This window comes from Psychromonas sp. CD1 (assembly GCF_002239585.1).
In the GTDB taxonomy this organism is placed as follows: Bacteria; Pseudomonadota; Gammaproteobacteria; order Enterobacterales; family Psychromonadaceae; genus Psychromonas.
In genome coordinates, this window is record NZ_NDFH01000003.1 from 1,251,283 (window position 1) to 1,366,625 (window position 115,343).

Genomic DNA, 115,343 nt, shown 5'->3' on the forward strand with positions numbered 1-115,343 from the left:
GAGCCATTTTTCATTTGAAGCCATTTATCCGCCACACGTGCACTTTCAATTTTACGTGGGTCACAAACAATGATTTTTGCACCATTTGCTTTGGCTTGAAGAATATGTTTTGCCACAATAGGATGTGAATCACCCGCATTATAACCAAAAATGAGTAAGCATTTTGCATCTTTTATTTCAGTAATAGCGTTGCTCATTGCGCCGTTACCTACAGTTGTCTCCAGACCGGAGACTGATGGTGCGTGTCACACCCTTGCGCAGTGATCCACGTTATTGGTACCAATAACCGCTCGAGCAAACTTTTGCATAACAAAGTTTGCTTCATTACCAGCTCCACGCGCACAACCTGTCGTCATTATCGCATCTGAACCAAAATTAGCTTTGATTGATGATAGGCGAGAACTCGCAAATTCAATCGCTTCATCCCAAGAAACTTTTTCCAATTTCCCGCTTTTTTCTCGTCGGATCATTGGGCTTTTTAACCGTGGTACTAAAAGATTAGTATCATTGAGAAAATCCCAACCATAATACCCTTTTAAACACAGTTCGCCTTCATTAGTACGGCCATTCGCAGCCTCAGCACCTACCACTTTACCGTTTTCAGTCAGTAAGTTTAACTTACATCCTGTACCACAATATGGGCATACTGTTAGTGTCTTTTCCATTTAAAACTCTCACTTTTATAGTTTTATTTTTTACTACAATAACGCTTTTATGAACATTAACCGTCACGAACTAGAAATATTCAAAAGAAATAACATCACCTGCAGCTGACGCTGCTGCCAATTGTTTTTTCTTATTCATTTGATCTAAATCATCAGAAGTGACTAAACGTAACGCATTAGTTGGGCAAACGCGAACACAAGCCGGACCGTCATCACTGTGTGCGCATAAGTCACATTTTAGTGCTTGAGAGGTTTGTTTTTCCGCTTTGAACAACGATGACTCCGCCCCTTTAGCAACCGTAGTTGTAACAACTGTCATCGCACCATAAGGGCAAGCGACCACACAGGTCTTGCAACCGATACAACGCTCTTGGATAACTTTGATATGATTGTCTTCAGAAATAATGGCGTTATTGGGACAGACTTGCGCACAAGGTGCATCATCGCATTGGCGACATAATACAGGTGTCGAAACATCTAAATTTTTAATCACCGTTAAACGTGGTACGAAGCTTTTCTCCGTTAGCTCATAATCTGAACCCTGTTGGTGTGAAATGACACAGGCAATAGTACAAGTTGTACAACCAATACACAGATTAGGATCTGCAAAAACAAATTGATTCATGATTCAACCTTTTCTTAAGTCAGAGACTCTTATGTAACAAAAAACATACTGGCAAACCAGAACGCTTTTGTTGATCCGCTATCATTAATAGCAAATGGTTATTTGCATAAATCATGCCAATAACAAGCCCTTGTGCATATAGCTGTAAATCATTGATTTAAAGGCAAAAGAACAAGATTGCTTTGAATGTTAAATCAGGAAACATTATATATCGACAGCTTATTATTTAAATTCGTCATTAGTGTCGATAGCATAAATGAAGAAGAGAGGCGTCATACACTTGTCAGTGTTACTATAATTAAATGATTGTTATACCAAAGCTAAAACCGTGATAATCAACAATCTAAGCTTACACATTATCCTCTCTTACTATAACAAACACTGCGCAGTACCTTTTTCATTTTAATATACATAGAATTCAGAGTAAGAGCACGCCTTAGTCAGCCCATGATATCGGTAATTTCGCATCGACTTCATTGAATTTTTGCAATGCTTGATAGATCTCTTCAACTGCATATTTTACCATGTCCGTCATAGGAAAAGAGAACGCGACAATAGCAGGTTGAATACCAATAAACTCCACCCTTGGTATAAATTGTTTAAGCTCATCAAGTAAGAAATTTAAGGGCAGAGAGTGCGTAGACATAATAAACATATCCGCAATCGTTTCAGGATCAATAATACGCACAGTACCCGCTTTTTCGGCCATTTCGGCTGCATCCACGAGTACCAATGTTTTAGGCTGCAAACGACGCAAAATATGAATGCTATCTTCAGGTATAGTGCCCCCATCAATGACGAGCCAACCCTTTATTGGGAAATCTATCATCTTTTGAGCTAAATAAGGGCCCACACCATCATCACCCATCATACTATTACCAACGGTCAGTATTACTTTTTCACAGGGATGATTAAACACGTCAGGATCCAGCATGAAAGCACTAGCAGCCGAAGGTTTTATCCCACTGGTAATGCCTGCCATTGCCATATCAGCAACGGATAAATCGACGATAGATAAATTAGCAAGCGCAGGCGCTTGTGTCGACATATCTTCAGCCTCTCGGTTGTGCTGCTCAAACGCTAGAAAATCTGCATCATGAGAAAAACCAGCATCAAAGGATAATATGGTCGGTCTGCTAGCGGTTACTTCTTCTGTATCCTGTTTTTTTACACTTTTATCTCGCATGCTACCTATCTCTTATCATCATATACATCGTTTGCTCATGATAAATTGCGGTCAGTACATTAATAAAAGAATCGGTCATCGCACGTTCTTTCTCACTCATTTTTACTTTATCAACAGCTGAAAAAGCACACGCTAACATGTGTATATGGTCAGGATAAATGGTGATCTCTCCAAATGTAAAATAACGCATCATTTTCTGATGCGCTTCTGTACTTGAATCGAGTAAATTCACCCATTGCTTATATTCTGTAGTGCTAGCTTCAAGGGCCACTTCTAAGCAATCTACGACTCCAATGTGATGTCCAATTGCTAAGGTATAATACAACACTTGCTTAGCCTCTTCAGGTACATTGAATTGTTCATCTACAAATTTACGCTTTAAAGCGTAAAAAAGAACTTTACCTGTGTCGTGTTTTTGAGTCGCCTCTTTATACACATCACTGTTCATGACTTGCTTATCATTTATCGGAAACTGTTCATTTTCCGGAGTAAGGGCCGACTTTGTTATAATATCTGTTGTTAAATTGATCATATTAACCTCGCATAAACGCGAGCGCTTTATGATGTAATATTTCAATTATTTCACTGATACGGGGATCATTTTTTTCAGATAAAAAACGTTTTAAATTAGCATCAACTGTTTCTTGTGTGCTCTTAGCAAGCACAGCCATAAATTCATCAGCCAAAATCCCCCCTTGGCGATATCCAGAAAGAAGACGCGCCTCACGTTCAATAATTGTTTTCAACGCAAGAGGTATGCCCGTATGTTTAAGTGTTGCTTTTTCATTTTCAGCTTCGTTATGACTACGTGCTTTTAATTTTTGGTCGAGTAAACCTAATGCCATTGCAAACCCATAAATGGTCGCTGCAGGTGTCGGGGGACAACCCGGAATATAAACATCGACAGGAACTATTTTGTCAGTGCCTCCCCATACACAATAAAGGTCGTGAAAAATACCACCATCACAACCACAGGCGCCATAAGAGACAACAATTTTAGGGTCGGGTGCGGCTTCATAAGCACGTAAAGCCGGCATACGCATCGCACGTGTCACGGCTCCAGTAAATAATAAAATATCAGCATGACGTGGCGATGCAACTATTTTGATTCCAAACCGTTCGGTATCAAATACTGGTGTTGTAGCTGCAAAAATTTCAATTTCACAACCGTTACAACCACCACAATCAACACGATAAACGTAGGCTGAACGTTTAATTTCTTTGAGTAATGTTTGTTTTAATTTTTTAAAATTAGCATCCTGTATAACAGGGATTGTTTTGGTATGATCATTGCCAACTAATGACTTAATTCCTTTCATATTTTTTCCCTACTCACCTTGATTACTACGCTCTTGTTGAAAGACCTTATCCGCTGATACATCACACGCCAAACTATCATTGGCTAATGCATCATGAAAATATTGCCCATGAACAAGTGTACGACTATCAAGCATATTCGCTCTCCGACAACAACTTGGACAAGTATTTAATAACTGACTTAAGTATGGATCATCACGATCTAAGCCCGACTGTACGAGTAAATCATGCACGTAAGAAACAGCTTTAGTCGGTGCATACGCTTCCGCACATTCAACACAGTGTGCGAGCGTGAAATTAGCTTCTTCGTATAAATCAGCTTTATTGGTGACCGCCAATTCAAATTCTTGTGATAATGTTATGGCGTTTGTCGGGCAAACTTCTTCACAGCGACCACAATAAATACAGCGCGCAAACGAGATCTCCCAGCGGCGTAGATTATTTTCTATATCAGTTTCCATAATTAAAGCATTCGCAGGACATGCTTGCGTACACGCACCACAAGCAATACATTGCTCCGGATCATGCTCAGGCTTGCCACGAAAATCGTCGCATACATCAAGCGGTTCAAAGGGATACTTAATGGTGGTCTTAGTACCTACTTTAATTATGGTTTTAAATAACTTAAACATGGATTTGCCTTAATTATTAGTGACAGCTTACTTCAATGGCGAATTTTTACGCTCAATGCTGTAACGTTCAATTTCTTTGTACGGTATTGTTTTACTTGTCCCTTTCTTCGTATCTATAATTGTCACACGATCGGTACAGGAATAACATGGATCTAAGCTACCAATAATAAGTGGAGCATCCGATACCGTATTACCACGCAACATATAACGCAGTGTCGGCCAATTTGCATAAGTGGCCGCACGACAACGCCAGCGGAATAATTTCTGGTTATCCCCAGTCATACTCCAATGCACATTTTCACCACGTGGCGCTTCAGTAAAGCCAAGTGCAAATTGGAACGGCTTATAGGTAAAGTCTTCCGTCAATAAAGGCCCCTCCGGTAAGTTGCCGAGACCAAACTCGATAATATTTAAGCCATCTAATAGCTCTTTTATACGGACTAAAAGACGCGCTTCAACATCACAGGTATTGAGGCACTGAATTTCCATCGGTACATCAGCATAAGCTTCGAAACTATCGCCATGTGTGCGACGTACATCTCGTGCAAAGCCACTACCACGCACCATAGGACCAACGACACTAAAGTTACGCGCGATTTCAGGCTCAAGACGACCTATTCCTTTCAAACGTTGGTCGATATTAGGCGTGCTTAATAGCATCTCAACAAGATCTGTGAACTCTTTACGAATTTCACGCACTAATTGAATACCTTTAACCCTGTGTTCTTTTTGAATATCACGACGCACACCACCAATCAGGTTTAATCCATAGGTTTTACGTGCACCCGTTAGGAGCTCAGCCAATACCATAGTTTTTTCACGTATGCGGAAAAATTGCATGAATCCCGTATCAAAACCGATAAAATGGCTCGATAAACCAACATTGAGCATATTACTATGCAAACGTTCCACTTCGAGCAAAACAGTACGGATCATTTTTGCACGTGCAGGCACTTCAATACCTAATGCATTTTCAACAGAATTAGTGTAACCAACACTATGGGTAAACCCACAAATACCACACACACGGTCGGTCAAAAAAGCAACTTCTGTATAACCCATGCGTGTTTCAGCTAATTTTTCCATACCACGGTGCACATAGAACATGCGGTAATCAGCATCGATAATATCTTCACCATCAACGAATAAACGAAAATGCCCTGGCTCATCAGATGTAATATGTAACGGTCCTAACGGAATAATACGGTTACTTTTATCACCGAACTCATTATCAAACGCATACGTTTCCGTATCCGTGGTGGGCATCGGGCGTTGACGATAATCCATAGAATCTTTACAAAGCGGATGTAAATCTTCAGGCCAATCATCAGGTAGAACCAAACGCCGCTGATCGGGCAGACCAATCGGTTTCAAGCCGAACATGTCACGTATTTCACGTTCACCCCATACGGCAGCGGGGATCACTGGCGTAATTGAAGGAAACTCTTTTGTTTCTGCATCAACGAGAATTTTAACCATGATCCAACATTTTTCATCACCCTCCATCGACAAAGTATGATAAACCGCAAAATAGCCACTTAGTGTGCGTTCATCATTACCAAACGAGACACTGAGCCACCCATCTTTCTCGAAGTACAACCACTTCATGACCTCAATTAACGATGTATCTTTTATCAAAATCATGATTTGGTTATGCGTACGCCACTCTTCCTCTAAAATTGCGTTCGGAAAGAAGTGATGTATTCCGGCAATATAACTACTGCCTATTTTGCCATTTTTAGGTGTATCTGGAGTATTTTCTTCTAACATAATCAGTTATATCTCTATTCTTAATTTTTTAAATTAATAGGTGCAGTCACCACTAAAGTGGGGACGGTCACTTTTATATTTTTAACACTCAATACCTGTTCATTCTCATCTTGAGCCGTTATTTGTTGCCACGGTAAGTTCACGACATCTAATACAGTTGCACGATCGCTATCAAGCACAATCAATGCGGCTTGATCAACACCACGTAAAACCACATTTGGTATATGAGTACCCATCAATAGCATTAAACCTAATAACACGACTAATGGCACAACCATCATTTTGCTCACTTCGCCTTTAGGCATGTTTTCTGGTTTTTTACCTAATATACACATGGCAACAAAACGTGCTAAACCAGCTAAAACCACAGTAAGCAATAACGCTAAGGCAATCATCAACCCGAGGTGATCGCTCGCAACCCCTCCAGCAATGATCATAAATTCACTTAAAAATAAATTGAACGGTGGCACGCCCCCGAGTGCAAAAGCACCCACAGCAACCACAACACCCGTAACGGGTGTGACACGAAGCACACCTTTTATAACCCCCATGTCGCGCGAACCATATTTAAGTAAAAGATTACCCGAACCACAAAACATAAGTGTTTTACCTAAGCTATGGTTAATAACATGAAGTAAAGCGGCAAAAACCCCAATAGGGCCCAGAGCAATACCCAGCGTAATCAGTCCCATATTTTCTACACTAGAATATGCCAACATCCGTTTAATATCGCGTTGAGCAAGAATAAAGAAAGCAGCAAAAAAGACCGAAAGAAAACCGAAAACCAACAACAACATTTGCGGATAATTAATACCAATCGCTTTATAAGTAATAATGTAATAACGCAGGATCACTAAAAAAGCACAGTTAAGTAATCCTGCAGATAGTAACGCACTGACAGGGCTTGGTGCTTCTGAATGTGCATCGGGTAGCCATGCATGCATAGGAAATAAACCCGTTTTAGTACCAAAGCCAATAATCACAAAGATAAATGCTAAATGCACTAAAGTCGGATCGAGCAATGAAGCATTGTCTCGTATATAAGTCCAGAAAATCGCATTCTCAGGGTGTGCCAAGGTAGCGGCCGCATTGGAATACGTTAAAATAGAGCCAAAGAGGCCAAACGAGACACCAACACTGCAAATAATGATGTATTTCCAGGCTGCTTCTAATGATGAGCGCTGACCATAAATACCGACTAAGAACACTGAGGTGACGGTGGTCGCTTCAATCATCACCCACATCATTATCACATTGTTAGACATCAACGCCACTATCATAGTGGTTAAAAATAAATTAAATAGGCCGTAGTATAATGATACTTTTCGAGCCGACATTTCACCTTTTTGATATTCATGCTCAATGTAACCTAATGAATGCCAACCTGTAAAGAAAGCTACTACGCCTAATACAGCTAGAAATAACGCGGATAAACTGTCAATATATATCCATTTATCAGCCATTAAAAACGCGCCGTTATCAAACACGGTTAGCGCGATGCTGAGCGTTAAAATCAACACACTAAGCATGCTAATGACGTGAACCGCTATCGCAATTTTATAGCCCGACTTTTTAATAAAACAACTTAATAACCCAACGATTGCAGCCACTAATGGTAGCGCAACAACCAAAGGCAGTAACATAGATAAAGACATAACGACTACCCCTTAAGGCTTATAAGTTCTTGCACATCAAGTGTTTGCAATTTAGTGTAAATTTGTCGAACTAAAATAATCATAAATATCACCGCAAATAAAGCATCCATACTAATACCGATCTCCACCAAGCCAGGAGCTTTATTAGCAAGCAAGGCTAAGGTCAGAGACGAACCATTTTCCATTAAGCAGTAACCAAAGAGTTGCTTTAAGATGTTACGTTGACTAACAATACACAAAATACCTAAAAAGAAATGTGCCAGCGAGACAGCCAGTACCGGCCTCAGACCTTCTATTAATGGCAAGTTAACGTTTTTAACAGCGTAACAACAGACACCGACCACAACACCTGCGATCATCAAAATCCAAACTAAATGTATGGCGGGTTTTTCTGATGCTTTATCTCGCATTTGTCTAAACGAGTAATACATCAGCGCGGGTAAAATAATGACCTTAGTAACAAATGATGTCACCGACCATTCATACAATTCTGTTGCATCAAATTTATATGCAATCGCCAAAAAGGTAGACACCAGAACCAATGACTGAATCGCGTACCAAAAAGTCACGGCTTTGGAATTATTCACTGCAATAACCAGCAACGAAGTAATAATCAGTAACGCTGCTAAATTATTAATTAACATATCGCTATTCATAATAAATCCTTAATTTAACTAAACCAACTCGATGCAATAAAGCTTGAGAACAAAGACATAATGATCAAAATTACAATCACAATTTTCATTGATATCGGCAATGGAGATGCATCTTTGACAGCTTCTGATGGTTCGCCTAGCGCTGTTTTCCCGAACCAGTAAAGGATCCAGCCGAAACTTGCTACTGATTCAATCAGCGCAATGATCATGACTGGCATTAACCAAGGGTGCTGTTGAGATAATTGGAAACCTGCTTCAAATAACGGAAATTTACTAAAGAAACCATTAAATGGGGGTACGCCGGTAATCGCCAGTGCAGCAACACCAAACCCTACCGCTAAAATAGGCGAGGTTTTAATAATACCTTTTAGTGAAGGTAACATGCGTGTACCACAAGTGTAACTAAGTGAACCTGCCACTAAGAAAAATAGACTTTTAGCAAAAGCATGGTTAAAGATGTAAGTGATACCACTTTCTAACGCTAGCTTTGAGCCAAAGACGGACAACGACAACGCTAAGAAGATATAGGCAAGCTGAGTAATGGTTGAATAAGCCAACAATCGTTTCATATCTTTTTGTGGTAGATACAAAATAAAGCCGTAGATCATAGTCACAATCGCGCCGATTACACCTATCACACCTATAATGTGCGGAATTTCGCCCCCAGACAAAATAGCCCTCGCAAAAATATATACGCCCACTTTTACCATTGATGCAGCATGTAAATAAGCACTAACCGGAGTAGGAGCATTCATCGCATCGGGCAACCAAACATGAAAGGGAAGTTGTGCTGATTTCCCCCAAGCTGCGAGCATAATACCTAAGAAGACGATAAGTTTAGTTTGATCACTCAGTTGAGCTAGTGCAGAAAGCGAAAAAGTCCCCGTCTCTTTGAACAACAAAGCCGCCGCGATAAACAAACCAATCGATGCAAAATGTGTCACCAATAACGCTTTTAATGCAGCTTTAAGTGACGTGGCTTTTTGATAATAACCAATTAATGCCCAAGAGCATACACCGGTGATCTCAAAAAACAATAATTGACCAATGATAGTTGATGACAACACTAAACCTGCCATTGCACCAATAAAAATCAACAAAAAGGCGTAATAACGTGGCTCACCTTCATGTGGATGTTCACGGTTACCTTCCGTCATGTAACCGAGTGAATAAATGCTAACTAAAAAGCCAAGTACCACCACCGCAATCACAATTAAAGTACTGACAGCATCAAAAGTAAAGCCAAAAAGCTCGGTATTACCGACGTGAAATAACGTATAATGTAGCGAGTTTTGCCCGCTAGTTCGATAAAGAAAGGCTAAGACAAGCACGCCAAGCGAAGCAATACCTGCAAAAATCTGACATATCCATTTCGCCATTGGTTTCGCAACCAGGATGGTGATAAATGCACCCAAAAAAGGCAATAATATGGTCAGAAGCGCCACATTTTTCATTAGAGCAAGGTTTTCCATAATATTCATGTACCTCTATAAACCTGTCAAGTAGAACAAGAAGCCAAGCACCGCAATCCCAAATCCCACCCAAGTCAATTCGTGAGTTTGTACATAGCGGACACGTGCCATGCTGTTTTCCAATACACTTGCAATGCTGAAGCACACAAATAATTTAACTAAAAGCCAAATTGTAGCAATGAGTAATGCTGAAATTGTTAATGTTTCGGCTTTGCCAAAAGGAATAAAAATCGCCAAAAACAGCTGCACCACGACCATTTGCTTTAAACCTAGGCCAATTTTCATTAATGCTAAACCCGATCCAGAATATTCCGTCATCGGTCCTTCTTGCAATTCTTGTTCAGCTTCTGCAACATCAAAAGGTAATTTTCCCATTTCAATGAAGATAACAAAAGCACAGGCGGCTCCAGCTACCACCGTTGCAACTGGCGCGATCCAAGGGAGTGTTGCCAATGTGGTACTGATATGACCTAAATCTGACGATCCGGTGATCAGCGCAACAGTAAAAACAGATAAAATTAAGGTAGGCTCAACCAACACACCTAACGTTAATTCTCTACTCGAGCCTAAACCAGCAAATACGCTACCTGAATCTAACCCTGACAACGCAAAAAAGAAGCGGAAAATGGCGAATAAATAAATGTCAGTGATCACATCTCCCGCAATGGGAAAGGGAGACTGATTTGTCACCGCAGGCATCGCCATTGCAACTAGCGCCATGGTGATGATTAACACCCAAGGTGTGATAGAAAAAATCATGCCTGATGGTGAGGGCGCAACATCTTGACGGCGTAGTAATTTATACAAATCACGGTAATCTTGCAGTACACCAGGCCCTTGTCTTGAATGCATTTTTGCACGGATAACACGGGATAAACCGGTAAACAACGGTGCCAGCGCGAGCATTATTAAAGCTTGAATGATAGCGAGTGTTATCATCCCAATGCTTGGAATCTCAAGTCCTTGCATTATTTCACTCCTAGATCAAATGGAATTAACAACAAGATAACCAATGCAATAACCATATATAGGCAATACCAACGGAAATCACCAAATTGCATGCGTTGCACAATACGCGATAAGCTTTGTGTTGTACGCGCAATGGGCATAAAAATATAATCATCGAAACAAGGCTCTATACGCGCTGCAAACGAGGTGGTTTTAATTAAGATCCAAGTAAAGGGAATCGCTAGATTTAATTTGTCACGCAAGGTATATAACGGCGCATACATAGAGCGAAGAGTATGTGTAAAACTACCCGCATCCACAGTCATACGCTCTTCGTAAGCGTAACCACATGCCCAAGGATCGTTACTATGACGACGCTTCATTTTCTGACCTTTAAATAAAGTGACAAGTGCAAAAGGGATCAACAACAGTAATAGTAATGAAATCGCAATAATAGGCTCTGACAAAATAGCCTGATGCGCAATACCTGGCACTAACGCTAAACCATGTGCCACGGTAACAGCTTGACCTCCGTGCACTAAACTTGCCGCTACGCCTTTAATAACAGGCGCTATCCAAGGTGAACCAATGCCAAGTACGATACACATAAGCGCCAGTAAGCTTGTACCTATGACCATTGCAATCGGAGCTTCTGTCGCATTACTGCTCGCTTTACTTTTCGGTGCACCTGAAAAACACACACCATACACTTTAACAAAACACATACACGCAAGTGCACCCGTTAAAGCTAGCATCACGACCGCAACGATGCTGCCTAGCGACATCATCAAATCGCCTTGGCGACCCATGGTCAATAATGATTGATAAATAAACCATTCACTAACAAACCCGTTTAAAGGAGGCAAAGCAGAGATTGCCATCGTCCCAATTAAAAAAGCAATCGCGGTGTAAGGCATTAATTTTCCAAGTCCGCCCATTTTATCCATGTCTTTAGTGTGAATTCTGAATATGACCGAGCCTGCACCTAGAAATAACAACCCCTTAAAAACTGCATGATTTAACATGTGGTACAATCCACCTAATAAACCAATCGTAGCAAGCACCGGATGATGCGTTGCAATACCCACCATGCCAACACCTACACCCATTAAGATAATTCCGATATTCTCAACAGTGTGATAGGCCAATAGTCGTTTAATGTCATGTTCAGCAAGGGCATAAAGCACCCCCAAAACAGAAGACACTGCGCCAAAAGCTAAGACTAAGTAACCCCACCACGCAGTATCTGCACCTAAAAAATCGATACCGACTTTAATTATCCCAAAAACACCAATTTTCACCATCACTCCCGACATTAATGCTGAGGCATTAGAGGGGGCTGCTGGATGCGCAAGGGGTAACCAACTATGCAGAGAAATAATTCCTGCTTTGGCACCAAAGCCAAAAAAAGCCAGTAAGAACACCACCGACTCCATTGCTGGCGAAAGATGTGCTGCACGAAAATCTTGGAAATTTAAACTACCGGTTGCACGATATAAAATAAAGAAGGCAATCATTATCAGCACTGAGCCTGCGTGCGCAATCAAAAAATACTGCAATCCTGCACGAATCGACGCTTCTTTTTGTTCAAAGACAACCAAAAAGTAGGACGCTAGTGACATCATTTCAAAGAAGATAATGAAATAAAAGGCATTATCAGAGATAACTAAAGCGACCATCGATGCGATAAAGGTATTCATGAAGAACCCCATCGCCCAAGCACCTTTGCCTTTATACTCTTGCATATAAGCAAGGGAATAAATGCTACAGGCAATCACTATCAATGAAATAATAAACACCATTAATGAAGACAATGGGTCTAAGCGTAATATGCAATCTGCAAAATAAAACGGTGATGAGATTTGATAATTCATTGCATCAGCGCCAAACAGAACAGGTAAGGAAGCGCAAACGCCAAGTATACCGCCAATTGTCGCTAATACACCGGAGATGGCTATCCCTATCGATTCCTTTTTTGCCGAAAGAAGAAGCGACATGATCGCAGCTACGACATACAGCGATATTGATGAAAATAATAGCGTAAAAGAAAACATATTATTTATCCTCCGAAGACATGCAGGTAATCAATGACAATAAAGACCCTGCATTAGCCGCGTCATTTTGTTTTTGTTTTTGCATGGCCAGAGTATTATTAGGATCTACGATGAACAAAGCTTTCGTTGGGCACGCCTCAACACATGCAGGCCCACCTTCCAGATGAGCACAAAGATCGCATTTAATAGCGATATTTTTTACACCGGGTTCCCACGATAATATATCTTTACCGAAACAAATTGGTGAAGAGGTTGTAGGATTACTGCTTCGGACATTCGAGGGAATATATGCATCATAAGCATGAGCAAGTCCTACTCCACGGCTACCACTAAAGGCTACCGCGCCAAAAGGACAAGCAATAGCGCATAATCTGCAACCAATACAGAGGCTTTCATTAATATGGATGCTACCGTTTTTATGAGTGATAGCATTCACCGGACAAACAGTCGCACAGGGTGCATCTTCACAGTGACGACACAATACAGGTGCAGTTGCATCTTTATTGCGTATCACTGTTAACCTAGGGTGGGCTTGCAAACCTTCAGCTTTATGGGTGGTTGAACACGCTGCCATGCAGGTATCACAACCAATACATAACTTCGGATCAGCAATTACAAAGCGATTCATAATTAACCTTAGTTAATGAGTTAAATTGGAAATTCTACCCCCTAAAAGCAAAAACCGATCCAACTTTGTAAGTTGCGCCAAAATAGCTATAACACACTGTTTTTTATCGAAAATAATCTAAAACCTTAACCAAAAAACACCTTCCCATCTCTTTTTTCGACACATGTGACGATGTATTTCATTGAGTGACGAGCGTCACACACACAAAAAAGCCGTCACTGCAAAAGGACGGCTTGATCGTTAGCTTGGGTTATACACAGACATTAATTTTCTTTTAGCCAATCTAACCACGATTGCATACCCTCACCAGTCGTTGCGGATAATACGATCACTTGAATGTAAGGGTTCACCTTTTTAGCGTTAGCAATACAAATATCTACATCAAATTCCACATAAGGCAACAAATCTATTTTATTGATGATCATCAATTGAGAAGCTGCAAACATATTTGGATATTTAAGAGGCTTATCATCCCCTTCTGTCACAGATAAAATCGCGACTTTGTATTTTTCGCCTAAATCAAAACTAGCAGGACACACTAAGTTCCCAACGTTTTCGATAAACAGTAGACCGCCTTTACTTAGTTGTAATTGATGACAAGCATCATGCACCATTTTGGCATCTAAGTGGCACCCCTTACCAGTGTTTACTTGCACGGCAGGCACGCCTGTAGCACGTATACGATCGGCATCATTTGAGGTCTGTTGATCCCCCTCAATCACCGCGCAAGCACGCTCAGCTTGGATAAGATTCAACGTTTTCGTTAGTAACGTGGTTTTACCTGAGCCAGGGCTTGAAACAAGATTTAATACGAACTGTTCATCTTGCTTAAAATGCTCACGATTGTGTTTGGCTATCTGGTTATTCTTATCTAAAATGTCGGTTTCAATTTTCAGCAAACGATGCTGAGTAAGTCCAGAAATATGCACACCTGCTTCACCACTACCATAATGTAAATCATTATTTTCATCTACGGTCGCTTTGAAGTCTTCATGAGCGTCTAATTCATGAGCAACATGTCCGTGATGCGGATGAACATGGCTATGCTCTGCATGATTGTGTGCAACACCATGAGAATGCCCATGATCGTGACAAGCATGCGGTGCATGATGCTCAGTTGCACTAACTTCATGATGGTAGTGATGGTGAATAGTCACCTGCGTCGCAGCTGGGTAATGGTGATGATGAACGTCACCAGAAACTCTAAGAGACGATTCATATTCATTCACTCGGCGCGACGAACCTTCTTGTGCATGGTGATATTCACCCAATGAAACATGAGAATGATGCTCATGTTCTTCGATTTTAGTGTCGCCACATCCACATACTCCACACATACGCTACTCTACCTCTATTTCTTTCACGCGTAATTCATCTCCCTTAATAACTTTCAATTGAAAGCCATCACAAGTTGGACAAGCATTACCACGCTGTTTTAAAACGACGTCTTTGCCACAGGTAAAGCAATATGCTTGCCCTGCAACAGACTCAATATGTAATGTTGAATGTTCAGCAATCGTCTCACGCGCTGCCATTTCATAACAAAACTCAATGGTCTCTGGTTCAATACACGACAGAGCACCTATCTCTAACCACACGGCAGTCACTTTTTTAAAACCTTGCTTTTGAGCAGACTCGACCACCAAATTAACGGTATCTATACTAATAGACATTTCGTGCATACGTATCCTGATGATAGTGTGGTAATTCAATGCCCATTATTAAAACACTCAATTTCCGTTGCCAAGTTGATACCAATCAAAAGAGCATAAATGTCGATATCTTTCATCTTTATCTATTATATATTATAAAACCAACAAAAAACCCTTTAAAAACAACAATAAAAATAACTTATATCTTTACTAAATATCTGGCACGAATTATGCTATACATTGTAGTTAACTTTTTACAGTGTTTAAACCTTTTTTCGATACCATTATCGTAATCACCTATCTAACATTGATTCACCGTTCATAAGGATTCAAAATGAAAAAAACAACCCTCGGCATTATCACGATTAGTACTCTTTTATTATCACCCATAGCATCTGCCCATGTAGGATCTTTTCATATTCACAATTCTTTATTAGATGGCCTTATTCACCCATTTACAGGCCTAGATCACCTAACAATGCTAATGGCTATCGGGGTTATGGCGCAGCATTTAAAAGAGACTAAAAAATCAATACTAATGATGGCAACGACCATTGCCCTAATGCTCTCTGGTTTAGCATTAGGATCTATATTTTCTGGTGCACCTAGCGTTGAAGGTCTCATTACGGGGTCATTATTTATTGCGGCATTTAGCTTATGGAGCCAAGCACGCACGGGAAATGACATCAAGAAATTACTGCTTAATATCGCATCAGTTTCTTTCATTTTAATGCATGGTTGGGCACACGGCGCTGAATTCACCAGTTCAAGTTTAACTTATTTTGGTATGGGTATGACTTGTTCTGCAATTATCATTATGTCTATGGGCTTTTACTTATCACGTTTTGTTCCAACAAAACTCTTAGCAAAAGTAACCGCAGTTTGTGGTCTTATCGTTACCTTTGCTTAATCGCTCGTAAGTAACCAGATCCAGAAAACGACAGCAATGATAAAAAGAGATGCGTTATGCGACTAACACGAAGATTAATTGAAGTATGCGGTATTGTGCAAGGTGTGGGATTTCGTCCCTTTATATTTCGCCTTGCCACTAAGCATAACTTGATTGGCTGGGTACTTAATCACGCACAGGGTGTCAGTATTGATGCGCAAGGCACAAAGGCAGAGCTTGATACTTTCATTGAAAACATTCGGCATCAAGCTCCACCATTAAGTCATATTGACACGCTCACTTGGCAACAATGTGAGTTACACTCAAGTACTGACATGCCCGATAAACATCAATTTTCGATACGCCAAAGTAACGTCTCTTTAATAAAAAACAATGTTGCTGATAGTCAGTTCAGCACGCATATATCCCCTGATTTTGGAATATGTAACGCTTGTTTATACGACATTCGCGATCCCAGTAGTCGTTATTATCACTATCCACTCACTAACTGCACACATTGCGGACCGCGCTTTAGCATTATCCGCGCCTTGCCCTACGACAGAAAAAACACATCGATGGCAGATTTTACGATGTGTGCAGAATGTTTGCATGCCTACGAAGATCCAAACAATCGACGCTATCACGCACAGCCCATTAGCTGCCCCCATTGCGGACCTCAAATTCAATGGCGCATACCTCACAATGCAAGTTCGCCAGCCTTAGAATCGATGGCGGTATTACAACAAGCAGCGAGTGCTATTACAGCCGGTAATATAGTGGCAATTAAAGGCATAGGCGGTTTTCATTTGGTTTGTGATGCCACCAATAAAAGTGCCATTAACAAACTGCGGAAAAGTAAACATCGCCCAAGTAAACCATTCGCTATCATGGTTAAAGATCGTGCGCAAGCGCGACATTATGTACAAGGCTGTGAAACCCAATGGAAACTACTTGAATCACAACAACGCCCAATAACATTGCTACGTAAGCATAGTGTTTTATCACTAAAAACAAAGGCAAGTAACACCGACATAACAACAGAGCTTGCCAATAACATCGCTGAAAACGTCCCTTATTTAGGCATAATGATGCCCTACACTCCGTTGCACTATTTATTATTTGATTATCTTGATGTGCCACTAGTGTTCACCAGCGCCAACCGTACAGGCCACCCAATATTAACTGAAGGTGACGACGTCGTCGCCAGTTTTAAACAGACCATTGTAGGGCTTATCGATCACCCAAGAAAAATCATCAATACTTGTGACGACAGCCTGGTACATTTTGCCGGTGGTCAGCGTCAAATGCTACGCTTAGGCAGAGGATTCGCACCCTATTATTTCGCATTGCCAAATATTTTAACGCAACCGACATTAGCCGTGGGCGCACAACAAAAAGTCAGTTTTGCCATTGGTGCACGCCAAAGTAAGCAACAAAGCCAAGCTATTATTAGCCCTTATATTGGCGATTTAAATAACTTAGACATGCAACAACATTATCAAGATCGTGTAGCGAGCCTTACACAGTTACATCAAATTAAGGTAGCTCGTTATTGTTGTGACAAGCACCCAAGATATACCACGCATCAATGGGCGCACCAGCAAGCAAATATCACATCAGCGGAAATTAGCATGGTGCCACATCATTATGCACACGTTTTATCTGTCATGGCCGAGCACCAATTACAACGTGATGTATTAGGCTTTAGCTTTGATGGCACAGGTCTTGGTGATCTCGATGCAGAGCAACGAGAAAAACATCACTCCGGCTCAAAGATGCAGTGCAACTTATGGGGAGGCGAAGTCTTTATTGCCGACACTAAAAACTGCCAACGACGCTATTCATTAAAACCCTTTAGACTGATTGGTGGAGAGAAAGCGATCACTTCGCCACCACGTTTATTATTTTCTCTCTTACTTGAATATTATTCATTTGAACAAATAATATTCATGCAGCTTAGTCCTTTCCAAAACTTACTCACACATCAACTAGAAAATTGGCATCGACTCTGGGAACAAGGCATTAATAGTCCCTATACCAGCTCAATCGGTCGTTTTATTGATGCTTATTGTGCCTTACTGACGGGGATAGAAACGATTACCTTTGATGGTGAATGTGGTTTATTACTTGAACAGTTGGCATTATCAGAGGAAAATAATGGCGATGTTAATCAGATAAATAATCACCCTTCTTTATTTACTATCCATGAAGGTGAATTTGATTTTCTACCACTGCTTAAACATATTATCGAGATCTTATCATCCGATAAAAGCGCCTCTTTTTATAAAAAATGCGCGCAATTATTATTTACGCAAATAAGTGATTTAATTGTTAAAATTAGTGACCAACACCCCACACTGCCAATAGTACTTTGCGGTGGAGTATTCCAAAATAGAGTATTGATGGATACCGTGTTAACTCAGTTGAAAAATCTAGATAAAACGTATTACGTTAGTCAAACCATACCCTTAAACGATGGGGGTATTGCAGCAGGCCAGCTTTGGTTTATCGCCCATCAAAATCAGGTAGAAAACGAAAAAATGATAACGACTAATAGTGTCAACTAATTCAACGTAACCTTTACCCTATCAACCCTCAACATTAAGAGAAACACTATGTGCTTATGTATACCGTCTAAAATTTGTGCGTTTCACGACGAAGAGGGCCTGGTGACAGTGGATACCTTAGGTGTTCAGCGCCAAATATGTACTCAATTAATAAGCGAACCACTCGCTATTGGAGACTATCTTCTGATCCACGTTGGCTTTGCCATTAGCAAGCTCAATCACGAAGAAGCACAAGAAAGCCTAACTGAATATCGCTCAATGCTGGACAATATGTCCGCAGAAGATGCACAAGCCCTATTTAATTAACAGCATGACATTAACGCGTGGAAAAATAGCATGGATTTAAAAGAACTATATCAGGGTTTCCGTGATCCTTTGATCATGAAGGCACTCACCAAGAAAATTAACATAAACGCGAAACAGTTACCTCATCCACTTAAGGTGATGGAAGTGTGTGGCGGACATACTCATACCATTATGAAATATGGATTAATGCAACTACTACCTGAAAATATTGAATTTATTCATGGTCCAGGTTGCCCTGTGTGCATCATGCCGAAAGAAAGAATCGATCAGGCAATTGAACTTGCTATGCTACCTGACACTATTTTAGTCACATTAGGCGATATGATCCGCGTGCCTGGATCAAAAGGCACGCTCGCACAATGTCGAGCCCGTGGCGGTGATATCCGCCCCATTTACGACCCGATGGATACGCTTGTCATAGCAAAAGAAAACCCTACAAAATCAGTCATTTACTTTGCGATTGGTTTTGAAACTACGACTCCAATGACGGCTGTTTTAATGCAAGTTGCAGATCAACAAAAACTAAGCAACTTTTATGTTCACTGTAATCATGTTTTAGTTCCTCCAGCTATTAATGCTGTAATGTCAGATGGTCGCGCCAAAATAAACGCATTTATTGGGCCGTCACATGTCAGTGTGATAACGGGTGCAAAAATATATCAATGTGTGGCAGACAAATATAATCTTCCTGTCGTAGTGGCTGGCTTTGAACCCGTTGATGTCATGCAATCGATACTGATGTTAGTCGATCTTACCATTGCAGCAGCTCAACACGACTCCCCTCCAGGAATGTCAATTCAATACAGCCGTGCGGTAAGCATGGAAGGTAACTTGATTGCGCAAACAAAAATCAATGAGGTTTTTGAAATTCGAGATGTATTTCGCTGGCGCGGTTTAGGCGACATTGCTAATTCTGCCTTAAAAATACGCGATAAATATGCACACTTTGATGCTGAGATTGTCTTCAAAGCCCATTTTTTTACGTGGTTTAGCAAAACCAAATCAGTGTAAAGTTTTCGGAAAAAACTGTACTCCTAGCCAGCCAATGGGCAGTTGCATGGTGAGCTCTGAGGGCGCATGTAATGCGTATTTTCGTTATTCTGGTTTAAATAAAAAAATGCAAACAAAAAAAGAGTTTAGGTAGCAATATGCAACAAATACAATTAAGTCACGGTGGTGGCGGTCAAGAAATGAATCGCTTGATCAAAGATCTGTTCTTCCATCACTTCACAAATAAAATATTATTAAAAATGGAAGATGCTGCCATTTTACCCACTAACGGAAAAATCGCATTTACCACCGACAGCTTTACGGTTTCACCTCTTTTCTTTGCAGGTGGCGACATCGGAAAATTAGCCATTGCAGGAACAGTCAACGACCTTGCAATGATGGGAGCTAAACCGGAATATTTAAGCTGTAGCTTTATGATTGAAGAAGGTTTTAGTTACGCAGATTTAAAAACAATAGTACAAAGTATGCAAAAAGAATTAGCCGTATCTGGGGCGAAAATTGTCTGTGGCGACACGAAAGTTGTGCCTAGGGGAACGTTAGATGGTGTATTTATTAACACCACCGGTGTAGGCAGTTTTTATCATTCTCAAACGTTATCCGCCAGTGCTATTCAAGCAGGCGATGCTATTCTATTATCTCGCGATATTGGTTGTCATGGAAGTTGTATTTTGATGGCGCGTGATGCGTTAAAACTGAGCTCTAACCTCATTAGTGATTGTGCAACTTTATGGCCAGTTGTAGAGATGCTACTCGATAAAAATATCACACTACATGCCTTACGTGATGCAACGCGTGGGGGGATATCTGCGGTATTAAATGAATGGTGCGTTGCCTCAGAGGTTCAACTTGACATCAATGAAGAGAATATTCCAGTGAGCGATGAAGTCAATGGCTTATGTGAACTATATGGTTTTGAATCTTACGATCTGGCAAATGAAGGCACGATGGTATTAGCCGTGCCTCAATCAGAAGTGGCTGCTACATTAGCCGTTTTGCGCCTGTTTTCTGTCTCTGCAAGTCATATAGGTAATGCCTGTCACAATGAAGAAGGCAATCATAAAGTGATTTTACATAGCCCTTGGGGCAGTCGTCGTTACCTTGATCTTCCACAGGGCGAATTATTACCTAGGATTTGTTAACAAACGCAACTATCTAGTTGTTACATAAGATAAAAGTGTGTTTTAATACGCATTAAAATTTCGAAGTGGAAATAATAATCACGTAATTGAGACTATTATCCCTACTAACATAAAGAACAACATTATTTCACACTAGAAATAATGTAAACTGTGTGGATATTATGCTGGTCTTAGAAACCCATTATCCCTTTATTTAAAAGGCATGAAACATGGAAACTCATAAAGCTTTATTCCAGCAAGGTCAACATCGCCTTGATAAACTGAAGCAATTAGCACCACGAGCGGGCGATAGTCTACTTGAAAAAATGTCGGCGAAAGGCATTAATCGTCGCGACTTTATGAAATGGAGTGCTGTGGTGACTTCCATGTTAGCACTACCCAACCCTTTTACGAGTCTAGTAGCGCAAGCTGCTGAAATCGCGGATCGTGTCCCTTTGATTTGGCTCCATTTAGCAGAGTGTACGGGTTGTACTGAATCGCTTCTACGCGCAGATACACCATCCATTGATACGCTTATTTTTGATCATGTGTCATTGGAATACCATGAAACATTAATGGTAGCGTCAGGTTTCCAAGCAGAAGAAAACTTACAAAACGCACTTGAAAAATACAAAGGTAAGTATTTACTAGCCGTTGAAGGTGGGGTTCCTACCGCAGATAATGGGTCATTCTTAACCTTAGGCCCACATGGTGAAACTGGTCTTAGTCGCGTACAAAAAGCAGCTAAAGATGCCGTCGCTATTATTGCCGTTGGCACCTGTGCTTCTTTTGGCGGAATTCAAGCCGCCGCGCCAAATCCAACGGGCACAAAAGGCGTACAAGAAGTAGTGAAACAACCCGTAATAAATTTAGGTGGTTGCCCCCCTAACGAACGTAATATTGTCGGCACATTAATGTATTATATCATGTTCGGAAAACTACCCCCCTTAGATATGTTCAACCGTCCCAAATGGGCTTACGGCTCCCGAGTGCACGATGACTGTGAACGTCGAGGCCACTTTGATTCTGGAGAATTTGTAGAAGAATTTGGTAGCCAAGAAGCAAAAGATGGCCATTGCTTGTACAAAATGGGATGTAAAGGCCCCTACACTTACAATAACTGCCCAACCGAACGCTTTAATGGACACACTAGCTGGCCTGTACTTGCAGGGCATGGCTGTATTGGCTGTTCTGAACCCGATTTTTGGGACGCTATGTCTGATTTTGAAAAACCGCTAAGTCGCCGCTTATTAACCGGATTAGACAGTACTGCGGATACCATTGGTGCAGTCATACTCGGCGCCGCAGTTGTCGGTATAGGGGCACATGCCATTGCTACTTTTTTTGTTAAACCTGTGGATTATTGATTTATGAATAAACGTATTGTCATCGACCCTATTACGCGTATTGAGGGTCACCTTCGTGTTGAAGTTGAAGTAGATGCTTCCAATGTCATTCAAAAAGCGTGGGTATCATCAACGCTATGGCGAGGCATTGAAGTGATTGTAAAAAACCGTTCTCCACTTGACGTTGGATTAATGGTACAACGTATCTGTGGGGTCTGTACCTATTCTCATTATCGTTGTAGTACCGAAGCAATTGAAAATGCATTAGGACTTAACATTCCTATTAATGCACAATATATTCGAAGCCTGATGATGACAGCTCTGCATTTACACGATCACATTATTCACTTTTATCATCTTCATGGTTTAGATTGGATAGATATTATATCCGCATTAAGTGCAGATCCAGCTAAAGCGGCACAAGTCGCGATGAAATATTCAGATACCCCTATTTTATGTGGTGAAGGTGATTTGCGTCAAGTACAGAAACGTATAAAAGGCTTAACTGACACCGGTAAATTAGGTCCATTTGCCAATGGTTACTGGGGTAATAAGACCTATAAGTTTAGTCCAGAGCAAAACTTGATAGCGTTATCACATTACCTAAAAGCCCTAGAAGTACAACGTGTTGCGGCCCAAATGTTAGCTATTTTTGGTGGGAAATCGCCACATCCTCAATCTATTGTGGTGGGTGGTATTACCTCTGTACGCGATATATTAAGCCCAGCTCGCCTGCAAGAATGGAAACAAAAGCTTGATGAGGTAGGCCACTTTATAGAAAATGCTTATTACCCAGACCTTCTAATGGTCGCCGATGCCTTTAAAAATGAACCAAGTGTACTTGGTGGCTTAAATATTAAAAACTTTCTCTGTACCGATGAGTTTTTACTGAGTAAAGGTAAATATTTATTTACCCAAGGTGTTGTAAAAAATGGCGATCTTTCTAAAGTATTTGATTTAAACCCTGATGATATTCGAGAAGATGTTACCCACTCATGGTACTCAGCCGATGCACCTCAGCATCCGTATGAAGGGACAACAATCCCTGAATATACCGGATTTATTGAACGTGAGACGCTTAATGGTAAACTGCCAACATTAAATGAAGATGGAAAATACTCTTGGATTAAATCACCACGCTATCAAGGTGAAGCCTTTGAAGTAGGCCCACTAGCGACATTAGTCGTTAACTACGCACGTGGTAATGAGTTAATTGTGCAAGAAGTCGACACTTTCTTAAGTAAAGCGGGCTTACCAATGAGCGCATTACTCACGACCCTTGGTCGCACCGTAGCTCGCATGTTAGAAACCGTTATCAATCTACGTGAAAGTGAAAAAACATTTAATGCTTTGGTAAGTAATATAGAAGTGGATGAATCAACTTACATCGAACCTTTCATTGATCCAACTAAAATCTACGAGGGTTATAAAATGATTGAAGCACCACGTGGAATGCTTAGTCATTGGATCCGCATTAAAGATGGTAAAGTCGAAAATTATCAAGCAGTTGTACCAACAACATGGAATGCTGGACCGACAGATGAGAATGGCCGAATTGGGCCTTATGAAGCATCGTTAATTGGCATTAAATTGGAAGATCCAAGTAAACCACTTGAAGTGCTACGTATTATTCATTCTTTTGACCCTTGCATGTCGTGCTCTGTTCACGTCATGGATTATAACAAGCAGTCACTAGGTGCATTTAAAGTGAACACCGCAATTTAAAAACACCACTTTAAATTAAAGTTCATATTTAACAATGTATTACACAGGATATATAGCCATGAGTGAATCACCACAAGTGCTTTCAGCATCGCAACAAGTAAAGCTAAAAGGCCGGGTCACACACATACCGACGATGAGAGAGTTTGCCTTTACACCACTGATCCGTATTTTTCATTGGCTACGGTTTCTTGCTATCATGATTTTACTAATCAGTGGTTTTTATATTGCATGGCCATTTTTAATGGATCCAAAGTCCACCGATGTATTGATCCAAGGTTGGATGCGTTTTTCGCATTTAATCTTTGGATTCATTTTTTCGTGTATCACCATTAGTCGTAATTATTTATTCTTATTCTCAAAAGATAAGAGTGAACGTCGCTCCTTGCTTGATGCGCTGAGCATTGATCGTTGGAGATCGCAGATAAAAGCTTATGTGTTTTTAGGCAAACCTGATGAAAAGTCAGGGCTTTATGGCCCTTTACAATTAGTGACTTATGCCTCGTTCTACAGCTGCTCACTCATTATGGTGCTGACCGGTTTAGCCTTATACAGCAGAGTTTATCACGAAGGTTTAGGCCAATTACTTTATGCCCCGGCTTCTTGGTTAACCTATATATGCGGTGGCCTTGCCAATGTACGTAATATTCATCATTGGTTTACTTGGGTGTTTATTGTTTTTTTAATTGTGCATGTATACATGGTTATTTGGACCGGTATTCGCTTTAAAAAAGCAGCGGTAGATGCCATTATTTCTGGTTATGATTATCATACCCATGCGCATATAGAGCCCTTCCCTGTCACCACGTCAGAATCGGTCAATATTAACGAGCCCACCATTCCTAATAAGAGCATCTTGTGAAAACTTCAGAGATTAATAACATTAACACAGCAAAGTCGTCTCAAGAGAAGATACATCCTCGGCGCTTATTACTCTTAGGTATCGGCAATATCTTATACGGTGATGAAGGGATAGGCGTACACTTTATTAATTATATTTCTGATAAATATAACATCGAAAATCCTGCTTATAAATTTGATATTGTTGATGGTGGAACGCTTGCCCATGGATTGATCCCTATGCTTGCCACCTATGATGAATTAATTGTGGTGGACACCATCAATAGCCAAGATGGTGAAATTGGCGATGTGTATTTTTTTAATTTTGATAACACCCCGCCTGATGTCGATTGGCAAGGTAGCGCACATGAAGTTGAAATGTTACAGACGTTAATAATGATGGATATGGTAGGAGACCGACCTAACACCTTTGTTTTAGGTGTTATTCCGACTGTCATAGAACCGATGTTTATGGGTCTCACGCCTCAGATTAAAAATGCTGTCGCCACTATGGAACAACAATTACTACGACACTTAACCCATCTTGGATTTACGCTTACCATCAAGAAATCTATAACGATCAATGATGTTATTCAAGATGCACAAAAACGATAAATAGCTGATAGGTTTTCATTATTTACCCTGTTATTTCAATAATGAAAACACTTGTTTTTTTACTTAATTAATATTGTGATACCTAAATGAACACCCTACTTTGTTTTGATTTTATCTGCACACAGCCCGTGCCCTTTTACCAGCACTTATGTAATCTTTTATTACGCGCACACCCCTTAGTGACACTGCAATCGAATGATATATTTACAGAGACTGCGCAAATAAGTATTGATAATGGCTATTTAAAAAATGGCCATTATCGCTACCGAATAGAAGCGCAAGGCACACAAATACAACTTGAAACCCTAGCCGATAGGATTGCTAAAGACTTCTTACTCTCTGTACATTTGGTAAAAGCGAAGATAACGCCATTAGAAAAGTCTCAAGGGAGCACTTCCATACAGATTCTAAAAAGCACCGAATTACCTTCGACTCAGAAAAAACGTTTATTTTCTAAAAATGACGCCATTAATTCCCCATTATATGAGCTTATTCATCTTGATTATTGTGCGACATGCACACCTTTATTTGGTGATAATCAAAGTCCAAAGTTTGCTCAAATAGATTTGATTTGCCCATGTTGCCATGGTGAAGAGCATTATAAAATACACAAAGAAGCGCTATTAACTAAGCAAGATGGTATTAAAAGATCACCTTCACTGACAACGCTAACCCAAGAACGTTTATTCTCGTTAGCAAAAGAACTCCTATCCGAACACACTGTCAAGATAGAAGAACTCGGTGTCACACTGAGTACCCAAGTCGCTTTATTTGAACACTCTGAGCAACTTCGACCACAAATATTGATATGTAATCCTAATACCTTAAACCTGTTTTTTAATACAACGAGTGAACAAGTGATCACTCTTTCCTGTTTTGAAAAACCCGCGATAACACTCACAACAAAAGACGCAATTCAAATACACTCATCTTCTAGTAAAATTAATGCAGCAAGCTGTGATGTTCGATTTGCCTACAACAGAGCGTTGATCATTGTGACTGAGTATTTACGCCAAAAAGGAATTGATTTTCTGTACTACAGAGTAAATACTCCCATTGCACATATGGCATTTATTGACCAACATTGGATCTGGCTACAACAACCTTATAGCATTGCTTTAAATACAACACGTGATACCTTGCGCGATAACGCTGTCGTCGGCAATTATCAGGCAATGGAGCTTAAAAAAAGGGTTGTAATACATAACTCAGTTTCCTTAGTGTTGCCCGTTAAATCGCAAGATCAGGCCTTTAATGCTCTATATGCAACTCAATTTTCTCAGGCCTCAATAAACAAACAAGATATCGTCACGATATTTTTAAGTCGCAATAGTTTAAGCCAAATTATTACCAGTAATCGCCTTCGAGATAACGGTAAAATAGAGAAAGATAAAGCTGAGAGTATTCTTCAATTTCCCAAATTACCAAATAATGGCATTGATTTTATTCAACAACTACGCGCATCAATCAAACCTAATATAGAAGGTAATTTACTAACCTCTGTGAGTATCATTGATAAGTTTCAACTCGCTTATCCCTCTCAATACCACGCATTATCAACAATGAAATTGAGTGACCAAAGCCAAAACTTAACGTCTTTATTAGTAGTGGCTGCCACGTTATTAGGCTTATCAGAAGAAAGTTCGTTAAGCGAGCAACAAAGCAATCAACAAGCTGTCGACAGGCTCTTAACATTCGCGGGTTACTTTCCAACGGAGCACTCTCCGCACATTGATTTCCCAAAAAACGTCCTAGAAAAAAGCACTCTGGACAGCGCACCTAGCAGTTTTGATTGGTGTCAAACTTTTAAAAGTTTAATGAGTTTTTGCTTAGCAAAAAAGAGTTTAAAACCTACCGATAAAGATGAAGAGAATTCTCACACAGCTCGTTTAGCATTTGGATTTTTAGATTCTTTAGCCGATGAAATGAGTCAGTGGATAGAAACAGCTGGGCATCGAGTTGGCATTACAAATGTGCTCTTAGCTGGCGATGAATTTCAATATACGCTTTTTACCAGAAGACTCTGTCGCCGTTTAAAAAACAATTATTTGATACATGCTAGCTGGCACTTAGATTTAGAAGGTGCTAATTTAGTAGCGGGTGCACTCTATTTGCCACGCCGACGTACGTACCCTTAGCCCTAACACCCTTATGCAACTCAATACCATCCTATTGTGTAAGCAGAATAAAATAGTGAGTTTTAATTATGTGTTTATCAGTTCCATCGAAAGTTATTATAATTCATGATGATTTAACCGTCACTGTCGAATCACTTGGTGTTCAGCGACGCGTCAGCACCCATTTAATGTTAACGCCTCTCGAAATAGGAGATTTTGTACTTATTCATGTGGGATTTGTAATGAACACCATCGATAAAGAAGAAGTCGCCGCAAGTTTAGCACTATATCAAGAGATAGCAGACAGCCTGCAAGCTGAAGATGATGCCTTATGGAATGCACAGCATCAATAATACAAAAAAATAACAGAGCCGATGCTTTGGCTTGTAAATATTTTAGAGCAAACAATGGAAAGGGCAACCGAAGTTGCCCTTATTTTAGCCACTCTATCAAATCCTTGACAGTTGATGCTCCCTGCATAAAATCCATTTGACCATTGTCTATCCTGACATCCACTTCCCAATCCTTCGGGCTCATCCTTTTAAATATCCATATACAATAAACAATCCTGTTTATCGGCCATCTCCCTATCCTTAGAAGGTGTCCATTTTTGTCATCCTGACATAATAATAACAATCCGCGTCATTATTGCCCTTCATCCTGAAGGTGTTCCCTTTCGACATCTTATCGAATCCTTAACATCCATTGTAATAAAGCATCCTGCTTTATGCCCTCTATCCAAGAGTGTCCTACGGTTATCCTAACCAAGAGAAATACTCCTTATCTCTCTTTAAATAACATCCTGTTATTTAATATAACAAGCAACAATAATATTTCATTCCATGTAATATTTGCCCCTTGCTTATGTATTAAATAATACACTCTGTTCATCAAAAAAAAACAACAGAATATCAAATTATTTTCAACATAAAGAAAACAAAAAACTAATCAATAAAAATCAACAACTTAAAATTGAGAGCGTTTTTTTAAAAGTGTAATTAACACAATAACCTCATTATTAAATAGTCGATCTCTTACAAAGCTATTTTTACCCAATCTGATATTTAGAATAAAATACATGCCATAATAAATATCAAAAAAAATGCTCTATCTTGCATTTAAATCTTTATTTTCCAATGCAAAAGCTCGAAAATATTCGCCCAAGCAAATCATCAGAACTAAATTCACCAGTGATCTCACTTAGATATTGCTGTGTTATCCTCAGTTCCTCTGCAAGTAACTCACCCGCTTTATATTCTTCAAGTTGTAGCTTTCCTTCTAATAAATGGCTCTGTGCATTATCAAGTGCTTCTAAATGACGTCTACGGGCCATAAAACCACCTCCGCTTGTACTTTGATAGCCCATTATCTCTTTTAAATGCTCTTTCAAAGAATCCATTCCTAAACCTGTTTTGGCAGATAGTGAATATACCGGATGCTGACTATCGTTTTGAACTAATATCGATTCTCCGGTTAAATCCGCTTTATTACGCACCACGGTTAAACCTACTGACTCAGGGAGATGTCGCATAAACTCTGGCCAAATAATGTAGGGATCCGTTGATTTAGTTGTCGTTGCATCAAGCATAAAAAGAACACGATCTGCACTTTTTATTTCTTTCCAGGCTCGCTCAATGCCGATTTTCTCAATCGCATCGGTGCTTTCTCGTAACCCAGCCGTATCAATAATATGCAAAGGCATACCATCAATATGAATATATTCTCGCATAACATCTCGTGTCGTTCCCGCTATTTCAGTGACAATTGCACTATCTTTACCCACTAACCTATTTAATAAACTCGATTTACCTGCATTAGGTCGACCAGCAATAACGACTTTCATACCATCTCGTAAAATAGCACCTTGTTTGGCTTCTTTTTTTACCGCATCTAAATTAACTATAATTTTATCTAAATCTGAGGCTATTTTTCCGTCACTTAAAAAATCAACTTCTTCTTCAGGAAAATCAATAGAAGCTTCAACATAAATACGTAAATGAATCAGACTATCCACTAATGCATTAATTTTATTGGAAAACTCACCCTGTAATGAACGCAGTGCACTTTTAGCGGCCTGCTCTGATGTTGCTTCGATGAGATCAGCGATTGCTTCAGCTTGAGTCAAATCCATTTTATCATTCATAAAAGCACGCTCAGAAAACTCGCCAGGATTCGCCCCACGTAGATTTTTAATCTTTAAAATAGATTGGATCAACATATCCATCACAATCGGTCCACCATGCCCTTGTAACTCAAGAACATCCTCTCCGGTAAATGAATTTGGTCCTTTGAAAAACAAGGCAATACCTTGATCTAACACCTGCCCTTTATCATCCATAAAGGGTAGATATTCCGCATAACGTACCTTCGGTAATTTACCTAGAACATGTTGAGCAACTAGCTCAACATCTGGGCCAGAAACACGAACAATACCGACACCACCGCGGCCAGTTGCAGTTGCTTGCGCAACAATAGTATCTGTTTTAGTCATAATTCATGATCCTTCTGTGATAAATGTCGCAGCATAATTGTATCTGAAGAAAAGTGGCCCTTTAATTTAGAGGGCACAATCTGAGTTTGCGACAGAACCAGGAAAAAGGGATATTGCTCTCGCAAAAAATAGGTTTGGACACTCGATGGTCACCGTTTGGTCACCAAGCTGTTTTTATAAGATAGTAGAAACGAAAAAATCAACCCTATAGGTTGATTTTAAAGGTTCTTTTAACAAGAAACTTGGAGCGGGCAGTGGGAATCGAACCCACATTATCAGCTTGGAAGGCTGGAGTAATAGCCATTATACGATGCCCGCATAACTGCATCTATTAGCAATGATTTTTCGCCTTTGGGGCGTTCACAAGGCCATTGTGAAATAATATGGTGGAGGGGGGTGGATTCGAACCACCGAAGCTTACGCGGCAGATTTACAATCTGCTCCCTTTGGCCACTCGGGAACCCCTCCAGACTTAAATGGTGCCGACTACCGGAATCGAACTGGTGACCTACTGATTACAAGTCAGTTGCTCTACCGACTGAGCTAAGTCGGCGCCGTCTAAGTGCGGTGAATAATAGAGACATTCATTTCATCTTGCAACTGTTATTTGCAATTAACACCTATTTATCGTCTGATTGTTCAAAAACAATACAGAGCCTTGTTAATTCGCTTATTTATGCAACAATCGCAACGAAATTTCACCACCAATAAATTCTTTTATCCCCCCTTCAACCGCTAATAATAATGCACCGTTCTCATTTACACCTCTACAAACACCGGTTTGCACTGTATCCGCCAATAAAACATTCACTTCTTTATTCAAGAAACAATCTAAATTAAACCATCTCTCTAAATAAGGCTTTAAACCATGCTGTTCATATTCACTCAATAGCCTTTCTAATTCTAAAATTAAATATGCACTTAATTCATTACGATCTATCTGTTTCGTACCTAAACTATTTAAATCAATCCAAGGTTGATCAATTAATGCCCCTTGCTCTTGCGACATACGCACATTAATTCCAATACCAATCACACAATGACAAGCCTCTGTTGCTTGTGCATTGAGTTCGATTAAAATACCCGCTAACTTTTTATTTTGATAATAGATGTCATTAGGCCATTTTAAACCAACACCCTGTATACCCATTTTTTCAAGTGCATTAACGGTAGCGATACCCACCAATAAGCTGAGGCCTGATAATCTATCTATCCCGCTATCAAAGCGCCAATAAAAAGAAAAGTATAGGTGCGAGGCAAAAGGGGACACCCACGTTCGACCGCGTCGCCCGCGTCCTTTTAATTGATACTCGGCAATACAAGTATGCCCTTTCTCAATATCACCTATTTTATCTAATAAATATTGATTAGTTGAATCAACAATTTGCTTAACGTCTACATGTTTACTTTGACTGCTAATTTTTATTTTTTTTGCATCGAGTAAGTCTATACCCCCAACACAACAATAACCCTTACCCTTTACTTTATAAATATCAATACCAATACTTTGTAATGCTTTAATGTAATTATTCACCGAAGTGCGTGAAACACCTAATGCCAGCCCTATCGTTTCACCTGAGTGAAACTTGCCATCCGCTAATAATTTAAGCAAGCAGATACCTTTTTCATTTAATTCAGACATTTTCTATCACCTTCGCTAAATTCGTTTCACCCAACTTTCCAATAAAACGCACTTCATGTTGTAATTCAATATTAAATTTATCTTTAATACTCTGCCGCACCAATTCAGCTAAGTTAATAACATCTTGTGCGGTTGCATTACCTTTATTAATGATAACTAATGCTTGCTGTTGATGTACAGCGGCCCCGCCTATTTGTCGCCCCTTTAACCCCGCCTTTTCAATTAACCATCCTGCGGCTAATTTAACTTTATCCTCGCACTGCGGGTAATAAGGCATACCCAAATTTTCATTCAGTAATTTATCTGCCACTTTTTTATCGACCACAGGGTTTTTAAAAAAACTTCCCGCATTACCTGTCTGCGCTGGGTCGGGCAATTTTTGCGCGCGGATCTGACAAATAGAATCATAGATTTTTTTAGCGCTTAAGTTTAACCTCTCAGGTTCACTTATAACCACGTTGCGGTTTTTTGCTTGCCATTTTTTTGCTAATTTTATTGTCACTTGCGTTATCAGTGCATTACACATGTTTTTTTGTTTAAAAATACTGTCGCGATATGCAAATTTACACTCGTCACCACTGAGCTTATGCAACTGCCCCGTTTCTAAATCTATGTATTCTAGCGCCACACAAAAATCTTTAAATTCACTCCCGTAAGCGCCTATATTTTGTACGGGAGCAGCCCCCATCACACCGGGGATCAAAGCTAAATTCTCTAAGCCTCCCATATCATTATCAATACAATAGGTAACGAATTGATGCCAATTTTCACCCGCGCCAACCCGCAAAATATAATCATTGGCTGTCGTACTAATATTGATACCTAATAACTCAACTTTAATCACAAGGCCTGAGAAATCATCGCAAAAAAGAATGTTACTGCCCGCACCTAAGATTAGTACCGGTTTGTTTTCATTGCGCATTTTTTTTACCAGAGGTAGCAACTCAACCAGTTGTTTTATCTCACGAAGGTGAAATAATATCTGCGTTTTTGCGTCAATAGAAAAGGTATTAAGTGCTTTAAGAGAGCAATTAGTTTCAATCATGGTGATCCTTACTTAAAGAGAAGCGTTCAGTATACAAGGAAAAGAAGGATAAATTCACCTGCACAAATTATTGAGTCCATCTTTAGAGGCTTTACTATCTCCTTTAATAAGAAAATCTTTGATATGAAAATTTCCGTTTTTAATTTTAGAACGAATATCTTGCACTCTAAATAAATACTGAGACGACTCTCTAATTGAAAGAGTATTAAAATGTGAACTTAAAAACAAATTCTCTAATTGGATAGTTAGCGAATTACTCTCTGCGTTAAAATATGCTAAATCAAGTGTAAACGCGCCAGAATAATCACTCAAATTAAGCGAATAATTAAAACTTAAGGCTTTGTTACTAAACTTTTCTTGCTCGCTTTTATAAGCGCCGGAAACAATATTCACATCTCCCGTAACGGTTCCTAATAACGACACCTGCATTTCAGAGCTTAACCATTGTGATGTTGAAAAATACTGCTTTGCTTTCTTATTCAACATTGCCGATGTAAATTTAACTTGGCTACTCAGCGTCGCTTTGTAAGGGTAGTGTTTTATCAATGTATCAATAATAAAAGTAACCCCTGGACCAGAATCCACTTGTACGGTAATTTCACTTTTAAGTCTTGATGCAAAAAAACCTTTATCATAATTAATCAATTTATACGAAATACCCTTTTCACTTTGTTGAGTAAAAAACTTTTTAGTCTCTTTTTGTACTTTCTCACCCATAAAATAAGTACTTAATAACAATAAGATGACAACAATAAATGCTGCGCTCAGCCCTTTTTTCATATCTACCCCCATTAATCAAGTAAAGTTAGTTTGACGCGGATGACTTAAAATGTCACGGTTTAACTTTAAAGTTAAACAAAAAGACGATAGATTACTATAGATATATCGTAAAAAACATGATTTTGTCTGTTTTTTAGACTAGACATCATTACACTACAGGAGAAATAATGAGTTCACATAAAGACCATTGGTTGCATAGCCCGATAACAGGGGGAGTCTTACTTTTAATCGCTTCTTGTATCGCTTTACTATGGGCGAATACCTTTCCCGATAACTACTATTATGTGTGGCATCATACGCTGTGGGAAATATCTACAGGATTGAGCGATAAAGTACATCAGATAAACTTACATAAAATTGCTAATGAATTTCTAATGGCCATCTTTTTCTTTTTCATCGGGTTAGAAATTAAACGTGAATTACTCGATGGTGAACTCTCTAGCATCAAAAAAGCAACATTACCTCTTTTTGCCGCGATTGGTGGCGTTGTTTTTCCGGCTGCTATCTATCATTTTTTTAATAGCGGACTGCCAAGTGCAAATGGTTGGGGTATCCCCATGGCAACCGACATCGCTTTTGCCTTAGGACTGCTCGCAATTGTAGGACGCCGCGTGCCTTTATCACTTAAAATATTCTTATCTGCTCTTGCGATTGGTGATGACTTAATGGCGGTGATCGTGATCGCCTTATTCTATACTAAACAAATCTTTTTAAATGAACTTTTAATCGGCTTATTAGGTTTGGTTATTCTCGGTGTTGCTAACCGCATGGGCGTGCGTAATCGTTTGTTTTATTACAGTATTGGGCTGGTTATTGTTTGGGTTAGTTTCCTTGCTTCTGGCGTACATGCAACCATTGCAGGGGTAGCTGTCGCGTTTACTATCCCATCTCGTCGAGCCATTTCAATGGATAGCTATCTTAATAAAGCAAAATCATTATTACTCGGCTTAGAAAAAGAACGCTCCTGTGAAAAAGATGTACTCTCCGAGCATGCCATACACTCATTAAAAGAAATAAAAATGTTGAGCTACCAAGCGGCGAATCCTTTACAGCTTAAAGAAAAAGCGCTGCACCCTTTAGCAACATTATTTATTGTACCTTTCTTTGCGTTGGGTAATGCGGGGGTGATCATAAATAAAAGTATGCTAGCAGAGCTCACTAACCCCATTGTTTTAGGGATAGCGTTCGCTCTTATTATTGGTAAACCCTTAGGTATTTACCTATTTACTAAGCTATTGATTTTATTAAACATTGGAACACTTCCTCGCGGAGTAACCTGGACGCATATTATTGGCGTCGGTTTTTTAGCGGGAATGGGCTTTACTATGTCCCTTTTTATCACTGATTTGGCATTCCAAGAGCCCGAATTTAAAATCATTGCTAAAGTGACTGTTTTATTAGCATCTATTATTTCAGGCATAATTGGTTACATCATTTTAGTTCGCGCTAAACCGGCATAAACAGGTGACTTACCATCAAGTTTAAATTAAAACGCATGGCTTAGGGACACAATACTGTTATGTCGGAAAATTGGCTGAGTAAGGGTCTATGCTCTAGATTAACGGTATTAAACGCATAAAAAAGATGGAACATATTTGTATATAAGCGCCACAAAAACAATCAAGGAATACTGATGGATGATAATCAATACTTAAAAAAAATGCGCGCTATCAAACAAAAACAAGACCAAAAAACAGCAACAGCTACCATTGAGCAAGGCGTCAGCATCTTACTAGCAGGCCCGGGAAAAGGTAAAAGTAGCTCTGCATTTGGTATGTTAGCTCGATCTCTTGGGCACGGACACAAAGTCGCAGTCGTACAATTTTTAAAAGGGCCGACACACACCGGTGAAGAGCTTTTTTTTGCACAACAAAAAAATGTCGATTGGTTTGCTATGGGCGATGGTTTTACTTGGGAGACACAAAATAGAGCGCTCGATATAAAAAGTGCACACCAAGCGTGGGTAAAAGCCTCACAGTTATTAAAGGATGAACGCTATCAGCTCATTATTCTCGATGAAATAACGTATATGTTTAAATTTAAATACTTAGAGATCGAATGGCTATTAGATGCATTAAAAAATCGACCGCTTAAAATGAATGTGATATTAACGGGTAGAGGTCCTGCACAAGATTTAATTGCTGCGGTTGATACTTATAGTTTAATTTTAGATGAAAAACATGCATTTAAAAAAGGAATAAAAGCACAACCTGGCATTGAGTGGTGAATATGAATAAGAGATATCTTTCGGCATCTCTTATTCAAAATTAAATTATGCAATACCACTATGGCGTAGTAATGCATTGATACTTGGTTCACGGCCCATAAAGTTTTTAAATAACTGCATAGGGCTCACACTGCCCCCTTTTTCTAAAATCGCCTCTAAAAAATCATGCCCCGTTGATGTATTAAAGATACCTTCTTTTTCAAAGCGCGAAAATGCATCCGCAGATAAAACTTCTGCCCACTTGTAACTGTAATAACCCGCGGCATAACCACCCGCAAAAATATGGCTAAAGCCATGTTGAAAACGATTAAACGCTGGCGTTGTAAAGACTGCAATACGACTACGTACATCTGCTAATATTTGCATTACAAAGTCAGGGTTATTATTTGAATCTTGGCTATGAATAGCAAAATCAAATAAAGAAAGCTCTAACTGCCTCAGCATCATGAGAGCACTATTAAAGTTTTTTGCTTGCAACATTTTATCTAATAAGTGTTTAGGCAACGGTTCACCCGTTTCCACATGCCCCGAAATCAAAGCTAATGCTTTAGGCTCCCAGCACCAGTTTTCTAAAAATTGGCTTGGCAATTCGACCGCATCCCAAGGCACACCATTAATTCCCGAGACAGAAGCTGATTCAATTTTAGTGAGCATGTGGTGTAAGCCATGACCAAATTCATGGAATAAGGTTATCACTTCATTATGTGTAAATAGAGCCGGATTATTGCCTACGGGTTTATTAAAATTACAGGTTAAATATGCAACGGGTAATTGTAATGTTGCATCACATTGACGCCGACGTACGCGGCAATCATTCATCCACGCCCCACCTCGTTTAAATTCCCGTGCATAAAGATCTAAATAAAAACTGCCTATATGTTGCTCTTGTGCATTATAAATATGAAAAAAACGTACATCTTTATGCCAACTATCAAACTCAAATTGTTCTTTTATGCTAATGGAAAATAAACGTTTAACCACTTCAAATAGCCCACTTAACACTTTATTTTCCGGAAAATAAGGCCGTACCATTTCATCTGAAATTTGATAGCGTTGCTGTTTTAATAACTCGGCATAATAACCTATGTCCCAAGCCTCTAAATGCTCTATATTATCATTTTCACGTGCAAGCTCCATGACAGCATCACGTTCAGATACACCTTGGACTCTTGATTTTTTCGCCAGTTCAGTCAAAAAATCAACAACTTGTTCTGGTGTTTCTGCCATTTTAGTCGCAAGGCTATATGCACTGTAGGTTTTAAAATCTAATAATAAAGCCAGCTCATGGCGTAAAGATAATATGCTATTTATTATCTCTGTATTGTCAAATTCACCCGCGTTAGGTCCTTGATCAGAGGCGCGTGTTGTAAATGCTTTATAGAGTTCATGGCGTAATTCTCTGTTTTTTGCATAAGTAATCACGGGTAGGTAACTCGGAATATCCAACGTAAATAAATAACCTTGCACACCTTTTTCTTTGGCCGCTTGCTGCGCACCTTGCAAAGCACTCTCAGGCAGGCCTTGTAATTGTTTTACATCGGTGACCAACTTACTCCACGCGAGGGTTGCATCCATTACATTATTACTAAATTGCGATGTTAATTGTGAAAGTTGTTTTTTTATTTCACCATAGCGTATCTTTTTCTCCTCTGATAGTGCGATACCCGCAAGCGTAAAATCACGTAATGCATTTTGGATAACTTGCTGTTGCTCAAGTTTTAAATCCTTAAACGTCATACTTTTAGAAATGCTTAAATAAGCTTGATATAAACCTTCATGCTGACCGACATATGTGCCGTATTCCGAAAATAAAGGCAAGCAATCATCATGTGCTTTACGTAACTTAGGCTCACTAACAACCGCATTCATATGCGTAATAGGCGACCATAATTTAGATAACAAATCATCAGCTTCATCTAAAGGTTGAATTAAATTTTGCCAAGTAAATGCTTTATCATTATCTAATAAACAGGTCATTAATTTTTTGTTTTCAGCAATACTCTGACGCACCGAACTCACAATATGATCCACTTTTATTTGGCTAAATAAAGGTAATTGATTTTTTTCTTCAAATGCGTATTCTTTTTTAATATTCATATTTTTCCATTTTTCCATTCATTATGAAAATAAACTGACGCTATATTGCTATACCTAGTGATACCACCAGTTTACACCGCGTTTCTCTCAATATGCAAAAGTCCCGTTAACTTTTATCTATTACAACTCGTCATTAAATACAAGTTACCAACTTTACTGAGTAAAATAATACAATAATAGATGTCGACTCGACTACATGTATTATTTCTTCTTCTGTTTTCAAGAATGGTTTTATAATCATGCTTTTCGATAAGAAATATAATCAAATGATAAAGTAATATACGCCTATGTATGCTGCCGTTAACAAGCACATTTGAGTGCTGTTAGATGCCAGTCTTACCTTGCGCTCTGCAACGTATATAGCGACTTGATGATTACTTTTTTAACGAGATGTGATTCTAAATTGAACCAATTTTAACGAGATCAATGATGATAACGTGCAGATTTTACATTTTAAACGGAGACGCGATAACAAGATGTGTATTTTCATCTACACATCTCTATCAACAAAAAATACTATCGAAAGATACGTTTTCTAAGAGGGTTCTACTTGGCGCTGATCATCAAGGGCATACCAATGTGCTATTTTTTGCTCCAATACCTCTACACCAATACCTTTTAGCGATGAAAACAGTTGCACTTCAACATCACCTTCAAAGTTTTTAGCTTCTTCTCGCATTTTTAATAGCGTTGCTTTACGCGCGCCTGATTTTAATTTATCCGCTTTCGTTAATAATGCTAATACCGGAATATTTGCATCGATAGCCCAATAGATAAGCTGTTGGTCTAATTCTTTAAAGGGGTGACGAATATCCATTAAAACAACCAGTCCTTTTAACGAACTGCGATTTTGCAAATATTCACCCAATGAGCGTTGCCATTTTAGTTTCATTTCTAATGGCACTTTAGCAAAACCATAACCAGGTAAATCAATAAGACGCTTGCCCTCTTCTACTTCAAAGACATTAATTAATTGTGTTCTTCCTGGTGTTTTACTTGTTCTGGCTAGACTTTTTTGTCTTGTTAAGCGATTTAATGCACTCGATTTACCTGCATTTGAACGTCCTGCAAAGGCAACTTCGATTCCACTTTCGGGTGGTAAATGTTTGTCTAAATGTTTAATATCCGGTGCACTGATTAAAAAGTGTGCTTTTTGAAAATGTATTTTTTGAACTTCCAATGGAGGCCTCGCTTTAGGCATATAGCAAAATTGTTGATTTTATTAATATTGTGTAAACTACGTTTAGTATTTATATCCGTATTGATCAAAGTTTAAATAAAAATTGACCTAATTTCTCTCGAACTAACGTTAAACGTGTTGCGCGTATGATGCCATTGTAGCATGATGTTTAGAGCATGCTTCAACATACTTGCATTAAACAGGATGGTTATGAAAAATTTATTAACATACTTGCATTAAACAGGATGGTTATGAAAAAATTATTAATCTCTTTATTTGCCTTGTTTAGTTTTATATCTAGCGTACAAGCACAAAGTAATATTAACGCAGGAAAAGAAAAAACAAACACATGCAGTGCATGTCATGGCGCAGATGGAAATAGCCCCTCAAACCTTTATCCTAAATTAGCTGGCCAACATGCCAGTTATCTAGAGAAACAACTCTTAGAATATAAAACGGGTCAACGTCAAGATCCAATAATGAAAAGCATGGTTGCTATGTTATCAAGGCAAGATATACAAGATATCGCGGCTTATTATGCGTCCCAGCAAGCAAGTGAAGAAAGTACAACTGAAGATATTGCGCTACGCGCACAAAAACTATACATGGGCGGGGATATAAAACGTATGTTACCCGCTTGTAGCGCTTGTCACGGACCTCGAGGCAATGGTTTATTTTTAGCAAAATATCCAAAATTATCCAATCAACACCCTGCATATATTGAAACACAATTAAAACAGTTCCGTGCTCAAGCGCGCAATAATGATACTAACGGAGTAATGGTTGATATCGCAGCAAAATTAACCAACAATGAGATCACTTTGTTATCTCAATATATTGCGGCACTTCATTAAAAACAAGTCACTCCACAAGCGCATCTTTGGGGTTAAAAAAGAAAAATGTACCAATACATTTCATCAACTAATCCTGAAGATTTAGCGATGTAATATAAAAATATTCTATCCTGTTTATAATTGCTGATTAATGTACTTATATCTAAACTAAGATGAATACATATACACTTTTTAAAAAGAACTAATTCTGCTATTCTGCGCAACTATTGATCATGACAGGATCACCCATTATTAAGGCTATAAATATATGTCTCGTATTAAGAAAAGTCGAACGGCTGGAAACTCATCTGAAGGTTATACTGGCAAACGTAAAGAAACTTCATCTCAAGCACAAGATGCAAAAGATCGTAAGCGCAAATCAAAGTTAAAAGGAAATAAATCTGGCGCGCGTAATGCTACATTAATAACACAAAATACCAAGAAAAATGCTCAAAACACACTAAATAGCAAACGTATTGGCAGTAAGAAATCGGTGTCATTAAATGTAAAGGTTGAAGCTGAAATTGAAATTAAGAAAATTCAAAAACAACCTAAAGTTAAAATGATAAAAACCATTGTTGAAAATGAGATTTCACCAAAAAAGGAGCTTGAATTATTAGAAAACGATCCACGTTTGAATGATTTGCTCGAACAATTGGACAATGATGAAACCATTAATGAAACCGACCAACTTTGGGTTGAAGAAAAAATGGCACGTCATCAAACGTTAATGGAAAAACTAGGTTGGTTGGACGAAGATGGTGAAGAAGATTTAATTCAACAATTTGAAGATGCCAGCTCAGCACTTGATGAATTTAAATAGAGAGAATCATATATGAATTTGCAAATAGTACTCGCTATATTCGCTACGCTTATTATTATTGCACTTGCCATGTATGTCTGTTTCTTGATGCGTAAGATCCTGCAACAAAAACAGAAAATAGCACAACAGATCCTTCAACAGCAGATACAAAAAAACAAACAAGATCAGCAGCGTAACGAAAACATTTGCACCAGTATTCGCCTTATTGCACGCGCAACAACCGAAAAACAGTGTAATGTTTCAGAGGCGGCTATCCGGTTAAATGTATTATTAGAAACGTTACTTATTGAACCCAAAATTGATATCGACTCAAATTATCCCGCTCTGGCACAGTTATTTGAAAAAATAAAAGATTTTGCCACACATAATGAACGTCAGAAAATGGATAAAAAACACTTAAAAAAACAAGATATACAACGCCAATTTTTGGAAACTGAACTTGAAGATGCTATCCGGCAAGAAACAAAAAAATTAAGTACCTTTTCGATATAGATAAAAGAGAGAAAGAAATGAAAAAAATGGTTTGGGATCAAAACATTATCGAGAAATATAATTATAGTGGCCCTCGATATACATCTTATCCTACGGCACTAGAGTTCAATGAAAGTTTTGATCATAAACAGTTTCTTGAGGCAACACATATTTACCCAGAAAAGCCTTTATCTCTTTATGTACATATCCCTTTTTGTCATCAACTCTGCTATTTTTGTGGCTGTAATAAGATTATTACACGCCATCAAGAAAAGGCAGATGTTTATTTAGATTACCTTGAGCAAGAGATTCAATTTCAATCCCCCTTTTTTAAAAATCGTTTAGTAACTCAATTGCATTGGGGCGGTGGCACCCCTACGTTTTTATTACCCGCACAAATCTCACGTTTAATGCGCATACTACGCACACACTTTACCTTTGCTGATGATGCCGAGCTGAGCATCGAAATTGATCCTCGTAAAATTGAGCTTAGTACCATTGATTTGCTTGCAAAAGAAGGTTTTAATCGCCTAAGTTTAGGCGTACAAGACTTTAATAAAGCCGTACAAAAAGCCATTAACCGAGATCAAGATGAAGACTTTATTAAACAATTACTACAACGTGCTAAAGCGCAAGGTTTTCAATCGACTAATCTTGATATGATTTACGGGTTACCATTACAAAGCAAAGATAGCTTTGCACATACTTTAAATAAAGTATTAGAATTAGATCCCGCACGCCTTTCTATCTTCAATTATGCGCACATGCCTTCAATCTTTGCAGCACAGCGTAAAATTAATGAAGATGATATGCCCAAAGCGACTGAAAAATTAGCCATGCTCCAATACACAATTGAGTTTTTAACTCAATCTGGTTACCAGTTTATCGGCATGGATCATTTTGCAAAACCCGATGACGAACTCGCCATTGCACAACGCAAAGGAAAGTTACATCGCAATTTCCAAGGTTATACGACACAAGAAGATGCCGATTTATTAGGTTTAGGTGTTTCAGCTATCAGTCAAATTGGACACTGCTATTCACAAAACCAAAAAGTTTTATCTGTTTACTATCAACAAATAACCGACAAAAAACACGCTCAGTGGCGAGGTGTTGCACTCAATCAAGATGATTTAATCCGGCGCCAAGTGATCAAAAAATTAATCTGTAATTTTAAACTCGACATTAAACAAATAGAATCAATGTTTAGCATCAAATTTAAAGATTATTTCGCGCAAGACATTAAATTATTACAATGCTTTATTAAAGATGATCTACTCAGTATTGATGACGACTATATAAGTGTTCACCCTAAGGGTCGCTTACTTATTCGTAATATTTGTATGAGCTTTGACGTTTATCTACGCCATAGAGCACGCCAACAACAATTTTCACGAGTTATTTAATTATGTATTATATTGGATTAATGTCAGGAACAAGCTTAGATGCTCTAGATATTGTCATTGCGCAACGTACCGCCTCTACTTTTCAGCAAATTGCTCAAGATGCGGTGCCGTTACCGAAGATGTTACGCCAAAATATATTAAAAATTTGCCAAGATAAAAAAGTAGATTTACAGATGTTGGGTGAAGTTGATCATCAATTTGCTCTGCACTGTGCGCACGCAATTAATACTTTGCTAAAGAAAAGTAAGTTGCAATCCTCACAAATACACGCGATTGGTAGTCATGGACAAACGCTGTTTCACAGTCCTTTGGGTGCCTATCCTTTTACACAACAAGTTGGTGATGCAAATTTAATCGCGGCCAAAACAGGTATTCCTTGTGTGAGTGATTTTAGGCGGATGGACATGGCCTATGGAGGACAAGGTGCTCCACTCGTTCCCGCGTTTCATCAGGCTTTATTTGCGCGCTCGGGATCTCCGCGGATTATTTTAAATATTGGAGGGATAGCAAACATTAGTGTCTTAAATAATCATCAAAATAACTTAGGTTATGATACCGGACCAGGCAATATACTAATGGATGCTTGGATACACCGATGTCAAAATAAAAACTTTGATAAAAATGCACTTTTCGCATTACAAGGTCATGTTTTACCTGATTTATTAGACAAACTCTATGCTGATCCCTATTTTTCACTTGCACCACCAAAAAGTACTGGACGTGAAAAATTTAATCTTACTTGGCTGCTCGACATACTTGGCCAAAACACATACTCAAATGCAGATATACAACGCACCTTATGTGAATTAAGCGCTCTGAGTATTAGCGAACAAATAAAAAAACAACCCGCCAATGCGGATGTATTTGTCTGCGGCGGTGGCGCGCTAAATCCTCTATTAATGCAACGCTTAAGCTTTTTATTAAAAACACAAAAAATACAAACGACGCAAGTATTAGGCGTTGATCCTATGTTTGTTGAAGGAATGGCGTTTGCCTGGCTTGCAGAGCAACGCATGCTCAAAAAAACTATTGCTTTACATTGCGTAACAGGAGCATGCAAAGATGCTATTTTAGGCGGTGTTTATCTTCCGTGATCCGATAATAAATAAAAGCCAATATATGGGCGAACATCAGTAATGCACAACCAAGAAGGGCAAATAATAAAGCAATACTGGCGACTTGCTTCGCATCTTGTCGAAAACAAAACCACCACAATAGCGCACCGCTAAATAATAATATAAGATTAGATATCATACAGAGCCTGCAACGACCTAACTTCTCTTTAAACTTATTTTCCAGACATGATTTACAACTCATTAAAGCACCCTTTATCTCGCACAATATCATCGCTGCAAACAGTATATACTGCTTATTGCACAATAAAGAGATGATTGACTTTCTCTATTACTGTAATATAAATAGGTCTAATATAAGTATATGCACTAACGTCAGTAAGGAATACCTATGAAATATATTGGTGCACACGTCAGTGCTTCTGGCGGTGTGTTTAATGCCCCCCAAAACGCTTCTAAAATCGGAGCAAATGCATTTGCATTATTTACTAAAAACCAACGCCGTTGGGAAGCAAAACCGTTAGATGATGCAACCATTGAAAAATTTAAAGCTGCCTGCCAACTTTATCATTTTTCTGCAGATCAAATTTTACCACACGACTCATATTTAATTAATCTTGGCCATCCGGAAACCGAAGCATTACAAAAATCACGCAACGCATTTCTTGATGAAATATTACGTTGCCAGCAATTAGGATTAACACTACTTAATTTCCATCCTGGGAGTCATCTTAAAAAAATAAGCAGTTCAGATTGTTTACTCCGAATTGCCGAGAGTATCAATTGGGCATTAGAAAAATCTAAAACGGTAAAAGCTGTCATAGAGAATACCGCAGGACAAGGCACAAATCTCGGCTATCAATTTGAACAATTAGCCACCATTATTGAACACGTCGAAGATAAAAGCCGTATTGGCGTATGTTTAGACACTTGCCATACCTTTGTCTCAGGTTATGATTTAAGAACAACACAAGCGTGTGATGATACATTTCAAGCTTTTTCTGATATTGTTGGTTTTAATTATTTGAGTGCTATGCATATTAATGATAGTAAAGTACCTTTAGGTAGCCATGTGGATAGACATGCCTCGTTAGGAGAAGGTAAAATTGGTTGGATTTGTTTCCAATATATTATGCAAGATAATCGATTTAATTCCATTCCGTTAATATTAGAGACTTCAAATCCAAATATATGGGCCGACGAAATTCGACAATTACAACAATGGGCGAAATAATGTAATGTCTATTTTACCTATATTGTTTATTTTAACTTAGAGCAAGAATGCCGATGTTTACACCTCTTAATGATGTGATAAAAACTTATTTAACCGCTGAACAATGCGCATTTATTGAGCGAGCTTATCATTTTGCGGCAAATGCACATAAAGGCGTGACCCGCGCAAGTGGTGAGCCCTATATAACGCATCCTGTTGCAGTTGCAAGTATATTAGCGTCTATGCAACTAGATCATGAAGCAATAACGGCGGCTTTATTACATGACGTACTCGAAGACACCGATGCAACATATCAACAATTAAGTGATACATTTAATCCTGTTGTCGCCAATTTAGTTGAGGGCGTGACTAAACTCGATAAAATTAACTTTAAAAATCGCGAACAGGCACAGGCGTCTAACATTTGTAAAATGTTAATCGCAATGTCTAAAGACTTTCGCGTTATGCTAATAAAACTTGCCGATCGCGTTCATAACATGCGCACCTTAGATTCTTTACGCCCAGACAAACGGAAACGTATTGCTCGCGAGACTTTTGAAATATTTACGCCGATTGCGGATAGACTCGGCCTCCACTTTTTAAAAAATGAACTCGAAGAACTCGCATTTAAAGCATCTAACTCTAGTCGTTATTACGTATTAAAAGCCGCTATCAGTAAAGCACGTGGCAATCGTAAAGATTTTATTCAGGGTATTTGTGACGAAATATCGCTTAAACTAGAGAATATAAAGATTGATGCAAAGGTAGTTGGTAGAGAAAAACATTTATATAGTTTATATAGGAAAATGCGTAAAAAAGGTTGTCAGTTCCACGATGTGATGGATGTCTATGCTTTTCGTATTATCGTCAACGATCTAGACACTTGCTATCGTGTTTTAGGTCAAATGCATCATTTGTATCAACCTAAATTAGAATATTTTAAAGATTATATTGCGATACCCAAAGCCAATAGTTATCAATCCATACACACGACATTAATTACCCACCACGGGGTTAATATTGAGATCCAAATTAGAACTCAAGATATGGATATGGTGGCGAGACAAGGGATTGCTGCACATTGGAGCTATAAAAGTGACAATAAAAATTCAAACATTATCGCTCAATTACAAACAAGAAATTGGTTCCAAGGTCTAGGCGAGCCAGATGATAATTCAACTAACTCTCTTCTTTTATTAGAAAATATTAAAGCAGAATTAGGTAATAATGAGATCCATGTATTAACCCCTCAGGGAAAAATATTAGTCTTACCTGCACATGCTACCTCCGTTGATTTTGCCTATGCTTTGCATACCAATATTGGCCACCGCTGTATTGGCGCAAAAGTAGATAATGAATATTCACTACTCAGTAATAAATTAGAAAGTGGACAAACTATCGAAATTATTACGCGAGATAATTTACAACCTAGTGCAAATTGGTTAAATTTTGTCGCCACGCATAAGGCACGTAGCAGCATTCGTCAGTACCTAAAACAACAACCAGATGAAATCAGTATTCCTGATGGCCGTCTCCTATTAAAACAAGCACTTAATCACACTAATTTAGCAGATATTCCACAAAAAAATATCGATAGCGTCATCAAAGACTATCGCCTTGCTGACTTTAAAAGTTTATTAAATGCCATTGGTAAAGGACAATTGTTAAGTATGATCATCGCTCGACGCTTACGTGGCAATTCAGACGGTCTAACTGAATCTATACATAAGCAGCCCTATCGACAAAGTGCGGTTCAAGGTGCTGAAGACATGATGATAACTTACGCAAACTGTTGTAAACCCTTACCTGGCGACCCTATAATAGCCCATACTAGTTCAATTAAAGGGCTCGTCATACATTTAAAAAATTGTCATAATGTCATAGGTTTTAAAAATGAACGTGATAAATATATCTCAATAGAATGGGATATGAATTTTATGAACCAATATGAGTATGCTAGCGATCTACAAGTATTAATGGTCAACCATAAAGCCGGTCTAGCAAAACTTTTTACGATTATATCCAAAAGTAATGCTAATGTAGCCGGATTACACACCACCGAACTCTCAAATGATCTCTACGCCATCAACATTACGATCACGGTCATTAATCGAATACATTTATCACGTATAATGCGTCAGATAAAAAAATTATCTAGCGTAAAAAGCGTCAAACGTAGTAATCCCCAAAAACAGCCTAAAGGAGAAATTTAATGAACAAATACCACGTAGTAACTTTACGCAATACTTCAACTTAAAACAACTCACAGTTTTTTAATCAACAGACAAGCACGGAGAACAACGAGATATCTTTGCGAATTGACGACTAAAAATTTTAACGCTAGACCAATCGGTTAACTCTATATCCTTACTTTTATCCGTATTTCCTCCTGTCATTTTCATAATGAGTTGGATCAATAAGGTCTGCCACCAATTATATCTAGAATAAAGTAATGCTCCGGCAAAGACAGCCATTAACTGGGGTTTCCATGATGATTGCTGTAAAAATTTTTGCATATATGTATTATTTTCTACTTTTGCTTTTTCTGGATTTCTTGCCGTTAAGCAAACCAGAAAAAAAGCATGAGGTAAGAGATCCAACTCCACGTGATATTTGTTCACAAAAGTTAAAAAGCTTTTCCGTACATGCCCATAACGAATGGATGCCCCAAGTAAAACATTGTCGTAATCTTCAAAATTAATCTCTGGATCCAGATCAACATCGAATAATTCTTTTTCTCCTTCGATAAAATCACTAATATAGTTTATGATTTTTAACGTTTGTCCCTCAACCGATGAGTATAAAACTAATGTCTTTGTTGCCATTTAATTCTTCCAATAAATAGGTGTAAATAACACCAATAACGTAAATATTTCTAATCGACCAAATAGCATTGCCACGATCATTATCCATTTTGAACTGTCGTTAACCTCATTAAAGTGCACCGCAACCTGACCCAATCCCGGCCCTAAATTATTTAACATCGCAACAGTAGCAGAAAAAGAACTCAGTTCATCCATTCCCGTCATCGCAAGAGCCAACATACACAAAATAAAAACCAAGGCATACGTTGAAAAGAACCCCCACACCGCATCAACAACACGATCTGGAACAGCTTTATTCGCTAATTTAATTTTATACACGGCTTTAGGATGAACAATTCGCTTTAATTCACGTAAACCCTGTAAATTAAGCAATAAAATCCGAATAACCTTTAGCCCCCCTCCCGTTGAACCTGCACAGCCACCAATAAAACTCGCTAAAACTAATAACACAGGTAAAAATAATGGCCAATTAGCAAAAGAAGTAGTGCTAAAACCCGCGGTAGTCGAAATAGAAACAGCTTGAAATAAAGATTGTGAAAAGGTTCGCTCAATAGATGAATACACTTGATGATTCATTAACGTAATAAAACAAATCAAAGTTAAAATGATTTGTATCGATAAAAACATCCGCACTTCTGGGTCTTTTTTATATAGAGACAAAGAAAATTTAGGGGCGCTAAACGCACGAAAATGCAAAGCATAATTAACCCCAGATATAAGTAAAAAAACGACCGTAATAATATTAATAATATCACTTTCAAAATATCCAATACTCGCATCATGCGTCGAGAAACCACCAATTGAAACGGTCGAAAAGCTATGCCCTAATGCATCAAAAAGGCTCATTCCAGCAAGCCAAAAAGCTAACATACAAGCCACCGTTAGACACAAATAAATATACCAAAGTGCTTTGGCAGTTTCCGCAATTCTCGGGGTCATTTTAGAATCTTTTATTGGTCCAGGGGTTTCTGCTCTATATAGTTGCATCCCTCCAATACCCAGCATAGGTAAAATAGCAACGGCAAGCACAATAATCCCCATTCCGCCAAACCATTGCAACATTTGCCTATAAAAAAGAATGGACTTAGGTAAGTTATCTAAATTTTCAATTACGGTTGCGCCGGTGGTGGTCAGGCCAGAAAAAGATTCAAAAAATGCACTGGCAATATTCATGTCCAAGCGCGAACTCATTAAAAAAGGAATGGCCCCAACACTGCCTAGAGTGACCCAAAATATCACGACTATTAAAAAACCATCGCGTATTCTAAGTTCTGTTTTTCTATTTCGATTCGGCGCCCAAAGAAGAAAGCTAATAAAAAGTGTGATCGCAAACGCAGTTAAAAAGTCATCTCCCCCTCCATCATTATAAATAGATGCAACAAAAACAGGGGGCAACATCGTTAAGCTAAATAAGCCGATGAGTAAGCCCACAATGCGTATTATAGAGCGAAAAGCCATTTAACTATTCCACACTATCATTATCATCGCTAATGTTTTTAACATGCACTTTACCTTGTGTTATCGATGCTATCTTAAGTAAAAAAGACGCACATTTACGCACATCAATAGCCAAGATTACATCCACTTTATATTGATATTTAATGTGCACCACATACCCCCAATAATCAGCGAGGATATTTTCTATTAATGCCATTTGTGCATGATCACACTGTAGTTGATATTGCTTATAAAAACATTTTTCGCGCACCTGCATTTGCTTAATTAATTGCCGAATACCATTTGAATAGGCATGTACTAATCCTCCTGTACCCAGTTTTACCCCTCCTGAATAGCGCACTACAACGCCAAGAAGCTCACCTACTTTTGCTCCCTGTAACAGACTTAGCATTGGCTTTCCCGCCGTTCCCTTTGGCTCGCCATCATCACTACACCCTTGCTCTACACTCGCAGATGGACTACCTGCAATGTAAGCCCAACAATGATGTCCTGCATTAGGGTGTGACAATTTTATTTCTTGTAGGCGTGACATTGCATTACTCTTACCTGATGCATGCATAAGATAAGTGATAAACCGACTTTTTTTTATCTCTTCTTTATAACAAAGATCTTTTTCTAAAACAGGGTACGCATTAAGCATTCATAGACTCCAATAAAACTACACTAAAAGCACTCGCTCTTTCCAACGGCTATTTTCTTATCGATTACCCTTTACTTAAACTCAACCATTCTTCGTGTTTTTATAAAACGACGATATAATAACGCAACTTAAAAAATAAGACATTAACTACACTTTTTTATGCGTCTATTACAAGTGAAATAAAAAAGCCGATATATCCATCATAAATACTACATATAAGCATAAAACATCAAATGCTGACAAAGTAGAAAACAACCTCAAACGAGGCGCTATACCCTCTCAAAAAAGAATATAAAGAGAAGTGATATTAAGCCCTGTTTTTGTTAGAGTATAGAGTATATCAAGATCTGCAGAGTACATGAGTACCTCTATAAAGATAACGAGTACCTTACGTGTTACAAGCTCCTTATCAGAGAAAACATTTATAAATTAAGCGCAGAAAACCAAATTTAAGCATCTCTATATAATTAAATACACAAATAAAAACAATCATTCGCGATAAGTTGCATCACTACAAATATTAGATCAGGATAAGACATGGCAGATAAAGCACGTTATAACGTATCAAAGAAGCACCCCTTATCAAGCACTAAAACAGTACCTCATTCTTTTGAAGCCGAGCAAGCTATCATTGGTGGTTTATTGCTCAAAAATGATGCTTGGAATGATGTTGCAGAACGAGTGGTAGAGCGTGATTTTTATCACCGTGCGCACCGTACGATTTTTGCAACGATTGAAAAGTTAAGTGGTGAAGATGTTCCTGTCGATCTCGTAACACTCTCTGAATCCTTAGAAAATAACCAAGTCTTAGAAGCCATTGGTGGAATAGCTTATCTTGCAGAGTTATTACAAAACACCCCAAGTGCAGCCAATATTAATAATTATGCGGATATTGTACGTGAACGTGCCATCGTGCGAGAGCTGATTGGTGTGGCCAATGAAATTGCTGAAGCGGGTTATGAAACTGAAGGGCGTAATAGTGCCGACCTACTTGATTTTGCCGAAACAAAAGTATTTCAAATTGCAGAAGCAAGACAGAATAAGAGTGATGGTCCAAAAGCAATTAAAGATATTTTAAAAGCGACCGTTGCAAAAATTGATGATTTATGTAAAAACCCTCGCGATGGCATTACAGGGCTATCTTCGGGTTATAATGATTTAGACCAAATGACAACCGGCTTTCAACCTGGCGATTTAATTATTGTTGCTGCGCGCCCCTCTATGGGAAAAACCACTTTTGCCATGAATATGGCTGAATATGCAGCCCTTAACGCCGACAAACCCACGCTGATATTCTCATTAGAGATGCCCGCAGAACAAATAATGAATCGTATGCTTGCGTCCCTTGGGCGCATTGATCAAAGTAAAATTCGCACAGGTCAACTCGACGAAAATGATTGGGCTTCACTTTCTTCAACAATGTCCATTTTACTCAATAAAAGTAAAATGTTTATTGATGATAGTTCAGGGTTAACGCCAACAGAATTACGCTCTCGTGCTCGCAGAATTGCACGCGACCATGACGGCATTGGCCTCATTGTTATCGATTATCTACAACTGATGCGCGTACCATCTTTAAGCGAAAATAGAACATTAGAAATTTCAGAAATATCTCGCTCTCTAAAAGCCCTTGCTAAAGAGTTACGTTGCCCCGTTATCGCGCTATCTCAACTCAACCGTGGCCTTGAACAGCGTGCAGATAAACGCCCCATTAACTCAGATTTGCGCGAATCAGGAGCAATAGAGCAAGATGCAGATTTAATTATGTTTATTTATCGTGATGAAGTATATAACGATGACAGTAACGAAAAAGGCATCGCTGAAATCATTATCGGCAAACAACGTAATGGACCGATTGGTAAAATCCGTTTGACCTTTCAAGGGCGCTATTCACGCTTTGATGATTATACGGGCGCAGCATACCATGGAGAAGACTAGATGAATATTACGCGCGCTATCATTAATCTCAGCGCCCTACAGCACAATTTGCAAGTATTAAAAAAACAAGCTCCAAACAGTAAAATATTAGCGATTATTAAAGCCAACGCATACGGCCACGGCATGATAAAAATAGCCCAAAACCTCACTGGCATATATGGCTTAGGCGTTGCACGGCTTAATGAAGCATTAGTATTGCGCGACGCTAACATCAAAACTCCAATTGTACTTTTAGAGGGTTTTTTTGCACAAGAAAACTTACCTTTATTGGTGAAACACGACCTACAAACCGTGATCCACAGCAAACAACAAGTTATTGATTTACTTGAAGCAAAGCTCGAAAAACCCTTGAAAATATGGTTAAAACTTGATGTGGGCATGCATCGATTAGGCTTTCATCCTCATGAGTTTCAAAAAACATACCAAAGATTAGAGCGCTGCAAAAATGTGCAAAAACCAATTAATTTAATTTGCCATTTTAACTGCGCAGATGAACTCGATAATCCTATTACAGAAAAACAAACGCAATTATTTAAAGAACAAATACAAGAAAGAAGTGGCTTACATTCTTTAGCCAGCTCTGCAGCAACATTAGCATGGCCAACATCACATGCAGACATTATCCGCCCAGGTATTGCCTTATATGGCATTTCTCCCTTTGCAGATAAAGAAGCACAAGACTTTTCACTGCTACCCGTAATGACTCTTAAATCACGCCTAATTGCAGTTCGGGAGCATAAAAAAGGTGACGCTGTTGGTTATGGCGCACAATGGACATCGACTCAAGATACTAAGCTTGGGGTTGTCGCTATTGGCTATGGGGATGGTTACCCGAGAATGGCTCCCGAAGGTACTCCCATACTTATTAATGGCCGTATATTACCCCTAGTTGGACGAGTATCGATGGATATGCTCACTGTCGATTTAGGCATAAATTGCACCGATAAAGTCGGTGATGATGTTACCTTATGGGGAGATGGCTTATCTGCAACACTCGTGGCTAAATATATTGGTACGATTTCTTACGAGCTCGTTACAAAATTAACTTCGCGCGTTGAATTACAATATATATGATCCACGGGAAATTGTTTTTCTATCAAATACCCTTTGTAAATAGCATTGATTTTAAAGGTAACGTATTAAATAAACGCTGTGGTTATATATTACAACTCAGCGACACAAACGGTCACTTTAGTTGGGGTGAAATTGCACCTTTACCCGGCTTTAGTCAAGAAACATTAGCACAAGCTAAATCACAAATAATAAAACTGCTCGAACAAGGTATCACCTCCAGTACGTCTAAAAAACATTTATATCCCAGTGTACAATTTGCATTAAGTTGCGCCTTACAAAAAATCCCTCTGTGCTCTAAAAGCACATCAAAAATACCCGTTATCCCTTTATTACAAGGCGATATTTTATCGCAACTAGCTCAATATAAAGCGTTAGGTTTTCCGAGTTCGATTAAAATAAAAGTAGGACGAGCATCGATGGAACAAGATACACGATTATTTAATTCGCTCACACAATTAAATACTCAAGTACAAATCCGTTGTGATGCAAACCAAGCATGGAGCGCGTCTCAAGCTTCGCTCTTCTTCAGCCACATTTCACGTCAACACCTGTATTACATCGAAGAGCCGACCCCTAAACATACGCTTAATTTAACGCTGGCACATACTTATAAAATTGCATTAGCGCTCGATGAAACATTGCAAGATGCTTCTTTTATATATCAAACAAACCCGCAGATTAAGGCGCTAATATTAAAGCCTACCTTAATCGGTAGCCTAAGAAATATAAAAAAATGGGTACACATCGCACAAAAAGAGGATCTACACATTAGCTTTAGCTCCTCTTTTGAGTCCAGTGTCGCACTACAACATATCCGCTACTTGGCAGAACAGATACCGTTAATGCACCCTATATCTCTTGGTGTCGACACCTTAAAATATTTTCAAAAAGCCCCATTAACTCAAGCGTTAAATCTTAAACATGAAATACAACATTTAGAGTGTGTATGGACCAACGATTAGACCTTTGCCCTGTTCGCTATTGGGCTAAATCAACCCCTAAAGCAATTGCCTTTAACGATACAAATAAAAAGGTAAGTTTCCAACAATTGGATCTGCTTATTGATGATCTATATTTGCAGCTGAGCGATCAGCAGGTACAAGAGGGAGACCGATTAGTCTCAATTAGTAAGAATAGCTTCGAGCTCGTTACGCTACAATTGTGTTGCATACGTTATGCCATTATTTTCTGCCCACTTAATCCCCGTTTTAGCTCCACTGAAATAGAGCAATGTATCGACCAACTAGTGACATCAAAAATATGGACGGCGGATAAAGTCAGGAGAAAAGGAACATTACAATTACAGTTTAAAATATCAGGTGTTAGACACAAAAATCTTCTGCTTGATAATATTCCTCTTGATAGCGAGAAAATCTGTAATATTATTTTCACCTCCGGAAGTAGCGGTCAAGCAAAAGCTGTTATGCACAACTTTAGAAACCATTATTACAGCGCAAAAGGTTCTTTAAACACTATCGCATTAAAAGCACCCGACATAAATTATCTTTCTTTACCTCAATTTCACATCAGTGGTTATGCTACGGTTATACGTACCATTTTAAGCGGTGCCACCTTGTTTCTTAGTCAAGATAACTTGTCCGTGTGCCTGCTTAAAAAAGAAAAAATAACTCACCTCTCTCTTGTCAGTACACAATTATATCGATTACTCCATGACGCATGCTTTAAAGCTTCTAAGTTAACGATTAAACACCTTTTATTAGGTGGAAGTGCATTTTCCGAAAGTTTATTAACCGAAACAAGAAATCGTGGTTTTGTCTTTCACTTAAGCTATGGCAGCACTGAAATGAGTTCTCAGATCGCAACATCAAGCAATAATACTAAATTGCTTCTTTTACCTTATCGAGAGCTTAAAATTAAAAATGATGAAATATTATTGCGGGGAGCAACACGCTTTATTGGCTATTTCAAAAATCAGGTTTGTACAAGTACGATTGCATCTGAAAAATGGTTTAAAAGTAAAGATATCGGATATTTTAAACAAAAAAAACTGACAATTTTAGGCCGTAAAGATAGACAATTTATTAGTGGTGGTGAAAATATACAGCCAGAAAAAATCGAAGAGACCCTTTTAACATTGCCTTATATAGAGCAAGCCTATGTTGTACCCTTTGCCGATAAACAGTTTGGACAACGACCCGTTGCATTTATTAAATGGCGTGCAGATAAACGACCCAAACATACCATTAAGCAGGATTTACAAACAAAACTCGCCTCGTTTTTACAACCAATACATTATTTTGATTTACCCATGCAAATAGGATTTAAAATTTCATTAAAAGAACTATGCTTATATGCACGACAGCATCACCATGAAATAGACATAACAAATAAAAATAAACCTTTTTAAAACATGTCTTTAATATAAAATAATAAAAATATATTATTCCGAATAATTCAATATGACATATAATGCCAAGACCACTAAATTAACCACAGTGACATTTAATGTCGAATGCCATTAAGGAGTTTTATGAATATTCACAAAATTGCTATTCATCTAAATCAATTAGAAGATAAAACAGAAACGGGTTTTAATTTTGATTGTACGCCCATTGATGGTGAAATAGATGTGTTACAAGTCGATGTTATTGGTCGCGAAGAAATCCCTATCTTTCTTTCTATTAGTGATAATCAAATTTTATGCATTGCTTATCTATGGGGTGAAGACGAAGTAAAAGAAGACTTGAGAACCAATATGATGGAAGCAATGCTAGAAATAAATATTACTATGCCACTTTCATCTTTTGCTAAAATTGGTAATAAATATGTGATTTTTGGGGCGCTATCGATTCACTCACGATTAGAAGATATTGAATTAGAAATCATAACCTTAAGTGACAATAGCTTAGAGGTGATTAGCGCAATGGACAGTTACTTAAATTAATTCGGAGATTTTATGAGTATTTTTAAAAAAATTATTAGTGCCCTTCGTGGCGGTGCTCGAGAAGCAGGTGAAGCCATTATTGATGCCAATTCAACACGCATTTTTGAACAAGAGATCCGCGATAGCGAAAAACACATCATACTTGCCAAACGTAACCTCACCGAAGTGATGGCCAAGCAGATGCAAACAGCACGTGAACTCGCCCAACTACAGCAAAGTATAAAAGAACATGAAGGTTATGCCTTACAGGCTTTAGATCAAGGCAATGAAACATTAGCTATCGAAGTGGCCGAAAAAATCAGTGAACTAGAAACGAGCCATAGTGAACAACAACAAGCAAATGAAAGCTATTTAAAAAATGCACAGCGTCTTAAAGACTTGATCAAAAAGAGCGATCGTCAATTAATGGACTATAAACGTCAATTAAGCATGATCAAGACAACAGAAAGCGTACAAAAAGCAACATCGGCTATCACTGATAATTTTACAGCAAGTAACTCAAAACTACTTAATGCAAAAGATTCATTGGAAAGAATTAAAGCCAAGCAAGCACTGTTTGATGACCAATTAAAAGCCGCAGAGCAACTTGAGTCAGAAGACACTGATCAATCTCTTAAAAACAAATTAAAAGAAGCCGGAATTGGTGAGAAAACATCCTCTGCACAATCCATTTTAGATCGTTTAAAAACAAAATAAAACCGTCTTCTCAGTCACATGCCTTACATCTATGGCATGTGACTTGCTTTTAAAAGGAGCCCATATGAATTTTTTTAAATCCCTTTTTAACAAAAAAAAAACAGATAATATACGTCAATTAACACAACCCAGCGAGCTACAGCTCAATGATATTTTTACCTTTGGCGATAGCTTTGCTCTACCTGAAATAATGCGCAAACAGCAACTACAAGTGCTCAATATTAACAATATTGAATTTAAGCACCAACACTATGCTCAAATAGTCGCCCAAGGTAGCAATACACAATTGGTTTATCTTAGCTTTCCAAATAATGCGCAACATTTAATGCAGTTAAGCTTATTACTAACACGCGATGATGTTGAACAACTCTTTGACATGCAAGATTTTTCAGAAATTTTTGAAGCACCAGGTAATGTACATTTACGTCCGTTATTAAAACAACATCGCTATGCAGATATGCTCAGTGATGTATATATTCAACAAAACTTTATGACCACTGGTTATTATCATCAACAAGATTTTCGTAATATTAGCCCCCCGCAATTTACGCAAGATGAGCATGGTCGAGAATTTGAGTATTACACTTTAACCGGAGGTAAAGAACAACGTAGCATCGAAATATTTATTTTTGAAAATGGTGATACCGATATATACTTATCATTTTTACGCCCCATCAATGACATCGTAGAGTTATGGGCAAAAGGAGAATAACGTGCCAACAAGAGAATTGCCTCAGAAATGGCAACAATCTGCAAAGGTTGTCAATGCAGTGCAAATCGCCTTTGATATGGATACTCGTCTACAGTACAGTATTCGGCGCAGTGCACTAGACAAAGGTATTAGCCCCTCGGAGCAAATTCGTTTTTTACTTGGGCTCAGCACACATAAAAAACCAAAGCGCCCTCGTCTAACCGTCAGCCTTAATAATGAAGACTACAAACAGCTGAGTAACCGCTATAATATTCCAGCAACTGAGCAATTAGAGATAAAAAAATCAGTTATTGAAGAGCTCACCCACTTTGCACGCGACGGTAACATACAGACGCCAGAATAACTTATCTCTAAGATTACAATTTTTATTTATGTCTGTTAGCCCACCTTTTAATCAGAGATAACCCGCCAGATTGAGATCTCATCTGTTGCGATAGCGCGTTCTGCGCCCTATCGCAACCATATAAAAAATGTAAACATGCACTTTAAGTATTCTTAAACGAGCCAATAAGCTTCTTTTAATAAAGCCTGTTGTTGAGATTGTTGTAACGCATTTAATAATGCCTCTTGTTTGCGGTGCAACCATTTCTGATAATCCACTTTTAGACTTATTTCAAGTTCATATTCAGTGAAATCAGACACTACTTCAAGCATTTCAATTGCATCAATACCTTGTTTGATATCTAACCAAAGATCCCGATAGTTATCTCTTTCTTGCTTATCAAATAAACAACCAAAGCTTAAATCCGTTAATAATGCACTCTCAAATAAGCCTTTGTTGTCCATGAAATATGACATTGGCAACTTTTCAGCATGCGCCATTTTAGACTTTATTTCACTCCAAATTACGGTTAATGATTTTATTGAAAAGTCGGATATTGACGTATTTGAAGCATCTGTATATTGCTCTTTTTCAAGTTGAATCAACCACTGTGTGAAATTTAAAACAAACTGTGCATAACGACAAGAGGTTAAAATATCACGACACGCCTGTGCATCGGGAAAACGACTATTTTGCATCGAAATATGCTTAACTATTTTTTTTGATTTTGATAATTTACGCAAATAAAAGGCTTTATTCTCTAATAAATTGGCATTTACTTTTTTCGATTCTGTCCATGAAAATGAGCGCACTAACCAATGTAAATCAGAGATCCAACTCGCTTTTAATAATACAGGGAAAACATGTTGATATAATTTGATATTTTGATGTAAAAATTTAATTCCCTTAAAAATTTCAATCAATGCACTCTCTTGCTCATCCAGCATATAACAATTTTCATGATATTGAATGTGTTGTAAACCATGTTGCAATGTACAGAGTAAACTATTTTTTAATGACATTTCTGAATGTAGTTTAGCAAAACTTAAAGGATATGGTTTAAATGAAAGGTTATCTGCTAGCATATAACCTCGCTGCGCTTTACTGACATTACTCAAACGAGTTTGAGGTAACGTTGCGATATTTTGCGCAACAACAAATAATTGATCAATATTACCTTTAATAAGCTCCAACTCAATTTCACATAAAGGTATCTCCCCTTCATTCGTTGTAATAAAACCTTTATCGTAGGCTACCTCGATTAAAGTATCATCACTCATTTCAAGCAACCACGTTCTGCGTTCAAAGTCGGTGCTAAACAAAGGTATAAGACGCGCTTCAAGCGCACTAATATCACATGTTTCTGGCCAAATATCACGCCGAAACGAAGCCAACACAGGCAGTTTACCTGTAATAGGCTCATTATATTCAGGTCGCTGATGCACTCCGCCGATAGCCCTGCCCGCCAACTTGATAGTTTGTACTGCATTACCCGCACAATGCCGAACACGTAATCCAATATCCATTTTTCGGAGGCTTAAATCGAGCGTATCGAAATAAACATTATTTAAAATTTGTTTCTTTGTTGAAATAAAATTGTACTGATTGATAATTTCAACCAATTGTTGTTCAAATTCCATACTAAAAAGGAACTTTATTTCTATTTCCATTTCCATAAGTTTTACCAAAAAGCCCTTTGTTTACATTGACTTACAAGACGACACCCTGTTGTTTGAGTGTTTTGTGTCATAATATTTTATGAATTATACTAAATTCATGTTCAATTGTGTGCAAAAGAAAGATAACATGCGCTCAATATGTGTTGTTCAATTTTACTATTTTAAACTTTAAATTGATCATGCGCTCAATATGTGTTGTTCAATTTTACTATTTTAAACTTTAAATTGATCATTTATACGCTTATATAACCAAAATAATAGGGTAGACCATGCCAGTTAATTCGATCTTTGGAGTATTTGCGAAATCTCCAATTAAACCAATTCAAATGCACGTTGATAAAGTTGCTGCTTGCAGCGCATTATTGATTCCTTTTTTACAAGCAAGTATAAAAGCGGACTGGATTGAAGCTGAAAAAATTCGTAAGCAGATCTCAACACTTGAAAAAGAGGCAGATGAATTAAAAAAAGAATTACGAATGACCTTACCCAAAGGTATCTTTATGCCGATTTCCCGCATCGATTTAATCGAATTGGTAAATCGTCAGGATCGTATTGCCAATACAGTTAAAGATATTGCGGGTAGAATGTACGGCCGAGAATTACAGATCCCGAATGAACTTCTCCCTACATTTATTCCTTTTGTGCAGCGTTGTATTGATTCTGTTAATCAAGCAAAAAAAGCAGTCAATGAATTAGATGAATTATTAGAAACAGGATTTAGAGGACGAGAGGTCACCTTTGTGACTAAAATGATCACTGAACTATCATCCATCGAAGATGATACCGATTCATTGCAAATCCAACAACGCCGTCTATTATTTTCGATTGAAAAACAACATGATCCCATTGATATTATTTTCCTTTACCAGATTTTAGAATGGATAGGACAATTAGCCGATCATGCAGAATTAATCGGAACACAACTTGAACTGATTCTGGTTCGATCTTAGCTTTATTCTATAGGATTTATTATGGATATTATTTCTACATACGGTAGCACTATGGTGCTTTTTGCCGCTGGCGTAGGGTTTTTAATGGCTTGGGGCATTGGTGCAAATGATGTAGCCAATGCTATGGGTACATCTGTTGGCTCAAAAGCTCTGACAATTAAACAAGCGATTATTATCGCTATGATTTTTGAATTTGCAGGCGCCTATTTAGCCGGTGGTGAAGTCACGGCAACTATTCGTAACGGCATTATTGATTCTAGCTATTATGTTAATCAACCTGAATTACTCGTATACGGTATGACAGCGGCTTTGCTTGCTGCGGGTACTTGGCTACTTGTAGCTTCCTATTACGGCTGGCCAGTATCAACAACACATTCTATTGTTGGTGCTATTGTTGGCTTCTCTGCAGTCGGTGTTGGCGTTGACAGTGTCTCTTGGGGCGCAGTAATCGGCATTGTAGGCAGTTGGATAATTACGCCTCTTATTTCGGGGGTTATCGCTTATCTTATTTTTGTTAGCTCTCAAAAACTGATTTTTAATACGAGCGATCCAATTAAAAATGCGCAACGCTATGTGCCGATATATATGTTTATGGCTGGTTTTATGTTGTCTTTGGTCACCATCGTCAAAGGTTTAAAACATGTTGGTATTGATTTACCCATAAATGAAGCATTTCTCGTCGCGGGGATCATTGGTTTATTAGTTGCTATTATTGGCAAATTCTTTATTAGCAGAATTAAAATTGATCCCGATGCAGATAAAGAGATGCATTATGCTAATGTAGAAAAGATTTTTGCCGTGTTAATGGTCATTACTGCATGTTCTATGGCTTTTGCACATGGCTCTAACGATGTAGCTAACGCTATTGGACCTTTAGCCGCTGTTGTTAGTATTGTAGAGCAACATGGTGTTATCACTGAACAATCGAACTTTACTTGGTGGATATTACCTTTAGGTGGTGTTGGTATTGTCTTGGGTCTCGCTATTTTTGGTAAACGTGTAATGGCAACCATCGGCAGTGGTATTACCCATTTAACGCCGAGTCGTGGCTTTGCTGCAGAACTTGCGGCTGCATCGACAGTGGTTATTGCCTCAGGTACAGGCTTACCTATCTCTACGACACAAACACTTGTGGGCGCAGTATTAGGCGTAGGTATGGCCCGTGGTATTGCGGCACTTAATTTAGGTGTTATACGTAATATTGTGATATCGTGGGTCGTAACATTACCCATTGGTGCTGGTTTATCTATTATCTTCTTTTATATCCTTAAAGCTTTTTTTGGTTAAAAGACTAATTACATATAAAAAAAGAGTTTACACTCTTTTTTTATATGCTTATTTTTAGATAGAACGCTTCGATGCTTATTTTTAGATAGAACGCTTCGTTTATAGTGTTTAACAGGAAATATATTTTTGAAAACAATTAAATGCCTTCTCCTCGCAGTCACGCTAACCTTTTCACTTAGTTTATGCGCGGCGACTCGTTATGTCAGCGATGATCTTTTTATCTACTTACATTCTGGCCCTAGCTTAGAATATCGTATTATTGGTACTGTACAAGTAGGCACCTCAGTAGCAACATTAAAATACGATATCCAAAATAAATTTATGAAAATAAAAACAAGCACCGGAAAAATAGGCTGGGTAAAAAATGAGGAGCTACAATCGAGTATTCCAGCACAAACTCAGCTCCCTGCAGTAAAAAAAGAATTAGTGGAAGCTATCGATAACTTAACAACGAAAGTACAATCGAATAAAGAGCTAGAGATCCTAATTGTAACACTGCGTAAAGATAAACAAATTCTCGAAAAATCAATTCTAGATTTAAAAACTAAAAATCTAGAATTAGATCTTCTCCAAGATACCAAAGATGATCGTATTAAAATGGAATGGATGCTCAATGGTGGAGGTGTCCTCATCTTAGGGCTTATTATAGGCTTGCTCCTTCCACTTCTACCTCGCCGTAAAAAACGTAAAAATACTTGGTAAATAATAATGCTCACTCTTTTATAAGTTTGAGCATTAAATGCCCGGCCAATCGACTAAAGATTGTAAACTAAATCTTTGATTTTCAACCCTAAATATACTTAACTGGGGTTGTATCTCTAAGAGTTGTATTTTACCTGTGTTATCGAACATGCCCTCTGTTAATCGCTTACCGTTTATTTTAATAAAGCGCTCTGTAACTACGGATGAATACATATGTGTCGCGTAATATATAGCGGGCACTAAATGTTGGAAATCGCTAGGCATATCACTCAAATCAGTACTATCGACACTTACTTCATCAAGTGTTGAAGATGCATTATCCGCTTTTTTATTATCAACTAATAATGCAGCTTTAAAACGAGATTCTAATTTATGAGGTAGCTCATCATCCTTTATCTTTGGCCTGTTTTTTACGGTCTTAGTTATCTCTATCGGCGCATTTAATTTATTATCTACATTAACAAGTGGCGGTAATGGTTTTGTTTTAAAATGTATTAACGTTACCGTTTTAAGTGTTTTTAAGACTAGTACCTGTGGCTTTTTTAGCATAGGCGAGCCCTGCTTGAAGCTAAATAGATAACAAAGTACCACCATTAAAAGTACAACAAAACTGCTTAACACAATTAAAAATATATTTTTCCATGCAGGGGTTAAATGCGTTACAGGTGCCTCAATACGCCCTTTATTTTTTTGCTCTGCTTTTAATATTGTCGACATCACAAGACCTCTCGTAAGTGTGGAAACTGCGGATTTAAAGCTTGCATTAACAACATTAAAGTACGCGAACCTGCCACACCATCAGAGTCTAAATAATGTGTTTGCTGAAACTGCCTCACCTGTAAGACTAACGGCCAATCAAAATATTCGTCATTATTTAGTTCAGCACCTTGTAGTGCTATAAATACTTGCTTTAGCCACTGTATGTTTTTGCTTTTTTGTGAAAATTTAAGACTATTTGTTTCTTTGAAAGGTCTTTTCCATAACAACGTTAAATCACCCTCCCAATAATATTCTAACCATTTTTTGCTTACGGTTATCAACTGCTTACCTAACAATAACTGGTATCCCTGATCTATCTTATAAAGAACCACATAAACACCTTGCCCTGCATTTTTTAATGTTAAAATCGCAGGATAATTTAAATTACTTAATTCAGCCATATTACTACGTATTGAAAAACAGACTAAACTCACGCTCGCACCTTGTGTACAATTTACCTTCTCCGTCGGAATACTATATCCCCACAATGTATATAGCGTCGCTAAAGCTACAGGATATGTTCCTTTACTCAGATCAAGGGTTGAATAATCAGAAAACCAATGAAACTTATTGACTATCGCTTGTGTTTCTATTATTTGTTCTGAGATAAAAACGTTTTTATAAAGTCGATTAAGATTAGGCGCTATACTGCTTAAATTGAAGATCACCAATAGCCCTAACGTAACGCACAACAATGTCTTCCAATACTGGCCAAATTTACTTGTGCTCGCACTAAAATGCATTTCTATCGCGGCTTGTTGCACAACACGTGCACTAATAGTCGCTTTATCTTGTGTATAAGCGCTTAATAAACAACGTTCACATAATAAGTTAATTAAGCGTGGAACGCCTTGGCTGTATTTAAATACTTGTACAAAGGCACCCTTATCAAATATAGGAAACTGGGCGCCAGCCACACGTAAACGATGTTCAATATAATATTCACATTGTGGTCGAGACAGTGGTAATAAATGATAACGCGCTGTAATACGTTGCGCTAATTGTCTAAACTCCTTTAATTTCAGCTTTTGCTGTAACTCCGTTTGCCCTATTAGTATCACCTGTAATGGCTTTTTATTATTAGCGTCGATATTGGTTAATAAACGTAGTTGTTCTAATACCGCAAAAGACAGATGCTGCGCTTCATCAATTAATATTATTGCACACCGACCTTGTGCTAAATTATGCATCATCCAATGTTTTAAAACATCAAAGAGTAATTTCAAACTACTCTTTGATGTATCGTAATCAATTTTAAATTCATCACAAACACTCGCTAGTAGTTCAATTTCATTTAATGCAGGGTTGGCGATACAAGCAATATCAATCGATTCAGGTAACGCGTTTAACAAAGCACGACAAACAATTGTTTTTCCTGTTCCGACTTCTCCGGTTAATAAAACAAAGCCACCATTTCCTCGTAATCCATAATTAAGATGCGCCAAAGCTTCTTTATGACGCTCACTTAAAAAGAGAAAATCAGGATCAGGTGAAATACAGAAAGGCGGTACTTTTAAAGAAAAAAAGTTTTGATACATTAAAAACCCTAATACGTGAGATAAATAATTATTTCTCTTATAATAACTAAATAGCAGATAAAGGGGAAAACAATGCAATTTTTTTTAGTCGGAGGTGCGCTCCGTGACCGATTATTACACCTAAACATCAAAGATCGTGATCATGTCGTTATCAATGCAACACCGAAAATGTTACTAGATTTAGGTTATAAACAAGTAGGTAAAGATTTCCCTGTTTTTTTACATCCTAAAACAGGAGAGGAATATGCGTTAGCACGTACTGAACGTAAAAATGGCCAAGGTTATCATGGCTTTGAATGTTATGCGGGCCAGGATGTGAGTTTAGTTGAGGATTTACAACGCCGTGATCTCACGATTAATGCCATGGCCTGCTCAACTGATGGCTACATCATTGATCCCTACAAGGGTCAAGAAGACTTAAAAAACAAAATACTACGCCATGTATCCCCTGCATTTAGTGAAGATCCTCTACGCGTATTGCGTGTCGCACGTTTTGCGGCTCGCTTTTATCATTTAGGTTTTAAAATTGCACCCGAAACACTACTTTTAATGCGCAAATTAAGTATTAGTGGCGAACTCACACACTTACGTGCAGAACGTATTTGGCAAGAAACAGATAAAGCATTAGCGAGTGATGACCCACAAATATACTTTTCGATACTACGCGAATGTGGTGCATTAAATATTTTATTTCCAGAAATAGCGAGACTTTTTGGTATACCAGGCCCTAAACGCTGGCACCCTGAAATAGATACAGGGATCCATACATTGATGGTACTCAAACAAGCAACAAAACTTTCAAATGACAATGCTTTTCGCTTTGCATGTTTAGTCCACGACTTAGGGAAAGCCCTTACTCTTCAAGAATTATGGCCAAGCCATAAAGGCCATGGAGAGCTTGGATTAAAAATAATAAATTCCCTTTGTACGCGCTTAAAAATACCCAATGAATATCGAGAACTAGCATTATTAGTAAGTCAGCACCATACCTTTATACATAAAGCTCCTCAACTCGAGGCGCATAACTTACTTAATATTATGGATAAATGTGATGCCTGGCGTAAACCTAGCCGTTTTTTACAAATGCTCGAATGCTGTATTGCCGATGCAAAAGGGCGGCTCGGTTTTGAACAAACCGAATATCCCAGTGCAGATCATGTTTGGCAAGCGTTTTTAGTCGCTCAAAAGGTCAATGTACAAGATATCCTTGCACAAGGGTTTAAAGGAAAAGAAATTAAAGAAGCACTACTTATTGCACGCATTAAAGCGGTAGAAAAACATAGAAATAAACATTAATAAATCGTTTTATTCTATGTTTTTCTAGCGATGTGTGTATTAAAACAACACATAAAATAAAAGAGCGGATAAGAATATACGATAAATAACAAAAGGTAACATGCCGACTTTATTTAAAATAAGAAGAAAAACATGAATACATAAAATAGCACTGAAAAACGTAATGACCACACCAAGCATTAGCCCTGACCAATTCACGCTTTGATCTGATAATACAAACTGAAGTAAATTATATCCAGAGGCCATGGCTATGATAGGTATCGACATTAAAAAAGAAAAACGTGCAGCGGCTTCTCGAGTGAGGCCTAACATTAACGCTGCGGTAATCGTAATACCTGAACGAGATGTACCGGGTACTAAAGCCAAAACTTGTGCAAAGCCAATGATCATGGCACCTTTGAAGCCTGTTTGATATTCATTTTTCAGGAACGTACCACGACTGTCTGCCCAACCTAAAAGTAAACCAAAAACCAGTGTCGTCACCGCAATAACATAACCACTACGTAAATACGTTGCCACTAAATCTTTTAATAAAAAACCAATCACCGCAGCGGGGATAGTAGAAAATAAAATCCACCAAGCAAGTTTACTATCTTGTGTTTGCTTTCTACTTTTTAAAGAGTAACACCACGCACGAGACATACTCGAAATTTCATGACGAAAATAAATCAACACTGCCGATAAGGTACCAAAATTTAAAACAACATCAAAAGCTAAACCTTGATCTGGCCAACCCAATAAAACAGAGGGTAAAATCAGATGTGCTGAACTAGAAACCGGTAAAAATTCGGTTAAACCTTGAATTAAGGCCAGAACAACTGTTTGAAAAGTAGTCATAAAAATCCTTTACATAGCAAATAAATAAAACAATAAATAGAGGGCTCACTTAGAGCGCTGATTTACCATTAAGTTCAAATCTAACACCCATAACTTTTGTTTTTCTTGTGGGTATTCCTCCCAAAGTTTCTGATAATTTTTACCTAATAAGGGATGGACTAATAATGGTGCGAGTTGCATCAGTGGCTTTAACACAAAAGCATTACTGAGGATTTCCGCGCGAGGGACATTAATATTATTATCAATTAAATCAGCATAGAGTAAAAGATCAAGATCTAATTTACGTGGCGAAAATTTTAATGCGTTATCTTTTCTGCCTAATTTTGTCTCTATCTCTTTCAAACGTTGGCGCAAAGCATATACCGATAAGTCTGTATTGAACGCGACAACTAAGTTATAAAAATTATCTCCCGCAAAGCCAACGGATTCACTTTCATATAATGGAGAAACACATAATTGAGTAAATTCAACCTGTAATAATTTGAGTCCGTAACGCACACTTTTTAACTTATCAAGGTTAGATCCCACACCAACAAATACTCTTGTCACCCGCGATGCCCACGTTCGATACATACACCTAAGCTTTGTGCTTGAGGTAATGCACCTGGTTTATGTAAGGTTAATTTTATCCACTTAACGCCAAATTGGCACATTATCAATTGCGCTACTTTTTCTGCCATTGTTTCCAATAATTCAAACTGGTTTTTTTGCACAAATTGGCTCACTGCACTGGCGACGCTAAAATAATTTAGGGCGAGATTGATATCATCGCTTAAAGCTGCAGGCTTATTATCGTATGCCATTTCCAAATCAAAATAGAGTTTTTGCTGTAGTGATTTTTCCCATGCATAAACACCAATAGTAGTAATGACTTCTAACTGTTTAATAAAAACGATATCCATGTTGGATCCTTTAAAAAGTTTTTGTATGTGTCATTTACGTCAATTGAACAAAAAAGATACATAATGTAAAATAGGTAACAACACCCCCTTATTTTACCTGATAGAGAAAAATAAATACAAATGATTATCTGCGGAAGTTTACTCTTTATCTTTTTATCCTACCTTCTCGGCGGTCTTAATGGCGCCATTTTACTTTGCCGTATAAAAGGTTGGAACGACCCTCGCCATGCAGGTTCTAAAAACCCTGGCAGTACGAATATGCTACGTTTACACCATGCACAAGCCGCCTGTACCGTACTTATTTTTGATTTATTAAAGGGGACATTTCCTGTATATCTTGCTTATTATTTAGGCTTCTCACCGATTTTCCTCGGCTTTATTGGCATTGCAACTTGCCTTGGTCATATATTCCCACCTTATTTTAAATTTAAAGGGGGGAAAGGTGTGGCAACAAGTCTAGGTGTATTACTTCCTTTAGGTACAGATATGTCTGCACTACTTATCCTTACTTGGTTAGTGACCTTAGCAATCAGTGGCTATTCATCACTGGCTGCCATTGTTACAGCTATCATGGCACCCATTATCATCGCTCAAATTAAACCTGAATTTACCCTCCCAGTATTGATGCTTTCTCTTTTAATTTTATTAAGCCATATTAGTAATATTAAACGTTTAGTCTTTTTATTACTTTATCCTAATAAATTTTTATTTATTTTAACCACAATTTTCTTTAAATATCGATTTCCATCAATACTACAACCGGGTTTATGTGCTTCCCCAGGAAAAAAAACAGCGAACATATTTGCACTTAAAAGCACTTCACTTTTATGCGAAATATCGGCGACCAAATAAAAATCATTATCTATGTCATAGCTTTTAGATATTTTATAACCATTAGATAATCCAAATTCAATTTTTTCTTCTCCACTTATTAAGCATTGTAAGTCGATATATTTCTGATGTACTTCAGCCTGTTTTTCCTTAGCATCTACGCTTTCAAAGGCCATTACATTAGCAAAAATATCTTCACCGCTAATTTCATGACGACCCAACGTAATGCTCTTTAAATCCACGTTGTTTAAAAAGTCCAAAGCTTGTTGCAATGCCTTTGGTAAACGCATATATAATTTTTTATCTTCTCGATAACCTAGTATCATTTTATTCTCCTCGAATACACTATTATTTTATTGTCACCGTCAATGCAACATCGTCAGATAAGGGTATGCCTTTGCAGAAAAAAGGAGCTATAACTCCAACAATAACAACCACTAACGAACCAATCACACCATAGAAGAAGAAGTTAAGATCGGTATATTCCTTCACAACCAATACACAAACAACACTTGCTATAACGCCTATTAGTGCGCTTCTTGCATTGGCGTTACGGAAAAATATACCTAGAAGAAACAATCCCGTCATCGGTCCGCCCATCAAACCCAATAAACTATTAAACGCATCCCAAATCTCACTTTCGTTAGCTAAAACCAAATAAGACGATGCAAAAACACTTAGTAAGCCAGCACAGATTGTTACCGTTCTACCAATTTTTAATTGTTGTTGTGATGATGCTTGTTTATTAATTTTACAGTACACATCACAGGTAAAACATGCAGAAATACTATTTAAGCTACTTGCGATGCTTGATTGTGAAGCTGCAAATATAGCCGCAATAATCAAACCTGCGATACCGGCTGGCATTTGTGAAATAACATAAAAAGGTAGTATTCCACCTGTATTAAAATTATCGGGTAATAAGGTACTATTTTGTGAATAATAAGTAAATAAAGCAGAGCCTACCGCAAAGAAAAAGATTGGCACCACAGCCACTAATTTAGCATTCATAATCAATGTTTTTTTCGTTTCAGCTAGATTTTTAGTCACCATATAACGTTGCACGACATCTTGGCTGGCAGTAAATTGCTGTAATGCTGCGAAAAAGAAACCTATCATTAAAACGGGAACGGTTGAATCTGTCCAACTCCAAGTAAATTGATCTCTCGGGAAAAATTTATCGGCCTTAGCTGACATATTAAAAACTTCAACAACGCCACCATCGATATTAAAACAAACCACCACAAAAATTAACACAGCGGCCAATGAAAGCATAATACCTTGAATTACATCTGTCCAAATAACGCCTTCAATACCACCAAGGAAAGTATAGACAATACATAAAACACTTATAACAAATACAATCACAAGAGGATTAATATCAACAAAAGGAATTAATGCGAGTGCCGTTAAATAAGTAATAATCGCAATACGCCCAATATGGAAAAACATAAAAGAAAAACTCGCAAATAAGCGCATTTTTACATCAAAACGAATTTCTAAATATTCGTAAACAGAAGTTAACTTCAGCTTACGAAAGAAGGGAATATAAAACCAAAAGACAAGAGGTAATACCGCAATCGCCATATATTGTCCGATCAAAAATGTCCAATCACCTGTATAAGCTTTTGCAGGTATAGACATAAATGTAATGGAGCTTAATGTGGTTGCAAAAACACTTATTCCAGCAGCCCAACCCGGTATTCTCCCACCTGCTTTAAAATAATCATCAGCGGATTTTTGCCGGCGTGAAAAATAAACACCGACACACAGTATTGCCATTAAATAAATAAACACAACGATATAGTTTAATGTTCCAAAAGCTTGTATTTGCATAACAGATAACCTTTATGTGTGATAACAAATATGAAAAACAATCAAAAAAAGTTTTTTATGATTGTGCCCATAAAGAAACGCCAACTAAACCAGCATCAGAGCCATAATTAGCCAACATGATTTTACTTTGATAAGGAGTGGGCATCTGTGCGACATAATATTTAATTCGCTCAATATAACCCGTTGCAAGACCTACACTCCCCCCTATTTTAAAAACTTCGATATCTAAACTAATGCTTAAATCTGCAATCATGTTGGCAATGGCTCGCCCTGATCTATCAATTATCTCTATGCCATGAGGATCCCCTGCATTACATTTTTGCATCACCTCTTTCGCATCACAGCTATCTCCCCATAAAAGCATCCCGGCTTTACCTATAGCAGTGCCTGAAGCAATACTTTCAACGCATCCTTTACGTCCACAACCACATAATGGGCCATTAGGATCTGCGAGCATATGCCCAGCATGCCCAGCGATACCTCTATAACCTGTTAATAATTTATTATTAATAACGATTCCAGCTCCGACACCTGTTGAAATCGTAATAAATGCCATATTAGACACCTGACAATACTGATATTCAGCCCAAGTAGCAGCTTGTGCATCATTTAAAATGAAAAGAGGAAGAGACGAAAAATTTTCGATGCAACGCTTAAGAAGATAAGATTTTAAACCACCAAGGTTTGAGGGGTTTAATGCGCTAATAATACCGTTATGAATAATTCCAGTGGTGGCGATTGCAATAAAATCCGCAGACTCAAGAAAAGGTAGAAGTAACTCTTTTAATACACTATCCAATTTTTCACTTTTTTCTGATGCGGGTGTTTTTATTTGCACTCGTTGCGTCATTATTCCATTACAAATAAGAGTGGCGGCAATTTTAGTACCACCAATATCAACCGCTAAGCAAGTTTTCATTGGCCACCTCGAGGCGCATCTACACGCCCAAGTTCCACTTTATCTTTAAACCAACCACAAATATGCTCAATGCGCGTAATAGCCGAGCCGATGGTGACACTAGATGCGCCTGCCTGTATCGCTTGTAATGCAAGATCTGGGGAGTTATATCTACCTTCTGCCATTACAAAATAACCCTGTTCACTAAATTTTTTAACTAAGGCTAAATCGGGACCAATAGGCGTGATTTTTTCAGTATATCCAGAAAGAGTGGTGCCGATAATATCCGCTCCCAGTATATTGCTCTGCACGCCTTCCGCGAAATTCGAACAATCAGCCATCACTAAACAGCCCTGGGCTTGTATCTCTTGTATCAATCTTTCAACAGAGGTTGGACGACAACGATGCGTGGCATCAATAGCGATGATATCTGCTCCTGCTTCTTTTAATGCAACAATATCTTCGATGAACGGAGTAATACGCACCTCTGAGTCGGCTAAATCTCTTTTAATTATGCCGATTATAGGTACATCAACATACGCTCTAACCGCCTTAATATTATCCACACCTTCAATACGTAATGCCCCCGCACCGCCTTTTACACAAGCTTGTGCCATAGCTGCAATAATCTGAGGATTATCCATAGGGCCAAAATCAACAGGCTGACATGACGCTACAAAACTTTGCCTTAAGGCAAGAAGACAAGTACGATGATTTTTCATTGTAGTTAAACTCCAAAACACAAATAACTTTAAAATATTCGCTTCATACTGTGTTTTTTGGAGTAAAACTTCAATTGATTAATATTTTAAATGAGAACTTGATCATTATAAAAATAAAAATAAAGAGAAAAATAGGTAAAAGATAAGCATCATAAAATATAAAGCTTAACGTTTAGTAAGTAATCAGATGATGGGATCCTGTGCCAATGTACAAAGATAAAAAATCAAAGGCAGATCAATTATGATGATGCATTGGCTACATTAATTTTTATTGAGAGCTTTGGTTGTTTTTAATTTATTCTCTTGTGCATGCGTAATATCTTCTTTAATCAATGCGGTATATAACAAATCTAAAACAAACATTTGGGCTATTTTGGTTCCGATAGAATCACCTTGTAACTTTCCTTGTCGATTACCGTTGACTAAAATATAGTCAGCCAATTCTCCCAGTGCTGAACGAGGATTATGTGTTATTGCAATAGTCACCGCTCCAGCCTCTTTTGCAAGGCGCAATGCTTTTATCGTTTCAACCGAGTAACCGGACTGACTGATCCCTATGACGATATCTCCAGGGTGCAATAAAGAAGCCTGCATATACATAAAGTGATTATTAGTCAGTGCATCCACTCTTAAACCAATACGCATAAATTTATACTTTGCACTTTCTGCAACCAAACCAGAGGAGCCCACGCCAAAAAAATAAATAGCCTCCGCTTTTACAATCTGTGTAGTTATTGCATCTATTACATTAAAATCAAGTAGATTAATCGTTTCAGTCAATACATTATTGATAGAGCGCTTTAACTTCTGACTGATCATTTGCACATCATCATCGGGTAAAACATTGCCATCAAATATAGATTGATCTTGTTGATTTAAATATGAAAATTCAATGGCGAGTTCCATTTTAAACTCTTGAAATCCTTTAAATCCTAACGTACGGCAAAACCGAATAATAGTCGCATCCCCGACATGTACAATTTTAGAAATTTCAGCAATAGATAATTTACAAGCTTCATTTCCATGGCTTAAAATATAATCAGAAATACGTTTAGATGAGGGGGTTAAACTGGCATATAAACTACTGATAGTATCTAGTACTTTACCCGCTCTAATTTTTGGTTTTAATCCTTGCATGTAATAACCTTATTTATATACGATTCTATAAAAAGTAGTATGACACATTTTTTCTTTTCCTTAAAATATCAAAATAGCCACATAAAACAGCTTATTCTTCTGAGAACAAGCACATGTTAATTGTTAGTCAGATCACATATTTCCAAAATATCTAATACTATGATTGTGAAATAAAATAACAAGCATTACCATATAAATCCAAGCTCCACATGTGAGTTGTTCAATGGAGTTTAATTTCTATTTGAAAATAAAGGTTATTTAATGAAAAAATTAACAGGATTAATTGCAGCGCCCCATACCCCTTTTAATAAAGATAACACGGTCAATTATAGCGTAATCAAACAAATTGCCGATCATTTAATCAAGAGTAAAATCAGTGGTATATATATTTGTGGCACAACCGGTGAGGGTATACATTGCTCCGTTTCTGAGCGTAAACAAATAGCCGAAACGTGGGTTAATGCCAGTGCTAACAAGCTCGATATCATCGTACATACTGGTGCATTAAGTATTATCGACACCTTAGAATTAACACGCCATGCAGAAACATTAGATATTTTTGCCACCTCTGTTATTGGGCCTTGCTTTTTTAAACCTAACTCCGTAGATGAACTGGTGAATTACTGTGCAAAAGTCGCAGCTGCAGCTCCCTCTAAAGGATTTTATTATTATCATTCAACCATGTCGGGTGTCAATGTAGATATGGAAGCTTTTTTACTTAAAGCCGATACATGCATTCCTAATTTATCAGGGCTTAAATTTAATAGCGGTGATTTATATGAATACCAACGCTGTTTACGTGTTTGTGATGGAAAATTTGATATTCCATTTGGTGTTGATGAATTTCTTCCTGGAGCATTAGCCGTAGGTGCGAAAAGTGCAGTTGGCAGTACTTATAATTATGCTGCCCCTCTTTTTTATAAAATAATAGAAGCTTTTAATCGTGGCGATCAAAAATCTGTCTTTGATGATATGAGTAAAGTCATTAAGTTGATTCGTGTTTTGGTCGAATTTGGGGGCGTTGCTGCGGGTAAAGCGGCCATGATCCTACATGATATTGATGTGGGTGATCCACGCTTACCATTAAGTCCATTAACCGAGACTCAACGTAAGACCGTTGTACAACGTATGCAAGATGCAGGGTTTATCGATCTCTAAAAAGGCTTAATTCGCTAAAACAAAAATCAGAGTACGCTCCAATTTATGTTTTAGCGAAAATGTTTTTAAGGTGTTTATTGTTCGAGCATACTCACAAAAGAATTAATAATTCTTTAAATTTATCAATAATATACTCCGGATCTAAATTAGAAACGGGCTCACCATAATTATACCCATAGGTCAGAGCAATACTTATCAAACCCGCATTTTTACCCGCTAATATATCATTTTTTGAATCACCAACCATTACCGCTTCACTCTTAGCCACGTTAAAATGGGCACAAGCAAATTCAACTTGCAAAGGATCTGGTTTCTTTTTTTCTAACGTATCGCCACCAATAAGTAAATCAAAGGCATTATATATCGAAAAATTTTTCAATAATCCATCTAAAAAACGTTCAGCCTTATTGGTGATCAATGCGATTTTATAACCTTTTTTCTGCAACGCAAATAACGTTTCTTGCACATTATCATACAAACAAGAAGCTGAATTTAAGTAATGTGCATAATGATTTTCAAATACACTTACCGCTTTATCTATCGATGTGTTTTTATTATTCGCATAATTCAACGCTCGCTCAACCATCATAGGGATCCCATCTCCCACCCATGTTTTAACATCTGCATCGACACACTTGGGCAAAGAAAAATCATCTAACATAGCATTTAACGCCAAACGCATATCCGGCACACTATTGACCAACGTTCCATCTAAATCAAAACAGATGAGTTTAATTTTTTTTATTTTTGGCATGTCACATTATCCAACTGCACGCGCATCGCATCAATAACCATTTTATAATCAGGTGCGTTAAAAATAGCTGATCCTGCAACAAACATATCGGCACCCGCTTCGGCAATCTCTTGAATGTTTTCTATTTTCACGCCACCATCAACCTGTAAACGAATATCTCGTCCACTGGCTTTAATCAGCTTTTTAACCGCCTTAAGTTTATCTAAAGTATGTGCTATAAAGGACTGGCCTCCAAAACCTGGATTTACTGACATTAATAAAATAACATCTAATTTATCCATAACATGGGTTAATACATCTAGTGATGTGGCGGGATTTAAAACAAGACCTGCTTTACAACCATGCTCTTTAATTAATTGTAAAGAACGATCTACGTGCTCGGAAGCTTCTGGATGAAAAGTAATAATAGAGGCGCCTGCATTGGCAAAGTCCACAATCATATTATCAACAGGTTTTACCATTAGATGTACATCGATAGGAGCGGTAATGCCAAATTCACGTAATGCTTTACAGACCATAGGCCCAATCGTTAAATTCGGTACGTAATGATTATCCATTACATCAAAATGCACCACATCAGCCCCATCCTGCAATACTTTTTTTACATCATCGCCTAAACGGGCAAAATCAGCAGATAGGATTGAAGGGGCAATTAAATAATCAGTCATGAGTTGCTTCCAATATCAAGGGGGAATTGAGCGCTCATTCTACTTTAGGCTAGCCTAACAAACTATTTATTCTTAGCCCTTATTTGTTGTATGTGCTCTAAAACGAGCAAATACTTCCGCTACGGACTTCCGAGTACTTGCTTTACTACTGATAGTTCGCGCAACATTTAAAAAGTCACACTCAGCATTAACATATAAATCACGTGTTAGTGCCGTATCATGATTACTAATAAGTACACAGCATTTTGATTTCTCAGCTAAGAATGCTAAATTTTCATGATCTTGACGTGAAAATCCCGTTCGTGTATAAGCGGTAAAATTGGCGCTATTACTTAAGGGAACATAAGGTGGATCACAATACAAAATGTCATCATCACGTAGATATTGAAATAATTTTTCATACGACTTACACACAAACGTTGCCTTTTTTGCTTTCTCCGCAAAAAAAATAAGTTCTTTTTCTGGAAAATAAGGCTTTTTATAACGTCCAAAAGGTACATTAAATGCACCTTTTTGATTGTACCGACATAAACCATTATAACCATGTCGATTCATATATAAAAATAATAACGCACGTTGATATACGTCAGTGGTCGCATTAAATTCAACACGCAATTTATAATATATGCTTTCATTATTATATTTAGGTTGAAAATAAATCTGTGCATCCTTGATAAACTGTAACGGTTTTCGCTTAATTATTTTATACATTTCAATGAGATCTGGATTGATATCATTAAGTAAATACGCATCAAAATTGCTGTTTAAAAAAACAGATCCTGCGCCAACAAAAGGTTCAATTAAACGCCCTGTTGCAGGTAAACGTTGATTAATTTGCTCTATCAGTGAATATTTCCCACCCGCCCATTTTAAAAAGGCTCTATTTTTTTTAATCATTATTTAACTGTATGTCCTGATGAACCGATGCATATGTTTTTATCCAGCTTCCCATTATTGACAACGAGCGAGGTAACTTCTGAGCGCCTTTTAAAGCTGCGTCATAATTTGAATATTGACCGTAAATAGCAATATATAATGCTTTCCCATTACGTCTGGTTTTATAAAGAAAGAGATTTTTTTCCGGGAAATTAGATTTAATAAAAACATCAACACTATGTTCTGTCGCCATTGCTGAAAGCTGTAACGTATAAAACTCGGAATCAATTAACAGTAGTTTTTTAGAAAATAAATATTTAGAATATTTATTAGGCTTTTTTACCACTAAGTATTAATGCAGGTAACAGAGCCTTAAAACGGTTGGGTAAGGGCGACTTAATTACACCACTCGTGATGGTTTCAGCCAGTAAAATTATTTGTTTCGGATTGCCCGCACATAAACTTAATTGCTTAGCAAGCGCATCTTTATTTTCGAGTTGAGACGTATAATTTACTTGTTTAAAACGGTGCATTAACAATCGGGATGCATTATTAATATTTAAAGGCTCTAATTTAAATTCAATAAATGTACCTTGTTCTTGTATTGGATACCTTTTGTTAAGAAAATCAATCGCTTGTTGGTTATCCTCATCACTACTCGAAAATATAACATTTATTTCAGAGCTACCTAAAGATGCTTTATGAATACAAAGATAAGCCAGCTCTTCTAATATTTCAGGTGAGAGATGGTGTGCATTATCCACACTTATTAATATGGCCTGTTGCCGTTCTTGTTTTTCTTGTAACTGCGCAATTGAAACATACAAGCTATCTTGCGCATCAAAAAGTGCGTTGTCATAAAGTTGCATAATGATTTTTTGACGAATTAGAACATCGGCTTGTTTTTCATTAAAATGCAAATGAACTTGTTTGATATTTTCATTTAACTTATTGGTCAGTTGCTCAAATAACGTACTTTTTCCCGCTCCCTCATCCCCTGAAATAAAGATCAAAGATGAAGACAAATAAATTAAATGTTGTAATCTGTCAATTAATTGCAACTGTTGTGAAATTGAGATGAAAGTACGTTCAACCATCGACTGAATTTTCAATAACAGTGTGAAGTTGCGCTTGGGTCACATTATCAAATAAAGCACAACAGCCAATAGAGGTAGGCAATACGAAACGTAAATTTCCGTTTAATACCTTTTTATCTAACTGCATATGTCGCATAAAACAGCTTAAGCCCATTGCCTTAGGAGCATCAACAGGTAAATCAAAGTTTTCCATTAAAGTGCGAATTCGTTGCAATTGCAAACTATCAATCAAACCAAGTAATCGCGACATTTTACTGGCTAAAACAATACCCACGGCAACCGCTTCACCATGAAGCCATTTTCCATAACCTTGCTCTGCTTCTATCGCATGGCCAAAAGTATGTCCTAAATTGAGTAATATACGCGCGCCTTGCTCTTTTTCATCTTCTGCGACCACAGAGGCTTTAATCGCACAACAACGCTTAATAATATAAGTCAGCGCGACTGGATTTAGTGTTTTAATATCAACAACATTATTTTCTAACCAGAGAAAAAAATCTGCATCGTAAATAATGCCATATTTTATAACTTCAGCCATCCCCGCCGCAAATTCTCGTGCGGGTAACGTTTGTAAACACATAATATCGATGATCACCGCTTGTGGCTGATGAAAAGCCCCTATCATATTTTTACCTAAAGCATGATTGACCGCTGTTTTCCCTCCTACAGATGAGTCGACTTGTGCAAGTAATGTAGTAGGCACTTGAATAAAAGCGATGCCACGTTGATAACAAGCGGCGGCAAATCCCGCCATATCGCCGATAACTCCTCCGCCTAATGCAATGATAGTTGTATCTCGTGTATGTTTTTTATTTAATAATGCGGTTAAGATTTTTTCGAAAAAAACTAAATTTTTATACTTTTCACCATCAGCAAGTATAATTTCATCAACACTAAAATTTTTAAGGGAATCTTTACATATTTGTAGATAAAGAGGAGCCACAACATCATTACTAACAATCATTACTTTTTTACCCACAATTGCGTTTTCAAATAATGCGTTTTTATGTAATAAACGTTCTCCAATATAAATTGGATAACGTTGCTCCCCAAGCTCTACAATTAAAGTTTCCATTAAAAATCCAATAACGAAATTATTTGACTCGCCACGACCTTTGCACTTTGGTCGTCAGTTTCAATCGTATAATCTGCCACTTCATCATACAAGGTATTACGAGCCTCAGCTAATGCCTCTAAAACAACTCGAGGATCATCGGTGCGTAATAAGGGACGTCTTTTATCTTTTAACGTTCTGGCTAATTGTTTATTAATACTTGTTTTTAAATAAACAACAATACCACGTGCAGATAAATGATTTCTGTTTCCTACGCGCACGATGGCGCCACCACCCGTCGCTAAAACGATGCCGTGTTTTTGAGTGAGTTCATCTAATATACCTTCCTCACGAGTTCGAAATCCCTCTTCGCCCTCCACATCGAAAACCCATGCGATATCCGCACCCGTTTTCTTCTCTATTTCGGCATCTGAATCATAAAAATTAAGATGTAGCATTTGTGCTAAGTGACGACCTATTGTGCTTTTACCAGCCCCCATCGGGCCAATTAAAAAAATATTACGTTGTTCTGCCATGTTGGTTTTTTACTCAGTGATTAATTACAGGGAAGCCCCTTTAATAAAAAAAGAAGTGCTGCGCATTATCGCAATTGTTACTCATGGATTGCAAGTTTTAACTAGTAAAGGCGAAAAAAATCCAAAGTATGCTCTCTATATTTTCATTATACCCTAATAATGGGTCTGACTGACTAACCTTGGCGTCACAAAAATAAGCAATTCTGATTTTCTATTCTCTTTAATAGTGGTTCTAAATAAACCACCAATCCAAGGTATATCCCCTAATATAGGAACTTTTTGCACAGACTCAATGACTCGTTGCTGATAAATTCCACCTAATACTATGGTTTCACCATCTTCAACTAAGACTTGCGTTTTAATCTTTTGCGTATTAATCGATACAGATTGACCTAATCCGGTTGGGATAACATCCCCTTTTGAATCTTGCGTAATCAATAAGTCTAAAATTATTTTATTATCCGGTGTTATCTGAGGAGTAACTTCCAAACTAAGCACTGCCTTTTTGAAACGAACTGCCGTTGCGCCAGAGGAAGCTGATTCAACATAAGGGATCTCAGTGCCTTGCTCTATATAAGCCGTTTGCTGATCGGCGGTCGTAATGCGGGGACTTGCGATGATCTCCGCTTTATTTTCTTTTTCTAATGCAGATAGCTCTAAATCTAAGATTTTTCCACTGGCTAATTTTGCAATACGAAAGGCAATACGACCCGCAGCCCCAACCACCGGTAAATTAACATTTAAACGCTCATCTAATGCGATATCACTTCCTGAAGCCAAGCCCTCTAAGCTACCCGAAGTTGAAAAGTTTCCATTAACATTAGCGCTTCCCCAACGAATACCTAACTCTTCTCCAACCGTATCATTCACCGTTACTATTCGCGCTTCAATGATAACCTGACGAATAGGAACGTCTAATACTTTTATCATGTCTTTTACTGCTTTTATAACACTATCCGTATCTTTTAATAATAAAGTGTTCGTACGTTTATCAACATTCACCGAGCCCCTATCCGATAATAAACTCATATCTCCAGAGGATAATATAGAGGCAATATTCGACGCTTTGGCATAATTTATTTGAATATACTCATGATATAATGGCGAAAAATCTAAAATGGCTTTTGCCGTTTCTAACTTCTCACGCTCAGTTAAAGCGAGCTCAGCCGCTGGCGCAATCATTAATATATTACCTTGAATACGCTTATCTAATCCTTTTACTTTTAATATAATATCTAAAGCTTGTGACCAAGGCACGTCATCTAAACGTAGTGTAATATTACCATTAACAGAATCGGTGATAACCAAATTGAAATTATTGAAGTCCGCAATTAACTGCAACACGGTACGTACGGGAATATCTTGGAAGTTAAGAGAAATTTCTTTGCCCGAATAATTCTTTTGTTTCTCTTTATTTGTTTTTTTAAATATTTTTATCGTAAATAATGTATCCAATTGATCATATTCATAGTCATAATCATCACTCAGATAAAAGACAAAACTAGTGTTACCCTCATCAAGAAAACTTTCAACGTTATCAACTACCGTTGCAAAATCGAGAACATCCATAATATAAATCTGTTTGCTATCAATAAAAGTGCTCTTAAATTGTACAATCAATTGTCTATCTCTACGCTCTATATCGACCGCTACACTTGAATTTCCTAATGTAATCGAAAACTTCCCTTGGCCCTTTTCCATCCGCTTAAAATTCACATCAATAATGTTATTGATATAACCACTTGGTGTTTTTTTTACTTGATTTAATATCGGAGTTATATCTTTTTTTGGTATTACTTTAGTCGTTGTTAATGTGGCGGGTTTTGTCTTATCTCGCATACGCTTTACATTTTGCATAATAGATTGTAGCAATGTACTTGGGTCATCAGAAAGCGCCCGCGTATTCTTATTAAGATCTAAGTCGCCAAAGCGGATCCGTAAAATATTGTCTTTTTTAGTGATCTGATAAGGGATTAATTTTTTTAAAGATATAAGTAAACGTAAACCATTTTCCGTACGCATTGTCGTCACCGACCGAATGGCACTTTTATTAATCAAAATAGGATTTAATGTTAAAATTGAATTCGCATCTTCAATATCAACAATTAATTGATTTGGTTGATAATGTAATTTATCTGTATAGCCATTAATTGCTTTTGTAAAAACAAACTCTAATTCCAATTTATTCTTTAACAGAGCATTTACCTGAACATTACTCAATTGTGTACTTGCAAATAAAGGTCCCGTACAAAATAATAATACGATTACCCAGGCATACGAAATTTTTTTTATAGATTTTATAATACTCATGATTTCATTAGTCCTTGATTATTCTGAGCGCAATAATATTCGTGTGTTTCTTTCTCGCCAACATCCCGTATTATCTATAATTAATTCCTTTAATTCGATTTGTGTTTTACTAATCTTAAATATTTCACCTTGATTAAATCCGAGGTATGCACCTTTTTTTACAGAATATAATTTACCCCCTGCAACCTGAAGTAAAGCAAATAACGTATTGTTAATCAATATTGTACCGCGCATAGAAAAACGATTTAGTGAATAACGTTCTAATTCTTCTTTTTTACGTTTTTGATTGGGTTGAGGGCAATGACTACGTACCTGTTTATTTTCGATAGCATGGTTTGTCTGTGGCGCAGTAAACGGATCTCTTCCTAGCTGTGAAGCGAATGCTAATGCCTCTATATTTTTAAAATCGGGAAGATTGTTCTGGATCTTGGGAGTCAAGGCACTTGTCTCTTTGATAAAGGTCTGTAAGTCATCTTTATTCTCATCGACGCAAGAGAATAAAGTAAAAAAAACTAATATCGACAATAATAATTTCATTTTTTATCTCCCTTATAACGATATGTTTTAGCTATAACGTTTAAGGATAACTTACCATTCTCTATTTTTTTTAAAACTAAATTTTCTAAAATAACAATGCGCGGTAATGCTGCAATGTCCGCAGCAAATTGCCCCAATTGCACAAAACTTCCTTCAACTTTAATCGCTATCGGAACTTCCACCGATAACTGAAAGTCTTTAATCTTCCCCCAATTAATGCTCTTAAACAACAACCCATTTTTCGCACCAATGAAACTAATATTATCAAGTAAACTAGCAATTTCTTTTTTATTCGGTAATTTTTGTATTAAATCATCCAGCATTGCATGTATTTCAACCATTTGATCTTGATATTTTTCTAAATTAGCGGCCAATGATGATTTTAATTTAAAATCATTTTTTAAACTTAACTCTTTAGCCTGCATTCGTTCTAATTTATCGAGCGATGTACTGGTCATAAAATAAAAAAAAGCACCACCTAAAATAATACACACAAAAAAGATGAGTATAGTTCGATATAAAACAGGCCAAGTACCTACGTTGTTAAAATCAAGATCATTTAAGTCCATTATTCACGCCTCTTTTAGCCGTCATTACTTTAAATTCCATCGCAAATTTATACCATTTAAAAGCGGTATTATTCGTAGTAACAATTGAATTAAGATGTACATCTCCAAGCCAATCTGAATTTTCTATTTTACGTAATAGATTTGAGACATGATTATAGGATTCACTTTCACCTTGCAGAGACACTTTCTTTTTAATAAAAGAAACTTTTTGTAAATAAATTCCCTTTGGTACACCCTGACTTAATGTATTAAATAAATGCGTAACTTCATTACGCTTATATTCCAATTTGTGGATTAGATTTATACGCCGTTCTAACTCCTTTTTTTCTTTTTTTATACTTTTTATCTTAACAATACGTGTATCTATTAATGTTATTTTTTCTTGTAAGAATTGATTGCGTTGTTGTTGTATTTGCAGGAGATTATCAATATACAACATACTCCAATAAGATAAAAACAACACCACAAGTGCACTGAAAAATAACAGACTGATAAATAACTGTTTCTGTTTCTTTTTATCTGCTTCGCGCCAGGGTAATAAATTAATATTCGACATTATCCCACACCTCGCAAAGCTAAGCCTAATGCCGTTATATATTTGGTCCCATTTTTCTGCAATTGTATTTTATCTTTCTTACGCTTAAATTGAATATTATGAAAAGGATCTGCAACTTCTATTTTGATGTCTAATTCCGCACCTAATTGTGTGACCAGCTCTGGCATTAATAAACACCCACCAGTAAAAATAACTTTACTAATGTGGATATGATTTAATGTGTTAGAGAACATTCTCAAGTCAAATATAGCATTCTTAGCGGTTAGCTTAACAAAAGGGGAAATCACTTCAGGAAGACAATCTTCGGCCCAATTGCGCTCAATTTTCATTTTTTCTGCCTCGTCAAAAGTCAGATCATAATGATCAATAAACATTTGCGTACAAACAGCACCACCATGATTTCTTGAACGAGAAAAAATTACTTGTCCTTTATGCAATATATTTAACATCATCTTTGATGCGCCAATATCAATAACAGCAACACCTTGCACCATCTCCTCTTTTGAAATCAATAATTCACAAGCACGCGTTAAAGCATGGCTTTCGACATCAACAATTTGTGTAGTCAAACCCGCATCTTCGACACAGTTAACTCGAGACATCACCGTTTCACGTCGTGCAATACTTAATAGAATCTGATTAAAACGAATGTCTTTGGGATCGATATCTATATCGGTATCGATTTCCAATATTTCAAAATCAAGGAAAATTTCATCTAATGGAAACGATATGCTATTTTCAGCTTCCATTTCAATTTGTGATTCCAAATCTAAACCACTAAGATCTGCATTGATAGTGAGGATTTTTGAGGTGACATCTGTACCCGTTACCGCAATCGCCACTTTTTTATAGCCACGAGGGAGACTTTTGCGAAGTTGCTTAATCGCGCCAGACAATTGATGAATATCTTCAAGATGACCATCAACAATTAAGTTTCTATCAAGCGGTACTTCTGCACTTGCATCTATACGTAGCATTCCTTGATGTTTACTGAGAAGAATCGCTTTCATCGAACAGGATCCAAAATCAAGGCCTATTAACGCATTTGCTTTATTTTTTTTAATAGAAAAAAACATAACATCCTTGCTAGTAGTTTACTTTAAAAAAATTAGGCTCTTAGCCTAATCACCTCATATTCTTATTCAAGATATAAAGTCCTATTTGCCTCTTTATATCCATCAATATAACTATATACTGTGTCTTAATATATACAAAGATTAATACGCCCTTTGAAGGAATATACAATGATGAAATGGCTCAAACGCCTCTTTTTTACATTTATCTTATTTACTGTACTCGGTATAATTACTGTAGCAGGTATCTATTACAGTGTAAAAAATGACTTACCTGACGTTGCTAGTATTCAAAATATTAAACTACAAGTGCCAATGAAAGTTTATAGTATTGATGGTGAATTAATCTCTCAATTTGGTGAAAAACGCAGAATCCCCTTAACCATTGATAAAGTGCCTAAACAATTGATCAATGCTTTTATCGCAACGGAAGATAACCGATTCTATCAACATTTCGGGATTGATCCCATTGGTATAGTTCGAGCTGCTTTCGTTTTAATTAGTACAGGAAGAGCCAAACAAGGTGCCAGTACGATTACCCAGCAAGTTGCACGCAACTTCTTTTTAACACGCGAGAAAACTTTTATTCGTAAAATAAAAGAAGTTTTCATCGCGATAGAACTAGAAAAAATCTTAAGTAAAGATGAAATTTTAATGCTTTATTTAAATAAAATATCCCTAGGTCATCGCGCCTATGGTATTGGCGCTGCAGCACAGGTCTATTACGGAAAAACAGTACAAGAGTTAACACTCTCCGAAATGGCTGTGATTGCAGGCTTACCCAAAGCGCCTTCTCGTTTAAATCCCATTTATTCGCCCAGTAACGCTAAAAGCCGCCGAAATATTGTTTTAAGACGCATGCTCGAAGAGAATTACATTACTGAAAACGAGTATAATGATGCCAGAGACGAGCCCATTATTAGTCAATATCATGGTGCGGAAATCACGTTATCTGCACATTATGCAGCCGAAATGGCGCGCATTAAATTAATTGAATTATATGGCATTGATCGTAGCTATCATGATGGCTTTAATGTTTACACCACGATTAATAACAAATTCCAACAAGCAGCCAATAAAGCAGTTATTTTAAACTCTCACGCTTATGATGAACGCCATGGTTACAGAGGTGCTAAAAAATCATTATGGCAAGCTCCTGAGCCTGTATGGGAAATATCAAAAATCCGTGATTACTTAAAAAAACAAGCTCATTTCGCCGACATTTACCCAGCAATTGTGCTTAAAGTTAACACTCAATCCATTGAAATACAGAGCCAACAATCTCCTAAAAAAACACAACTTATTACCTGGGATGGTTTAAAATGGGCGCGTCCATTTATCAATGATAAACGCCAAGGTAGAGCACCTAAAGTGGCAAGTGATATCGTAAACACCGGAGACCAAATTTGGGTTAGACAAACTGAAAACGGTTGGGCATTATCACAATACCCAGAAGTTGGCGCTGCTTTCGTTTCGTTGAATCCAAAAGATGGAGCTATCACCGCTATGGTAGGAGGATTTAGCTATATTCAAAGTAAGTTTAATCGCGCCACCCAAGCACAACGCCAAATAGGCTCAACTATCAAACCCTTTATTTATTCAACAGCTTTAGATAACGGTTACACTCTCGCAACACTTATTAATGATGCCCCAATCAATCATTGGACAGGCGAAACTTCATGGCGACCAAAAAATTCTCCGCCGGTTTATGATGGTCCTATCCGTTTACGCTTAGCGCTCGGTAAATCTAAAAATGTAGTATCTGTACGTTTAGTTCAAGATTTAGGTGTGGATAAAGTAATAGATCAACTTGCGAAATTTGGCTTTAATAGAGATAAATTACCACGTAGTTTATCTCTAGCCCTAGGATCTGCTTCAACTTCTCCCTTAGAGCTTGCGGTAGGTTATGCAATGATCGCCAATGGCGGTCATAAAATAGAGCCTTATTTGATTGAACGCATTGAAGATGCTTATGGCAATATAATTTATCAAGCAAAACCTAAAATCGTCTGTGATGATTGCGCCGCTTTATATCAACAAATGGAAAATACGGACATCGTCGCACCTGAGAGTGAAAGTAAAACATGTGCTATTTCACCCGTTGCCAAAGATCAAATTGCACCCCAAACCATTAGCCCAGAAAATGCTTTTTTAGTCAGTCAATTACTCAACACCGCTATTTGGGGTGGCGGAAGCTGGCGCGACAACACTGGTTGGAATGGCACAGGCTGGCGTGCTATGACAACATTAAATCGCCATGACATTGGAGGAAAAACAGGCACCACTAATGATTCTAAAGATGCTTGGTTTGCCGGTTATTTAAGTAAAATAGTCGCTATATCTTGGGTAGGATTTGATAATTTCAATCGTAACTTAGGCAAAGCAAGCTGGAATAGTAATTTGGATAAAAATCAAATTTCAGGTGGAGAATTTGGAGCGCGCACCGCACTTCCAGCATGGAACACCTTTATGCTTGATGTAGGTTTAGATCAAGATGAATATATGACACCAATGCCAGTAGATATTGGTACCGTACGTATTGATCGAGAAACTGGGCTATTAAGTAACGAAACGGATTACCACAGCCGTTTTGAATACTTTATTAAAGGCACAGAGCCTACTGACTATGCGATGCCTAGTGCCCTTCGCAATGATGCTAACTCAGAAGAGAATGAGATATTTTAAAAAAGCTCAGCAAACAAATTAATCGTGTTAAATCCCTGCATTGTTTGTGCAGGGATAGCACTGTCTGGTGTACTAATTCCCCGGACCCATTGCACGCCAGAATCCGTCGCGACCTGTAGAATCTTTTCACTGTCATCGATAAATAAACTACGCGAAAAATCCACGTGGAAATCCTTTTCTAATAACTGCCAAAAGCATGTATCTTCCTTCGCAACTTGCAGATCATGACTAGAGATAATATGTTCAAAATAATGACTTAATCCTGTAATCTTCATTTTCAATGCCACGCTATTAGGGTGTGCATTAGTAAGGATAAATAAACGTTTATCCGCTTTTTTCATCTTTTCTAAAAAAATAACCGCATCCACTCTACACTTTACTTTTTGTTTTGTCATATGCTGTAACCTGCTGATATCTAAGCCTAACGTTTTAGACCAATAATTTTGGCAATACCAACTTAACTGCCCCGATACGTGACTATACAGAGCATAAACATGCGTTTTAGCTTGTGCTAAAGATAAATTCTCTTTGAGTGCATATTGTTGTGGAATAAATTCCAACCAAAAATGACTATCATAATGAAGATCTAATAAGGTGCCATCCATATCCAATAAAATAAAATCCACATCTTTATCAATATTCATATTATTTAAATACCTAATAAATACGTGTTAAGTATCTAAATACAAAACACAAAATAAAACGTTACTAAAATGCAACGGTAATCCCCCCGAAAATTAACAGTGACTTTAAATGCAGTAACCGCACCACTGCATGTGTAAGCATTCAATAAGCGTAAGTTAAGCTGAAATATATCATCAATTAACGAAGTATTCCTAGTTAGCGTTTACTTACATTTTCTTGTGGATTCACTTTAAACTTCGCGTTATCTTGAAGCATTCGTGCTATTTTAGTATGACTATTTAGTTCTATTCTTTAATCCGATTTTTCCGTTTTACGATACCCCTTACTAAGGGTGCTCTTCAAAGTTAAATCGGCTCTTAATTTACAAAATATCAGAAGTATAAAGCGCATCTCTGCGCTATGATATACCGTGACAGGGAGAATATATGAGTCATTCAAAAAACAAATTACCTGAAATACTTAAATGTACTTCAATCGCTAAAAGTCGATTTTTTAACATTGAATCAGTCCAATTAAAGTTTAATAATGGAGAAAGACGAGAATTTGAACGAATGAAAAGTTCAGGCTTAGGCTCGGTAATGATTGTGCCTTTTTATGACAACGAAACCCTACTTTTAATTCGTGAATATGCCGTCGGCACACATACCTATGAACTTGGCTTCCCCAAAGGATTAATTGACCCAGGGGAGAGCCCTGAAATCGCAGCAAATCGTGAGCTTAAAGAAGAAGTGGGCTTTGCAAGTGATCACTTACAAAAATTAAAAAAAATAATTATGGCGCCCAGTTATTTTAACAGTGAAATGACAATTTTTATGGCATTTAACCTTTACCCTGAAAAATTACAGGGTGATGAGCCAGAGCCATTAGAAGTCATAAAATGGCCGATTGCTAATATTGATGAACTACTCGAGCGAGATGATTTTCAAGAAGCCCGTAATATTGCTGCTTTATTACTGGCTTTAAAAACCATTCGCTATCAAAAGTAACATTAAAATAATCGATTTAAACCATTTAATGCTGCGACACGATAAGCTTCTGCCATCGTCGGATAATTAAACGTTGTATGTACAAAGTATTCAATGGTATTACCCGACCCTTTTTGTTCCATAATCGCTTGTCCGATATGAATAATTTCAGCTGCACGCTCACCAAAACAATGAATACCTAAGATCTCTTTCGTTTCTCGATGAAACAGTATTTTAAGCCCGCCAACATCTGAGCCTAATATCTGCGAACGAGCCAAATCTTTAAACTGCGCACGCCCTACTTCATAAGGTACTTTTTGTTTGGTTAACATTTGCTCTGTTTTTCCTACTGAGCTTATCTCTGGTATGGTAAAAATACCCGTTGGGATGTCTTGTATCAGTTTTTTAGGGTCTTTATTGGTTAAAATAACATCAGCAACAATACGCCCTTGATCATACGCTGCACTCGCTAAACTTGGATAACCGATAACATCACCCAGAGCATAAATGTTACTTTGTGTCGTTTGATAATGTTCATTAATCGACAATTGACCTCTATTATTTGCCTTCAAGCCAATGCAGGATAAATTCAATTTATCCGTATTGCCCGTTCGCCCATTTGCAAAGAGCAAACAATCTGCTTTCATCTTTTTACCTGACTTAAAATGCAAGATAACACCATCATCAACACTTTCTATTTTTTCATACTCCTCATCGTGGCGTAAAATAATACCCGAGTTTCTAAAGTGATAAGATAATGCATCAGACATTTCAGCATCTAAAAAAGACAATAAACGTTCCCGATTATTAATCAGATCCGTTTTAACTCCTAAACCTCTAAAAATAGAAGCATACTCACAACCAATAACACCCGCGCCGTATATAGCAATATGATGGGGATGATAATCTAACGATAATATAGTATCACTGTCATAAATATTAGAAGCGGTGAAGTCAATATCTTTGGGATGATAAGGTCGGGATCCTGTCGCAATAATAATGTTTTTTCCCGTAACTAAATCCATACTACCGTCTTTGTTTTTTATACTCAGCGTGTGTTCGTCCACAAAAGATGCTGCGCCAAAATATAAAGTACAATTATTCCGGTTATAAAACCCTCTACGCATACGTACTTGTTTTGCTATTACTTTTTCGGTGTGGTGTAAAACATCAGCAAAGGTAAAAGACTGTTTATGATGGTAACTTTGTGTAAATAATGTGTTATTTTTTAATTCGATTAATTGACTGACACTGTGTCTTAATGCTTTAGAGGGTATCGTGCCCCAATGTGTACAACCCCCTCCTATTTCATGATACTTTTCAATCACAGCCACTTTGGCCCCCCCTTTGGATAGCTGCATTGCCGCACCTTCACCTCCAGGGCCACTACCGATAATAACAACATCATAATCATATTTAACACTTGGGGAACGTAATTGTTTTTTAGCAGACATAATGATCCTTAAAATATAAAAAAATTGAGATTAGCAACCCAAATAGACAAAGACGAAGTATGCACAGCATATTTTCATGGTGTGATACAATGGTATAGATAACAAAGACAGAGAAGTAAAGATGCAGAGTTCATGCAATTTTACACTTCATCGAAGCTGATTATTTAAGGCCCCCTCATGAACAAATATAATGTCTCAACACAATGGCTGATTTACACCTTTATTATAGGTTTATCTGCAAGTGCTTGCTTTTCTATGCTAACCATAAGCCTAATGCCATTATCTCCTTTTGCATTCTTAACACTCTTTTTTTCCTGTAATCGCTTTTATACATTGTATGTTGCAAGCGATAATAATGAAGAAAGTATTCGTCCAGCATGGGCCACCTTATTTATAGGTGTATTTTCCTACAGTGCCTATACTGGGGCATTACATCCAGAGTTAGGCTCAAATTTATTTTCCATTATCATCATGCTTATTTTATGCATTTGGTTAATGTATAAACTTATGTTTGGTAATAAACACTATGAACCTTAAACTTTATTAGGGCCGACTCTTTTACATTAAAAGTCTCTAATGATAGAGCGCGTTACGTAGTAAAGAGATCTCTATTTTTATTCACCTTAAAATGACAAGTTCTCCTTCCCTTTTTACTTTTAATGTAACTTATCCCATTGATAGCCTAAACACCTTCATCCTATATTTACCAACAAAAACTCTAATATTGCGATAAGGATCGCAAAAAATAATGTATTGCCATTAATATATCCTGCTTTAATATTTATACATATAAATAGCGTTTATGCTTATTTAATTAAGCAGAAACAGAGGGTATTAAGATTGCAAATATTAACCAATATCTATATTTATCCAATAAAATCGATACCGGCCACGTCTTTAAAAAAATCAGATGTTGTAAAGCAAGGGTTAGCCTTCGATGGCCTATATATGCTAGTTGATAGCACAGGAAAATTAATCTCAAATACCGTTTCCTATATTAAGACACATTAAAGTGCAGTGTTTAACACAACAACTATTAATGAGAGCCCCTGAAATGGAAGATATCTTATTAGATATCGATTTTCAGTCTCAAGCATTCAAAGAAACAAAAAAATCTTCAACTCAGGCACAAATTAAACATGTTCCAACCCTTGTAGACAAATGGTTCTCCTCTTATCTTAACCTACAATGTCGACTCGTTTTTTCTCCAACTCAGTGCCAAGATACACTAATAGATAACCCAGGTGTGGATGCCCACTCTATTTTATTAATCAACACCAGCTCAATTGAGCAACTAAACTGTCGCTTAAAAAAACCAATCTGCGTCACACAGTTTCATCCGCACATTGTGGTGCAAGGTGATTTTCCTTTTGTAGAGGATACTTGGAAGCGCATTAGAATAGGAGAAGTTGAATTTATTGTGAGTAAACCCTGTGCACACTACCCTTTTATTAACGTAGACTCTAAAACTGGGCAAGCACCTACAAATGAGTCTTTACAAACTCTTGCCTCTTTTCGTTATGCACAAAATGAAGTTCATTTTGGCCAATATTTAATTCCCCTTACTCAAGGTAAAATCAATGTGGGAGATGATATTATTGTATTAGAAACACAATACCCTGCCTTTTATAGCGCTCAAAATGAAACGAATCGACAACAAGAAAAAAGTATATGTATTGAATACCAACCCATTAATACTATTACAAAAGGCAACAATCAAGGCTTACTGCTTGAGCAGGCAGAACAAGCGGGAATATATATCCCTCACGCTTGTCGAAATGGAAGGTGTGGACAGTGTCGCGTCCAACTTATTTCTGGTGACGTGATACAACTCAATGATTTTGCTCTCACAACACAACAAAAAGAACAAGGATATATACTATCTTGTAGTTGCATCCCTATTTCTGATATTACTATTAATTATTAGAAATATAATAGGCAAGTAAAGAAAGATGCCACGGTAATATTCAGCACAAGACAAGAAAATGAATATAATAGTGAGACCTACTTATTCAAGTTATGCACTTATTATTTGAATCTAAGTAATAAATTTTATCGGATCGGGGAATGTACTGCGATCGATATCTTCAAGCTTATCTAGATATAGCCTATCAACCGACTGCCTAGATGAAGCCATTTGATCCGTTATTTGCCCAAAACTTTATACCGTGATTGAATAATTGCTTACAGTAACCTAATGTGCCATTACAAATGGTTGGACGACCAGACTTCTTAATTGAGATAAGAACTTGCTCGATATTTCGGGCGTTGATGCTATTCAGTTTGATTGCGCAATAATAGCACAATGGTAAATGCGTTCGAGAATAGATAGATGCTTTAAGCATTCAACGTTGCCTTGTGCCAAGCGATAAAAAGGTCATCAATGATTTTAATTGCACATTGCTCTATATGACGCTTTTCTATTAAGGGATCTAGACCTTAGCGATGCTGTTGAAGCCATCACTATTGCATCAGCGAAAGAAATATCGCTAAGGTCATCTATTTACGTTTACCGCAGAGGTGAACCTCAACATCGAATATGTTCCCTCCCCAATTCGGAAGCAATAAAACCAACTAAAATAGAAGCATAAAGTTCAAAAAACTCATATAGACACTATTCAATATTCTGTACCTGTTCGCGCATTTGCTCTATAAGAACTTTGCATTCAACTGCGGCGGAGGTAATATCAGTATTGATTGCTTTAGAGCCAAGGGTATTGGCTTCACGATTAAATTCTTGCATCATAAAGTCTAAACGCCGGCCAACAGCACCCCCTTTATTAAGTACGTTACGTGCTTCACTGATATGAGAGATCAGTCGGTCTAGCTCTTCTGCAACATCTGATTTTTGGGCAAGTAAGACCAGCTCTTGTTCAACTCGAGTACTGTCCAATTCTACTTTTGCATCCGTAAATTTTTTTAAAATACGCTCTTTTTGCCACATTTGGATCTCAGGCATAAAGGCCTGCACTATAGATACTTGCTCCGCAATAGCATCTAATCGTTTTTTGATCATTTGCGCAAGGTTTTCACCTTCTGCTGCGCGGGCAAGAATAAATTCTTGTAACGTTTCTTCAAAGCCTTGCATTAAATAAATGCTGATAGCATCAACATCTTGATCAGGTGCGCGCATTACGCCAGGCCATTTCAAAATATCTAATGGATTGATATTACCCGTACTATCGCCTGTTTGTGCTAATACCCACTGCGCTTTTTCGATAATTTGTAAAGCAAGTTCATTGTTTAATCTTAGTCCCTCAGGACAGGTATCATTACTTTCAAAGCGTAAGTGGCATTCTATTTTTCCGCGTTGCAGGCGTTTTTTAAATATATTTTTAAGCTTTACTTCTAAGCCTCGAAATTGCTCAGGCAAACGAAAATAGGTTTCTAAATAGCGTTGGTTAACCGAGCGTATTTCCCATACGGCGGTTCCCCATTTTCCTTGAATTTTTTTGCGTGCGAAGGCTGTCATACTGTAAATCATTATTTTATCCTTTTAATCATTTCATTTTGCAGTATATCAAACATCTTTTGTGTGCGCTTGTTTCGCTAATAGAATGTAGGACTAAATTTATTAATAAACAATATTTCCAGAAGTTAAGATCAATGCTAAATTAAATTATCTATTATCTATACTTTGGAAATAACATGGATCATTATGCCGTTTTTGGAAACCCAATCAGCCATAGTAAATCTCCTTTTATCCACACATTATTTGCCCAACAAACGGCTCAAGACATGTCTTATACCGCGATTGAAGCCCCTATTGATGACTTTGAAAAGACGCTAAACCATTTTTTTAAACATACAGGAAAAGGTTGTAATATTACTCTTCCTTTTAAAATAAAAGCTTTTGCCTATGCACAAAAATTGACACCTAGAGCAAAACTGTCCGGTGCAGTCAATACACTAAAGTTGACTGATGATGGTTTATTAATCGGAGACAATACCGATGGTGCGGGTTTGATTTTAGATCTAAATAACCATCATATTGATTTATACAACAAACGCATTTTATTATTAGGAGCAGGAGGAGCGGCTAGAGGGGTATGTGGAGCATTACTTGAAACACAGCCAAAAGAACTTGTTATTGCCAACAGAACACACACAAAAGCAATAGAATTAGCCTCTATCTTCGATACCTATGGAACGGTCAATGCGGTGGCCTTTAACGATCTATTCGGTACTTTTGATATCATTATTAACTCTACATCCGCCAGTTTAAAAGGGGAAGTTCCTCCTATTAGCTCTACTTTAATTCTCCCCGAAACAACTATCTACGATATGATGTATAGTGATAAGGCAACCGCATTTAACCTTTGGGCCAGAAAACACGGCGCAAGATTAATTCTTGATGGATTAGGAATGTTAGTCGGACAAGCAGCCGAAAGCTTTGCGCTTTGGAGGGGATTAAAACCTGGAAGTGCACAAGTATTAAATAAACTACGCCAGCATCTATCTACATAGGAACGATCATGCATACACATAGAATTAATGAAATATTAGAGCTATTACAACCTTACTGGTTAAAAAACAAAGAATTAAGTTTATTAGAAATTTTAGCTCTTATCAGTAAAGAATCATCATTTACAGATCCCATTAGCCAATTAAGTGATGAAGTCATCATTTATCAGTTAAAAATGGATCAAATTGGGAAAGATGATGTCATTCCGGGAATCAAAAAAGATTTTGAAAATGATTTTAAGAATGCTCTTTTAAAAGCACGAGGCGTTCTTAAATAAATCCCACTATGTATGATGTTGAATATAAAAATATGATGCCTCATACTCTTTTTTTACCCGCAATAACTATTCCCTTATAATATTCTAACGAAAACACTTATTTTCGGTAAACAAAATGACGGTAAATATTAATATAAAAGAAATTAAAATTTCCCCTAAAAAAAACGATAATGACAATAATAAAATATATGTCCGTGCCACTTCTGGGTTATATCAAAAACTGCGACGCTATACGGGTTGGGTTTTAATCTTACTGTTTATGGCTCTCCCTATGCTACGCTGGAACAATCATCAAGCCGTTCTTTTTGATCTAGATAAACAACAATATCATATTTTTAATCTGACGTTATTCCCCCAAGACTTAACGTTACTTGCCTGGGTATTTATCATTGCTGCTTTTTCTTTATTCTTTTTTACTACCTATCTAGGTCGAGTCTGGTGTGGTTATACTTGCCCACAAACAATATGGTCTTTTATTTTCATTTGGTTCGAAGAGCATATTGAGGGTAGTGCAAACCAACGGAAATGCTTAGATAAAGCACCTTGGAGTAAAAATAAATTTTCCAAGAAAATAGCAAAACATAGTGCATGGATAATCATATCACTTTTAACAGGGCTTACTTTTTGCTCATACTTTGTATTATTCCCTAATATTTATATAGATTTTTTTACTTTTAACAGTAGCCCTACTCTTACCGGCTGTATTCTTTTCTTTGCTAGCATCACTTATATGAATGCGGGTTGGATGCGCTCCATTGTTTGCACACACATGTGCCCTTACGCAAGATTTCAATCCGCTATGTTTGATGAAAACACCTATATTGTTGCTTATGATGAAAAAAGAGGAGAGCAACGTGGACCTCGTCGTCGTAAAAGTAACCCTAGCGACCTCGGTTTAGGTGACTGTATTGCCTGTGAACTTTGCGTTCAAGTTTGTCCTGCTGGTATTGATATTAGAGAAGGTTTACAATATGAATGTATAAATTGCGGAGCTTGCATTGATGCTTGTGATACGACCATGCTAAAAATGAACTACCCAAAAGGTCTTATTTCTTATACTTCTGAAACGCGATTAGCGGGGGGGGAAAGCCAAATTTTACGGCCTAAAATTATAAGTTATGGGGTGCTCTTAATTGCAATGCTCAGTATTTTCAGCCTTAATCTTTTTACTTTAAGTACGATAGAACTAGAAATTGTACGTGACAGAAACACCTTATATCGTGAAAATAATGAAGGTTTAATTGAAAATACATATACATTAAAAATACTCAATAAAACTATCGAGACACAGTCCTATAAAATATCGTTTTCTGGGTTAAAAGATGCTTATCTTATTGGCCCAAAAGAGATAGTGGTACAAGCAGGTGAAATCTTCACTCAACCCATTACCATCGTTGTCGACGCTTACGCAATTAAAGCTAAAAAAGTAATGATCACAATACGACTAAACAGTAAAACAGAAGAAATAAAACAAGACTCGCCTTTCTTTATTTCTTTATGAATAAAGAAATAACTCAAACAAACGACGTAATATATTTTTATTGGACCCTATATGCAAGATGCAAATTTCAGTTATTTATCGTTAACTCCCGATCGTCAATTAGATGCTTTAGCAAGTATTAGCATTTATCCTCAAACGGGGCTGATTGCACTTAACTCTTACGAAAATAGAGTTTATCTTTTTACCGATGAAAACAATATACGCTATGTTGTTAAATTTTATCGACCACAACGTTGGAGTAAAAATCAACTACTCGAAGACCATCACTTTTCCCTCTCTTTAAAGGAACAGGGTTGTTTGATTGCAGAACCGCTTACGATTAATAAACAAACTTTATTTCTTTTCGATGGTTATTATTTTTCTCTTTTCACCGCACTATCTGCGCGAAATATGGAAGTAGATAATATTGAACAACTCTATGATGTTGGCATTGCACTGGGAAAAATGCACCGTATTGGCAGTCATCAAACGTTTATATACCGAGAAGATCTCAATGTAGAAAACATGTTAATAAAACCGATTCAAGCACTGCAATCGTGTACCGTTATTCCCAATTCTATTCGAGCTCCATTATTTAATTGTATGCATAAAATAGAAAAAGTTGTCAGTGAACATTTTTCACAAAAAACCTATAAAAATATCCGTTTACATGGTGATTGTCATTGTGGCAATATAATGAATCATCAACAAGAAATCTACTTCGTAGACTTTGATGATTGTAAAATGGGTCCTGCTATTCAAGATATATGGATGTTATTACATGGATCTCGCCAAGATAAACGATTACAGTTAAATATGTTATTAGATGGCTATCAAGAAGAATTCGAGTTTGATTCTTCAGAATTAACTCTTATTGAATTATTACGTAGCATGCGTATTATTAATTACGTGAGCTGGATTAACAAACGCTGGCAAGATCCAAGTTTTGTAATGAACTTTCCATGGTTTAAGACAGAGCAATATTGGAAAGACTTGTTACAATCACTACAACAACAACTCATTAATATGCAGGAACCAGCATTATCGCTACAACCTGACTACATATAAAGGATATAAAAATGAAAACGATTTTTGCACTTTTTTTGGGCTTAATACTATTGCCCCTAAGCGTACAAGCAACTGAATTTGAAGAAGGTGTAAATTATGATATCGTAAACCAAACAACTACAAAAAAACCTGAAGTCCTAGAGTTTTTCTCATATTACTGCCCTCATTGCTTTAAATTTAAACCGTTTATAGAGACCTTACGCAAAAGTCTAGATAAAGATATTCCTATTAATACAAATCATGTCAATTTCTTAGGTCAAGGAATGGGCGAACAATTAACTCGCGCTTTAGCCGCCGCTCAAATGCTAAATGTAGAAGACAAAGTCTCAAATCTTATCTTTGAGCAAATACAAAATGAACGTCGCCCTATTAATGGCGAAGAAGATATATTAACTATTTTTGAAAAAGCTGGGATATCGAACAAAGAAGCTAAAGGTGCACTAGAGAGCTTCTCGGTAATTGGCATTGCATCACAAATGAAACGCAATACTGAAACCTTCAATATTCGCGCCGTACCCACCATTATTGTCAACGGAAAATATCAAGTCAATACGGCCTCTGTAAATAACACACAAGAGCTTATCGATTTAATTACTTACCTAACAAAAAAAATAAATTAACGTTTTGTGATAAAGATCATATGCCTACATAGATGTGGTCTTTATTATATTCCTTAGACGCTATACATTGAATACTATATGATCGCTTACAAACCATTTAATATAGTGCATTTTATTGCTAAGGAGTGTTAATTTTGAAAACTGTATTTAATAATGCTGCACAGATAAAATCTGTTTTACGTGATTTACACACCCAAAAATGCTCCAGTAAAGCACAAATCGTTGCTATTAGTGGCATTGAAGGTGCTGGTAAGCGTGTATTAACAGAAAAAATAGCAGAAGCGTTACGCTTAGAAGGTATCGCCGTTACCATTGTGCATACAGAAGATTGGAAAACCAGCGAAAGTACGCGCTTTAATGTCATGAATAGCCCAGAAGAATACTATTTACATGCTTATCGATTTTCTGAAATGATAGAGAAACTGATCCTTCCTCTAAAATTATTTGGTCATGTAAAAACATCCGTAACCTTAGATAATGTAATGCAACCGACGACAGTTACATATGATGTTGAAAAAACTGATATTGTTTTAATTGAAGGTGTATATCTATTACAAGAAGCTTATCTCGATCTTTATGATTATACTTGTTGGGTACAAAGTGATTATGACGCTGCATATCTACGTTTAAGTAAACAAACACATCTTGATCCCTCCGCTAAATCCCTGCTTCATTTATTTGAAGGTTTAATTAAACCTGCTGGACAATATCATATTTATAGTGATGATCCACAAGGAAATACAGATTCTATATATATAGAACAAGAGAACGAAAAAAATGATCCAAACACAACATAATATTCATAATGCCTATATTCATTTTGAACGACAACAATGGGCAAATTTACGTAATAATGTTGAATTAACCCTAACGCTTGAAGATTTGCAACTGTTACAAGGGATCAATGAATCCATTTCGATTCAAGAAGTCGTTGATATCTATTTACCTTTATCTCGATTACTTAATTTATATGTTGGCGCGCAGCAAACACGCCATACTGTACGCGATCAGTTTTTAGAAACAAAGCATGAACATGTACCGTATATTATCGGGATTGCGGGAAGTGTTGCGGTAGGTAAAAGTACCACAGCGCGAATTTTACAAGCATTACTTTCACGTTGGCCTGAGCATCCATCCGTTGCTCTTGTCACCACTGATGGTTTTTTACATAACAATAAATATTTAATTAAACATAACTTAATGCATAAAAAAGGCTTTCCTGAAAGCTTTCATACTAAAGCATTGATTGACTTCGTTGCAGCCATAAAATCAGGCAAGAGCTCTATCAACGCGCCAGTATACTCACATCTAACTTATGACATTTTGCCTAATGAGAAGATAACGATAGAAAAACCAGACATTGTTATCATAGAAGGTCTAAATGTATTACAAACATACATCAATGAACCTGAACGTCCAAATAAAGTCTTTGTCTCTGATTTTGTCGATTTCTCTATTTTTGTCGATGCCGATCCCATTATGATAAAAGAATGGTATTTACAACGATTTCTTAAGTTTAGTGCCGGCGCATTTACGAACCCCAAGGCATACTTTCATACTTATTCTAAGATGACACAACATCAAAAAATTAATATCGCCAGTAAAATTTGGGACGAAATAAATGGAGTTAATTTGATGCAAAACATTCTTCCAACCCGAGATAGAGCAAATTTAATATTAAAAAAAGGCTATAACCACCAAGTTTCAAGTGTAAAATTACGTAAATAAAAAACCGATCGTGGTTAACAATCGGTTTTTATTATTTTAAAACGCACTCAGATTACTCGTTATTATAAAATGATTTCTTTTAATTTAGGGTCTTTACGATCTAAATAATGCATTGAAATAATACGACGAACAGTACGAGATTTACCACGAACTAATAATGTTTCGGTCGTTGCAATTCGGCCCTCTAAGGTAACGCCACTTACTAAATCGCCTTTAGTAATGCCCGTTGCAGAGAATATGATATTATCATTCTTCACCAAGTCTTCGAGTTTTAATACCTTGTTGACTTCAACACCCGCCTCTTCACAACGTCGAATCTCTTCTTCACCAATTCTAATATTTTCTTCTGTAGGTCCTTTTACCATCGGACGAGGTAATAAACGCGCTTGCATATTACCATCTAATGCACGTACAACCGCAGCCGAAATAACCCCTTCAGGCGCGCCTCCAATACAATACAACACATCAACTTGGTTATCCGGCATACAAGCAAGAATAGAGATAGCTACATCTCCATCAGGAATAGCAAAAACACGACAACCTAAACCTTGCATATCTTTAATAATACGATCATGGCGAGGCTTAGCAAGTGTAGCAACTGTTAGCTCTGTTAGCGGTTTACCTAACGCAAAAGCCACTGCTTTAAGATTTTGCTCTAAAGACAACTCCAAATCAATCGCATCTTTTGCATTAGGACCCACGATTAATTTTTCCATATACATGTCAGGTGCACGTAAAAAACAACCTTTTTCGCCAACAGCAAGTACCGCTAATGCATTCGATTGACCCATTGCAGTCATGCGGGTACCTTCTAATCTTTAATGCTTTACCTTTGAGGTCCGATATAAAATATATGGTTATAAGTCCTTAACAAGAAAAAGAAATAAAAAGTTATTTAATTTTCTTTTATGAAGTTCTCTAACAATTTTAAACCTTGCTCGGACATAATACTTTCTGGGTGAAACTGTACCCCCTCTACCGCGAGTATTTTATGTCGAATAGCCATTATCTCCACACCGCCTAACACCCGAGCAGATACATTTAAACACTCGGGCAATGTTGCTGGATCTATTAATAAACTATGATATCGCGTTACATTTAGTGGCGATTTTAAGCCATTGAATACACCTTGTCCATCATGCTCAATTAAAGAGTTTTTCCCATGCATCACTTTTTTAGCTCGTACAATATTCCCCCCAAAAACCTGTGCAATACATTGATGACCAAGACACACTCCAAGTATAGGTATCTGCCCAGCAAAACGTTCAATAAGCGCTAAAGAGATCCCAGCTTCATTCGGAGAGCAAGGGCCAGGTGAAATAACAATATGATCCGGCGCCATAGATGCTATTTCAGATAAACTGATTTTATCATTTCGTTTAACCACAACATCTACATGTAATTGTGAAAAGTATTGCACTAGGTTATATGTAAAAGAATCATAATTATCTATCATGAGGAGCATAAGAACCAACCTATGAAAAATGGATCGCCAGAAACGGTATTCAATACAAATAAATGCGACCGAAAAGTACAAAATAAAGAACGCAAACTATACCCGTTATATGTCCATAATCAAGGAGGGGACTTGATTATTACACGAGGAATATGAGCGATATCAAAACAAAAAACGAAAAGCTCCCCAAAGCCTAAACGTCAATAAATACAGTAGTGCAATACAACATTTACTCCGAGTATATGCGCTTATTAAAACCATTATTCTGCATGTAAATAGTTATTAAACACTTTGTTTCCACGAAATAACCTTAATTAAAAAGATTAATCAGCATTGCTAACAGACTGAAATGAAACGTTATATGATAGGCTTTATTATTTCGCCAAAAAACGTGACTATTGCATCACGAAGCGACCGTTAAGCACCACGGAAACATGTATTTATAACAAGATACATTGATTTAACGCAAGATTAATCTGTGATGAACTCTTTATGATATGTCAAAGGCAACCCACCTTTGATGCTTTAAAAATAATACGTTAAAAGATGGAAGTTGATGAGGTCTGGTGGCCTTCTCGGTCTTCAAAACCGATGTAAGCCGAATAGGCTCATAGCTCCAGACGTAGCGAATATATTTATTAACTCGATAGCTTCAATGCTTAAAATAGATGAAGTGACAGAGCTACAACGCAGACTTGCATCAATAGAAGAATCGTTAGGTGTTGGAAATGCCTAGCGCCATGCTTAAAAGATTAGCTAGAATTGAGCCGATTGCAAAAGCAGCTTCAGGAAAGCTTGAGCCTAGCATTTACGGCGTTGTTGATAGAGTTGACATAGTTGATGGTGAAAAAGTACCGCACTTTATAAGAAAATGGAAAGGAACTATCGGTAACATGATTGCTACTGATGAAGAGCCCACTATTTATTTTATTCAATTTGTTTTATCGACAACCACAAAAAAGGCGACTATTAACGTCGCCTTTTTTAATTAATAAATAAAGACACTATTTTTTATTATGTAAACCTTGCTTCTCAAACTGTCTAAATATAATAGTTTGTTGGATCAAAGTTACTATATTACTCATCAACCAGTAAAGTACTAATCCAGCAGGGAACCACAAGAAAAAGAACGTAAAGATAACCGGCATAAACTTCATGATTTTCTGTTGCATTGGATCTTCTACTTGCGTTGGAGACATCTTCTGAATAAAGAACATGCTCACACCCATTAAGATAGGCATAATGTAGTAGGGATCTTGTACTGATAAATCTTGAATCCATAAGATAAACGGTGCATGACGCAATTGCACAGCTTCCATAAGAGACCAGTATAATGCAATGAAAATAGGCATTTGTAGCACAATCGGAAAACAACCACCAAGCGGATTTACTTTCTCTTTTTTATATAATTCCATCATTGATTTAGATATTTTTTGACGATCGCCTTTAAAGCGTTCACGTAACTCTTTAATCTTAGGCTGTAATAAGCGCATCTTCGCCATCGATGTGTATTGTGCTTTAGTTAATGGGTATAACGCACCTTTGACCGTAAACGTGATCATGATAATTGCAAGGCCCCAGTTACCGACTAAACCTTGGAAAAATATCAACAATTTAAAGAGAGGCTGCGCAATAAACCATAACCAACCGTAATCAACAGTGAGATCTAAATGATCAGCAACAGCCGCCATTTCCTCTTGTAATTTAGGACCAACCCAAAGGTTAGCGGATATTGTTTTTACACTATGTGCTTCAATGCTTTGTATTGGAGATTTAAAGCCGATAGCCGCCTCAGTTCCACGAATAATGCTACTATAAAGTACGTTTGATTCCGAAGAAGAAGGGATCCAAGCAGCAACAAAATAATGCTGTAACATTGCAACCCAACCACCTTTTGTTGTTTCTTTTAAAGGTGCATCTTCCATTGCACTAAACTTATATTTTCCATAACGAGTGTCTGATGTAGAGTATGCACCCCCACGATAAGCAGACATCATCATTTTAGATGAACCTTCTGGAGCCTCTATTGTTTCTTTTAATTGGCCATAAAATTGAACATCAAAAGCATTATCAGTTTTGTTCTCTATTTTATAAGATACGTTTATCGCATATTCGCCACGTTTCAAGGTGAATGTTTTCGTAAACACATGACCTTTATCATCGATAAAACGTAGACCAATAGACACTGAATCTTGCTCTTTATCTAAGATCATTTCTTCGTTTTTAACGAGATAAACCGGACGTCCTTTCTTATTTGCATCTGGGCCTTGTGCAATAAGCCCGCTCTGCGCTATATAAGTGAAATTGTCACGACTGTCTAATAAACGAAACGGAATATTTGATTTGAAATCGACATCATGCTCAAGTAATTCTGCACGAATGACATCTCCACCACGCAAAGAAATCGTTAAACGTAATTTATCATTCTCTAAAATTACTGTTTTTTCTGTTACGTCTTGCGTTGATGTAATATCGGATCCAGTTTGCTCTTGAACAGTAGAAATTGGTACATCAGCACTGAGATTTTGGCTTTCTGGAACAGATGAATTAATATTATTAGTTTGCTCAGTTGTTTGTACACTTACTTTAACCTGAGGATTTTGCTCTGTAAGCCATGCTTGATATAGCAAAAAGCTAACAAACAATAAGGCAAGCAAGAATAAATTGCGTTGGGATTGCATACGTTTTAATCTCTTTTTTTATTTATAAAATCATGTTTTACACAACAAGCGGGCACAGGATCGTAACCCCCTTTACTTAATGGTTGGCATTTTATAAGACGTTTGCCCGCAAGCCAACATCCTTTTACTATTCCATGTAATTTTATCGCCTCGATCGCATATTGAGAACAAGTTGGCGTAAAACGACAGCAAGGAAAAAGAAACGGACTGATTCCAAGCTGATAACATCGAATACATTTAATAGCTAGCCACCGCAACGCTGCACTAATTTTCGCCATAACTTATCTAAAACCTTATTTATTTCTTGATTTGATAAATCAGCAATACCAGCTTTAGCAATCACAACAATATCTATAGCGGGTAAATCATGTTGCTGATGACGAAAATTTTCTCTGACTATACGACGAATACGATTACGCCCGACCGCACGTTTAATGTGCTTTTTGGGAATAGCCATTCCAATCCGAGGATAGAGTAATGAATTTTTTCGCGCAAGAAGAGTGAGGTATGGAGAAACCGCAGGGACAGCATTTTTAAATACCGGTTGAAAATCTTCGGGAGTTAGTAAACGTAACTCCCGAGAATACGAATAATTCACCACGTCTGGGAAATTATGCGCTTAAGCTTGCGCGGCCTTTGGCACGACGACGAGCTAGTACGTTACGACCGTTTTTAGTCGCCATACGAGTTCTGAAGCCGTGAGAACGCTTACGCTTAATGTTGCTTGGTTGAAAAGTACGTTTCATGCTCTTTCCACTTATGTTAAGTACTGTACAGTAGCTAATGTTTTAATTTATTGTTTAATCTCTTATAAAAAGACAAATACAATATAAAAATTTATTAACCGATTAAAAAGAGAGCGAATTCTATGTTTAGATAGACAAAAAGTCAATCAGAGATACCTCTTTCTAGCAGAATAATAACTTTATTAAGAAAATCCTTAAATAAAGTCAATTAAAACTACTATCCCTAACTTGGACGTTTGGGTGCAAATATTATATAGAAGCATAATTAATAAGCAAGGATCTATTAAAGATCTTTTTATTTTGACCATAAAAGAAAAATTAGTGCGTTATTTATGACCTATTTCATAAGAAAAGAAGCTATGATAATATTTTTATACATTTATTAAAAGATCTTGTGGATAAGATCTGTTCTTCTCGGTAAAATATCTGCCCTCATTTTTATTACTGGAGTTAGTCATGTCCCTCGCTATTTGGCAAGAGTGCTTAGCACAATTAAAAGATGAACTGTCAACGGGAGACTTCAGTACTTGGTTGCGTCCTCTACAAGCAGAATATAATAATCTTATTTTATCTTTGTATTCACCCAATAAGTTTACCAGTGATTGGGTTCGAAATAATTATATGGATATTATTGAAATTAAGATCCAAGAAATATGCCAATTACAAGATCCTAATAAAGTAATTCAAATACGTTTATTAGTGGGTAATGCGGCGCCTCTTGAAATGCGCCAGAAAAAAACAATACAGAAACCGGCTATTTCTGTACAGCCTTGGGAAAATGTAAATAAGGCAAACAATGTCGCACATAAAAGTAATTTAATTAAAAAATATACTTTTGAAAATTTTGTGGAAGGTAAATCAAATAATTTTGCTATCGCAACAACACAACAAATTGCAGAAAATCCTGGGGATGTCTATAACCCTTTATTTTTATACGCGCATCCAGGATTAGGCAAAACACATTTATTACATGCGGTAGGCAATGCAATTGTCGCTGCAAATCCACAAAGTAAAGTCGTATATATTCGATCAGAACGATTTGTACAAGATATGATCAATGCGATTCGCAACAATACCATTGAACAATTTAAAGAATATTACGCATCATTAGATGCATTATTAATTGACGACATTCATTTTTTTGCAGGAAAAGATCGCTCTCAAGAAGTTCTTTTTCAGACTTTTAATTCAATGCTAGATGCTCATCAACAAGTAATTTTAACCAGTGATCGTTTTCCAAAAGAAATTGAAGGTATTGATGAACGCTTACGCACTCGATTTGGTTGGGGCCTATCTATTCCGATTGACCCTCCTGAATTAGAAACACGTGTCGCTATTTTAATTACAAAGGCAGAAGAGCGTGGCTTGGTCTTACCTGACGATGTTGCTTTTTTTATTGCTAAACGTCTAACTATCACCGATGTAAGAGTACTTGAAGGGGCGATTGCAAATATTTCAGCAAAAGCACAATTTACAGGTCAAGATATTACTATTTCTTTGGTACAAGATGCTTTACGCGACATGTTGGCCGTACACACCAGACAAACAACCATTGATAACATTCAAAAAATAGTGGCTGAACACTACCGTATTAAAATATCAGATATGTCTTCAAAGCGCAGAACTCGTACCGTTGCTCGGCCTCGTCAAATTGCAATGGCACTTGCCAAAGAATTAACACAACACAGCTTACCTGAAATTGGCGAAGCTTTTGGCGGACGAGATCATACGACCGTATTACACGCCTGCCGAAAAGTAGCTGAATTACGTCGTGAGAATAATGATATTCAAGAAGATTATAAAATATTAATCCGTACACTTTCACTGTAGGTTTATAACACATGCAATTTTCAATCTCTCGAGAAGCATTTTTACGACCATTACAATTAGTTGCAAGCTCTGTGGCTGGGGGCCGTCCCGCATTACCTATTATGGCAAATATATTAATTCAAGTAGAAGATGGAATACTAAGCCTTACTGGTACAGATTTAGAAGTAGAATTAATTACTCAAATTCAATTAGATTGTCCGTCAGAAAATGGTGAAATTACAGTCCCAGCTCGAAAGTTATTAAATATTTGCCGTGGCTTATCTGAGCCGTGTGAAATAAAGTTTCAGCTAAAAGAAAACCGCGTTACCATACGCTCAGGGAGAAGTCGTTACTTACTATCGTCCCTTCCTGCCAGTGATTTTCCCAATATAGAATCATGGAAAAGTCTCGCAGAATTTAATGTGGCCCAAGGTGAATTTAAAAAACTTATTGAATTTACTCAATTCGCAATGGCAAGCCAAGACGTGCGCTATTATCTAAACGGTATGTATTTTGAAGCCTCTGGAGATAGCTTACGTAGTGTCGCCACCGATGGGCATCGACTTGCATCTTGCGCGATTAAATTAAGCGCTCCTATACAAGATCAATCTTTAATTGTTCCCCGAAAAGGCGTTATTGAACTTGTTAAACTCTTAGATAACGAACAAGAGAATGTTACGATTCAGATAGGAAAAAACAACTTACGTGCCATTATTGGAAACTTTATTTTTACCAGTAAATTAGTTGATGGACGCTTTCCTGATTACCGGCGCGTAATTCCACGTAATGGAGACAAAGAATTAATAGCAAATCGAGAATCACTAAAACAAGCCTTTACTCGCGCAGCCATCTTATCCAATGAAAAATTTCGCGGAGTGCGTTTAACTTTGTCAGAAAACTTATTACAAATTACAGCAAACAACCCGGAAAGAGAAGAAGCCGAAGAATATATAGACATTGAGTATAGTGCAGCTGATCTTGAAATTGGTTTTAATGTCAGTTACGTCCTCGATGTATTAAACACCCTTAAAAGTGAAAAAATAAAAATAACTTTTAGTAGCTCCGCTCACAGTGCGTTAATTGAATCTATTGATGCGGACGATGATGCTTTATATGTTTTAATGCCAATGCGCTTATAATAAAATGCCATCTAATAGGCTTTTATATTTTGATATAACAATAAGTAAGCATTAATATGCCAATATCTAAGCTTATTATTCATGATTTCCGTAATATACAGCGCGCACATTTACATTTTAATAAAAAAATAAATGTGATCACTGGTCTCAATGGAAGTGGTAAAACAGCATTGCTCGAAGCTATCTATTTTTTAGGTTTGGGTCGCTCTTTTCGTAGCCATCTTACTAATCGTATTATTGCACATGAAGAGGTTGAATTTATTCTTTTTGCTGAAATTGAGCATCAAAACTTACAAACTAGCATCGGTCTAAAAAAAACCAGAAAAGGCCAATCAGTATTAAAGATAAACTCTTGCATCACGACTAAACTCTCTGCTCTAACTCTCTACTTACCGATACAATTAATTACCCCTGAGAGCATTAGTTTACTCTCTGGAAGCCCCCAAAATAGGCGCTCTTTTATCGATTGGGGGGTTTTTTATCATGACCCACAGTTTTATAAAACATGGGCGCGTATAAAGCGCCTATTAAAACAACGCAATGCGGCTTTAAAGCAATGTAAAACGTACAACGAGCTCCGATTGTGGGATAATGAATTGTGCTTTTTAAGTACAGAAATAAGCGAACAACGACAACGTTACTTTCAACAACTCACCCCGTTGATAGAAAATACCATTGCTGATTTTTTACCTGAGTTTAAGATTAAAATGAGTTTTTTTTGTGGTTGGGATAATAAGAATAAATCCCTACAACAATATTTTATAGATAATTTCAATAGAGATAAACAGCTAGGCTACACTACAGCAGGCCCACAAAAAGCGGATGTGCGTTTTAAAATAGGTGCATATCCTCTTGTCGATGTTTTATCCAGGGGACAGCTAAAACTTTTTGTTTATGCTTTGCGCCTAGCCCAATGTTTATTTTTAAATAAAGTTAACAAGAAACAGTGTGTTTTATTAATCGATGATTTTAGCTCTGAGCTAGATAAGAGCAAGCAACAAATATTAGCAAAACATATTACACAATCCGATGCTCAGCTATTTATTAGTGTGATTCAAGAAAATCACATTGAACAATTATTTGAGCAAAAATATAGCGTGTTTCACGTGAAACACGGCAAGATAACAAATACAGATAGCACTAATTAGTTATCTATTAGTATATAAATAGGTGGAAGCTTTATGGCTGAAAATAGTTATGATTCGTCAAGTATTAAAGTACTAAAAGGCTTAGATGCAGTACGTAAACGCCCTGGTATGTATATTGGCGATACAGATGATGGCACTGGATTACATCACATGGTGTTCGAGATCCTTGATAACTCCATTGATGAGGCCTTAGCAGGTCATTGTAGTGATATTATTACCACTATCTATACCGATGGTAGTGTATCAGTCAAAGATGATGGACGTGGTATCCCTGTTGGCATACACGCAGAGGAAGGTATTTCTGCAGCCGAAGTTATCATGACTATATTACATGCTGGCGGTAAATTTGATGATAACTCCTATAAAGTATCCGGTGGTTTGCATGGCGTAGGTATCTCCGTTGTTAATGCTTTATCAAAAAAATTATTATTAACCATTAAACGTAATGGTCATATATACCAACAAACATACATTCATGGTAATCCTGAAGCACCTTTGAAAATGATCGGAGATACGCATGAAACTGGTACAGAAATTCGTTTCTGGCCGAGCGAAGAAACTTTTTCAGATGTTCTTTTTTACTATAATATTTTAGCTAAACGCTTACGAGAACTATCTTTTCTTAATTCTGGTGTTTCTATAAAATTAGTAGATCTGCGCGAAGACGATAAAAGTGACCATTTTTGTTACAAAGGTGGTATCGAAGCGTTTGTTCAATATTTAAACAACAGTAAAACCCCAATACATAAAAAAATATTTCATTTTAGTGTGGAAAATTCAGAAGGTATTAACGTTGAAGTTGCGATGCAATGGAATGATGGCTTCCAAGAAAATATTTATTGTTTTACGAATAATATTCCGCAACGTGATGGTGGATCTCACTTAACAGGTTTCCGTGGAGCGCTAACCAGAACGCTCAATAATTACATGGAAAAAGAGATAGCTAAAGTTAAGCACCCCAAAAATAAATCTTCAACTGAAGGTGGGGATTCTCGCGAGGGCTTAACAGCTGTCATCTCTGTGAAAGTTCCAGATCCTAAGTTTTCATCCCAAACAAAAGACCGGTTGGTCTCATCAGATGTCCGTCAGGTTGTTGAAAGTACAATGGGTGAGAAACTACAAGAATTCTTGCTAGAAAATCCATCTGAAGCCAAAATTATTACATCTAAAATTATTGATGCTGCACGAGCTCGTGAAGCTGCACGTAAAGCTCGTGATTTAACACGCCGTAAAGGTGCATTAGATCTTGCAGGCTTACCGGGAAAACTCGCCGATTGCCAAGAAAAAGATCCAGCGCTATCTGAACTTTATATTGTGGAAGGAGACTCGGCGGGTGGTAGTGCAAAGCAGGGTCGTAATCGTAAAAACCAAGCAATTTTACCCTTAAAGGGGAAAATATTAAACGTTGAAAAAGCACGGTTTGATAAAATGCTTGCCTCTCAAGAGGTCGCAACACTTATAACAGCACTAGGTTGTGGTATTGGTCGCGATGAATATAATCCAGAAAAAACACGCTACCACCGTATAATTATAATGACAGATGCAGATGTGGATGGCTCGCATATCAGAACGTTATTACTCACTTTCTTTTATCGTCAAATGCCTGAACTAATTGAACGCGGTTATATCTACATTGCACAGCCTCCTCTTTATAAAGTAAAGAAAGGTAAGCAAGAAACCTATGTAAAAGATGAGTCAGAACTACAAGCGTATCTAACTACTTTAGCAATGGAAAATTCATCACTGCATGTCAATCACCAAGCTCCAGGGATCGGTGGTGTTGCCCTTGAAAATTTAATTCAACGTTATCGCAGTGTGCAAGACAATATTCAACGCTTAAAGCGTCGTTATCCAATGCCACTTTTAGATAAACTCATTTATCAAGATGAATTTAATGTTGAGGACTTAAGTAATAAAGTCTTGGCTGAAAAATGGGCGACAGCTGTGTCTAGTAGCCTGAACAGTGAAGATTTAGAAGGTACTATATACAAAAATACCGTGTCGTTATCTGATACACCTGATGAGTATAAAATCATATTTACCGTACGTAAACACGGGATTGATACTGATTTTATTTTAGATAATCGATACTTTGCATCCGAAGGTTATAAAGCTATTGTTAGCATTGGCAAAGAAATTACAGATCTTATCGAAGAAGGTGCCTATATTAAACGGGGTGATCGCCGAAAAGATATTAGTAGCTTTGTAGAAGCGGTGAATTGGTTAATGCATGAATCTAAACGTGGCCTCTATATCCAACGCTATAAAGGGTTGGGCGAAATGAATCCAGATCAACTTTGTGATACGACGATGGATCCTAACACGCGACATATGCTACAAGTACGTATTGAAGATGCAGTTGCTGCTGATCAATTATTTAGTACTTTAATGGGTGATAATGTAGAGCCTCGTAGAGCCTTTATTGAAGAAAATGCATTGCGTGTTGAAAATCTAGATATCTAATATTGGATAAAATAAGCACAATAAAAAACCAGCATATTTGCTGGTTTTTTTATTGTGTAGCGATGCCAGTGAAGATAGCAACGCTTTCGATAACGTTATCTTACACATATAGATCCGTAATAATCGGTTCTATTTAAAACAAAATATCCTAGAGAAAAAGATTACCAGATGCTATCTATAGACATATATTTATAGACTAAATTTTCTCTCACGTAGAATGTACGGTATATTTAATTGCACGTTATAAATGTTTCACATGAAACACATTTAAATACTTATCCCTGTTTTTTATCTGTTTTATACAAAGCATTAATTTCAGCCGCTAAAATATCAATACCTCGCTCTATAACATCTCGATCTTGCGCATAATTTAAACGGATGCACTCTTTAGTATGCTTCCAGTCTTGGGTTAACCCGGGAAAAAAATAATGTCCCGAAACGATTATAAGTTTTTTTTTCTTAAGACGTTTATATAGTTCTTTAGAGTGAATAGATAAATCTTTAAACCATATCCATAAAAAAAGAGAGCCCTCCACTTTGTGGATCCGCATCATAGGTGTTTTTATTTTTTTTTGTAAAAAGATAATCGCCTGTTGTGACTTTTTATAATAAAAAGGCTTTATGACTCGCTCACTTAAATACACCAGCTGTTTGTTTTGAACCAATGGCAATACTAGTTCAGGGCCTATCCCACCAGGACTCAACGCCATTACCGCCGATAAATTAGACATTGCATTAATCATAGAAGCATTTGCAATCACAATGCCACAACGCGTCCCCGGCAAACCAAATTTAGATAAACTGAAACAAAGAATAGTATTAGTATTCCAAAAAGATAATACCGACTTAAATATAATGTTTGGAAAAGGAGCGCCGTAAGCATTATCAATAATCAAAGGGATATTATTCGCTCTTGCAATTTTGTCTAAACGTAAGATTTCAACATCAGTTAATACATTTCCTGTTGGGTTTGTAGGCCTAGAAACACATATAGCCCCTATTTCCTTTGTTATTTTTAATTTATCAAAATCAACGTGATACTTAAAGAATCCATTTTCTAATTCACTTATCTTAGGTTTTAACGTAACAAAAGCATCTTTATAAATACAACTGTCCGTATAGCCGATATATTCAGGAGCTAATGGCAGTAATATTTTCTTTTTTGTTCCATCCTTAAAATGACCAGCTAATAAATTAAAAATATAAAAGAAAGCATTTTGACTACCGTTACTTATCATTATATTTTTAGATGTTAATTTCCAGTCATATAGATCATTAAAAAGCACCACTAGTGCATCTATAAAGCTGTTTTTCCCTTGAGGTCCATCATAATTTGCCAATGTATGCATTAATTGACCATTATCTAGCTTTTCTTGCATTATTTCAGTAATACATTTTTCTATTTCGGGAATACTAGCCGGATTTCCGCCTCCTAACATTAAGAGTTCATCTCCTGCAAGTACACCTGCATTTAAATCTCCCATCAATTCCGTAATACCAGAATGTTGAGTAAATTTATGTCCAAATGCTGAATACTGCATATTATTTCCTTGTTGATCTTTTATTGTTTCACATGAAACATGTCTGTTTTTTATAAAGATACAGTGCACCTATTGATAGGTTACACGCCTAAGAATACTTTGAACAGTAAACAAAAAAGCCCAGATTAATCTGAGCTTTTAAAAAAGAATATATTAAACTTTTTTATAAAACAGAAACATCTGCTACTTTTAAGAAAAGATCCCGCAAGCGACTTAATATAGCCAAACGATTTTGTTTAATAGCTTCATTATCAGCCATTACCATTACATTTTCAAAGAATAAGTCCACAGGGGCTTGCAGAGACGCAAGTTCGAACAATGCTGACTCATAGTCCCCTTTATCAAATAAAGGGCTTAATTTTAACTCTAGGGCAATAAGTTTTTCAGCTAAAGCAGTTTCGGCCGTTTCGGTAAACAACATCGTATCTATTTCAGTATTAATTTTACCTTGTACTTTTGCCAAAATATTCGAAATACGTTTATTAGCAGCAGCTATAGGCGCCGCTTCTTCAAGTTGTTGAAACTTAGCAACAGCTTGAATACGTTTTTCAAAATCAACCGGCTTTGTTGGCCGACGAGCGAGTACAGATTGAATCAACTCAGCCGAGAAACCGTTAGCTTGATAAGTTGCACGGAAACGAGCAAATAAGAAATTAACTACATCGAGCACGACATTTTCATTAGTTAATTTTTCTCCATATTCGTGCTTTGCGATTTCGGTAAGTTTAACAATATCAAGATCTAATTCTTTATCTTTAATAATACGTAATAAACCAATCGCGGCACGGCGTAAGGCAAAAGGATCCGCCGCACCTTTAGGTGCTTGACCGATACCAAAAATTCCCACCAAAGTATCTAATTTATCCGCTAAGGAAACCGCACAAGCAACTAAAGATGTCGGTAATTTATCACCTGAAAAACGAGGCAGGTACTGCTCTTTTAATGCAATGGCAACCGCTTCATCTTCACCATCAAAACGCGCATAATACATACCCATAACACCTTGAATATCTGGAAACTCTAAAACCATATCGGTAAGAAGATCAGCTTTAGATAACCACCCTGCTCTTTGTGAATGCTTACTATTGGCATTAATTAACAATGCTATTTTTCCAGCAACATTAGAAATTCGAGCAGACTTTTCTTTTAATGTACCCAATTTCTTTTGAAATAACACACTACTAAGTGATTCAACTCTACTTTCTAACGTCTTCTTTTTATCATTCGCAAAGAAAAATTCAGCATCAGCTAAACGAGGCCGAACGACTTTCTCATTACCTTGGATCACCTGTTTAGGATCTGTACTTTCAATATTGGATACAAAAATAAAACGCGGTAATAAATTACCAGATTTATCTTTTACTGGGAAATATTTTTGATTATCTTTCATTGTATATATCAAGGCTTCTGATGGCACTAATAAATATTTTTCTTCGAAAGATCCTATCAAAGTTACAGGCCATTCAACTAATGAAGTCACTTCTTCAAGTAAAGCATCATCAACATCGGCAACACCCGCTTCAAGCTCTGCTAAAACGTCCACTTGATGACGAATTATCTCTTTACGACGCTCATAATTAACAATAACCTTACCACGTGTTTCAAGTAGCTGTTCATAGTCATCTGCATGCTTAATGGTTAACTCAGCCTCACCTAAAAAGCGATGCCCTCGAATAACACGTGAAGATTTAACACCCAACAATTCAGCATGAATCAACTCATTACCAAATAAGATACACAATGTATGTACAGGTCGGATAAATTGTATATTAGATGATCCCCAACGCATTGGTTTTGGAATTGGTAATTTTGAAAGCGCCTCAGCAACAACCTTGGGCAGTAAATCAGCGATGCTTTTCCCTTTCACCTCTGATTTAAATAGTAACCATTCACCTTTGTCTGTAACCAGTCTTTCTGCTTGATCAACACTAATAGAGTTTGATTTTGCCCAGCCTTGTGCTGCTTTTGTAGGTGTACCATCCTTGGTAAAAGCCATACTCAGAGCAGGGCCTCTTTTTTCAACAATTTTATCCGCTTGCGCATCGACTAAGTCCGTAATCACAACAGCTAAACGACGCGGTGATGCTAACCAATCTATTTTAACAAAAGATAACTCTACTTTTTTTAATTCGATTTGCATATTTTCTGCAAATGCTTGTGCTAATTTTCGTAATGATTTTGGAGGCAACTCTTCGGTGCCCAATTCAATCAATAAATTTTCTTGTGCCATGAAACTCGCCTTATTTTTCTGATTTTTTGCAAAGAGGGAAACCAAGTTCTTTTCGTTTTGCGTAATAAGTAACTGCGACCGCTTTAGATAAAGCACGTACACGCAATATATAACGCTGGCGCTCAGTAACCGAAATAGCATGACGAGCATCTAATAAATTAAATGTATGCGAGGCCTTCATCACTTGCTCATAGGCAGGAAGAGGAAGATTGGCTTCTATTAGTTTTTGGCTCTCTTTTTCATAAAGATCAAACTGCTCAAACAGAGCGTCAACATTAGCGTATTCGTAGTTATACGTTGATTGCTCAACTTCATTTTGATGAAATATGTCACCATAAGTTACCTTGCCCATTGGACCATCAGCCCAAACAAGATCATAAATACTATCTACACCTTGCACATACATCGCTAAACGCTCTAAGCCATAAGTAATTTCACCCGTTACAGGCGAGCACTCTAACCCACCAACTTGTTGAAAATACGTAAACTGACTCACTTCCATGCCATTTAACCAAATTTCCCAACCAAGACCCCAAGCG

The 115,343-nt window shown here is 37.3% G+C and carries 109 protein-coding genes, 3 tRNA genes and 3 pseudogenes (1 of these 115 running past the window's edge); 52 read left to right on the forward strand and 63 right to left on the reverse strand.

Going from position 1 to position 115,343, the window contains the following annotated elements; genetic code table 11:
* From B8W84_RS08155 to hypA, 15 genes are all read right to left on the reverse strand, one after another.
* Positions 1–665: molybdopterin-dependent oxidoreductase (locus B8W84_RS08155; RefSeq protein ID WP_180706062.1), on the reverse strand; the 665-nt coding region annotated here is incomplete at its 3' end.
* Positions 666–735: 70 nt separating this feature from the next.
* Complete coding sequence (locus tag B8W84_RS07320; RefSeq protein WP_094752599.1) at positions 736–1,290, reverse strand: 4Fe-4S dicluster domain-containing protein; 555 nt, start codon at positions 1,288–1,290, stop codon at positions 736–738.
* 436 nt (positions 1,291–1,726) lie between these two features.
* On the reverse strand, positions 1,727–2,476 hold the full coding sequence (gene hycI / locus B8W84_RS07325; RefSeq protein ID WP_257797935.1) for a hydrogenase maturation peptidase HycI: 750 nt from the start codon (positions 2,474–2,476) through the stop codon (positions 1,727–1,729).
* A gap of 1 nt (position 2,477) precedes the next feature.
* The gene (locus tag B8W84_RS07330; protein ID WP_094752600.1) at positions 2,478–3,008 is read right to left on the reverse strand and encodes a formate hydrogenlyase maturation HycH family protein; all 531 of its coding nucleotides are present in this window, start codon (positions 3,006–3,008) and stop codon (positions 2,478–2,480) included.
* Position 3,009: 1 nt separating this feature from the next.
* Positions 3,010–3,795, reverse strand: coding sequence for an NADH-quinone oxidoreductase subunit B family protein (locus tag B8W84_RS07335; RefSeq protein WP_094752601.1), 786 nt, complete (start codon positions 3,793–3,795; stop codon positions 3,010–3,012).
* A gap of 9 nt (positions 3,796–3,804) precedes the next feature.
* Complete coding sequence (locus B8W84_RS07340) at positions 3,805–4,425, reverse strand: formate hydrogenlyase complex iron-sulfur subunit (RefSeq protein WP_094752602.1); 621 nt, start codon at positions 4,423–4,425, stop codon at positions 3,805–3,807.
* Positions 4,426–4,452: 27 nt separating this feature from the next.
* Positions 4,453–6,195 carry a hydrogenase large subunit gene (locus B8W84_RS07345; RefSeq protein ID WP_094752603.1) on the reverse strand — a complete coding sequence of 581 codons (1,743 nt, stop codon included), beginning with the start codon at positions 6,193–6,195 and terminating at the stop codon, positions 4,453–4,455.
* A 20-nt stretch (positions 6,196–6,215) separates the two neighbouring features.
* A complete protein-coding gene (locus B8W84_RS07350; protein ID WP_094752604.1) occupies positions 6,216–7,850 on the reverse strand; it encodes a hydrogenase 4 subunit F in 1,635 nt (544 codons plus the stop codon).
* Between the two features lie 5 nt (positions 7,851–7,855).
* Positions 7,856–8,506: a hydrogenase 4 membrane subunit gene (gene hyfE, locus B8W84_RS07355; protein WP_094752605.1), complete on the reverse strand. Its 651-nt coding sequence runs from the start codon at positions 8,504–8,506 to the stop codon at positions 7,856–7,858.
* Positions 8,507–8,520: 14 nt separating this feature from the next.
* Complete coding sequence (locus B8W84_RS07360) at positions 8,521–9,978, reverse strand: hydrogenase 4 subunit D (protein ID WP_308293004.1); 1,458 nt, start codon at positions 9,976–9,978, stop codon at positions 8,521–8,523.
* Between the two features lie 15 nt (positions 9,979–9,993).
* A complete protein-coding gene (locus B8W84_RS07365; protein WP_094752606.1) occupies positions 9,994–10,947 on the reverse strand; it encodes a respiratory chain complex I subunit 1 family protein in 954 nt (317 codons plus the stop codon).
* Positions 10,947–12,980, reverse strand: coding sequence for a hydrogenase 4 subunit B (gene hyfB / locus B8W84_RS07370; protein WP_094752607.1), 2,034 nt, complete (start codon positions 12,978–12,980; stop codon positions 10,947–10,949). Before hyfB ends, B8W84_RS07365 begins: the two co-directional genes overlap by 1 nt.
* Position 12,981: 1 nt before the next feature.
* Positions 12,982–13,608 carry a 4Fe-4S dicluster domain-containing protein gene (locus tag B8W84_RS07375; RefSeq protein WP_094752608.1) on the reverse strand — a complete coding sequence of 209 codons (627 nt, stop codon included), beginning with the start codon at positions 13,606–13,608 and terminating at the stop codon, positions 12,982–12,984.
* Between the two features lie 263 nt (positions 13,609–13,871).
* Positions 13,872–14,945, reverse strand: a complete 1,074-nt coding sequence (hypB, locus tag B8W84_RS07380) for a hydrogenase nickel incorporation protein HypB (protein WP_094752609.1) — start codon at positions 14,943–14,945, stop codon at positions 13,872–13,874.
* A 3-nt stretch (positions 14,946–14,948) separates the two neighbouring features.
* A complete protein-coding gene (gene hypA / locus B8W84_RS07385; protein ID WP_257797936.1) occupies positions 14,949–15,281 on the reverse strand; it encodes a hydrogenase maturation nickel metallochaperone HypA in 333 nt (110 codons plus the stop codon).
* Between the two features lie 313 nt (positions 15,282–15,594).
* Between hypA and B8W84_RS07390 the strand changes: the two genes are divergently transcribed.
* The 11 genes and pseudogenes from B8W84_RS07390 to B8W84_RS07440 all read left to right on the forward strand — a co-directional run bounded on the left by B8W84_RS07390 (position 15,595) and on the right by B8W84_RS07440 (position 28,144).
* Entirely contained in the window at positions 15,595–16,170 is a 576-nt protein-coding gene (locus B8W84_RS07390; protein WP_094752611.1) for a HupE/UreJ family protein, read from the forward strand.
* A gap of 56 nt (positions 16,171–16,226) precedes the next feature.
* A complete protein-coding gene (hypF, locus tag B8W84_RS07395) occupies positions 16,227–18,716 on the forward strand; it encodes a carbamoyltransferase HypF (RefSeq protein ID WP_094752612.1) in 2,490 nt (829 codons plus the stop codon).
* A 48-nt stretch (positions 18,717–18,764) separates the two neighbouring features.
* Entirely contained in the window at positions 18,765–19,022 is a 258-nt protein-coding gene (locus B8W84_RS07400; protein ID WP_094752613.1) for a HypC/HybG/HupF family hydrogenase formation chaperone, read from the forward strand.
* A 30-nt stretch (positions 19,023–19,052) separates the two neighbouring features.
* Positions 19,053–20,166, forward strand: a pseudogene (hypD, locus tag B8W84_RS07405) (hydrogenase formation protein HypD).
* Positions 20,167–20,170: 4 nt separating this feature from the next.
* Positions 20,171–21,172, forward strand: a complete 1,002-nt coding sequence (gene hypE / locus B8W84_RS07410) for a hydrogenase expression/formation protein HypE (RefSeq protein WP_094752614.1) — start codon at positions 20,171–20,173, stop codon at positions 21,170–21,172.
* A 209-nt stretch (positions 21,173–21,381) separates the two neighbouring features.
* Positions 21,382–22,518: a hydrogenase small subunit gene (locus B8W84_RS07415; protein WP_094752615.1), complete on the forward strand. Its 1,137-nt coding sequence runs from the start codon at positions 21,382–21,384 to the stop codon at positions 22,516–22,518.
* Positions 22,519–22,521: 3 nt separating this feature from the next.
* On the forward strand, positions 22,522–24,222 hold the full coding sequence (locus B8W84_RS07420; RefSeq protein ID WP_094752616.1) for a nickel-dependent hydrogenase large subunit: 1,701 nt from the start codon (positions 22,522–22,524) through the stop codon (positions 24,220–24,222).
* A 133-nt stretch (positions 24,223–24,355) separates the two neighbouring features.
* Entirely contained in the window at positions 24,356–25,081 is a 726-nt protein-coding gene (cybH, locus tag B8W84_RS07425) for a Ni/Fe-hydrogenase, b-type cytochrome subunit (RefSeq protein WP_094752767.1), read from the forward strand.
* A 50-nt stretch (positions 25,082–25,131) separates the two neighbouring features.
* The gene (locus B8W84_RS07430) at positions 25,132–25,674 is read left to right on the forward strand and encodes a hydrogenase maturation protease (protein WP_094752768.1); all 543 of its coding nucleotides are present in this window, start codon (positions 25,132–25,134) and stop codon (positions 25,672–25,674) included.
* An 86-nt stretch (positions 25,675–25,760) separates the two neighbouring features.
* Positions 25,761–27,812 carry a hypothetical protein gene (locus B8W84_RS07435; protein ID WP_094752617.1) on the forward strand — a complete coding sequence of 684 codons (2,052 nt, stop codon included), beginning with the start codon at positions 25,761–25,763 and terminating at the stop codon, positions 27,810–27,812.
* Between the two features lie 68 nt (positions 27,813–27,880).
* Positions 27,881–28,144 carry a HypC/HybG/HupF family hydrogenase formation chaperone gene (locus B8W84_RS07440; RefSeq protein ID WP_094752618.1) on the forward strand — a complete coding sequence of 88 codons (264 nt, stop codon included), beginning with the start codon at positions 27,881–27,883 and terminating at the stop codon, positions 28,142–28,144.
* 773 nt (positions 28,145–28,917) lie between these two features.
* On the opposite strand, the gene mnmE is transcribed toward B8W84_RS07440, so the two are convergent.
* From mnmE to B8W84_RS07475, 7 genes are all read right to left on the reverse strand, one after another.
* Entirely contained in the window at positions 28,918–30,282 is a 1,365-nt protein-coding gene (gene mnmE, locus B8W84_RS07445; protein WP_374220142.1) for a tRNA uridine-5-carboxymethylaminomethyl(34) synthesis GTPase MnmE, read from the reverse strand.
* A 243-nt stretch (positions 30,283–30,525) separates the two neighbouring features.
* A tRNA-Gly gene (locus B8W84_RS07450) sits at positions 30,526–30,600 on the reverse strand.
* 66 nt (positions 30,601–30,666) lie between these two features.
* Positions 30,667–30,750: transfer RNA gene (locus tag B8W84_RS07455), tRNA-Tyr, on the reverse strand.
* A gap of 9 nt (positions 30,751–30,759) precedes the next feature.
* Positions 30,760–30,835, reverse strand: a tRNA-Thr gene (locus B8W84_RS07460).
* Between the two features lie 117 nt (positions 30,836–30,952).
* Positions 30,953–31,924, reverse strand: a complete 972-nt coding sequence (gene birA / locus B8W84_RS07465; protein ID WP_094752620.1) for a bifunctional biotin--[acetyl-CoA-carboxylase] ligase/biotin operon repressor BirA — start codon at positions 31,922–31,924, stop codon at positions 30,953–30,955.
* The gene (gene murB, locus B8W84_RS07470) at positions 31,917–32,969 is read right to left on the reverse strand and encodes a UDP-N-acetylmuramate dehydrogenase (protein WP_094752621.1); all 1,053 of its coding nucleotides are present in this window, start codon (positions 32,967–32,969) and stop codon (positions 31,917–31,919) included. Before murB ends, birA begins: the two co-directional genes overlap by 8 nt.
* A 54-nt stretch (positions 32,970–33,023) precedes the next feature.
* The gene (locus tag B8W84_RS07475) at positions 33,024–33,749 is read right to left on the reverse strand and encodes a DUF945 family protein (RefSeq protein WP_180706042.1); all 726 of its coding nucleotides are present in this window, start codon (positions 33,747–33,749) and stop codon (positions 33,024–33,026) included.
* 167 nt (positions 33,750–33,916) lie between these two features.
* On the opposite strand from B8W84_RS07475, the gene nhaA reads away from it, so the two are divergent.
* Both nhaA and cobO read left to right on the forward strand, forming a co-directional pair.
* Positions 33,917–35,209 (forward strand): Na+/H+ antiporter NhaA, encoded by a 1,293-nt coding sequence (gene nhaA / locus B8W84_RS07480; protein WP_094752623.1) that lies wholly within the window; start codon positions 33,917–33,919, stop codon positions 35,207–35,209.
* A gap of 173 nt (positions 35,210–35,382) precedes the next feature.
* Positions 35,383–35,976 (forward strand): cob(I)yrinic acid a,c-diamide adenosyltransferase, encoded by a 594-nt coding sequence (cobO, locus tag B8W84_RS07485; protein ID WP_094752624.1) that lies wholly within the window; start codon positions 35,383–35,385, stop codon positions 35,974–35,976.
* A 45-nt stretch (positions 35,977–36,021) separates the two neighbouring features.
* On the opposite strand, the gene prlC is transcribed toward cobO, so the two are convergent.
* Both prlC and yihA read right to left on the reverse strand, forming a co-directional pair.
* The gene (prlC, locus tag B8W84_RS07490; RefSeq protein ID WP_094752625.1) at positions 36,022–38,073 is read right to left on the reverse strand and encodes an oligopeptidase A; all 2,052 of its coding nucleotides are present in this window, start codon (positions 38,071–38,073) and stop codon (positions 36,022–36,024) included.
* A 535-nt stretch (positions 38,074–38,608) separates the two neighbouring features.
* Positions 38,609–39,253, reverse strand: coding sequence for a ribosome biogenesis GTP-binding protein YihA/YsxC (yihA, locus tag B8W84_RS07495; RefSeq protein ID WP_094752626.1), 645 nt, complete (start codon positions 39,251–39,253; stop codon positions 38,609–38,611).
* Between the two features lie 251 nt (positions 39,254–39,504).
* On the opposite strand from yihA, the gene B8W84_RS07500 reads away from it, so the two are divergent.
* The 5 genes from B8W84_RS07500 to B8W84_RS07520 all read left to right on the forward strand — a co-directional run bounded on the left by B8W84_RS07500 (position 39,505) and on the right by B8W84_RS07520 (position 43,880).
* The gene (locus tag B8W84_RS07500; protein WP_094752769.1) at positions 39,505–40,107 is read left to right on the forward strand and encodes a c-type cytochrome; all 603 of its coding nucleotides are present in this window, start codon (positions 39,505–39,507) and stop codon (positions 40,105–40,107) included.
* 247 nt (positions 40,108–40,354) lie between these two features.
* Positions 40,355–40,909 (forward strand): Der GTPase-activating protein YihI, encoded by a 555-nt coding sequence (gene yihI / locus B8W84_RS07505; RefSeq protein WP_094752627.1) that lies wholly within the window; start codon positions 40,355–40,357, stop codon positions 40,907–40,909.
* Positions 40,910–40,921: 12 nt separating this feature from the next.
* A complete protein-coding gene (locus tag B8W84_RS07510; RefSeq protein ID WP_094752628.1) occupies positions 40,922–41,401 on the forward strand; it encodes a DUF2489 domain-containing protein in 480 nt (159 codons plus the stop codon).
* 17 nt (positions 41,402–41,418) lie between these two features.
* The gene (gene hemN, locus B8W84_RS07515) at positions 41,419–42,786 is read left to right on the forward strand and encodes an oxygen-independent coproporphyrinogen III oxidase (RefSeq protein ID WP_094752629.1); all 1,368 of its coding nucleotides are present in this window, start codon (positions 41,419–41,421) and stop codon (positions 42,784–42,786) included.
* A gap of 2 nt (positions 42,787–42,788) precedes the next feature.
* Positions 42,789–43,880 carry an anhydro-N-acetylmuramic acid kinase gene (locus B8W84_RS07520; RefSeq protein WP_094752630.1) on the forward strand — a complete coding sequence of 364 codons (1,092 nt, stop codon included), beginning with the start codon at positions 42,789–42,791 and terminating at the stop codon, positions 43,878–43,880.
* On the opposite strand, the gene B8W84_RS07525 is transcribed toward B8W84_RS07520, so the two are convergent.
* Positions 43,852–44,103, reverse strand: a complete 252-nt coding sequence (locus B8W84_RS07525) for a DUF3624 domain-containing protein (RefSeq protein ID WP_180706043.1) — start codon at positions 44,101–44,103, stop codon at positions 43,852–43,854. The genes B8W84_RS07520 and B8W84_RS07525 overlap by 29 nt on opposite strands.
* Positions 44,104–44,250: 147 nt before the next feature.
* Between B8W84_RS07525 and nfo the strand changes: the two genes are divergently transcribed.
* Both nfo and B8W84_RS07535 read left to right on the forward strand, forming a co-directional pair.
* Entirely contained in the window at positions 44,251–45,093 is an 843-nt protein-coding gene (gene nfo / locus B8W84_RS07530) for a deoxyribonuclease IV (protein WP_094752632.1), read from the forward strand.
* A gap of 47 nt (positions 45,094–45,140) precedes the next feature.
* Positions 45,141–47,285 carry a RelA/SpoT family protein gene (locus B8W84_RS07535; protein WP_094752633.1) on the forward strand — a complete coding sequence of 715 codons (2,145 nt, stop codon included), beginning with the start codon at positions 45,141–45,143 and terminating at the stop codon, positions 47,283–47,285.
* A 60-nt stretch (positions 47,286–47,345) separates the two neighbouring features.
* Here the strand turns inward: B8W84_RS07535 and hemG are convergent, their stop codons facing one another.
* Genes hemG through B8W84_RS07550 form a run of 3 tightly spaced genes read right to left on the reverse strand, consistent with a single transcriptional unit; the run spans position 47,346 to position 49,995 of the window.
* On the reverse strand, positions 47,346–47,897 hold the full coding sequence (hemG, locus tag B8W84_RS07540) for a menaquinone-dependent protoporphyrinogen IX dehydrogenase (RefSeq protein WP_094752634.1): 552 nt from the start codon (positions 47,895–47,897) through the stop codon (positions 47,346–47,348).
* Positions 47,898–49,355: a TrkH family potassium uptake protein gene (locus B8W84_RS07545; RefSeq protein WP_094752635.1), complete on the reverse strand. Its 1,458-nt coding sequence runs from the start codon at positions 49,353–49,355 to the stop codon at positions 47,898–47,900.
* A gap of 4 nt (positions 49,356–49,359) precedes the next feature.
* Entirely contained in the window at positions 49,360–49,995 is a 636-nt protein-coding gene (locus B8W84_RS07550) for a YigZ family protein (protein ID WP_094752636.1), read from the reverse strand.
* A 537-nt stretch (positions 49,996–50,532) separates the two neighbouring features.
* Between B8W84_RS07550 and dnaB the strand changes: the two genes are divergently transcribed.
* The 8 genes from dnaB (at position 50,533) to B8W84_RS07590 (ending at position 57,663) form a co-directional block, all read left to right on the forward strand.
* On the forward strand, positions 50,533–51,933 hold the full coding sequence (gene dnaB / locus B8W84_RS07555) for a replicative DNA helicase (RefSeq protein ID WP_094752637.1): 1,401 nt from the start codon (positions 50,533–50,535) through the stop codon (positions 51,931–51,933).
* A complete protein-coding gene (gene alr / locus B8W84_RS07560) occupies positions 51,934–53,007 on the forward strand; it encodes an alanine racemase (RefSeq protein WP_094752638.1) in 1,074 nt (357 codons plus the stop codon).
* Complete coding sequence (menC, locus tag B8W84_RS07565) at positions 53,004–53,969, forward strand: o-succinylbenzoate synthase (RefSeq protein ID WP_094752639.1); 966 nt, start codon at positions 53,004–53,006, stop codon at positions 53,967–53,969. The genes alr and menC overlap by 4 nt, the downstream gene beginning before the upstream one ends.
* Positions 53,954–55,375, forward strand: coding sequence for an AMP-binding protein (locus B8W84_RS07570; protein WP_094752640.1), 1,422 nt, complete (start codon positions 53,954–53,956; stop codon positions 55,373–55,375). Before menC ends, B8W84_RS07570 begins: the two co-directional genes overlap by 16 nt.
* A gap of 123 nt (positions 55,376–55,498) precedes the next feature.
* A complete protein-coding gene (locus B8W84_RS07575) occupies positions 55,499–55,912 on the forward strand; it encodes a YjfI family protein (RefSeq protein ID WP_094752641.1) in 414 nt (137 codons plus the stop codon).
* Positions 55,913–55,924: 12 nt separating this feature from the next.
* Positions 55,925–56,608, forward strand: coding sequence for a PspA/IM30 family protein (locus B8W84_RS07580; protein ID WP_094752642.1), 684 nt, complete (start codon positions 55,925–55,927; stop codon positions 56,606–56,608).
* A 64-nt stretch (positions 56,609–56,672) separates the two neighbouring features.
* Positions 56,673–57,320 carry a hypothetical protein gene (locus B8W84_RS07585; protein WP_094752643.1) on the forward strand — a complete coding sequence of 216 codons (648 nt, stop codon included), beginning with the start codon at positions 56,673–56,675 and terminating at the stop codon, positions 57,318–57,320.
* A 1-nt stretch (position 57,321) separates the two neighbouring features.
* Positions 57,322–57,663, forward strand: a complete 342-nt coding sequence (locus B8W84_RS07590; protein ID WP_094752644.1) for a hypothetical protein — start codon at positions 57,322–57,324, stop codon at positions 57,661–57,663.
* Between the two features lie 152 nt (positions 57,664–57,815).
* Here the strand turns inward: B8W84_RS07590 and B8W84_RS07595 are convergent, their stop codons facing one another.
* Positions 57,816–59,318, reverse strand: coding sequence for a CYTH domain-containing protein (locus tag B8W84_RS07595; RefSeq protein WP_094752645.1), 1,503 nt, complete (start codon positions 59,316–59,318; stop codon positions 57,816–57,818).
* A 272-nt stretch (positions 59,319–59,590) separates the two neighbouring features.
* Between B8W84_RS07595 and B8W84_RS07600 the strand changes: the two genes are divergently transcribed.
* The 3 genes from B8W84_RS07600 to B8W84_RS07610 all read left to right on the forward strand — a co-directional run bounded on the left by B8W84_RS07600 (position 59,591) and on the right by B8W84_RS07610 (position 62,260).
* Positions 59,591–60,271 (forward strand): TIGR00153 family protein, encoded by a 681-nt coding sequence (locus tag B8W84_RS07600; RefSeq protein WP_094752646.1) that lies wholly within the window; start codon positions 59,591–59,593, stop codon positions 60,269–60,271.
* 21 nt (positions 60,272–60,292) lie between these two features.
* On the forward strand, positions 60,293–61,558 hold the full coding sequence (locus B8W84_RS07605) for an inorganic phosphate transporter (RefSeq protein ID WP_094752647.1): 1,266 nt from the start codon (positions 60,293–60,295) through the stop codon (positions 61,556–61,558).
* A 126-nt stretch (positions 61,559–61,684) separates the two neighbouring features.
* Positions 61,685–62,260, forward strand: coding sequence for a TIGR04211 family SH3 domain-containing protein (locus tag B8W84_RS07610; RefSeq protein ID WP_257797938.1), 576 nt, complete (start codon positions 61,685–61,687; stop codon positions 62,258–62,260).
* Positions 62,261–62,293: 33 nt separating this feature from the next.
* Here B8W84_RS07610 and B8W84_RS07615 read toward each other — a convergent pair whose 3' ends face one another.
* Complete coding sequence (locus tag B8W84_RS07615; RefSeq protein ID WP_094752649.1) at positions 62,294–62,977, reverse strand: general secretion pathway protein GspB; 684 nt, start codon at positions 62,975–62,977, stop codon at positions 62,294–62,296.
* Positions 62,977–64,557: an ExeA family protein gene (locus tag B8W84_RS07620; RefSeq protein ID WP_094752650.1), complete on the reverse strand. Its 1,581-nt coding sequence runs from the start codon at positions 64,555–64,557 to the stop codon at positions 62,977–62,979. The genes B8W84_RS07615 and B8W84_RS07620 overlap by 1 nt, the downstream gene beginning before the upstream one ends.
* A 72-nt stretch (positions 64,558–64,629) precedes the next feature.
* Here B8W84_RS07620 and B8W84_RS07625 point away from each other — a divergent pair, with 72 nt between their 5' ends.
* Positions 64,630–65,853, forward strand: a complete 1,224-nt coding sequence (locus tag B8W84_RS07625; RefSeq protein WP_094752651.1) for a multifunctional CCA addition/repair protein — start codon at positions 64,630–64,632, stop codon at positions 65,851–65,853.
* A gap of 39 nt (positions 65,854–65,892) precedes the next feature.
* On the opposite strand, the gene B8W84_RS07630 is transcribed toward B8W84_RS07625, so the two are convergent.
* The 3 genes from B8W84_RS07630 to folB are packed head-to-tail and all read right to left on the reverse strand — an operon-like array spanning position 65,893 to position 67,592.
* Entirely contained in the window at positions 65,893–66,690 is a 798-nt protein-coding gene (locus tag B8W84_RS07630; RefSeq protein WP_094752652.1) for an undecaprenyl-diphosphate phosphatase, read from the reverse strand.
* Positions 66,691–66,735: 45 nt separating this feature from the next.
* Positions 66,736–67,239: a 2-amino-4-hydroxy-6-hydroxymethyldihydropteridine diphosphokinase gene (gene folK, locus B8W84_RS07635; protein WP_094752653.1), complete on the reverse strand. Its 504-nt coding sequence runs from the start codon at positions 67,237–67,239 to the stop codon at positions 66,736–66,738.
* On the reverse strand, positions 67,236–67,592 hold the full coding sequence (gene folB, locus B8W84_RS07640) for a dihydroneopterin aldolase (RefSeq protein ID WP_094752654.1): 357 nt from the start codon (positions 67,590–67,592) through the stop codon (positions 67,236–67,238). The genes folK and folB overlap by 4 nt, the downstream gene beginning before the upstream one ends.
* Positions 67,593–67,712: 120 nt before the next feature.
* Between folB and plsY the strand changes: the two genes are divergently transcribed.
* The gene (gene plsY, locus B8W84_RS07645) at positions 67,713–68,444 is read left to right on the forward strand and encodes a glycerol-3-phosphate 1-O-acyltransferase PlsY (protein ID WP_308293005.1); all 732 of its coding nucleotides are present in this window, start codon (positions 67,713–67,715) and stop codon (positions 68,442–68,444) included.
* Here plsY and nanQ read toward each other — a convergent pair.
* From nanQ to B8W84_RS07670, 5 genes and pseudogenes are all read right to left on the reverse strand, one after another.
* A pseudogene (gene nanQ, locus B8W84_RS07650) lies at positions 68,348–68,749 on the reverse strand (N-acetylneuraminate anomerase); the annotation flags it as partial. The gene plsY and the pseudogene nanQ overlap by 97 nt on opposite strands.
* 22 nt (positions 68,750–68,771) lie before the next feature.
* Positions 68,772–70,259: a sodium:solute symporter gene (locus B8W84_RS07655; protein ID WP_094752656.1), complete on the reverse strand. Its 1,488-nt coding sequence runs from the start codon at positions 70,257–70,259 to the stop codon at positions 68,772–68,774.
* Positions 70,260–70,314: 55 nt separating this feature from the next.
* The gene (locus tag B8W84_RS07660) at positions 70,315–71,178 is read right to left on the reverse strand and encodes an N-acetylmannosamine kinase (protein ID WP_094752657.1); all 864 of its coding nucleotides are present in this window, start codon (positions 71,176–71,178) and stop codon (positions 70,315–70,317) included.
* Positions 71,175–71,879, reverse strand: coding sequence for an N-acetylmannosamine-6-phosphate 2-epimerase (locus B8W84_RS07665; RefSeq protein ID WP_094752658.1), 705 nt, complete (start codon positions 71,877–71,879; stop codon positions 71,175–71,177). The genes B8W84_RS07660 and B8W84_RS07665 overlap by 4 nt, the downstream gene beginning before the upstream one ends.
* A 261-nt stretch (positions 71,880–72,140) precedes the next feature.
* Entirely contained in the window at positions 72,141–73,016 is an 876-nt protein-coding gene (locus B8W84_RS07670) for a MurR/RpiR family transcriptional regulator (RefSeq protein ID WP_094752659.1), read from the reverse strand.
* Between the two features lie 261 nt (positions 73,017–73,277).
* Here B8W84_RS07670 and B8W84_RS07675 point away from each other — a divergent pair, with 261 nt between their 5' ends.
* Entirely contained in the window at positions 73,278–74,174 is an 897-nt protein-coding gene (locus tag B8W84_RS07675) for a dihydrodipicolinate synthase family protein (RefSeq protein WP_094752660.1), read from the forward strand.
* 91 nt (positions 74,175–74,265) lie between these two features.
* Here B8W84_RS07675 and B8W84_RS07680 read toward each other — a convergent pair whose 3' ends face one another.
* The 12 genes from B8W84_RS07680 to pilM all read right to left on the reverse strand — a co-directional run bounded on the left by B8W84_RS07680 (position 74,266) and on the right by pilM (position 84,207).
* Positions 74,266–74,928 (reverse strand): phosphoglycolate phosphatase, encoded by a 663-nt coding sequence (locus B8W84_RS07680; RefSeq protein ID WP_094752661.1) that lies wholly within the window; start codon positions 74,926–74,928, stop codon positions 74,266–74,268.
* Entirely contained in the window at positions 74,916–75,596 is a 681-nt protein-coding gene (rpe, locus tag B8W84_RS07685; protein WP_094752662.1) for a ribulose-phosphate 3-epimerase, read from the reverse strand. The genes B8W84_RS07680 and rpe overlap by 13 nt, the downstream gene beginning before the upstream one ends.
* Before the next feature lie 72 nt (positions 75,597–75,668).
* Entirely contained in the window at positions 75,669–76,493 is an 825-nt protein-coding gene (locus tag B8W84_RS07690) for a Dam family site-specific DNA-(adenine-N6)-methyltransferase (protein WP_094752663.1), read from the reverse strand.
* Entirely contained in the window at positions 76,486–76,818 is a 333-nt protein-coding gene (locus tag B8W84_RS07695) for an SPOR domain-containing protein (RefSeq protein WP_094752664.1), read from the reverse strand. The genes B8W84_RS07690 and B8W84_RS07695 overlap by 8 nt, the downstream gene beginning before the upstream one ends.
* Positions 76,802–77,569: an ATP-binding protein gene (locus tag B8W84_RS07700; RefSeq protein ID WP_094752665.1), complete on the reverse strand. Its 768-nt coding sequence runs from the start codon at positions 77,567–77,569 to the stop codon at positions 76,802–76,804. Before B8W84_RS07700 ends, B8W84_RS07695 begins: the two co-directional genes overlap by 17 nt.
* Entirely contained in the window at positions 77,562–78,644 is a 1,083-nt protein-coding gene (gene aroB, locus B8W84_RS07705) for a 3-dehydroquinate synthase (protein WP_094752666.1), read from the reverse strand. Before aroB ends, B8W84_RS07700 begins: the two co-directional genes overlap by 8 nt.
* A complete protein-coding gene (aroK, locus tag B8W84_RS07710; protein ID WP_094752667.1) occupies positions 78,644–79,159 on the reverse strand; it encodes a shikimate kinase AroK in 516 nt (171 codons plus the stop codon). Before aroK ends, aroB begins: the two co-directional genes overlap by 1 nt.
* 153 nt (positions 79,160–79,312) lie before the next feature.
* Complete coding sequence (locus B8W84_RS07715) at positions 79,313–81,469, reverse strand: type IV pilus secretin PilQ (RefSeq protein ID WP_094752668.1); 2,157 nt, start codon at positions 81,467–81,469, stop codon at positions 79,313–79,315.
* 18 nt (positions 81,470–81,487) lie between these two features.
* The gene (locus B8W84_RS07720; protein ID WP_094752669.1) at positions 81,488–82,006 is read right to left on the reverse strand and encodes a pilus assembly protein PilP; all 519 of its coding nucleotides are present in this window, start codon (positions 82,004–82,006) and stop codon (positions 81,488–81,490) included.
* On the reverse strand, positions 82,003–82,575 hold the full coding sequence (locus B8W84_RS07725) for a type 4a pilus biogenesis protein PilO (protein WP_094752670.1): 573 nt from the start codon (positions 82,573–82,575) through the stop codon (positions 82,003–82,005). Before B8W84_RS07725 ends, B8W84_RS07720 begins: the two co-directional genes overlap by 4 nt.
* A complete protein-coding gene (locus tag B8W84_RS07730) occupies positions 82,562–83,131 on the reverse strand; it encodes a PilN domain-containing protein (RefSeq protein WP_094752671.1) in 570 nt (189 codons plus the stop codon). The genes B8W84_RS07725 and B8W84_RS07730 overlap by 14 nt, the downstream gene beginning before the upstream one ends.
* A complete protein-coding gene (pilM, locus tag B8W84_RS07735; RefSeq protein ID WP_094752672.1) occupies positions 83,131–84,207 on the reverse strand; it encodes a type IV pilus assembly protein PilM in 1,077 nt (358 codons plus the stop codon). Before pilM ends, B8W84_RS07730 begins: the two co-directional genes overlap by 1 nt.
* Before the next feature lie 168 nt (positions 84,208–84,375).
* Between pilM and B8W84_RS07740 the strand changes: the two genes are divergently transcribed.
* On the forward strand, positions 84,376–86,889 hold the full coding sequence (locus B8W84_RS07740) for a penicillin-binding protein 1A (protein WP_180706044.1): 2,514 nt from the start codon (positions 84,376–84,378) through the stop codon (positions 86,887–86,889).
* On the opposite strand, the gene yrfG is transcribed toward B8W84_RS07740, so the two are convergent.
* Complete coding sequence (yrfG, locus tag B8W84_RS07745; RefSeq protein WP_094752673.1) at positions 86,886–87,533, reverse strand: GMP/IMP nucleotidase; 648 nt, start codon at positions 87,531–87,533, stop codon at positions 86,886–86,888. The two genes, B8W84_RS07740 and yrfG, sit on opposite strands and share 4 nt — an antisense overlap.
* 426 nt (positions 87,534–87,959) lie before the next feature.
* Here yrfG and nudE point away from each other — a divergent pair, with 426 nt between their 5' ends.
* Entirely contained in the window at positions 87,960–88,520 is a 561-nt protein-coding gene (nudE, locus tag B8W84_RS07750; RefSeq protein WP_094752674.1) for an ADP compounds hydrolase NudE, read from the forward strand.
* A gap of 2 nt (positions 88,521–88,522) precedes the next feature.
* Here nudE and sthA read toward each other — a convergent pair whose 3' ends face one another.
* A complete protein-coding gene (sthA, locus tag B8W84_RS07755) occupies positions 88,523–89,953 on the reverse strand; it encodes a Si-specific NAD(P)(+) transhydrogenase (protein WP_094752675.1) in 1,431 nt (476 codons plus the stop codon).
* Positions 89,954–90,130: 177 nt separating this feature from the next.
* Between sthA and B8W84_RS07760 the strand changes: the two genes are divergently transcribed.
* The 3 genes from B8W84_RS07760 (at position 90,131) to B8W84_RS07765 (ending at position 91,880) form a co-directional block, all read left to right on the forward strand.
* Positions 90,131–90,490, forward strand: a complete 360-nt coding sequence (locus tag B8W84_RS07760; protein WP_094752676.1) for a DUF1422 family protein — start codon at positions 90,131–90,133, stop codon at positions 90,488–90,490.
* A 303-nt stretch (positions 90,491–90,793) separates the two neighbouring features.
* On the forward strand, positions 90,794–90,964 hold the full coding sequence (locus B8W84_RS08160) for an MOSC domain-containing protein (RefSeq protein ID WP_257797939.1): 171 nt from the start codon (positions 90,794–90,796) through the stop codon (positions 90,962–90,964).
* A 43-nt stretch (positions 90,965–91,007) separates the two neighbouring features.
* Positions 91,008–91,880: a YcbX family protein gene (locus B8W84_RS07765; RefSeq protein ID WP_257797940.1), complete on the forward strand. Its 873-nt coding sequence runs from the start codon at positions 91,008–91,010 to the stop codon at positions 91,878–91,880.
* A gap of 687 nt (positions 91,881–92,567) precedes the next feature.
* On the opposite strand, the gene B8W84_RS07770 is transcribed toward B8W84_RS07765, so the two are convergent.
* The gene (locus tag B8W84_RS07770) at positions 92,568–93,437 is read right to left on the reverse strand and encodes a YicC/YloC family endoribonuclease (RefSeq protein WP_094752677.1); all 870 of its coding nucleotides are present in this window, start codon (positions 93,435–93,437) and stop codon (positions 92,568–92,570) included.
* Between the two features lie 164 nt (positions 93,438–93,601).
* Here B8W84_RS07770 and aroE point away from each other — a divergent pair, with 164 nt between their 5' ends.
* From aroE to coaA, 7 genes are all read left to right on the forward strand, one after another.
* Positions 93,602–94,420, forward strand: coding sequence for a shikimate dehydrogenase (gene aroE / locus B8W84_RS07775; RefSeq protein ID WP_094752678.1), 819 nt, complete (start codon positions 93,602–93,604; stop codon positions 94,418–94,420).
* A gap of 8 nt (positions 94,421–94,428) precedes the next feature.
* Positions 94,429–94,695 (forward strand): YihD family protein, encoded by a 267-nt coding sequence (locus B8W84_RS07780; protein WP_094752679.1) that lies wholly within the window; start codon positions 94,429–94,431, stop codon positions 94,693–94,695.
* Positions 94,696–94,810: 115 nt separating this feature from the next.
* A complete protein-coding gene (gene ccoG, locus B8W84_RS07785) occupies positions 94,811–96,196 on the forward strand; it encodes a cytochrome c oxidase accessory protein CcoG (RefSeq protein WP_094752680.1) in 1,386 nt (461 codons plus the stop codon).
* Between the two features lie 51 nt (positions 96,197–96,247).
* Complete coding sequence (locus B8W84_RS07790) at positions 96,248–97,243, forward strand: serine/threonine protein kinase (RefSeq protein WP_094752681.1); 996 nt, start codon at positions 96,248–96,250, stop codon at positions 97,241–97,243.
* A gap of 11 nt (positions 97,244–97,254) precedes the next feature.
* Entirely contained in the window at positions 97,255–97,863 is a 609-nt protein-coding gene (locus B8W84_RS07795) for a thiol:disulfide interchange protein DsbA/DsbL (protein WP_094752682.1), read from the forward strand.
* A gap of 125 nt (positions 97,864–97,988) precedes the next feature.
* A complete protein-coding gene (locus B8W84_RS07800; protein ID WP_257797941.1) occupies positions 97,989–98,660 on the forward strand; it encodes a uridine kinase family protein in 672 nt (223 codons plus the stop codon).
* Entirely contained in the window at positions 98,644–99,591 is a 948-nt protein-coding gene (gene coaA, locus B8W84_RS07805) for a type I pantothenate kinase (RefSeq protein WP_374220152.1), read from the forward strand. The genes B8W84_RS07800 and coaA overlap by 17 nt, the downstream gene beginning before the upstream one ends.
* Before the next feature lie 62 nt (positions 99,592–99,653).
* On the opposite strand, the pseudogene glpX reads toward coaA, so the two are convergent.
* Positions 99,654–100,406, reverse strand: a pseudogene (gene glpX, locus B8W84_RS07810) (class II fructose-bisphosphatase); the annotation flags it as partial.
* Between the two features lie 80 nt (positions 100,407–100,486).
* On the reverse strand, positions 100,487–101,056 hold the full coding sequence (locus B8W84_RS07815; RefSeq protein ID WP_094752685.1) for an anthranilate synthase component II: 570 nt from the start codon (positions 101,054–101,056) through the stop codon (positions 100,487–100,489).
* 547 nt (positions 101,057–101,603) lie between these two features.
* Here B8W84_RS07815 and B8W84_RS07820 point away from each other — a divergent pair.
* Together B8W84_RS07820 and B8W84_RS07825 are read left to right on the forward strand one after the other, a co-directional pair.
* The gene (locus B8W84_RS07820) at positions 101,604–101,783 is read left to right on the forward strand and encodes a hypothetical protein (protein ID WP_094752686.1); all 180 of its coding nucleotides are present in this window, start codon (positions 101,604–101,606) and stop codon (positions 101,781–101,783) included.
* Positions 101,776–102,039 carry a hypothetical protein gene (locus B8W84_RS07825; protein WP_094752687.1) on the forward strand — a complete coding sequence of 88 codons (264 nt, stop codon included), beginning with the start codon at positions 101,776–101,778 and terminating at the stop codon, positions 102,037–102,039. Before B8W84_RS07820 ends, B8W84_RS07825 begins: the two co-directional genes overlap by 8 nt.
* A gap of 12 nt (positions 102,040–102,051) precedes the next feature.
* On the opposite strand, the gene yidC is transcribed toward B8W84_RS07825, so the two are convergent.
* From yidC to rpmH, 4 genes are read right to left on the reverse strand one after another with little or no spacing between them, the layout of a single operon-like run.
* Positions 102,052–103,728 carry a membrane protein insertase YidC gene (yidC, locus tag B8W84_RS07830; protein WP_094752688.1) on the reverse strand — a complete coding sequence of 559 codons (1,677 nt, stop codon included), beginning with the start codon at positions 103,726–103,728 and terminating at the stop codon, positions 102,052–102,054.
* A gap of 5 nt (positions 103,729–103,733) precedes the next feature.
* The gene (gene yidD / locus B8W84_RS07835; protein WP_094752689.1) at positions 103,734–104,006 is read right to left on the reverse strand and encodes a membrane protein insertion efficiency factor YidD; all 273 of its coding nucleotides are present in this window, start codon (positions 104,004–104,006) and stop codon (positions 103,734–103,736) included.
* Complete coding sequence (gene rnpA / locus B8W84_RS07840) at positions 103,973–104,329, reverse strand: ribonuclease P protein component (protein WP_094752690.1); 357 nt, start codon at positions 104,327–104,329, stop codon at positions 103,973–103,975. Before rnpA ends, yidD begins: the two co-directional genes overlap by 34 nt.
* Before the next feature lie 10 nt (positions 104,330–104,339).
* Entirely contained in the window at positions 104,340–104,474 is a 135-nt protein-coding gene (rpmH, locus tag B8W84_RS07845) for a 50S ribosomal protein L34 (RefSeq protein WP_015466401.1), read from the reverse strand.
* A 456-nt stretch (positions 104,475–104,930) separates the two neighbouring features.
* Here rpmH and dnaA point away from each other — a divergent pair, with 456 nt between their 5' ends.
* Genes dnaA through gyrB form a run of 4 tightly spaced genes read left to right on the forward strand, consistent with a single transcriptional unit; the run spans position 104,931 to position 111,033 of the window.
* Entirely contained in the window at positions 104,931–106,304 is a 1,374-nt protein-coding gene (gene dnaA, locus B8W84_RS07850; protein ID WP_094752691.1) for a chromosomal replication initiator protein DnaA, read from the forward strand.
* An 11-nt stretch (positions 106,305–106,315) separates the two neighbouring features.
* Positions 106,316–107,422 (forward strand): DNA polymerase III subunit beta, encoded by a 1,107-nt coding sequence (gene dnaN, locus B8W84_RS07855; protein WP_094752692.1) that lies wholly within the window; start codon positions 106,316–106,318, stop codon positions 107,420–107,422.
* A gap of 56 nt (positions 107,423–107,478) precedes the next feature.
* Complete coding sequence (gene recF / locus B8W84_RS07860) at positions 107,479–108,570, forward strand: DNA replication/repair protein RecF (protein WP_094752693.1); 1,092 nt, start codon at positions 107,479–107,481, stop codon at positions 108,568–108,570.
* A 33-nt stretch (positions 108,571–108,603) separates the two neighbouring features.
* Positions 108,604–111,033 carry a DNA topoisomerase (ATP-hydrolyzing) subunit B gene (gene gyrB / locus B8W84_RS07865; RefSeq protein ID WP_094752694.1) on the forward strand — a complete coding sequence of 810 codons (2,430 nt, stop codon included), beginning with the start codon at positions 108,604–108,606 and terminating at the stop codon, positions 111,031–111,033.
* Between the two features lie 275 nt (positions 111,034–111,308).
* Here gyrB and B8W84_RS07870 read toward each other — a convergent pair whose 3' ends face one another.
* The 3 genes from B8W84_RS07870 to glyQ form a co-directional block, all read right to left on the reverse strand.
* Positions 111,309–112,574: a valine--pyruvate transaminase gene (locus B8W84_RS07870; RefSeq protein WP_094752695.1), complete on the reverse strand. Its 1,266-nt coding sequence runs from the start codon at positions 112,572–112,574 to the stop codon at positions 111,309–111,311.
* Positions 112,575–112,737: 163 nt separating this feature from the next.
* Positions 112,738–114,804: a glycine--tRNA ligase subunit beta gene (glyS, locus tag B8W84_RS07875; RefSeq protein WP_094752696.1), complete on the reverse strand. Its 2,067-nt coding sequence runs from the start codon at positions 114,802–114,804 to the stop codon at positions 112,738–112,740.
* Positions 114,805–114,814: 10 nt separating this feature from the next.
* Positions 114,815–115,343: the 3' portion of a glycine--tRNA ligase subunit alpha gene (glyQ, locus tag B8W84_RS07880; RefSeq protein ID WP_094752697.1), read on the reverse strand. Its footprint extends 380 nt past the window's final position; the window shows 529 of its 909 coding nt (coding positions 381–909); its start codon lies off the right edge, out of view — the gene reads right to left on this strand; the stop codon is at positions 114,815–114,817.

What these genes read in the sequence shown, in the direction of transcription:
- B8W84_RS07320 (WP_094752599.1), bottom strand. Translation starts at nt 1,290, where the DNA reads ATGAATCAATTTGTTTTTGCAGATCCTAATCTGTGTATTGGTTGTACA.
- prlC (WP_094752625.1), bottom strand. Translation starts at nt 38,073, where the DNA reads ATGAATATTAAAAAAGAATACGCATTTGAAGAAAAAAATCAATTACCT.
- B8W84_RS07815 (WP_094752685.1), bottom strand. Translation starts at nt 101,056, where the DNA reads ATGCTCCTCATGATAGATAATTATGATTCTTTTACATATAACCTAGTG.
- nfo (WP_094752632.1), top strand. Translation starts at nt 44,251, where the DNA reads ATGAAATATATTGGTGCACACGTCAGTGCTTCTGGCGGTGTGTTTAAT.
- B8W84_RS07795 (WP_094752682.1), top strand. Translation starts at nt 97,255, where the DNA reads ATGAAAACGATTTTTGCACTTTTTTTGGGCTTAATACTATTGCCCCTA.
- B8W84_RS07655 (WP_094752656.1), bottom strand. Translation starts at nt 70,259, where the DNA reads ATGCAAATACAAGCTTTTGGAACATTAAACTATATCGTTGTGTTTATT.
- gyrB (WP_094752694.1), top strand. Translation starts at nt 108,604, where the DNA reads ATGGCTGAAAATAGTTATGATTCGTCAAGTATTAAAGTACTAAAAGGC.
- pilM (WP_094752672.1), bottom strand. Translation starts at nt 84,207, where the DNA reads ATGTTTTTTTCTATTAAAAAAAATAAAGCAAATGCGTTAATAGGCCTT.
- hycI (WP_257797935.1), bottom strand. Translation starts at nt 2,476, where the DNA reads ATGCGAGATAAAAGTGTAAAAAAACAGGATACAGAAGAAGTAACCGCT.
- B8W84_RS07670 (WP_094752659.1), bottom strand. Translation starts at nt 73,016, where the DNA reads ATGCAAGGATTAAAACCAAAAATTAGAGCGGGTAAAGTACTAGATACT.
- yidC (WP_094752688.1), bottom strand. Translation starts at nt 103,728, where the DNA reads ATGCAATCCCAACGCAATTTATTCTTGCTTGCCTTATTGTTTGTTAGC.
- hyfB (WP_094752607.1), bottom strand. Translation starts at nt 12,980, where the DNA reads ATGTTTTCTTTTACGCTATTATTTTCATCAATATCGCTGTATGTCGTA.
- B8W84_RS07570 (WP_094752640.1), top strand. Translation starts at nt 53,954, where the DNA reads ATGGACCAACGATTAGACCTTTGCCCTGTTCGCTATTGGGCTAAATCA.
- cybH (WP_094752767.1), top strand. Translation starts at nt 24,356, where the DNA reads ATGAGAGAGTTTGCCTTTACACCACTGATCCGTATTTTTCATTGGCTA.
- B8W84_RS07340 (WP_094752602.1), bottom strand. Translation starts at nt 4,425, where the DNA reads ATGTTTAAGTTATTTAAAACCATAATTAAAGTAGGTACTAAGACCACC.
- aroE (WP_094752678.1), top strand. Translation starts at nt 93,602, where the DNA reads ATGGATCATTATGCCGTTTTTGGAAACCCAATCAGCCATAGTAAATCT.
- B8W84_RS07665 (WP_094752658.1), bottom strand. Translation starts at nt 71,879, where the DNA reads ATGAAAAATCATCGTACTTGTCTTCTTGCCTTAAGGCAAAGTTTTGTA.
- B8W84_RS07595 (WP_094752645.1), bottom strand. Translation starts at nt 59,318, where the DNA reads ATGGAAATGGAAATAGAAATAAAGTTCCTTTTTAGTATGGAATTTGAA.
- B8W84_RS07720 (WP_094752669.1), bottom strand. Translation starts at nt 82,006, where the DNA reads ATGAAATTATTATTGTCGATATTAGTTTTTTTTACTTTATTCTCTTGC.
- B8W84_RS07535 (WP_094752633.1), top strand. Translation starts at nt 45,141, where the DNA reads ATGCCGATGTTTACACCTCTTAATGATGTGATAAAAACTTATTTAACC.
- rpe (WP_094752662.1), bottom strand. Translation starts at nt 75,596, where the DNA reads ATGACTGATTATTTAATTGCCCCTTCAATCCTATCTGCTGATTTTGCC.
- hypB (WP_094752609.1), bottom strand. Translation starts at nt 14,945, where the DNA reads ATGTGTGGAGTATGTGGATGTGGCGACACTAAAATCGAAGAACATGAG.
- B8W84_RS07350 (WP_094752604.1), bottom strand. Translation starts at nt 7,850, where the DNA reads ATGTCTTTATCTATGTTACTGCCTTTGGTTGTTGCGCTACCATTAGTG.
- B8W84_RS07765 (WP_257797940.1), top strand. Translation starts at nt 91,008, where the DNA reads ATGGAAGATATCTTATTAGATATCGATTTTCAGTCTCAAGCATTCAAA.
- B8W84_RS07390 (WP_094752611.1), top strand. Translation starts at nt 15,595, where the DNA reads ATGAAAAAAACAACCCTCGGCATTATCACGATTAGTACTCTTTTATTA.
- hyfE (WP_094752605.1), bottom strand. Translation starts at nt 8,506, where the DNA reads ATGAATAGCGATATGTTAATTAATAATTTAGCAGCGTTACTGATTATT.
- B8W84_RS07760 (WP_094752676.1), top strand. Translation starts at nt 90,131, where the DNA reads ATGAACAAATATAATGTCTCAACACAATGGCTGATTTACACCTTTATT.
- B8W84_RS07820 (WP_094752686.1), top strand. Translation starts at nt 101,604, where the DNA reads ATGAGGTCTGGTGGCCTTCTCGGTCTTCAAAACCGATGTAAGCCGAAT.
- menC (WP_094752639.1), top strand. Translation starts at nt 53,004, where the DNA reads ATGATCCACGGGAAATTGTTTTTCTATCAAATACCCTTTGTAAATAGC.
- B8W84_RS07435 (WP_094752617.1), top strand. Translation starts at nt 25,761, where the DNA reads ATGAACACCCTACTTTGTTTTGATTTTATCTGCACACAGCCCGTGCCC.
- B8W84_RS07575 (WP_094752641.1), top strand. Translation starts at nt 55,499, where the DNA reads ATGAATATTCACAAAATTGCTATTCATCTAAATCAATTAGAAGATAAA.
- hypA (WP_257797936.1), bottom strand. Translation starts at nt 15,281, where the DNA reads ATGTCTATTAGTATAGATACCGTTAATTTGGTGGTCGAGTCTGCTCAA.
- B8W84_RS07550 (WP_094752636.1), bottom strand. Translation starts at nt 49,995, where the DNA reads ATGCTTAATGCGTACCCTGTTTTAGAAAAAGATCTTTGTTATAAAGAA.
- B8W84_RS07520 (WP_094752630.1), top strand. Translation starts at nt 42,789, where the DNA reads ATGTATTATATTGGATTAATGTCAGGAACAAGCTTAGATGCTCTAGAT.
- B8W84_RS07630 (WP_094752652.1), bottom strand. Translation starts at nt 66,690, where the DNA reads ATGACTACTTTTCAAACAGTTGTTCTGGCCTTAATTCAAGGTTTAACC.
- B8W84_RS07440 (WP_094752618.1), top strand. Translation starts at nt 27,881, where the DNA reads ATGTGTTTATCAGTTCCATCGAAAGTTATTATAATTCATGATGATTTA.
- dnaB (WP_094752637.1), top strand. Translation starts at nt 50,533, where the DNA reads ATGGCAGATAAAGCACGTTATAACGTATCAAAGAAGCACCCCTTATCA.
- B8W84_RS07620 (WP_094752650.1), bottom strand. Translation starts at nt 64,557, where the DNA reads ATGTATCAAAACTTTTTTTCTTTAAAAGTACCGCCTTTCTGTATTTCA.
- B8W84_RS07790 (WP_094752681.1), top strand. Translation starts at nt 96,248, where the DNA reads ATGCAAGATGCAAATTTCAGTTATTTATCGTTAACTCCCGATCGTCAA.
- B8W84_RS07420 (WP_094752616.1), top strand. Translation starts at nt 22,522, where the DNA reads ATGAATAAACGTATTGTCATCGACCCTATTACGCGTATTGAGGGTCAC.
- B8W84_RS07510 (WP_094752628.1), top strand. Translation starts at nt 40,922, where the DNA reads ATGAATTTGCAAATAGTACTCGCTATATTCGCTACGCTTATTATTATT.
- B8W84_RS07605 (WP_094752647.1), top strand. Translation starts at nt 60,293, where the DNA reads ATGGATATTATTTCTACATACGGTAGCACTATGGTGCTTTTTGCCGCT.
- B8W84_RS07400 (WP_094752613.1), top strand. Translation starts at nt 18,765, where the DNA reads ATGTGCTTATGTATACCGTCTAAAATTTGTGCGTTTCACGACGAAGAG.
- glyS (WP_094752696.1), bottom strand. Translation starts at nt 114,804, where the DNA reads ATGGCACAAGAAAATTTATTGATTGAATTGGGCACCGAAGAGTTGCCT.
- B8W84_RS07770 (WP_094752677.1), bottom strand. Translation starts at nt 93,437, where the DNA reads ATGATTTACAGTATGACAGCCTTCGCACGCAAAAAAATTCAAGGAAAA.
- B8W84_RS07730 (WP_094752671.1), bottom strand. Translation starts at nt 83,131, where the DNA reads ATGTCGAATATTAATTTATTACCCTGGCGCGAAGCAGATAAAAAGAAA.
- B8W84_RS07870 (WP_094752695.1), bottom strand. Translation starts at nt 112,574, where the DNA reads ATGCAGTATTCAGCATTTGGACATAAATTTACTCAACATTCTGGTATT.
- B8W84_RS07825 (WP_094752687.1), top strand. Translation starts at nt 101,776, where the DNA reads ATGCCTAGCGCCATGCTTAAAAGATTAGCTAGAATTGAGCCGATTGCA.
- B8W84_RS07780 (WP_094752679.1), top strand. Translation starts at nt 94,429, where the DNA reads ATGCATACACATAGAATTAATGAAATATTAGAGCTATTACAACCTTAC.
- recF (WP_094752693.1), top strand. Translation starts at nt 107,479, where the DNA reads ATGCCAATATCTAAGCTTATTATTCATGATTTCCGTAATATACAGCGC.
- B8W84_RS07475 (WP_180706042.1), bottom strand. Translation starts at nt 33,749, where the DNA reads ATGAAAAAAGGGCTGAGCGCAGCATTTATTGTTGTCATCTTATTGTTA.
- B8W84_RS07330 (WP_094752600.1), bottom strand. Translation starts at nt 3,008, where the DNA reads ATGATCAATTTAACAACAGATATTATAACAAAGTCGGCCCTTACTCCG.
- B8W84_RS07615 (WP_094752649.1), bottom strand. Translation starts at nt 62,977, where the DNA reads ATGTCGACAATATTAAAAGCAGAGCAAAAAAATAAAGGGCGTATTGAG.
- B8W84_RS07625 (WP_094752651.1), top strand. Translation starts at nt 64,630, where the DNA reads ATGCAATTTTTTTTAGTCGGAGGTGCGCTCCGTGACCGATTATTACAC.
- hemN (WP_094752629.1), top strand. Translation starts at nt 41,419, where the DNA reads ATGAAAAAAATGGTTTGGGATCAAAACATTATCGAGAAATATAATTAT.
- sthA (WP_094752675.1), bottom strand. Translation starts at nt 89,953, where the DNA reads ATGTCTGCTAAAAAACAATTACGTTCCCCAAGTGTTAAATATGATTAT.
- rpmH (WP_015466401.1), bottom strand. Translation starts at nt 104,474, where the DNA reads ATGAAACGTACTTTTCAACCAAGCAACATTAAGCGTAAGCGTTCTCAC.
- hypE (WP_094752614.1), top strand. Translation starts at nt 20,171, where the DNA reads ATGCAACAAATACAATTAAGTCACGGTGGTGGCGGTCAAGAAATGAAT.
- alr (WP_094752638.1), top strand. Translation starts at nt 51,934, where the DNA reads ATGAATATTACGCGCGCTATCATTAATCTCAGCGCCCTACAGCACAAT.
- dnaN (WP_094752692.1), top strand. Translation starts at nt 106,316, where the DNA reads ATGCAATTTTCAATCTCTCGAGAAGCATTTTTACGACCATTACAATTA.
- cobO (WP_094752624.1), top strand. Translation starts at nt 35,383, where the DNA reads ATGGATGATAATCAATACTTAAAAAAAATGCGCGCTATCAAACAAAAA.
- yidD (WP_094752689.1), bottom strand. Translation starts at nt 104,006, where the DNA reads ATGGCGAAAATTAGTGCAGCGTTGCGGTGGCTAGCTATTAAATGTATT.
- B8W84_RS07545 (WP_094752635.1), bottom strand. Translation starts at nt 49,355, where the DNA reads ATGGCTTTTCGCTCTATAATACGCATTGTGGGCTTACTCATCGGCTTA.
- B8W84_RS07715 (WP_094752668.1), bottom strand. Translation starts at nt 81,469, where the DNA reads ATGAGTATTATAAAATCTATAAAAAAAATTTCGTATGCCTGGGTAATC.
- B8W84_RS07725 (WP_094752670.1), bottom strand. Translation starts at nt 82,575, where the DNA reads ATGGACTTAAATGATCTTGATTTTAACAACGTAGGTACTTGGCCTGTT.
- nhaA (WP_094752623.1), top strand. Translation starts at nt 33,917, where the DNA reads ATGAGTTCACATAAAGACCATTGGTTGCATAGCCCGATAACAGGGGGA.
- nudE (WP_094752674.1), top strand. Translation starts at nt 87,960, where the DNA reads ATGAGTCATTCAAAAAACAAATTACCTGAAATACTTAAATGTACTTCA.
- B8W84_RS07740 (WP_180706044.1), top strand. Translation starts at nt 84,376, where the DNA reads ATGATGAAATGGCTCAAACGCCTCTTTTTTACATTTATCTTATTTACT.
- B8W84_RS07680 (WP_094752661.1), bottom strand. Translation starts at nt 74,928, where the DNA reads ATGCCAAAAATAAAAAAAATTAAACTCATCTGTTTTGATTTAGATGGA.
- B8W84_RS07365 (WP_094752606.1), bottom strand. Translation starts at nt 10,947, where the DNA reads ATGCAAGGACTTGAGATTCCAAGCATTGGGATGATAACACTCGCTATC.
- B8W84_RS07375 (WP_094752608.1), bottom strand. Translation starts at nt 13,608, where the DNA reads ATGAATCGCTTTGTAATTGCTGATCCGAAGTTATGTATTGGTTGTGAT.
- B8W84_RS07600 (WP_094752646.1), top strand. Translation starts at nt 59,591, where the DNA reads ATGCCAGTTAATTCGATCTTTGGAGTATTTGCGAAATCTCCAATTAAA.
- B8W84_RS07500 (WP_094752769.1), top strand. Translation starts at nt 39,505, where the DNA reads ATGAAAAAATTATTAATCTCTTTATTTGCCTTGTTTAGTTTTATATCT.
- B8W84_RS07335 (WP_094752601.1), bottom strand. Translation starts at nt 3,795, where the DNA reads ATGAAAGGAATTAAGTCATTAGTTGGCAATGATCATACCAAAACAATC.
- B8W84_RS07700 (WP_094752665.1), bottom strand. Translation starts at nt 77,569, where the DNA reads ATGGTTGAACGTACTTTCATCTCAATTTCACAACAGTTGCAATTAATT.
- mnmE (WP_374220142.1), bottom strand. Translation starts at nt 30,282, where the DNA reads ATGACTAAAACAGATACTATTGTTGCGCAAGCAACTGCAACTGGCCGC.
- B8W84_RS07660 (WP_094752657.1), bottom strand. Translation starts at nt 71,178, where the DNA reads ATGAAAACTTGCTTAGCGGTTGATATTGGTGGTACTAAAATTGCCGCC.
- plsY (WP_308293005.1), top strand. Translation starts at nt 67,713, where the DNA reads ATGATTATCTGCGGAAGTTTACTCTTTATCTTTTTATCCTACCTTCTC.
- yrfG (WP_094752673.1), bottom strand. Translation starts at nt 87,533, where the DNA reads ATGAATATTGATAAAGATGTGGATTTTATTTTATTGGATATGGATGGC.
- B8W84_RS07690 (WP_094752663.1), bottom strand. Translation starts at nt 76,493, where the DNA reads ATGATTAAAAAAAATAGAGCCTTTTTAAAATGGGCGGGTGGGAAATAT.
- B8W84_RS07585 (WP_094752643.1), top strand. Translation starts at nt 56,673, where the DNA reads ATGAATTTTTTTAAATCCCTTTTTAACAAAAAAAAAACAGATAATATA.
- folB (WP_094752654.1), bottom strand. Translation starts at nt 67,592, where the DNA reads ATGGATATCGTTTTTATTAAACAGTTAGAAGTCATTACTACTATTGGT.
- B8W84_RS07345 (WP_094752603.1), bottom strand. Translation starts at nt 6,195, where the DNA reads ATGTTAGAAGAAAATACTCCAGATACACCTAAAAATGGCAAAATAGGC.
- aroB (WP_094752666.1), bottom strand. Translation starts at nt 78,644, where the DNA reads ATGGAAACTTTAATTGTAGAGCTTGGGGAGCAACGTTATCCAATTTAT.
- B8W84_RS07580 (WP_094752642.1), top strand. Translation starts at nt 55,925, where the DNA reads ATGAGTATTTTTAAAAAAATTATTAGTGCCCTTCGTGGCGGTGCTCGA.
- B8W84_RS07415 (WP_094752615.1), top strand. Translation starts at nt 21,382, where the DNA reads ATGGAAACTCATAAAGCTTTATTCCAGCAAGGTCAACATCGCCTTGAT.
- murB (WP_094752621.1), bottom strand. Translation starts at nt 32,969, where the DNA reads ATGATTGAAACTAATTGCTCTCTTAAAGCACTTAATACCTTTTCTATT.
- B8W84_RS07525 (WP_180706043.1), bottom strand. Translation starts at nt 44,103, where the DNA reads ATGAGTTGTAAATCATGTCTGGAAAATAAGTTTAAAGAGAAGTTAGGT.
- ccoG (WP_094752680.1), top strand. Translation starts at nt 94,811, where the DNA reads ATGACGGTAAATATTAATATAAAAGAAATTAAAATTTCCCCTAAAAAA.
- yihI (WP_094752627.1), top strand. Translation starts at nt 40,355, where the DNA reads ATGTCTCGTATTAAGAAAAGTCGAACGGCTGGAAACTCATCTGAAGGT.
- B8W84_RS07675 (WP_094752660.1), top strand. Translation starts at nt 73,278, where the DNA reads ATGAAAAAATTAACAGGATTAATTGCAGCGCCCCATACCCCTTTTAAT.
- B8W84_RS07360 (WP_308293004.1), bottom strand. Translation starts at nt 9,978, where the DNA reads ATGGAAAACCTTGCTCTAATGAAAAATGTGGCGCTTCTGACCATATTA.
- hemG (WP_094752634.1), bottom strand. Translation starts at nt 47,897, where the DNA reads ATGGCAACAAAGACATTAGTTTTATACTCATCGGTTGAGGGACAAACG.
- dnaA (WP_094752691.1), top strand. Translation starts at nt 104,931, where the DNA reads ATGTCCCTCGCTATTTGGCAAGAGTGCTTAGCACAATTAAAAGATGAA.
- birA (WP_094752620.1), bottom strand. Translation starts at nt 31,924, where the DNA reads ATGTCTGAATTAAATGAAAAAGGTATCTGCTTGCTTAAATTATTAGCG.
- aroK (WP_094752667.1), bottom strand. Translation starts at nt 79,159, where the DNA reads ATGGCAGAACAACGTAATATTTTTTTAATTGGCCCGATGGGGGCTGGT.
- hypF (WP_094752612.1), top strand. Translation starts at nt 16,227, where the DNA reads ATGCGACTAACACGAAGATTAATTGAAGTATGCGGTATTGTGCAAGGT.